We start from the raw sequence: 89,923 nt of genomic DNA on the forward strand, positions 1-89,923 counted from the left end.
ACAGGCTCACCGCACGGTTCGACAGGCTCACCGCACGGGGCCTGAGCTTGTCGAAGGCCGCTGCCACCACGGCCAAGCCCAACCCGCGTGGCTTACGCGGCTGAAATACGCCCGTTACAAGATGCCAGCCCCTCCGGGGCCGTCAGGCCCGCCAGGGCCTTCCACCTCGTAGCCCGATCCGTTCACGGTCGGGCGGCGTTGTTGGTGCGCACGCTATCGGGCCAGCAACCCCGCCGGAGGCCAAAGGCCATCCGGCTACAAGGTGCAAGCCCCTCTGGGGCTACGCCCCGAAATTGAAATGCACCCGTTTTTGGGCCGGGGATTCCAGGCGCAGCACACATTCAACCACTCGGCACCCATGCCATGGTGCGTGAACACGAAGAAACGGCAAGGCCAGGCGCAGCTTGGCAGCATCTTTGGATTCTTTGTGATCTTTGTGGTCGAGAGCCTGACCGCATTGGGAGCTGCTGGTTTTGGGCTGTGAGCAAGATGACAAGCAGCCGGGAATCGGTTATACTGACTTTGGGCATGGTTCTTTCTGTGAGAATGCTGCTCTCGTTTTAACCCGATAACAGGCCGCGGATGAACACGGATCGCTGTGGATGGCTTGTTTTCATCTATTGTTGTGCGCCCCCGCGCATGGCCGACCGACTAAGAAATCTGCGAGGTCATCTCATGTCTTCAAAGCTACAGAGGGTCTGCTGGTTGTTGGTTGTTACTCTATTGGCTGTTGGCCCGCGCGCAGGGCTGGCAGCTTCTGCTTCCCCCCGGCAAGTCTTGGTGCGAATCTGGCTGGCGGCGCCGGAGGCTGACACGGCGCCGTTGGCGCACGCGCCCTTGACCCCGCTGACGCGTGAACCCCTGCCGCAGCCGTACATCCTGGCCCGCGCCGATGACGCCGGACTCGCCTGGCTGTCCGTGCACGGTTTCGCGGCCGAAATCCTGGACCCCGACGCCGGCGCCGCGCGTTATATGATGGTGGATATGACCGGGCCGGCCGCGCACGATGAGCTGTTTGCCAGCGGCCGCCTGCTGTACGCGGATGAAAGTCGCGCCTTGTGGCGGCTGGCGGCCAGCGCGGAGGTCCACGTCAGTCACCACGCCTGGCCGCTGGACACGCCGATCCGTCTGCTGCCGCGCGCGGGTGCGCCGCCGCCCGCGGCCGTGACGCCGCTGCCCCTGGTGCAGGAGATGATAGACCAGGTCAATCTGCCGCGGCTGTTGACCACCGCCAACGAGTTGAGCGGGCAGACGTCGGCCCTTATTAACGGCCAGCCGTATACCATCACCTCGCGCAACTCGCTCAGCGGCGCACCGGTGACGCAGGCAGTCGCTTACATGGTTGAGCGTATGCAGCGCTTGGGCCTGACCGTCACCACCCACACCTGGAACGCGTCGCGGCCGCCCAACGTGATCGCCGAAAAGCCGGGCCTGAACCTGGGCGCGGGCATTTACATCCTCTGCGCGCACCTGGACGACATGCCGAGCAGCGGCCTCGCGCCCGGCGCGGACGACAACGGCAGCGGCTCCATTGCCGTGCTGCACGCCGCGGAGATTCTCGCGCCCTACCACTTCGACGCCACGGTGCGTTTTGTCCTGTTCACCGGCGAGGAGCAGGGGCTGTATGGCAGCGCCGCGTATGCCCAACTGGTGCAGAACCAGGATGTGCGCGGGGTGTTGAACATGGACATGATTGCCTGGGACAGTACGGGTGGTCCGAATATGGACTTACATGCCAACAGCAGTATTGCTGGCAGCATGGCGTTGGCGCAGGTCTTCGCGGATGTTGTGAGCGCCTACGGCATCAACCTGACACCGGCGATCTACAGCAACGGCTCGAGCGCCAGCGACCACGCGTCGTTTTGGAACGTGGGCATTCCCGCGTTCCTGGTGATCGAGAATTACCGCTCCGATCCCCCGGTCGCCGCCGACTTCAACGCCTACTATCACACGTCGAATGACCGCACGGCGTACTACAACCAGACCTTTTTGACCGACATGACCAAGGCCTCGCTGGGGACCTTCGCGCATATGGCCGGGGTGCGCGCCGACTGCTACTGGGCCGATCTGAACTGTGATTCGATGGTGACAACCCTCGACATCACAACGATTGCGGGGCATTGGCGGGCGAGCCAGGGCCAATGGAACTACAGTCGCGCCTATGACATGGACAACGACGGGGAAATCACCGTCGCCGACATCCAGCGGGTGTCTGCGGCCTGGGGCTGGATTGGGCCTGGCTAAGCGAGCGCGGTTTGGCGACCCGCTGGGCGTGAAGCGGTCTGCGGCTCTCCGCGCAGGCGCTTCACGCCACCCACAACGGCACGAGCGCGAACTGGTCCACATCCACCAGGCCGAGATCGGTCAGCTTGAGGTGTGGAATCACTTCCAGGGCCGAAAAGCTCATCGCCATGAACGGATCGTGCATGGCAGCGCCCAGCGCGTGCGCGGCGCTCAGCAAATCGTCGTAGCCGCTGCGCACCGCCTCGATGGGCTGATCGGACATCAGGCCGGCCACGGGGAGCGGCAGCTGCGCCAGGGCCTGGTCGCCTTCCGCGACCACCAGACCGCCGCGCATCGCACCGACGGCGCGCGCGGCCGTCATCATGCTGCGGTCGTCCGCGCCGATCACGACCAGGTTGTGGTGATCGTGCGCGACCGTGCCGGCCAGCGCGCCGCGAGTCAAGCCGAAGCGTTTGATGAAGCCTTTGCCCACATGCCCACTGTTCTGATGCCGCTCCACGACCGCCATTTTGAGCAGATCGCGCGCCGGATCCGCCACAGCCAGCCCATCGCGCAGCGTGGGCGCTTCGATCAGATGCTCGGTGATGAGTTGATCCTCGATCGCGCCGATGACGCGCACCGCGCGGCCGGCGGCCGGAATGGCAAAGTCCAGGCTGTCCCAATCCACATTCATAGAGCTGCGCACGCGCGGCTGGCGCTGCCTGGCGCTGCCCGGCCACGGCAGCAAGCGCCCATCTTCGGCCACCACCTGTCCGGCGCGGTAGACGCGCTTGACCCTGAAATCGGCCAATGACTCAAAGACAATCAGGTCCGCCACACGCCCTGGCGCCACCGCGCCGCGATCCCGCAGCCCAAACCATTCGCTGGGGTTGAGGGTTGCCATTTGAATCGCGGTGACGGGCGGGATGCCGGCCTGCATGGCCGAGCGCACCATGAAATCAATACCGCCCAGGTCAAGCAGGTCCGCGGGCTGGCGGTCATCCGTACAAAAGCAGATGCGGCGGCTGGTCGCGGGGGTGATGAGCGGCAGGAGGGTGTGCAGATTGTGCGCATTGGTGGCCTCGCGGATGAAGATGACCATGCCGCGACGCAGCTTCTCCATCGCTTCGTCTACTGTGGTGCACTCATGGTCCGAGCCGATGCCCGCGCTGGCGTACGCGTTGAGCTGACGGCCGTGCACGCCGGGCGCGTGTCCATCCAACGGCCGACCGTGAAACGCGGCCAGCTTGGCCAGCACGCCTTCGTCGCCGTTGATCACGCCCGGATAGTTCATGACCTCGGCCAGGCCGAGCACCCAGGGATTGTGACGCAGGTCGGCAATGTCCTCTGCCTCCAGGCGCGCGCCGGTGGTTTCCATGTGGGTGGCTGGCACGCACGATGGAACGTTGACATAAACCGTGAGCGGGCCGTATTTGGCCGTCTCCAGCATATAGCGGATGCCGTCCAGCCCCAGGACGTTGGCGATCTCATGCGGATCGGTGACGACGGTGGTGGTGCCATGCGGCGTCACAGCGCGCGCAAATTGGGGCACGGTGCAGAGCGAACTTTCGATGTGCACGTGGGCGTCCAGCAGACCGGGCGCCACGAACGCGCCGTCCAGGTCGTGCACCTCCCGCGCCGGATAGCCGTCGCCAAAGCCCACGACGTTATCGCCCGCGATCACGATGTCCGTTTCTTCGATCGCGCCGGAGAACACATTGACCAGGCGCGCATGGCGTAAAACCAGGTCGGCCGGGGCTGCGCCACGGGCCGCCGCCAATCGTTCCTGCATGTTCATAGCGTTACTCTCCCCAACACGGTCTCGGCCACGAATTCCACGAATTTCACGAAATGCCTCTGCTGTCTTGGTGGAATTTGTGTCGTTCGCGGCAGGAAAACCGCTGCGCTTTATGCAAGAATTCTACTGCTGCGCTTTTACACCATTATAGCATACACAACAACCAACACCCCAAACCAATCTCCGATCGGGGTGCATTTCAAACTGGGGGCGCGTCGGGCGATTGAGGCTTCGTCGTGAGCTCAGCCGAACGATCGCTGCAACCCCGGCAAAGCCCAACCTTCGTGGGCTGCGCCCCCCAACTGAAACAGCAACCTTTTGGGGGGCCGAAGGCGAACCTGACCGGGCGAAACAGAACCTCTGCGCTCGATCCTCAGGCCATGACCCCAAAACGCGGCATCGTGAGTGATGCCGCTATCCTCGCAGGATTGGTGCCTGTCCCGTAGGGACACCTGACCCTAGATGATCGCACCCATCCGTGTCCGTCCCGTAGGGACGGTTGAACTCCTCTCTCGTAGGATAGCCCTCATTCAATCGTCCCTACGGGACGACGGCGCGGGGGGCGTCATCGGTCTCAAGTCAAGGCGTCCCTACGGGACGATTGCATTTCAATCCTGGCGGGAAGCGATCTGAGCTTACGCCAACGGCTCAGCGATTGCCCCCAAACTGAAATGCACCCCTCCGATCTCCGATCTCCGATCTCCCCTCTTCCTTGTGCGCAGTTTGAGAATCGTTTCACGTATGTTATAATCCTTTTGCCGCACGTGTCCAGTGTCCTATCCCGTCGAGCCTGGCCGGCCCCCATCTCGTGTTTGTCTGCATGCGAAACAACCTGTATGAGGAGGAGAGTGTATGGTTTCCAAACGCCTGTGGGGCTTGATGGCCCTGCTGTTGATTTCAGCCCTGGTGTTGAGCGCCTGTAGCCCGGCCGCCACACCCACCGTGACCACTGAGCAGCCAACGGCCGCCGCGGCCGCGCCGACCAAAGCCGCGGAGCCTGTCGCATTCAAGTTTGGGCTGATCCTGGTTGGCCCCTACAACGATCATGGCTGGAGCGAGGCGCACTACCAGGCTGGCAAGTACGTCGAGTCGAAGATTCCCGGGGCCACGATGGTCTACGTGGACAACGTCAACCCCGGCGCCAAGCCTGGCGTCACCGTGCCACAGCTGGTAGATGACCTGGTGGGTCAGGGCGTCAAGATCGTCTTCACCACCTCGGATGATTTCAAGGATGGTACGCTCGAAGCCGCGATCAAGCACCCAGACCTGCCGATTGTCAATGTCTCCGGCGATCATGCCTGGAAGGATGGCAAGGACTTCAAGGCGCCCAGCAACCTGAGCAACTTCATGGGGCGCATGGAATATGGCAAGATGATTGCTGGCTGCGCGGCCGCTCTGACGACGCAGACGGGCAAGATCGGCTACCTTGGCCCATTGATTAACGACGAGACGCGGCGCCTGGCCGCTTCGGTGTTCCTGGGCGCTCGCTACTGCTGGACTGAGGTCGCCAAGAAGGATGCGAAGGCGCTCAGCTTCAAGGTGACCTGGATCGGCTTCTGGTTCAACATTCCCGGCCAGACGCTGGATCCGACCAAGGTGGCGGATGATTTCTACAACAACGGCTACGATGTTGTGCTGTCCGGCATTGACACCACCGAGGCGCTGGTGGAAGGCGGCAAGATGGCACAGGCCGGCAAGAAGGCCTGGACTGTGCCTTACGATTATAAGGACGCCTGCAAGGAAGCCGAAGACATCTGCCTCGGCGTGCCGTACTTCAACTGGGGCCCGGCCTATATCAAGGCCGTGCAGATGGTGATGGATGGCAAGTGGGCGCAGTATTGGGACTGGAACGCGCCAGACTGGGCCGACATCAACAATCCGGACAGCAGCGCGGTCGGTTTTGTCAAGGGCAAGGGGCTGAGTGCAGACGCCGCGGCGAACGTGGACACGTTCATCAAGGGCCTGGCCGATGGCTCTATTAACTTGTTCAAAGGCCCGCTCAACTTCCAGGACGGGTCGGCCTATCTAAAGGATGGCGAGGTCGCCACCGATCTGCAAGTGTGGTATCTGCCGCAGTTGCTTGAGGGCATGGAAGGTCCGAGCAAGTAAGCTGGTTGTGTCCGTTCTGGCCCGGTGAAAAGCCGGGCCAGAACGGAATTTTTGTTTTCAGCGTTCATGGCTTTGTCCTCCTTTGCTTGCTCTGCCCCCAGATTGGACGCTGCTCTGTGAAAGTTGAACTCCGCAACATCCATAAGCACTTCGGGCCAGTGCGCGCGAACGACGGCATTAACCTGACCATCGAGCCGGGCACCATTCACGGCATCCTGGGCGAAAACGGCGCGGGCAAGAGCACACTCATGAAGGTGCTGACCGGCTTCATCTCCGCGGACGCCGGTGAGATCGTGCTCGACGGCCGCGTGGTGGCCTTGACGTCGCCCGCCGAGGCGGTGCACCTGGGCGTGGGTATGCTGCACCAGGACCCGCTCGATTTCCTGGCGCTGCGCGTGCTCGACAACCTGCTCGTCGGCAGCTCAGGCGGCATTTTGCCTGACCGCGCCCGCGCGCGCCAGGCTCTGCAAGACCTCTGCATCCAATTCGATTTCAAGATTGATCCTGACGCGCAGGTCGCCAGCTTGAGCATCGGCGAACGCCAGCAGTTGGAGATTGCGCGCCTGCTCTGGCTCGGTGTGCGCGTGCTCATCCTGGATGAGCCGACGACGGCCATCTCGGCGCAGCAGAGGGCCAAGCTCTTTACCGCGCTGCGAAAGCTGGCCGCGCAGGGCAAGACCGTCATCTTCGTCTCGCACAAGCTGGAAGAGGTGGAAGACCTGTGCACACAAGTGACGGTGATGGCGCGGGGCAAGGTGACGGGCGAGGCGACCATGCCCTGTCCCACGGAGCGCCTGGTGCAGATGATGTTTGGCCAGGTCATCACCTTCAAAAAGCGTGAGGCTCTGCCGCTGGGCGAACCGATTGTGGCCTTGGACCACCTGACGGTCAGCGATTGGCGTCTGGAGGTCAAAGACCTGTCGCTCAAGCTGCTGGCCGGGCAGGTGATCGGCCTGGCCGGGCTGGAGGGCAGCGGCCAGCGGCTGCTCTTGCAGGCCCTGGGCGGTCTGCTGCGCCCCACGGCCGGGCGCATCCGCATCGGCGGCCAGGACATGACCAACCGCGCCTATCGGGCCTACCTGCAAGCGGGGGTGGCTTACGTGCCGGCCAATCGCCTGGCCGAGGGATTGGTGGCTGGTTTGACCGTGACCGAGCACGTGGCCCTGGCCGAGCGCAAGCAGCCGTTCCTGGTCAACTGGGTGCAGGCCGGCCAGACGGCCGCCGCGCGCATCAAGCAGTTCAACATCAAGGGTGTGCCGGCCAGCCCGGTCGAGGCGCTGTCGGGCGGCAATCAGCAGCGCACGCTGCTCGGCCTGCTGCCGCCCAATCTGCGCTTGCTGCTGATGGAGCAGCCCACGCGCGGCCTGGACATGGAGTCTATCGAGTACATCTGGGGGCTGCTGCAGGAGCGCACGCGCGCGGGCATGGCGATCGTCTTCGCGTCGGCCGACCTGGACGAACTGCTGGACCGCAGCGATCATCTCCTGGTCTTTTTTGGCGGCCGCGTCGCGGGACCGCTCGATTCCCGGCAGACCACGGTGGAGCAGTTGGGTGAGCTGATTGGAGGTAAGGGCTTTGCGTGACACATTTTCGCGGCCGGGAACCAGCCTGGCAGAATGGGCTTTGCGCGCCGGCGGCATGCTGGCGGCCCTGGCGCTCTCCGCCCTGATCCTGCTCGCCATCGGCGCGTCGCCGCTCGATGCCTTTGGCTTGATCATCAACGGCGCGTTTGGCTCCTCCGCGCGCCTGGCCTATGTCCTGACGGCCTGGGCGCCGGTGCTCTTGTGCGCGGCTGGCCTCTTGATCACCTTTGCCGCGGGCCTGTGGAACATCGGCATCGAAGGCCAGGTGGTGCTGGGCGCGATCTTCGCCACCGGCGTGCTCCGCTGGCTGCAGCCCAGCCTGCCGCCGGCCCTGACGCTGATCGGGGCGGCGCTGGGCGCGGCGCTGGGCGGCGCGTTGTGGGCGGTGCTGACGGGCCTGCTCAAGCGCTACGGCAACGTCAATGAGATCTTCGGCGGCCTGGGGCTGAACTTCATCGCGGGCAGCCTCACCGTCTACCTGGTGCTCGGCCCCTGGAAGCGCCCTGGCATCGGCTCCACGAGCGGCACCGAACCGTTCCCGCCGTCGTTGTGGCTGCCGGCCTTTCCCGGCTTCCAGGTCAGCCCGGTGGAAATCCTGCTGGCCCTCGCCGCGATTACCGTCGTCGGCGTTGCGCTGCGCGGCACCTACTTTGGCCTGCGGCTCAAGGCCATCGGCAAGAACGTGCGCGCCGCGTACACCCTGGGCGTCTCCACCGATCGCCACATGCTGCTGGCCTTTGCCATCTGCGGCGCGCTCGCGGGACTGGCCGGCTGGGTGTTGATCGTCGGCACGAGCGCCCGTCACAATCTGTTTCCGCTGATCTCCGGCGGTTATGGCTTCCTGGCGATCCTGGTCGTGCTGCTGGCCAACCTCAGCGCGGCGTGGAGCGTGCCTATCTCGGTCTTTTTTGCCGCCATCGCCATGGGCAGCCTGCAGCTTGCCTTGCAGCGCCAGCTCGACTCCTCCCTCGGCGGGGTCATTCAGGGCCTGCTCGTGCTTTCGGTGCTCATCACGCAGGGGCTGCAAGGCCGGTTCTTGCGCCGCAAACCGTGACGCGAAGCGGCCGGACGGCTTCAACCGCGCAGGCGCAAAGGCCGCCAAGAAATTCGTCAAATTCGGGCCATTCGTGGCAAAGAATCCCTATTTGAGGCAGGCGGGACAGAAAAAACGACCATGGACATCGTGATTCTTTTGGCTTCTGTATTGGCCGCGGCGCCGCCGATTCTCTTCGCCGTGTTGGGCGAGACGATCACCGAAAAGGCGGGCGTCATCAACCTGTCGCTCGACGGCTCGATCCTGCTGTCGGCCATGACCGCGTTCATCGTCGCGACGACCAGCGGCAGCCTGCTGCTCGGCATGATCGCGGCCATGCTCGTCGGCGCGCTCGTCGCCGGGGTGATTGCGGTCATCAGCCTGACCCTGCACCAGCCGCAGGTGGCGACCGGCTTCATCCTGACGCTGCTGACGCGCGACCTGGCCTATGTGCTGGGCAACGCGTACACGCGCGTGCCCGGCCCGCAGGTGCAGCACCTGCCCATCCCCGGCCTGGCCAACCTGCCGGTCATCGGCCGCATCGTCTTCGATCAAGACCCGATGGTCTATCTGAGCCTGCTGGCGATTTTCCTGGTCTGGTTCTACATGAACAAGACGCAGCCCGGCCTCAAGCTGCAGGGGTTGGGTGAACGGCCTGCGGCGGCGTTTGCGCGCGGCGTCAACGTCACCCGCATGCGCTACGTCTACACCCTGGCGGGCGGCGCGTTGGTGGGGCTGGGCGGCGCCACCTTCTCCTTGCTGGTCAAGCCGGGTTGGGCGCGGCCCTACGGCATCGAAGGCACGGGCTGGATTGCGCTGGCGATCGTCATTTTTGGCGGCTGGCGGCCCTTGCGCGCGGCTGTCGGCGCGTACGCCTTCGTCACCCTGCAAACCCTGGCCAACACCCTGCAGAGCGCCATGCCCAACGTGCCCACGCAGCTCTTCCCCACGCTGCCCTTCCCGCTCATGATCCTGACCCTGGTGCTGGTCACCCTGGGCAACGCCGAGTGGCTGCAGCGCAGCCTGGGCCGCCTGCCCGAAGGCCTGCGCCGCGTGCTCGTGCGCAGCCTGCGCGCCCTGCAGACCTCACCCCCGGCCGCGCTGGGGACGGTGTTCGAGCAGGAGTGAGGGGAAGTGCATAGGGCAGAGTGCAAAGCGAGGAATGAGGAATGAGGAATGAGGAATGCTGAACGAGAAAGGGTCTTTGATCTCTGATCTCTGAAGACCGGAGACCGGAGACCGGAGACCGGAGACCGGAGACCGGAGACCGGAGATCATCCGCCTTCCACGCACCCGATCTCTGGTCTCTGATCTCCAATCTCTATTCTTCCACCTCCACCGCCCACGCGAGAATGGCCTGCGCTTCGTCCCAGTCGGGCTGGCGGCGCAGAGCTTCCGTGGCCTAAGTTTGGGCTTCCGCACGCTGCTCGCGCGCCTGGGCCAGCTCTGCGCGGCGCAGGGCCAGGTAGGGCGACGCCGGTTCCTGGGCTTCGGCGATATCGAGCTGCGCAGCCGCTTCGTCCAGCTGCTTGAGCTTGATCAGCTTTTCCGCATAGTTACGACGCAGCCAGGTCTCGTCCGGCGCGGACTCTATGATGGCGGCCGACAGCGCCAACGCCTCCTCCGTGCGGCCCGCTTGCTCGATCACATCCGCCAATGCGGTGCGTGCGGACGCGGCCTGCTCGGTCAACCCGATTTCGGTGTACCGCGCAGCCGCCTGCCCCAGGGCTTCCATCGCGGCCGCGAGATCACCTGCGGCGCGACATGCGGCCGCCAGCGTCTCGTAGTCCAGGGCCGCATTGTAGCTGCTGCCAATCGCGGTATGGCGCTCGACCGCCTGCCGCGCGTACTGCTGCGCCTGCCCGGCGTCTTCCTGCATCAGGGCCAGGCGCGCCATCTCCAGGTAGCTGTTGGCCTCGCCTTGCTGCGCGCCAACGGCTTGATAGAGTGCAAGAGAATTTTCGTATAGCGACTTGGCTTCTGCGTATTGTTTTTCCGCGCGCGACGCATTCCCCATGGCCTGGAGCACGTTGGCCTCGCCCAGCCGGGCGCCCACCTGGCGGTACAGCTCGAGCGCCTGCCCGTACGACGCCAACGCTCCCGCCATTTCTTTACGAAATTGCTGCACGTCGCCGATGGCCTTGAGCACGTTGGCCTCGCCCTGCCGGGAGCCCACCTGGCGGAACAGCTCGAGCGCCTGCCCGTACGACGCCAACGCTCCCGCCCGGTCGTCACGAAATTGCTGCACGTCGCCGATGGCCTTGAGCACGTTGGCCTCGCCCAGCCGGGAGCCCACCTGGCGGAACAGGTCGAGCGCCTGCCCGTACGACGCCAACGCTCCCGCCCGGTCGTCACGAAATTGCTGCACGTCGCCGATGGCCTTGAGCACGTTGGCCTCGCCCAGCCGGTCGCCCACCTGGCGGAACAGGTCGAGCGCCTGCCCGTACGACGCCAACGCTCCCGCCATGTCGGCACGAAATTGCTGCACGTCGCCGATGGCCTTGAGCACGTTGGCCTCGCCCAGCCGGTCGCCCACCTGGCGGTAAAGCTCGAGCGCCTGCCCGTACGACGCCAACGCTCCCGCCATGTCGGCACGAAATTGCTGCACGTCGCCGATGGCCCACAGCACGTTGGCCTCGCCCAGCCGGTCGCCCACCTGGCGGTACAGCTCGAGCGCCTGCCCGTACGACGCCAACGCTCCCGCCATGTCGGCAATGAAATTGCTGCACGTCGCCGATGGCCCTCAGCACGTTGGCCTCGCCCAGCCGGGATCCCACCGGGGAACAACCGAGCGCCTGCCCGTACGACGCCAACGCTCCGCCATTTCTTTACGAAATTGCTGCACGTCGCCGATGGCCCACAGCACGTTGGCCTCGCCCAGCCGGGTTCCACTGGCGGAACAGGTCGAGCGCCTGCCCGTACGACGCCAACGCTCCCGCCCGGTCGTCACGAAATTGCTGCACGTCGCCGATGGCCTCAGCACGTTGGTCTGCCCAGCCGGTCGCCCACCTGGCGGAACAGGTCGAGCGCCTGCCCGTACGACGCCAACGCTCCCGCGCGGTCGGCACGAAATTGCTGCACGTCGCCGATGGCCCTCAGCACGTTGGCTCCTTCCAGCCGGTCGCCCACCGGCGGAACAGGTCGAGCGCCTGCCCGTACGACGCCAACGCTCCGCGCGGTCGGCACGAAATTGCTGCACGTCGCCGATGGCCTGGAGCACGTTGGCCTGATCCCACGCCGTGCCTACGCGCAATGCGGCTTGCGCGGCCGATTCTAGCCATCCCAGGCGTCGCCGGTCATGGTTGTTGTAGAGCACATTGCGCCAATCACGTGTGTAGGTCAAGAGGACGGCGGCCGCCTCGTCATCCGTGGCCGCCGCCGCCAGCCATTCGATGGCGCGGCTCACGTGGTCCCATGCCAGCGGCGCCTGGAAGGTCATGCGGTTTTCTCGAATGGCGTCGTCGTAGTCAGCGACGATAGTCGCATAGTAAGCAGCGTAAGCCAGCCAGGCGCGGCGCGCTTCCTGCGCATCGAGATCCAACCGCTGCTTCGCGAAGCGTGCGATGACCTGGTGCAAGGCAAAGCGCCGCGTGGGCGCCTCCTGCGTCACTTCCAGCAGGCCGCTGTTGTGCAGCGCCACCAGCCAATCGGTCGCATGCACGTCATCCGTTTCCCACACGCGCTGCATGGCCGGCAGATCACTGTCCAGCGGCTGGCCGCCAAACACCGCCAGGCGGCGCAGGGCGCGGCGCACGTCGTCAGGCAGGGCCTCGTCGCTGACGGCCACAATCGCTTCCAACGGCGGTTCGCTGTCGGGCAGGCCGACGTGTGTCTCCGCAGCCGTTAATGCCATCAAACGGACTGCCACATCCTGATGCAGGCGGGCGACGGCGTTGCCCGCACCTACGGCGCGCGCCAGGCCATCCAGGCGCCGTGCAGCGACGTGCAGGGCTAGCGGTAGGCAGCCCAGGACTTCCACCAGGCGGTCGGCGCCAGCTTCATCGGCCGCCACCGCCGCCGCAGCTGCGTCCCCGCCCGCGCCCAGCATCTGCACCGCCGCCGGCGGCGGCAGTACGTGCACCTCATGGTTCGCGGCCTGCAAATCCGCGGCTACCTGGGGGCTGCGCGTTGTCAGCAGGGCGCGCGCCGGCGGCTGCACCGCATCGAGAAAAGGTCGTGCGTGGTCAGCCTTCCAGATGTCGTCGAGCACCAGCAGAAAGCGACGACCCGCGAGTGCGGCCCGCAGGCTGTCGGCGCGCAGGGGTGCGCTGTCCAGGCCCGCGGCGCTGACGCCGAACTGCATCAGGATTTGCCCCAGGAGAAGGAAGATGTCTGGTTTGGGGCCAAACGCCAGCCAGGCGCGTCCATCGGGAAACTCATACGCGATGCTTGAGTCATTGGCGACGCGCAGGGCGAGAGCTGTCTTGCCCACGCCTGGTAGACCGCGCACGGCCATCAGCGCAAGGGGCTTCGCCGCGCCGGCGGGATGCACCAGGTCGGCCACGAGTGCGAGCGTCAAGCGGCCGCGGCCAAATAGGTGTGGCGGCGCAGGGGGCGGCACAGGCGCATTGGCGATTTGCTGGTGTTGAGCGATCATAGACGGTTTCCTTGATGGGTGGCATTGGGCGGGCGCGCCACGCCAGGTTGCACAGGCAAGTAATTTATACACCGCTCGACCCGATTCGTCCACGTGCCATATCAGGGGGGCATTATTCAATCGTCCCTACGGGACGACGGGCGCGGGGGGCGTCATCGGTCTCAAGTCAAGGCGTCCCTACGGGACGACGGGCGCGGGGGGCGTCATCGGTCTCAAGTCAAGGCGTCCCTACGGGACGGGTGCATTTCACATTGGGGCCGAATCGGCGACTTGGCGCTTGTACGCAATCGCCGGAGTCGCTGTAACGATCGCATCGTCCATGCCGTGGTTTTGCACCCAAATTGAAAATGCACCCGACCGGACGGCAGATTGCTGGCCGGTCTCCGGTCTCCGACCTCCGGTCTCCGGTCTCTACTCTCCCCGCAGCAGCCGCCGACTCGCCGCGCTGTGCCTCGCCACCAGGTCGGCCGCATCCAGGCCCACAATCGCACCATCCTTGACGCGCACGCGGCCGTTGATGACGCTGAAGTCCACGCCCTGCGGCGCGCAGAAGACGAGCGCGGCCAGGGGATCGTGCAGGGCGCCGCTGTAAGCCAGGCGGTTCAAATTCAGCCCAATGAAATCGGCCGCCATGCCGGGCGCCAGCGCGCCGATGTCGTCACGACCGAGCACGGCCGCGCCCCCCAGGGTGGCAAGCTCCAGCGCCTCCTGCGCGCTGAGCGCGGCCGGGTTCCCCAGCACGCGCTGCAAGAGCATGGCCTGCCGCGCTTCGCCCAGGAGATGCGCGCCGTCGTTGCTGGCGCTGCCGTCCACGCCCAGGCCCACGGCCGCGCCGCGGTCCAGCAGGCGGCGCACGGGCGCAATGCCGCTCGCCAGGCGCATGTTGCTGCTGGGACAGTGCGCAGCGCCGGCGCCGGTGCGCGCAAACAGATCAATCTCGGCTTCGCTCAAGTGCACGCAGTGCGCGTGCCAGACGTCAGGGCCCATCCAGCCCAAGTCTTCGGCGTACGCGACCGGCCGCCGGCCAAAGCGCGCCAGGCAAAACTCCTCTTCATCCTTCGTCTCCGCCAGATGGGTGTGCAGGCTGACGCCGTAGCTGCGCGCCAGCGCGGCGCTCGCGCGCATCAGGTCCGGCGTAACGGAGAAGGGTGAGCAGGGCGCGACGACGATGCGCACCATGCCGAAGCGCTCACGCTGGTGGAAGGTCTCGATCGCACGGCGGCAGTCGGCCAGGATGGCGTCTTCGGCTTCTACGACGGCGTCCGGAGGCAGACCACCCTGACTTTCGCCCAGCGACATGGAGCCGCGGCTGGCGTGGAAGCGAATGCCCAGCTCGCAGGCGGCCTCGATTTCGTCGTCAATGCGGCTGCCGTTCGGCCACAGGTAGTGATGATCGCTGCTGGTGGTGCAGCCGCTGAGCATCAGCTCGGCCAGCCCCAGCTTGGCGCCCAGGTAGACCGCCTCTGGCGTCAGCCGCGCCCAGATCGGATAGAGGGTCTTCAGCCAGTCGAAGAGGACGCTGTTCTGCGCCAGCGCGCGGGTGAGGGACTGGTAGAGGTGATGGTGGGTGTTGACCAGGCCCGGCAGCACGATCATGCCGCGGGCGTTGATGACGGTGTCCGCGTGGTCGGGCAGGCTGGCGCTTGGCCCCACCTGCTCAATCGCGTGGTCGCGCACGAACAGCGCGCCGTCTTGGATCTGGCGCCGTTGGGCGTCCATGGTGACCAGTACGTCCGCGTGCTGCACTAAGAGCGTAGACATCGTTGTCTCCTGTCAGTGATGCGATGCGGCGCAAGCCGCTGGCTTGCAGCTGTCAGATTGCGCCCGCAAGCCGCGGGCTTGTGGACAGCGACTAGAACTCCAGTTTGCGATAGCGCATGGCGACGCTTTCGGCCAGGCCGATGCCAAGCATGAAAATGAGCAGCGAACTGCCTCCGTAGCTGATCAAGGGCAGCGGCTTGCCTGTGACCGGCAGCAGGTTGAGGTTCATGCCGATGTTGACGGCCGCCTGGAAGAAGATCAGGGAGGCCACGCCGATGACCAGCAGGCGGCCAAAGCTGTCACGCGCCAGGTCGGCCACGCGCAGGAGGCGCAGCAGCAGGAGGATGAACAGAATCAGCACGACGGCCGCGCCCACGAAACCGAGTTCTTCTGCAATCACGGAGAAGATGAAATCGGTGTGGCGCACGCGCAAGAAGTGCAGTTGACTTTGGCTGCCGTGGAAAAGCCCTTGCCCCAGGATGCCGCCGTTGCCGATGCTGATGAGCGCCTGGTTGACGTTGTAGAAATCGTCAGGATTGCCCGTGGGGTTGAGGAAGAGCAGAATGCGATTGCGCATGTAATCCTGCATTGACAGCCAGACCAGCGGCGCGACCGCGGCCGCGGCGATCCCGGTCAGGGCCGCGTAGATGAGCGGCAGCCCGGCGACGAGCAGCATGACCGCGCCGGCAAACGCGATAGACAGTGTGGTGCCCAGGTCTGGCTGCAAATAGATGAGCACCAGCGGCACGACGAGCAGGAGCAGCGCGCCCAGGTAGGTGCTGATGCGCTGCATGGCGTTTTCGCGGTTCGCCAGAAAGCGCGCCAGGACGATGACGACCAGGATCTTCGCCAGCTCGGACGGCTGCACGGCCAGGCCAATTTCCACCCAGCGCTGCGCGCCGCCCTGCGTCAGGCCGACAATTTCCACGAGGCCGAGCAGGCCGATCAGAATGGCGTACACCAAGATCGGCGCGGTTCCTACCAGGGTATAATCCACGCTGGCGGCGATGAAGATCAGGGCCAGTCCAAGCAGAGCAAAGGTGATCTGCCGGCTGACCATGTCCTGCAGTCCTGGCGTGTTGATGGTGGCGCTGCGCACCATGATCACGCCCATGGTCACCATGGCCAGGGTGATCGCCAGCAGGGGCCAGTCAAAATTACGCCATGCGCGTGACATCAGGATGACCTCCGTAGGGAATCGGCTGGCGCGCCCGATTCATATTTCACTTGATCCCAGGGTTCAATTACGATGGCGCCGTCCATGATGCGCGCGACTTGGGGAGTTGACCGGTTTCGCCGCCCGGGCAGGAGCCAGCGCAAACCACGCGCCGCGGGCGCGCGCCACATGGCGCTGCCGATGCGCAGCTCGGTTGGCTGCAGCGCCAGTGCACAGACCACAGCCGGTTGGTCGCCCAACATGCCGGCGTGAACGATTCCGGCCAGTCGTCCCCAGACGACGACATCGCCCCCGGCGATCAGCTGCGCGCCCGGCTGGACATCGCCGATCACGATGACAGCCCCTGGATGCTCGATGGTTTGCCCGCTGCGCAGGGCGGCGTGGACGAGCAAGGCTGGCGTTTGACCAGGTCGGCCGGCGTTGGTCGCTGGCGCGGCCGCGCGCGCCGACCCCAGGGCGCGGCTGCCGTTGGCGCGCAGCGCCGGCGTGACCTGGATGGCCAGGCCGAGGCTGGCGGCTGCGCGCTGCGTGGTTGGTTGGTCGCTCACCAGCGCCCACAGGCTCACCTGGTGCGTTTCCAGCATGTGCCCGATGGCGGTAATGTCCGCCTCGGTCAGCAAGCGTGATCCGGCGGCGACAGCCACGCGTCCGCCTTTGACGAAGGAAGCCATCGCCTGCAGGCGCTCATCCACCTGGGCCAACACGGCGTCGAAATCGCCATCGGGCAGGGTAATCACCAGGCCGCTGCTGGTGCCTCTGATCTGCACCGCCTGCTCTGCTCTCACATTGGCTGTCTCTGTGCTAACCATGCGCGAGGTACACCTTAGTCTCCGACCTGCAGCCGGTGGTAGGGGTTGCCAGGCGGCATGGGAACTTTGAAGAAGTAATGCAGAATCTCCGACACGACCGGCACGGCCACGGCTGATCCTTCACCGCCGTTGTAGATAAAGGCGACCACGGCGATCTGTGGGTTATCGAACGGCGCGAAGGCCATGAACCAGGCGTGCGTCGGCAAAAAGCCTTTGGCGTCGTAGCCGATCTCGGGATCCCAAAATTCAGCGGTGCCTGTCTTGCCGGCAACCGCAATCCCAGCCACGCGTGCGCCGGGCGCGGTGCCATTCGACCAATTGACCGCGCCGAAAAGGCCTTCGCGCACCACGGCCATGTATTCCGGCTTGATCGGCAGCGTGCGGATGATTTCCGGCTGCATCTCCATGCTCACCACGCCGTCTGCGTCCGTCATGCGCGCCACGAGCTGCGGCCGATAAAGGGCGCCCCCATTGGCCACGGCTGCGGCCGCGTTGGCTACTTGCAGCGGGGTAGCCAGGACGAAGCCTTGACCAATGGACATGTTGTAGGTGTCGCCGGTGACCCAGCCTTCGCCGTATGTCAGGCGTTTCCATTGATCGCTGGGAATCAGCCCCGGATGTTCACCGGGCAGATCAATGCCGGTGACATCGCCGTAGCCAAATGCGAGCGCATACTGGGCCAGACGGTTTACGTCGAGGCCCTGCATCTCGCGGAAGCCGCCTCCCGCCTGGTAGAAAAAGACGTCGCAGGAGACGGCCAGCGCTTCCGCGACGGTGATAGCGCCGTGGCCACGTCCGTATTTGGCAAGCCAGCAGTAGAATGGCTGCGCCTTGCTGAAGTCGTTCGGATAGAACTTGTTGGGCAGCCACAGGATGCCGTTGTCCTGCAGGCGGGTGCGCGAGGTGATGACGCCTTCTTGCAGCGCGCCTGCGGCCGGCACGGTTTTGAACGTGGAACCGGGAGGATAGATGCCACTGATGGCATGGTTGAGAAGCGGGCGGTACTTGTTCTCACTGAGCGCCGCATACTCGTCGCTGGTGATGCCGTCGGCGAATTGATTGTTATCGTAGGTTGGCAAGCTGACCATCCCCAGCACGGCGCCGTTCTGCGGATTGATGGCAACGGCCGCCCCCGATGGGGAACCGGCTGCCTCCAAACCGCGGCGCAGCGCCTTTTCCATCGCCTGCTGCAGGTCTACATCAATCGTCAGCACCAGGTTGAGGCCAGGGGTCTCAGGCAGCGGTTGGCCGATGGTTCTCACCTCACGGCCCGCCACATCCACTTCAATCTCACGCAAACTGGCCTGGCCGTGCATTTCTTTCTCGAATGTGCGCTCAATGCCCGCGTAACCCACCCAATCATTGGGCGCGTACCCCTTGTCGCGGTACGAGTCGGCTTGATCGGCCGGAATGGGTCCCATGTAACCGATCACGTCCGAGGTCAGCGCGCCCGTCAGGTATTCTCGTTCGGCGTTGGTCAAGAGGACAACACCCGGCAGCGTATACTGGGCTTCTTTGAGCACAAACGCGGCGTCTGTGGGCAGGTTGAGGACGACGTCAAGCGGAGCAAAAGCGCTGCCCAGACGCGCGTTTTCAACGGCCTGCGTCATCAAGCGCACGAGGTCTGCGCGCGGCAGTTGCGCCAGATCCTCAGCCGCCACCGGCAGGCGCAGCGGCGGCGCGCTGGTGGGTGTGACAGTCGGCGCGCTGATGGGCGTCGGCGTGCCGCGTGCACGCGCCGCCACGCGCGTGGGGCGCACCGTTGCCTCTGGGGTGACGGTGACGGTCGGCGTGATCACAGCCGATACGGGCATCGTCAGCAGATCGAGCAGGCGGCTCAGCTCAGCGGCCAATTCATCTTCATCGTCTGGCAGGTTCGCCGGCACCACAGCCACCGCAAACGTGGGGCGATTGCGGGCCAGGGTGCGTCCCTGGCTGTCATAGATGACGCCGCGCGGGGCCGGTTCTGAGATTTCGCGAAAGCGATTCTGATTCGCGCGCGCGCGCAGGGTCGCGCCCTGACTCACCTGTAGACGCCACAGTTGGGCGGCAAGACCGAGGAAAGCCAGTACGATCAAGATTCGATAGAGAAACGTGCGGACCACCGCCGCTTGAATTTGGTTCACGTTGGTTTGCGCCGCCAATCAGATCTGCTCGCCGCGCTCACAAATCGAGCCGCCGTGCCGCGGCGCGCCGGCCCAGGGCCAGCATGACCACATACACCACCGGCAGTAAAGCCGCATTGTAGAGGGAGTCGGGCACAATGACCCTGAAGAACGTCACGGACCAGGTTGTGGGGCGTCCCGTCAGCGCCAACAAGATCAGCAGCACCAGGCCATAGACCAAGCCCGCCGCCAGGCCGCTGAGGATCCGGATGACGAGCCGTTCACGGAAAATGGTCGAAGCGCCGACGCCGACCAGGTAAGATGCGACCAGGAGCGCCAAAGCCGAGGCGCCGAACGGCGTGCCGCCCAAGAGATCGAGCCATAGGCCGCCGATTAGCGCCCACCAGAGTCCTTCCTGGCTGCCGCCGATGAGTGTCCAGGCGATCACGACCAGGAGCTGCAAGTTCGGTTTTGCCCCCCACAGGCTGATGTGAGGGACAAGGGTGGTCTGCAAGAGGCCGATGAGGGCCAGCGCCGGCACCAGGAAGTAGAGATTCATCCCACAAATACCCGTTACCGCGCCGGCGGCGGCCGATTAGCGGTTGACCCGAAGTCGGTGATGACCAACACGAGTTCGAGCCGGCCAAAGTTGACCGTGGGCCGCACCTCAGCTTGTTGGAACATCTCGTAGTCGCGGCGCCTGACGCTCAGAATCTGGCCGATGACCAACCCCTTGGGCAGACTCTCGCCGAGGCCCGATGTCAACACAATATCGCCCGGGCTGATGACTGCATCTTGCGTCAGGTAGTTGACGACCGGGTTGCTGCCATCTACGCCTTGCAGAACACCCAAGACGCGCGAGCCTTGCACGATCACGTTCACCGCGCTGTTGGGATCGGTGATGAGCAGGACTTTGGAACTGCTGGCGTTCACCTCGATAATGCGTCCCACCAGGCCTACATCGCTCATCACCGGCATACCGGCTGCAATGCCCTGGTTGCTCCCCAGGTCAATCACCAGGTACTTCAGGAAATTGGGGTCACGACCCACTACGCGCCCGACAATTTGGCCGCCGCGCATGACGAGATTGGGATTGCTCTGGCGAAAATTCAGCAGGCTGCGCAGGTTGGCGTCTTCAATCTCGATGTCGCGCAATCGCACATTCTCGACGGTCAGACGGTCTGCCAGCTCCTGTAAATCCTGGTTGCGCTGCCGCAGCGTGCCCAGATCATAGAATAGGTTGACCACAGATTGCGCGCCTCCGGCCAGGCTGGTCAAACCAGATTGAATCGGGAGCACCGGCCGCAGAATCAGCCCTTTGATGCCAATCAAACGACCGTTTTGGTCAAGGATCATCAGCACAACACAAACGGCGACAAAGATGAGGAGACGCAGCGGGGTTGCGCGTTGGTTGGTTTGAGTCATGTCTCTGTCAAGCGGTGACCCAGATCACCCCTCAATGAATGGTGCTGCCGCGCTGCATACTGGTCAGCACCTTGCGCAGGTCTTCGAGCGATTCCAAGATCTTTTCCGCGCCCTTGGCCACACAGGACATCGGCTCGTTGGCTGCATACACTTTCATCTTGGTCTCTTCGCTCAAGCGTTCGGACAAGCCACGCAGCAAGGCGCCGCCGCCCGCCAGTACAATGCCGTCGCTCATCAAGTCGGCCACCAACTCTGGCGGCGTGTCGTCGAGCGCAGATTTGATGGCTTCCACAATCACGTTGACCGAGTTGCGCAGGGCTTCACGGATCTCGATACTGCTGATCTCCACGCCTTCGGGCAGTCCGGTGATCAAATTGCGGCCGCGCAGCGTATAGGTGATTTCCTGTTCCAGCGGATAGGCCGAGCCGGCCTCGATCTTGGCCTGTTCTGCGGTGCGATCGCCAATCAGCAAGTTGTATTTCTGCCTGGCATAGGCAATGATGTCTTCATCCATCTCATCGCCGGCCACACGGATCGAACGCGCGACAACGATGCCGCCCAGGGCAATGACGGCCACCTCGGTCGTGCCGCCGCCAATGTCTACAATCATTGAACCTTTGGCATCGGTCACCTTCAGACCCGCGCCGATCGCGGCCGCCATCGGCTCCTCAACCAGGTAAGCCTCGCGAGCGCCGGCGCTGATGGTGGCGTCATGCACGGCGCGCTTCTCCACCTCGGTGACGCCGCTCGGAATGCCAACCACGACGCGTGGGCGAGGAATCCGCAGCAGAGAGCGTTCGTGAACTTTGCGAATGAAATGATGGAGCATCTGCTCCGTGACATCGAAATCTGAGATCACGCCATCGCGCAATGGGCGCACCGCGACAATGTTGGCCGGCGTGCGACCGACCATCTCTTTCGCCTCAGCGCCGATAGCCAGCACCTTTTTGGTTTTTTTCTCGATGGCAACCACGGATGGTTCGTTGATGACAACGCCCTGGTTCCGTACGCAGACGAGGGTGTTGGCAGTGCCCAGGTCAATACCAATATCGAGCGAAAACAGGCCTAACAGCCAGTTGAGTGGACTAAACAACTCGGACTCTCCTCCAACGGGGATGGACTGTGACGAAAAAATCGGCCTGCCAGCATGTCAGGCCGCGTGCATGGGCGCGGAAACTGGCGAGCCTTGCGCCCGTGCGCGCCTATGGCGCCATTATACCATGCGCCAACTGATACGTAAAACGCCGAAGACGAAACGAGAGAGTAGAGGTGCATCACGCATAGACCCTGATCATAACGGACGGCGGCGCACATTGGTTACGACCAGCCGCCGCCCGGCGCGCTTATGCGACGTTTTGCACAAGCGCGCTTCAGATTTGTATCATGATTGACATTTTTTGTATTCTCGGTTAAAATGCGTCCATTGCCGTCAGCCGATCAAGCTGGCGGCATATCATGCACGCGCTTGACTTTGATCGGGATTTCCCGCTGGCGTCGTGATGAGCACAGCTCGATAGTGGTTGCCAGGTGCTTTGTTAGGGTCGCATGTAATCCGTGATTCTCGTTGGGCCGGCAGTTGGCGCAAGCGTCAAGATTGACTTAACCAAGCACTGATACATTACGAAAGTCTATAACCATACTGCAAGCGGGCGCGAATTGCGCTCTTTTTCCTTGAGAGGAAAAGCGAAGTCTATTCCCGCTTGCAGTACAACAAGCCAATGGAGGATTGATGGGGACTTATGCGACGAAAGATATCCGCAACATCGCGTTGGTTGGGCACAGCGGTTGCGGTAAGACCTCCCTCAGCGAGGCCATGTTTTTTGATACGGGTGCGGCCACGCGCCTCGGTCGTGTAGAAGATGGCACCACCGTGTCGGACTGGGATGACGAAGAGAAACGGCGCCATGTTTCGATCAACACCGCGGTGATTCCATGCGAATGGAAGGGCGCCAAGATCAATCTGCTGGACACGCCGGGCTACGCCGATTTTGCCGGCGACGTGATTGCCGCGGTGGCCGTGGCCGATGCGGGTTTGGTGATGGTGGACGCGGTGGCTGGCGCGGAAGTCGGCACAGAACTGACCTGGAGCTACCTGAACGAGCGCAGTCTCCCACGCCTCGTGGTGGTCAACAAGATGGATCGTGAGAACGCCAATTTTGACAAGGCGCTGCAATCCCTGCGCGAGCATTTCGCCGGCGCGATCGTGGCGCTCCAGGTGCCGATTGGCAAGGAACACGACTTCCGCGGCGTGGTTGATCTGATGCAGATGAAGGCGTTTGTTGGGCCGAAGGGTGAAATGCAGGACATCCCCGCCAACCTCCAAGCCGAGGTGGACAAGGCGCGCACGCTCCTGATCGAGGCCGCTGCGGAAGGCAACGACGACCTGATTATGAAGTACCTCGAAGGGGAAGAGCTGACACCCGAGGAGATTCAGCTTGGCCTCGGCCTCGGCATCCGCGCCGGCTCCATTGTGCCGGTTGTGTGCACTGCGGCCAGCGCCAATCTCGGCGTGCAGGCGTTGATGGACGCGTTGGTGCTGCTGGCGCCTTCGCCCAACCAATCCGCGCCGGTAACCGCGGTCAGGTCCAACACGGGCGACACGATGACGCTTGCCACAGACCCCAACGGCCCCCTGGCGGCGCTGGTCTTCAAGACTGTGGCTGACCCCTATGTCGGTCGCGTCACTTTCTTCCGGGTCTTTTCGGGCACCATGCACTCTGACTCACGCGTGTTCAACTCGCGCAGCGAGAGTGAAGAGCGCATTCCGCAGTTGTTCACGCCCCGCGGCGAACAGCACACCAACGTGGACGTGGTAGTGGCTGGCGACATCGGCGCAGTGGCGAAACTAACCTCAACCATCACCTCGGACACGTTGTGCGAGAAGGCCGGCGCGCTGCAGCTTGCCAAGCCGAGCTATCCAAGTCCGCTGTTCGCCGTAGCAATTTCGCCGAAGACCAAGGCCGATTCGGCCAAGCTCGGCCCCGCGCTGACGCGTCTCAGCGAGGAAGACCCCACCTTGCGTTGGCGACAGGAGCCATCTACGCAGCAGACGATTTTGGAGGGCATGGGCGATACGCACATTGACATCGCCATTCGCCGCATGGAGTCGAAGTTTGGCGTGGGGGTTGAGACGGCAGTGCCCAAGGTGCCTTACCAGGAGTCCATCACCAAAAACGCCAGCGCGATGTATCGCCACAAGAAGCAGACAGGCGGCGCCGGCCAGTTTGGCGAAGTGCATTTGGAAGTCAAGCCGCTCGCGCGCGGCGCTGGTTTCGAGTACAGCACCGATCGTGTGTTTGGCGGCGTCATTTCCAACTCCTTCTTCCCGTCCATCGAAAAAGGCATCAAATCGGTGCTAGAATCGGGCGCCATGGCCGGCTATCCGGTCGTGGACGTGCGCGTCGAAGTCTTCGATGGCAAGATGCACCCGGTGGACTCGAAAGACATCGCGTTCCAGGTGGCTGGTCGCGAGGCGTTCAAGCTGGCAATCCAGCAGGCAAACCCCGTGCTGCTTGAGCCGATCATGGATGTGGCCATTACCGTGCCTGATGAGTACATGGGCGACGTGCTGAGCGACATCAACACCAAGCGCGCCCGCGTGCAGGGCATGACCCAAGAGCGCGGCCGCAGCATCGTGACCGCCCAGGTGCCCCTGGCCGAGATGCAGCGCTACGCCACCGATTTGCGCTCAATCACACAGGGCCGCGGCCTGTTTACCATGACTTTCTCGCACTACGAAGTGGTGCCGGCTCATGCCGCCGAAGCGATTATTGCCGAGGCCAAACGCGAGGCTGAGAAGGAGTAAGCGCCCAGCGCGCACCGTTGCGGTGGGCGGCGACCTGGACAGTTGCAGGAATTCTTAGAATCAAAGGCAGCGCGTGGATTTACCATGTGCTGCCTTTATCTTTCAAGGTGGGCTTTGCCTTTGCACCTCTGCGCCGTTGCGTTAGAGTGCATTTCAATTTCGGGGCGTAGCTCGCGATTTTCAATGCAAAGGCGTCAAGACGCTGGGGCGCAATTCAGTTTCGCAGCCTAGCCCTGGCGGGGCTTGCATCTTGTAGCCGGATGGCCTTCGGCCTCCGGCGGGGTTGGCGGCCCGAGGGCGCGCCATCAACGCCGCCCGACCGTAAACGGATCGGGCTACGAGGGGGAAGGCCCTATCGGGCCTGACAGCTCGGGAGGGATTTGTCTCTCGCAGCGGGCGCATATTCATTCCGCGGCGGTAACTATTCAGGCGGCGCGCCGTGGCAAGCGAGCGATTGAAATCGCGCCTGATGGGCGTTCCGCCAGGCGTCCACTCAGGTTGGACGCGGCGCCGGTCGGCTCCGGCCGACGGCTCGACTGAGACTTCGGCGAGCTCAGTCGAGCCGCTCGCCGAAGTCCTGGCGGCGGCACGCCCTTGCGGCCCGAATTCATTCGGCGGCTGCAGTCGGCGCAGGATGCCTGAACAGTTACCCGCGGCGTAACCCATGCACGTGGGGCTTCGCCGAGGTCTCAGCCGACCCGCTCTCATGCTGAAATGCACCCGTCGCCAGAAAGTGTTGGACTTTCCCGTCTCTTTGCTGTATACTCAGCTCGGGCTGCGCCTTACCTAACGGGTGATCAGCCCAGGAGGTTGACATGATTCAGAAGAATTTTCCTGGACGTGGGAAAGTGGCGGTCTTGAAGACCACGCCGCAAACGGTGCTGGATGACTATGAAAAGCTGCTGCAGCTGGCCGATGTGCAATCTGCCTTGCCCACCGACAAAGAGACGATCCTCAAGATCAACATTTCCTGGCAGACCTGGTATCCTGCCTGTTCCACCGAACCGTGGCAGCTCGAAGGCGTCATTCGCGGTCTGCAGCGCGCCGGATACCATGACCTGATTGGCGCGCAGAATCAGACGGTGGTTGTGGATGCGTATGTGGGCGAGCGCAACAACAAGCACAAACCGGTGGTTGACGCCTACGGCGTGCGCAATGTCCATCTGTACGAGCCTGAGGTGCGTTGGATTCGCTATGAACCGCGCGCGCCGATGCTGGTGCTCAACAAGATCTTCCCGGACGGCATTCTCATCCCGGAGATGTTCATCGGCCGCAACATCGTGCATCTGCCTACGGTCAAGACGCACGTCTTCACGACGATTACCGGCGCAATGAAGAATGCATTTGGCGGGCTTTTGACCGAAAAACGTCACTGGACGCATGGCGTCATTCACGAGACCCTGGTGGACCTGCTGACCATTCAGCAAGAGATTCACAGCGGGTTGTTCGCGGTGATGGATGCCACCTTTGCCGGCGACGGCCCTGGGCCGCGCGCCATGCGCTGGCATGAGAAGGATCTCATTTTGGCGTCGGCCGATCAAGTGGCGATTGATGCGATGTCCGCCAAACTGCAAGGCTTCAATCCCATGGAAATCCCCTTCCTGCGCCTGGCGCATGAGATGGGACTGGGCGTGGCGGACCCGAAGGAAATCGAGTTGGTTGGCTACGATGTTTCGGGCGAGGATTGGCGCTTCGTGCAGGAGGACACCTTTGCCAGCCGCGGCCAGAAGCTGATCTATCACGGCGCGCTCAAGCCGTTCGAGAATCTGCTCCTGCGCTCACCGCTCGTGCCCTGGTCGTTCTTTGCATCCAACTTCTACCATAATGTCTATTGGTACCCGTTTGTGGGACGCCCGCGCGTGCAGGCCGCGCTGGAAACGAAGTGGGGGCGCTTGTTCCAGCAATACGGCGATGGCCGCGTCGTGATGCCGGGTGTGGAACCGCAGACAACGTTGATTGCCGCGGCTGGCGCAGCCGGCGCGGCGCTGCTGTTGGGCGGTATGCTGAGGCGACGCCAGCAGCCCAGATAATTATTGACATAAGGAGCCGTGCGCGTATGACTGATTTGTGGAAGGTAGACCTGCATTGTCACAGTTGGTTCTCGCGTGACTGTTGGATGAATCCACGCGCCATCATCGAGACCGCGCTAGAGCGCGGCCTGGACAAGCTCGCCATTACTGAGCATAACAATGTAGAAGGCGCACGGCTGCTCAAGCGCCTGGCGCCCGATTTGATCATCGTTGGCGAAGAGATCAAAACCACCGCTGGCGAATTCATCGCCTATTTTGTCACCGAGGAAGTGCCCAAAGGGCTGTCGCCGGAGGAAACCCTGGCACGGTTACGCGCGCAAGGCGCGGTGATCAGCATCCCCCACCCGGCCGACTCGTTTCGCCGTTCCGCACTGGGCGAGGTGAACACGCAGCGTTTTGTGGATCAGGTGGACGCGATCGAGGTCTTCAACGCTCGCTGCCTCTACCGCGACGACAACGATGCCGCGCTGTCCCTGGCGCGTCGCTACGGCAAACTGATCACGGCTGGCAGCGACGCCCACACCATCGGTGAAATCGGTCGGGGCTATCTCCTGATGCCGCCTTTTAGCGATGACCGGCCGGCCTTCATGCGCAGCTTGAGCGCCGCGGAGGCCGTAGGCGTGCCGAGCGGCCTTTGGCCTCACTTTGCCAGCACCTACGCCAAGTGGGCCAAGCGCGTGACCGGCTTCAAACCACCTGCCTGACCTCCCTGCTGGCCGCCGACCCGCAACGTTGGCGGCCAGCGCCTGACGACCTTCCCCCTGCCCGCACCTTCGTTTTGGTGAGACCCGGATCATGATCCTGCTTGTTATCGCGGCGTCCGTGCTGGCCGCGCTGGCGCCGACCGTGCTTTATACGCTCCTTGTCTGGTGGGCTGACCGCCACGAGCGCGAGCCGCTGCCTTTGCTGCTGGCCGTCTTCTTTTGGGGCGCTGTGCCAGCCACCGCCGTAGCCCTGATCCTGGAAGGCTCAGGGCAGACCCTTCCGCAGGTCAGCGAAGGCATCTACCGCGGCGCGATTCTATCCAGCGCGCTTGGCGTGCCGATCATCGAAGAAGTCGTCAAGGCGGTAGCCTTGTTGGCCGTGGTCACCTGGGCCGCGCGTGAGTTTGACGGCGTGCTCGATGGCATCGTCTACGGCGCCGTGGTGGGCTTTGGTTTTGCCATGACGGAGAATATCTTCTATTTCATCGGCGCGTACGGCGAACAAGGCTGGAGTTGGTGGGCGGCCGTGGTGGGCCTGCGGGCCGTCATCTTTGGCTTCAATCACGCCGTCTTCACCGCGTGCACCGGCATCGGTTTTGGCCTGGCCGTGCTCAGTCCGCGACGCGGCTGGCGCTGGCTTTTTCCTTTGTTGGGGTTGGCCGCGGCCATCTTACTTCATGGGCTGCACAACCTGGGCGCTGAGCTTTCCAGCGTCTCCATCGTGCCGTTCCTGGTGGGAACCCTGGCCGATTGGGGCGGTTTTTGGCTGCTGGCGTTGATTATCATCTTGACGTGGGACCAGGAGCGCCGGTGGATCCGCGTTGAATTGGCCGATGAGGTTGGCGTGCTCCTGCGACCCGAAGAGTACGAGGCGATACTCACGTTCAGCGCGCGCGCGGTGCGCCGCCTGGCCATCCTGCCGTTTTGGCGCAGCAGTGCGCCGCAGCGAACCGCGCTGTTTCAGCATCGCCTGGTTGACCTGGCCTTTGTCAAAGCCCGGCTGCGGCGCCTGGCGACCTCGGAAACCAACCAGGCAAACGCCTTGCGCGGCCGCGCGGATCAACTCCGCGCGCAGATTGCTGCGCTGCGCCCGGACACAGCGCCTCTTACGCCCCCCGTGGATACCTGATTTCGAGATGGAGGAGAGGAAATGCCGTTGATGTTGAATTTGGCCCTGAATGGATCGAGCCAGACTGGCGGCGCACTGGCGGAAGATATTCGCCTGGCGCGGACGGCTGGCTTTGGCGCGCTCGAGATGTGGATTCCCAAACTGGAATACGCGCTGCAGGGCGGCAGCCTCGCCTTCGTCAAGAAGCTGCTCAAGGGCGAAAAGGGCGAAAAGCCGGTGCGCGTCGTGGCCCTCAACCGGCTGAGCGATATCATCTTTCGTGACAAACGCGCGGCTGCGCAGCTCGACGCGCAGACCCATTCGCTGGCTGCCTCGGCCATGTCGCTGGGCGCGCCGTGGATCGTCGTGGAGGCCGGCCCGGCGCCGGCTGGCGTCGCCCCGGCCGACGTGACCGCGGAAGTGGGCCGCGCCCTGGCCCACATTGGCAAGATCACCACGCAGTATGGCGCGATCAGCGTCGCTCTGGCCCCTGGCGGCGCCGTCAGCTCCGTCAGCCAGGCCCTGGCCGCCCTGCAGCTCAGCGGCCGCAGCAACGTGGGCCTGGCGCTCGACGCCAGCTACGTCGAGGCGGCGTTGGCCGATGCCAGCTTTCGTCCCACGCAGTTGGCGGTCGTGCACCTGGCCGCCGAACTGTCTGCGCCGGCGTGGAAGGCGCTGGCGGTCGCACTGATCAACGCCGGCTTCAGCGGTTTCTTCTCTGCCGAACCGCCCGCGTCGACCGATGTGAGCGCCTGGGCCGCGCAAACCGTGGCCTGGCTGCAGCAAGTCTCCAGCGACTGAATCAATCGTGAGTCGCGTCACTGTCTCTGCGCACGCGCGGGACTACAGTGGCGCGGCTGTTCGAGGCTTCCTGGGCGTTGATGGCCCGGGCACATGCCTCAGCACTCTCCAACTCTTTTCATCGTGAGGAATTCATGTTCAAGAATCCTGCCGCAGTCAGCGCCGAGTTGAGTAAGCAGCGCTATATTGCCTCGGACGCTATCTCCACGGTGCTTTATCTGGCCGAGCAGTTGAGCAAGCCTGTGCTGACCGAAGGCCCGGCCGGGGTGGGCAAGACCGAGCTGGCAAAGGCGTGGGCTGGCGCCAGCGGCCGCCGCTTGATTCGTCTCCAGTGCTATGAAGGCCTCGATGAGACCAAGGCGCTGTACGAATGGGAATATGCCAAGCAGATGCTCTACACGCAGCTTCTGCGTGATAAGCTGTCGAACCTGCTGGCTGACGCCAAGTCGCTGGCCGAGGCCGCCGATCGCCTGGCGTCGGAGGACGATGTCTTCTTTTCGGAGCGCTTCCTCCTGCCGCGACCGCTCCTGTTGGCCCTGACCTCGCCCGATCCGGTTGTGCTGCTGATTGATGAGATTGACCGCGCCGACGCCGCGTTCGAAGCGTTTCTCCTCGAAGTGCTGAGCGATTTCCAGGTCAGCGTGCCGGAGCTGGGCACGGTGCGCGCAGTGCATCTGCCGATGGTGGTGTTGACAAGCAACAATACGCGCGAGTTGAGCGAGGCGCTCAAGCGGCGCTGCCTCTACCTCTTCCTCAGCTATCCCAACCTGGAGAATGAGCTGGCTATCGTGCGCCTGAAGGTGCCTGATCTCGCGCCGCAGCTGGCGCGCCAGGCCGTGGACATGGTGCAGCAGATTCGCCAGATGGACCTCAAGAAACGACCGAGTATCAGTGAAACCCTGGATTGGGCTAAGGCCCTGGTCACGCTGAACGCCAAGCACATTGACCAGCAGACCCTGGATACCACACTGACCGTGCTGTTGAAGCATGAAAGCGACGTGCTGCGTGTGCAGCGCGGTTTGTCCAGCGGAAGCAGCAGCAGCGCCGATTTCCAGCCCCGCCAGTCGCCCAAACGACGACAGGGGTGGGAAAACTAAAGCCGCCGCACGCCGGGGCGTAACACCAGGGGGAGAACCAACATGGAAGAGCGCATGGTGGAATTCATTGCGGGCTTGCGCGCGTCTGGCGTTCGCATCTCCGTTGCGGAGAGCGCCGATGCCTTTCGCGCGGTCGAAGCCCTGGGCGTTCAGGATCGGGAGCGTTTTCGGGAGGCGCTGCAGGCCACGCTGATCAAAGAGCCGCAAGACCTGGCGACGTTCGAGCGCCTCTTTCCGCAGTTCTTTGGCCTGGGCGGCCCGCCCATGTTCGACGCGACGCAGGACTTGTCGGACGCCGATTTGCAGAGCCTGGCCGACGCCATTCGTCAATTCACGGGCAAGGTGCGTGAGCAGCTGGAGCGCCTGCTGCGCGGGGAAGCGCTGACCCAGGAAGAGCTCGAGGAGTTGGGCCGCATGGTGGGGCTGAACCGTTCCACGCATCCGTATCAGCAGCCGTGGCTGACCAGCCGCATGCTGCGCGCCCTGGGAAATGACGAGGTGAAGAAGGCTCTCAAGGAACTGTGGGAACTGCTCGATCGGATGGGCATGGACAAGCGCTCGCTCGATCGCCTGCGCCAACTGGTGCAAGCCAACCAGGATGCGCTGCGCGAACAGGTCGGCCAATTCGTGGGCAGCAGCATTGCCCGCAACGCGCTCAACGAGCCGCGCGACGCGCTGCGCGGCGACGATCTGATGCAGCGTCCCTTTCAGTCGCTGAGCGAGCGCGAAGCCGAAGAGCTGCGCAAACAGGTGCAGCGGCTGGCCGCGCAGTTGCGCAGCCGCGCGGCCCTGCGCCAGCGCCGCGGCAAGGTCGGTCAGTTGGATGTCAAACGCACGTTGCGCACCAACCTGAAGTACGGCGGCGTGCCGCTCGAACTGAAGTACCGTCAACGCCAGCTGAAGCCGAAGATTCTGCTGATCTGTGACGTTTCGACCTCGATGCGGCCCGTGGTCGAGTTCATGCTGCGTCTCATGTACGATCTGCAAGACCAGGTGGCGCAGGCGCGCTCGTTCGCGTTCATTGATGACATTCAAGAGATCACGGCCGACTTCATGGAGTTTCGGCCTGACGTTGCGATTGACCAGGTGCTCGGTCGTCTGCAGCCGGGTTACTACAACACAGACCTGGGGCAGAGCCTGCTGCATTTCCAGCGCGACTTCTTGGATGCTGTGGATCATCGCACCACGGTCATCGTGGTTGGCGACGGGCGCAACAACTATAACAACCCTGAGATCGAGTCGTTCAACGACATCAAGCGGCGCGCGCGGCGCTTGATTTGGCTGACGCCCGAGTCGCCCATGCTGTGGGGCAGCGGCGACAGCGATATGCTGCGCTACCTCCCGTTTTGCAGCGCGGTGTTTGAAGTCAATAACATGGCGAGCCTGGCCGAAGCCGTGGATCGGATGCTGACCACCCATTGATCGGCGCAGAAAGATGATGCTATGAGGTTACGAGATCGCATTTCCAGCGGCATTCGCGCCGTCTTCCACAACCTGCTCGATCGTGATACGCACATTCCGGAAGAAGATCGCCTGGCAACCGACATCGAGGTGGCGCAGGCGCGGCTGGCGCAGCGGCAGGAGCAGCTGGTTGACGCGACTGCGCGCCTGCAAGAGGTGCAGACGGCCTGGCAGCAGGCCCACGCGCGCGCGGCCGAGGTGCAGCAGCGCCTGGACGCCGCCGCCCGCGCAGGCCTTTCGATAGAAGCTGAGTCCTTGCAGGCGGAGCTGCGGCAGATGCAGGTCCTGGCGCAGGAGCTGGGTGAGCACGGGGCCCGGCTGCGCCAGTCAGCGGCTGAGATGCAGGCTGACATGCGCGGGCTGCAACAGCGCATCGAACGCGGCCGCCAACGCCTGGCGAAACTCGCGCAAGCGGCCGCCCGTGCCTCCACTGCGGCCAATGCGCCGCCGCCTGCATTCTCCGCGCCCCAAGAGCCTGCGCCCACGGCGGCGATGAAGTCCTCGAACGCCGAACTAACCGCGGCGCATGCGGACGACCCTGTGGGATCGCCCGCAACGACCCCGCCGCCCGACCTGGCCGCGCGCATCCAGCGCTTAGCGCTGAGCGAAGAGGCAGCCAAACCGCCGCCGCCCAGCCCTGCCCAGCAGAGCGAAAAGCCCTGAATCCTATTCCTGCTGATAATCCTTGACCGCGCGCTGCAAGTCACGGTCCGCGTCGCGCTTGGCGATGGCGTCCCGCTTGTCGTACAGTTTCTTGCCGCGCACCAAACCCAGTTCCACCTTGGCCCGGTTGTTTTTGAGGTAGATGCGCAGAGGCACCAGGGTCCAGCCGCGCTCGGCCACGCGGCTGGACAGCTTGTTGATCTCACGGCGATGCAGCAGCAGCTTGCGCTCGCGCAGTGGATCGTGGTTTTCACGGTTGCCGCCCATCCACGGCGAAATGTGCACGTTCAGCATCCAGATTTCGCCGTGACGGATGACCGCGTATCCATCTTTCAGATTGCACTGTCCGGCGCGGAGCGACTTGATCTCCGTGCCCCACAACGCCAATCCTACCTCGTAAGTCTCTTCGACTGTATAATCATGGTACGCCTTGCGATTCGTCGCCAGCGTCCGATTGGCTTGGTCCGCATTCTTCGCCACAAGTTATTTTCCCCTGGAAGTGCACAGTCCAAAGTGCAAAGTTCAAAGTATCAAGTACAAAGCGTTGGCGGTGTTTTATTTTGCGCGCAAGATTTCGACGGCCTTGTCCAACTGCGGGTCGCGGCCGGCGGCGCGATCCGCTTCGCTCAGCGATACGGGGATATCAGGCTCCAGGCCAGCGCCGTGAATGCCGCGGCCTTTGGGTGTGAACCAGCGCGCAATGGTCACGCGCAGCATCGAGCCGTCGCTCAGCGTCTGCGGCAGCTGCACGGAGCCTTTGCCAAAGGTCTTGGTCCCTACCAGCGGCCCACGTCCCGCATCCTGAATCGCGCCCGCGACGATCTCGCTGGCGCTGGCCGAGCCTTCATTGACCAGCACCGCCAGCGGAATTGTCGTAGCCACGCCGCCGCTGCGCACGGTATAGTGCTGTTCGCGGCCATCTTTGTGGCGCTCGATCAGGATATCACCCTCGGCCAGGAATTCGCTGCCCACATCAACCGCCACGTCGAGCAAGCCACCGGGATTGCTGCGCAAGTCAAATATCAGGCCATCCGGATTCTGGTCGAGAAGGCCTTGCAGCGCAGTGCGCAGGCGCTCGGGCGCGGGCCGGCTGAACTCATTTAATTTGACATAACCAATGTTGCCCGGCAGCATTTTTGATTCCACGACCGGAATCTCGATGCGCGCCCGCGTCACGCTGATTTCCAGCGGCTTGTCCTCGCCCTCACGGCGAATCGTCAGCGTGACCTTCGTGCCGCGTGGCCCCCGAATGAGCGTGATGATCTCGGTCAGTGAAAGCGCGGTCACGTCCTGACCGTCCACCGCGGTGATGATGTCGTTGCGCCGGACGCCGGCCGTGTCGGCCGGGAAGCCTGGGTAAACTTCGACGATGCGCGCGCCACGGCCGTCCGTGGTGGTGTCCACTTGCGCGCCAATGCCTTCGAAACTGCCGTCGAGCGCGTCGTTGAAGCGTGCGGCCTCTTCTTGTGTCATGAAACTGGTGAAGCGGTCGCCCAGGCTGTTGACGACGCCCCGAATGGCCGCGTACTCCAGGGCCTGGCCGCTGGGCGTCTCGCCGTAGAAGTCCTCCTGCAAGCGCGTCATGGCCTCCCAAAACAGTTTGAATTCCCGGTCCTGGGCCGCGACCGTCGCCGCGGGTTGGGGCGTCTGTGCGCGTGCCGCCGTCGGCGTCGGCGCGGGCAACTGTGTTGTCGTCGGTTGAGCCGCCAGGGTGGGCGCCGCTGTGGCCGCGGCGCGCGGGGCCTCGACGAACGGCGCTGCCACCTCGTTGGGCGTAGTCCAGCGTCCCAGGCCAAAGCCGGCGGCCAGTCCGGCCACGAAAGCGATGGTGGTCAACGCGATGACCAGGCAGCTTGCCAGCAGCCAACGTGTGACGTTAGATGAATTCATGACGCGCTATTCCCTATCTTTCCAACCGTGTATTCCGTGTGTTCCGTGGTTCATTCCGCACGATCGTCACGGTTTGTCAAACCAGGCGAGGGCAGCCGCCAACACGGGATCGTCGCCGTCGCCGCCTGCGGCCACGGGTACATCAGGCGTCAGGCCTTTGCCATCAATCTGTTGATGGGCCGGCGTGAACCAGCGTGCGGTGGTGACGTGCAGCGATGAGCCGTCGCGCAGATCGAAAACGAGCTGCACCGAGCCTTTGCCAAAAGTCTTGCCGCCGATGATCGGCGCGCGTTTGGCGTCTTGCAGCGCGCCGGCTACAATTTCAGCCGCGCTGGCCGTGCCTTCGTCAGTCAACACGACCAACGGCAGGTCACGCGCCACGCCATCGCCGCGCACGTCATAGTCCTTCTGACTGTCCGCACGCTGTTCGGTCAGCACGCGGCCGCTGGCCAGGAACTGGCTCGCGACATCTACCGCCGTCTCCAGCAGGCCGCCTGGGTTGTGGCGCAGATCCAGGATCAGCCGCTGTGCGCCTTGCCGGCGGAGGTCCTTGATTGCCTCTTTCAGCTCCTGCGCGCTGCGCTCGCCGAAAATGTGCAGCGCCACATAGCCGGTGCGGGGGTCGTTCTCCAGCAGGCGCCATTCGACCGACGGATTCTCGATCTCCTCACGCGTTACGACGATGTCCAAGGGCGCCGCGGCCCCGGCGCGGCCGATGCGCACCGTCACTTTCGAACCAACCTCGCCGCGCACCATATCCACCACCTCGTCGCGGTTCTTGCCGCTGACGCTCTTGCCATCCACGGCGAGCAGCTCGTCATTGGCTTGGATGCCGGCCCTTTCGGCCGGCCGGCCGGGCATGGGAACGAGAAAGATCTGGCCGGTCGTGCTGACGTTGATGGTCGCGCCGATGCCGCCGAAGCGCCCGCGCAGTTGATCCCTTTCGCGTGCACGGGGCTGCGGCTCAATGAAGACGGTGTAGGGGTCCTGATAGGTTTGCACCAGGCCGCGCACCGCGCCATAGGTCTGGGTGGCCTCGTCTGGTTGACTGCCCAAGAAATTGTCATGCAGCAGGCGTTGCGCGTCGCTGATGAGCGTCATTGAGGCCTGCGGCTGGTTGGTGGGCAGGGGCGCGCGCGTCAGCAGCCAATGTGCGCCAAAGCCGGCTGCAAAGGCCAGGACCAAGAGCGCCGTGAACATGAACAGCCCGCTGAGCATTTCGCGCGAGCGCCATGAGTACGTCGGTTGTGATGGTTCGTTCAAGGTGAATAGTCCGTTGGCAAGATCGCGCGTGTCCGCGAAAACCGCGGCCGGGTGCGTGGGGACACCGAACTGAAAGTATAGCATCAATCGGGCGGGCAACCAAATGCTTTGCAGGCGGGGGATTCACAACAGGCGCATCGCTCATTCACGCCAACTTCACAACTCGATGGCATCCTAGAGACAAGCAAGCAAACCTATTGCAAGCGAGATCACCAATTCAACACAGGTTACGGAGGAAAATAACATGAAACGGTTTATCGTGATAATGATACTGGTTGGCGCGCTGACAACGCTGCTGGCGGGCATGGCGCTGGCCGCAGGGCCGCTGACGACATCCGCTCAGGGCTTTGGCCCAGGTCGCGGCATCCATGCGCCGGGCACGGGTCTGACGACCGGCAGCGCCGGGAGCGGTGGGATGATGGGCGCCGGCGCGCCTGCCTGGGCCGGGCAGCCGGAAGAGGTAGCCACGCTGCTCGACATGACCACGGCGCAGATCCAGGCCGAGCGCCTCGCCGGCAAGTCGCTGGTGCAGATCGCCGCCGGTCAGGGGATCAGCAAAGAGACCCTGGTTGCGACCATTCTCGCTGCCAAGCGGGCTGACCTGGCCAGCCTGGTTGCGGATGGCAAGCTGACGCAGGCCCAAGCAGACGCCATCAGTGCGCATATGGAGACGCAGGTTGTGACCATGGTCGAGCGCACGAGCGTAGGCCCTGCGGCGAACCGGGGTCAGGGTCGGTCTGGCATGGGCGGCTTTCGCGGCGGCCGCAACGCCAACCGTTAAGCGCCCCTTGGTTAGTGGGTGCGGCGTCCGCATGAGGATGCGAACGCCGCACCACGCGCAGGTCTAATCATCAGCACGTGATCGAGAAGGCCCGTACCTCAGGGTGCGGGCGCTTCCCATTCGTGGCATTTTCAGGAGAGCCGCCCCTGCTCGGGGCCGCAGCCGTGGACGAAAATGTCAGCAGACGGGGAAGCACGACTTGACTCTTGCGGATGCGGGCCAACTACGTGTGGAGAGACGGCCGGTCAACTTGGTTGAACTGGCGCGCGCCACGCTCAATCAATTCGGCCCCGCAGCTGAGGCGGCCGATGTCAGCCTGGAGTTGGCGGCCAACGCCGCGGCGCCCGTGGTGATCGGAGACGCCGATCGCCTGGCCCAAGTGCTGCGCAACCTGCTGAGCAACGCGCTGCGCCATACCCCTGCTGGGGGCTTGATCACCGTGCGCGTGGAGGCGCAATCGGGACAAGTTCGTCTCCAGGTGACCGATAGTGGTACGGGCATTGCGGCCAGCGATCTGCCGCACGTCTTCGACCGCTTCTATCGTGGAGACAAAAGCCGCAGTCGCCGTGGCGGCGGCGCGGGGTTGGGGCTGGCGATTGCGCGACAGTTGATCACCGTGCATGGCGGAACGATTGAGGTAGCCAGTGCCAGTGGGCAAGGAACGACCTTCACGCTATCGCTGCCTGCGGCGCTTGAGACTGGTTGAGGTGGGGTTGGAGGCCGTCCTTTGGGCATCGAACGACCGCACATTCGCAACGGCCAGGCGATTGCCAACCTCAACACCTTGATCTATCTTCTGATCAATCCACACTCCTGAAACCCTGGGCTGGCCTCATTTTCGATTGTCAAATGGCCTTGATCTTCATTGCCAAACGGCCCTGATTTTGATTGCCAAGCTGAAAACGGGGTGACCTTGCTGGCCCTGTTTTTCATTGCCAAGTGGCCCAGGTTTCATTTGCCAAAAACAGACCAGCGTGGATTGACGGTGACGCTGCCGCTGTGGGGTTTCAATCCACGCTCCCCGCGAAGGGAGCGACAACGGAGATTGATGGGCTTGGGGTGGCCTGGGAGTTTCAATCCACGCTCCCCGCGAAGGGAGCGACTCTGCCCGGATGGATCATTGATATGTTGGCAGGGTTTCAATCCACGCTCCCCGCGAAGGGAGCGACGAGGCCAGGCGACGGGGCGTGTCTGAGCTTTACATGTTTCAATCCACGCTCCCCGCGAAGGGAGCGACTGGGCAGCCAGGCGTTCGCCGATTGGCCCGGTCAGTTTCAATCCACGCTCCCCGCGAAGGGAGCGATGCGGCGGCGGTCGGTGGCGCGGCAGGATGGGCAGTTTCAATCCACGCTCCCCGCGAAGGGAGCGACCCAGGCCAGGAATGCGCCAGCCAGGCAGAGGGCGTTTCAATCCACGCTCCCCGCGAAGGGAGCGACGCCCATATAAAAGCGGCCCTTATCGTCCCTCACATGTTTCAATCCACGCTCCCCGCGAAGGGAGCGACGATGCCTTGTGGCATAATAGTCATGTCGCATGGGTTTCAATCCACGCTCCCCGCGAAGGGAGCGACCAGCATCCAGGCAAACTGAGCGACAAGGCGTATGTTTCAATCCACGCTCCCCGCGAAGGGAGCGACCTCGCAGGCCGTCAAGGCCATCGAGCGCGGCGACGTTTCAATCCACGCTCCCCGCGAAGGGAGCGACCACTTTCGCCTGCATTAGCGGAGCCGTTAAGCGTGTTTCAATCCACGCTCCCCGCGAAGGGAGCGACCTGTCTTGACTGTTCCGCTGGCGTACTTGACCTTGTTTCAATCCACGCTCCCCGCGAAGGGAGCGACATTCCATTGCGCAGACTTTCAACCGTCCCAACCTGTTTCAATCCACGCTCCCCGCGAAGGGAGCGACGATCATGCGTGACTGGGTGCTAGTGTCAACCTTGTTTCAATCCACGCTCCCCGCGAAGGGAGCGACTTGGCACTCATTGGCACTGGCACTATAGACGGTGTTTCAATCCACGCTCCCCGCGAAGGGAGCGACGTCCCTGACTGATTCAGCCCGCGTCATGGCGTCGTTTCAATCCACGCTCCCCGCGAAGGGAGCGACTATGCTGGCCACGATTGCCAGCTTGACGCCAGAGTTTCAATCCACGCTCCCCGCGAAGGGAGCGACCGCGCACACGGTCTTGCCCTACGCCCAATTTGGAGTTTCAATCCACGCTCCCCGCGAAGGGAGCGACCCGACGAAGCTCGGCCCGACGGCGGGATTTTGCAAGTTTCAATCCACGCTCCCCGCGAAGGGAGCGACGATGGCCGCGCGTCGATGTGTCTATTGACTTTGAGTTTCAATCCACGCTCCCCGCGAAGGGAGCGACGGGCTATACCAGTGTACAGCCCAGCACGTAGTTGTGTTTCAATCCACGCTCCCCGCGAAGGGAGCGACCTTTGCCGGCCGCGTCTCACTGCGGCGATTGCAGTTTCAATCCACGCTCCCCGCGAAGGGAGCGACTACAAATCATGTAATCGTTGTTTGATGCGCGTGCGTTTCAATCCACGCTCCCCGCGAAGGGAGCGACCAGGGACGCTGGCAGACTATGCAGGATGTACGGGTTTCAATCCACGCTCCCCGCGAAGGGAGCGACCCACCACATCCATGATGTCGCCCATCCCATCGGCGTTTCAATCCACGCTCCCCGCGAAGGGAGCGACGTCGGGAGTGACGGCGGCGCGGCAGTGCAGGCAGGTTTCAATCCACGCTCCCCGCGAAGGGAGCGACATCCATTCCGGCAGATGATCCCGCACGTAGTTCAGTTTCAATCCACGCTCCCCGCGAAGGGAGCGACCCGCCCGCTCCCCGTCGCCGGCAGCCGCAGATTGTTTCAATCCACGCTCCCCGCGAAGGGAGCGACGTGACCAAATCCTGATAGCGTCCGACATCCAAACCGTTTCAATCCACGCTCCCCGCGAAGGGAGCGACGCGATCATCCCTGTACTGCCGCCCGCCGAACCGGTTTCAATCCACGCTCCCCGCGAAGGGAGCGACCTGTTTGGAGGAGGCAGGCGCGGCTCGTTTTGGAAGTTTCAATCCACGCTCCCCGCGAAGGGAGCGACCTGCAGATGGAGCGCGATATGCAGATCGTCAGTCGGTTTCAATCCACGCTCCCCGCGAAGGGAGCGACTTGACAAGCAGACGCAGGCCCAGCTGCGCGCGTTTCAATCCACGCTCCCCGCGAAGGGAGCGACTCTACGAGCGGGCGCTGTTTGCGGCCCGTGAGCAGTTTCAATCCACGCTCCCCGCGAAGGGAGCGACGTGTTCTGCGTGGCGGCCTGCATAGTGAGCGGGGTTTCAATCCACGCTCCCCGCGAAGGGAGCGACTCCGCTGCGTGGGCCGCCGAGCAGGCGACGCGTGTTTCAATCCACGCTCCCCGCGAAGGGAGCGACCACCGCGACCAACCCACCCCCTACACCAAAGACGTTTCAATCCACGCTCCCCGCGAAGGGAGCGACGGGCGCGGGGATAGGCACGAAAGGATTACTCGATGGTTTCAATCCACGCTCCCCGCGAAGGGAGCGACGTCATTGTCAGCCGCCCCTGCCCAGATGCGGTAGTTTCAATCCACGCTCCCCGCGAAGGGAGCGACCTCGTGTTTGTTGATGTGGAAGGTAACGAATCTGTTTCAATCCACGCTCCCCGCGAAGGGAGCGACCTGGACTTGCCCAAACTGCCGCCATGAATCAAGTTTCAATCCACGCTCCCCGCGAAGGGAGCGACCAAGTGGCAGAAGTTCGACAAGTTGGGCGAGCAGTTTCAATCCACGCTCCCCGCGAAGGGAGCGACATCTACAAGGCCGCAAACTTCCAATGGCTTCGAGTTTCAATCCACGCTCCCCGCGAAGGGAGCGACAGGTTGTGCCAGTAGGCGACATGGCGACGGCGGGTTTCAATCCACGCTCCCCGCGAAGGGAGCGACCAGCCAGATCACTGTGCGCCCCGCGCCCAAGATGTTTCAATCCACGCTCCCCGCGAAGGGAGCGACTTTGAGACGGCCGTGCCGTCCAGCGGAATGGTTGTTTCAATCCACGCTCCCCGCGAAGGGAGCGACCTCGCTCACCGCTTGGGAGCACAGCTTCCGATGGTTTCAATCCACGCTCCCCGCGAAGGGAGCGACGACGCAGATGATTGATCTAGCCGACCTGCTACGTGTTTCAATCCACGCTCCCCGCGAAGGGAGCGACTTTGCGAGTGCAAAGCGAGGGTGGGCCATGAGGTTTCAATCCACGCTCCCCGCGAAGGGAGCGACGCCAGGCGATTGATGACCTGTTCCCGCGGGTCACGTTTCAATCCACGCTCCCCGCGAAGGGAGCGACGGGGCGATTGGCAGCGGTGGTGACTTCCTCGGACGTTTCAATCCACGCTCCCCGCGAAGGGAGCGACAGAAATGGATCGTCACCCGGTAGTAGAGGTGGTTGTTTCAATCCACGCTCCCCGCGAAGGGAGCGACCGTACCCCGTCGTGCACCATGGCGCGTTCGCCATGTTTCAATCCACGCTCCCCGCGAAGGGAGCGACCAACGAGGGCAGGCCGTGCCGGTCGCACCAGTTGACGTTTCAATCCACGCTCCCCGCGAAGGGAGCGACGTTAGAGGCCGGAGAATATCAGGCGATTGTGCGGTTTCAATCCACGCTCCCCGCGAAGGGAGCGACTAGCCCGGTTGCAACATACCTTGTCCTTTCGCGGGTTTCAATCCACGCTCCCCGCGAAGGGAGCGACCTTACGCCGTGGCAAACTCTATTACACCGCAACAGTTTCAATCCACGCTCCCCGCGAAGGGAGCGACCGCGCGCTTTGCTTGCCAGCCTGACCAGGTCGGAGGTTTCAATCCACGCTCCCCGCGAAGGGAGCGACCTGGCCCACCTGGAGACGGAACACAAGTTGGGGAAGTTTCAATCCACGCTCCCCGCGAAGGGAGCGACACGCCGGCGCCAACAAGAACCGCATGTCAGCCTGGTTTCAATCCACGCTCCCCGCGAAGGGAGCGACCGCCCAGCTCGCGCGCCGCAGAGGCGGTGACGGGTTTCAATCCACGCTCCCCGCGAAGGGAGCGACACGAGGCCATCAACCTCTGTTTTTGGCAAATGAAACCTGGGCCACTTGGCAATGAAAAACAGGGCCAGCGAGGTCACCCCGTTTTCAGCTTGGCAATCAAAATCAGGGCCGTTTGGCAATGAAAATCAAGGCCATTTGGCAATGTAAAACAGGGCCACCCGTGATTTTGGGAACCCAAAAAGCCGGGAGGGTGGGATGACAACAGGCGTAGGGCTGGCCCTGCTTCCTTCGTCCGTCGCCATCGCAGCTTCAGGATTAGCGCCGTTCCTGGCTACCCCGTCAATGGCCGGTTTGGGAATCCGGCCTGCTGTTGGCCGGATTCCCAAACCGGTTCATCTCGACCATTGACGGGGTGGCGGACGGTGCTAGACTGGGGGCTAGATGGCGACGGCGAGCAGGAGGCAGCCCTGCTTTCTGAGTCCTGAGCCAGAGCGACAAGGGGGTGAAAAGTGAATGAAGTTGTTGTGTCAAACCTCCTGATGGATCTGTATGGCGAGAGAATCATGGTTGGGACGGTGATACAGAGCTGGTGACATGCTGCATGCGCTGACGAAAGCGATATGACTCACCAAGAAATTCCAGGATGTGGGCCCGATGGGTGAGCCGATCGAGGAGTGCGCTGGTCAGTCGTTCATTGCCGAAGACCTGTGTCCAGTCGGCAAAGTGCAGGTTGGTGGTGACAATGAGCGCCACTTTTTCATGCAAGGCGGAACAGAATTGGAAAATCAACTGGGCGCCGATGTCAGAAAAGGGAATGAAGCCTAACTCGTCCAGGACGATCAGGTGGCATTTCTTGGCTGCGGTTAGGAACTTGGCCAAGCGATGCTGATCCTGAGCTTCAATCAGTTCATTAACCAGGCCGGCGGCGTTGTAGAAGCGAACCTTGTATCCCTGGCGACATGCGGTGAGCGCAAGTGCCGAGGCAACGTGTGTCTTCCCTAAGCCCGGATTGCCCACGAGCAGAATGGGTTCGGCCTGGCGGATGTAGTGTCCCTGAGCTAAGGCGAGCACCTGCTGCTTGTTCAGTTGGGGGACGCAACTGAAATCGAAATCGGCCAGTTCTTTCAGCACAGGAAAGCGTGCTTCCTTGATGCGCATGATTTCACGTTTACGTTCGCGTTCGTTCACTTCCTGTTCGGCCAGGGCGAGGAGGAAGCGATCGTAACTGAGGTTGTTACGGGCGCCATCCTCAGCAAATGGGCGATAATTGCGCACGAAGGTGGGGAGATGCAACTGTTTGAGGTAGCTTTCCAAAAGCAAGAGCGATTCCATCACTTCCCTCCGGACAGCAACTGGTTGTAATGTTGCAAGTTCACGGGTTGGGTGCCGATCTCCCGTAAGCCGGACTGCTCGGTCAATTCGAGCGTGGGGGGTGGCGTATCTGGATGCAGTATCTGGTGCAGGCATAACTTCACTCCCTCGACATGGACACAGTTGTGGAGCAAGGCCTGGCTTACCGCCTGTTCGATCAGGTCGGCCGGATGATCCCGATGCAGTTGCAGGATCTGAACAAATTCGCGTATCCCGCGACCCTCGGGCCACTGCTGTTGCATCTTGTTCAACAGTTGCTCGTACGCCGCCGGCCATGTCGCCCGCCACTGGCGTAAGGGTTTGGCGTGCTCGAAGGCGCCGGGACGTTGCACCAGCAGGGGCAGATAGTGCAGGGGGTCGAAAATGTCCTGCTCGCGTGCGTAAGAGCGGGCATGGTTGGCGATCACTTTGTCGTGATGCATGATCTCGATCCGAAATGGATACGCTCTGACCACCAGTTTGCGCTGTGCCTGGTCCACGGGCACCGAGTAGCGATTGGTTTCGAAGATCACCTGGCTGTACGGGGTCAGTGTCACCGGCGCCGTCACACAGCACGCATAGTCTCGCACGGGCAGTGGGCGCAGATGGGTTCGCTCCTGCTCCCATGCCTCGCCGATCGTGGTTGGCTCGCCTTTCACCTGGCGCAGGTCGTTGGTGCGGCACTTGTCCAGCAAATAGGCGTTCAGTTCGCTGAACGAGGCCACGTGGGGGATGGGAACCAGAAAGTTGCGCCGACTAAACCCGACGTTATGTTCGACACCTCCCTTTTCGTGGCCCTGCGCAGGGGTGCAGAAGTGACTCTCGAAGAGATAATGGCTGCGAAACGCCACAAACGTACGCTGCTCGATGCGACGATGCCCTTGCAGAATCTCAAACACGGCCGTTTTGAGATTGTCGTAGCTGACTCGGTGCGGTACGCCGCCAAAGAATCGGAAAGCCTGCACATGACCGTCCAAGAAACTCTCTTGCTTTTGCGTCGGATAAGCGCACACGAACAGCCGGTGGGAAAAGTTGAGCCACATCAGGAACAACTGTACGACCATCCGTACGCCAGCCATGATGACCGTCGCATCTCCCCAGTCCACTTGAGCTTCGCGACCCGGATCGAACGCCAGCGGCAGGTAAACCGCCGGCTTCCGCTGTGCCTCACGGCATTGCGCTACGTAGTGACGCACGCCCGAATCGCTCCCCCGGTAGCCTTGCTCGTGGACCATTTCATAAATCTTCTGCCCCGTGTACCGCTGCTTACGCGGCAGTCCTTCATTCTCGGCCAGAAGTTCGTCAATCTTTGCCTTGTAAGGCCCCAGCACCGGATCCGCTCGTTGAACTGCCCGCTGGTACGGCTCCGGCTCGGCCAGGTCCAGCGCTTTCGCAATCGTGTCGCGCCCGTGTTTCAGTTCGCGAGCAATCTCACGAATGCTCTTGTGTTGATTGAAATAGGCATCCCGAATCTGGGCATAATCTTCCACCGTCTTCATCCTTCCCTCCGCTACCATGGTCTCGTCGGCTTTTCGCCTCCCCCTTATGATAGCGGAATTTCTCTGGTGGCCCAGATTTCGACTGCCATTTCTCAGCCAGGTGGCCTTACTTTATATTACCAAAAACAGCCGCGCGGCTGTGGCTGAGTTGGTGTTTCAATCCACGCTCCCCGCGAAGGGAGCGACCAGGGCATCAAGCGCACCCACGGCACGCACCGCGTTTCAATCCACGCTCCCCGCGAAGGGAGCGACCAGCGGTTCTTCTTGCCGGTCGCACCAGGCGACGTTTCAATCCACGCTCCCCGCGAAGGGAGCGACATGATGCCTTTGTCATGGCGGTGTGTGATCGCATCGTTTCAATCCACGCTCCCCGCGAAGGGAGCGACCTCCAGGCGCTTTTGTATTCTCGGGCACTTGGAAGTTTCAATCCACGCTCCCCGCGAAGGGAGCGACCTGTGTTGTTGGCACGGGTGACGGGGAGGGTGGGGTTTCAATCCACGCTCCCCGCGAAGGGAGCGACCTCCGTGGGAGTCAAACGGCGGACTCCCACGGCGGGTTTCAATCCACGCTCCCCGCGAAGGGAGCGACGGCGGCTGTCTGAGCTATCCTTGCGCAGTTGGGTGTTTCAATCCACGCTCCCCGCGAAGGGAGCGACCTGGGTGCCAGGTGTTCTTGCCAGCAAGCGTCAAGTTTCAATCCACGCTCCCCGCGAAGGGAGCGACCAGCGGTTGCGACCATCCCTGGTGAGTACATCGGTTTCAATCCACGCTCCCCGCGAAGGGAGCGACAAGCCATCCGACGCCGACGGCGATACCGTAAACTGTTTCAATCCACGCTCCCCGCGAAGGGAGCGACATGCCGGTTTCAGAGCAAAACTCGTCTACATTTGGTTTCAATCCACGCTCCCCGCGAAGGGAGCGACCCCATGGGTCGTTGTCTGCCTGCGCATTGCCCATGTTTCAATCCACGCTCCCCGCGAAGGGAGCGACCACGGTTACGGTGGGCGATTCGCCGCCGCGCGAGAGTTTCAATCCACGCTCCCCGCGAAGGGAGCGACTGGCGTCATTGCCCTGGCCGACAAGCAGGCCCAGGTTTCAATCCACGCTCCCCGCGAAGGGAGCGACCATGCTCGATGGCGGGGGCGGTCAGACTGGCGTGTTTCAATCCACGCTCCCCGCGAAGGGAGCGACGCCTGCCCCGCGGGACGTAATGCGCTGCACATGGGTTTCAATCCACGCTCCCCGCGAAGGGAGCGACATGACGCCCGCCCAGTTGCGCCCCTGGCTCCTCGTTTCAATCCACGCTCCCCGCGAAGGGAGCGACGCGTTCATCGTAGTCGCCTGGATGGTCACAAACACGTTTCAATCCACGCTCCCCGCGAAGGGAGCGACCGCCGAGACTCTGGCTGCGGCGCTGGCGGCGATTGGTTTCAATCCACGCTCCCCGCGAAGGGAGCGACGTGTAGTGTACAGGCGCCGGATTTGTGTATAGGCGTTTCAATCCACGCTCCCCGCGAAGGGAGCGACTTCTGGAAGGTCACGCCCTCCGCCGCCTCGATGCCGTTTCAATCCACGCTCCCCGCGAAGGGAGCGACGTGTGACGTTGCCCGTGGGGACGCTAGAGGCGTGGTTTCAATCCACGCTCCCCGCGAAGGGAGCGACTTGCCAGCGGTGCGAGCAATCACGGCAAATGTGCTGTTTCAATCCACGCTCCCCGCGAAGGGAGCGACGACTATCGGCGCCCACGACCTCGATGCAATCTGGTTTCAATCCACGCTCCCCGCGAAGGGAGCGACGTGCCCGCCTGGACAAAGACATATTTGCCAGGTATGTTTCAATCCACGCTCCCCGCGAAGGGAGCGACCAGCACCGCACTGACGTTCGCCCAGTTCAACGGAGGTTTCAATCCACGCTCCCCGCGAAGGGAGCGACTTTCCAACACAGACCCAGCGGCATGACGATCATCGTTTCAATCCACGCTCCCCGCGAAGGGAGCGACTGGCGCGCGACATACTCGTTGTCCAGGTGGTGTGCGTTTCAATCCACGCTCCCCGCGAAGGGAGCGACATCCCGGACGTGACGTAGCCGGATTTCACCTCTCGTTTCAATCCACGCTCCCCGCGAAGGGAGCGACACATGGCGGCCACGGGATAGCCGGCCGCGGCAAGGTTTCAATCCACGCTCCCCGCGAAGGGAGCGACGTTTGACCCTGGCAAACTATCCTGGTCGGAACTTGTTTCAATCCACGCTCCCCGCGAAGGGAGCGACCGACCAGGATTTTCGTTGAGGGCAACCGGGCGGTGTTTCAATCCACGCTCCCCGCGAAGGGAGCGACCGGTATTTTCAGGAAGCAGGTATACAGGTATTGCCAGTTTCAATCCACGCTCCCCGCGAAGGGAGCGACATCAGCGAAGCCTGCACCTGGGGCAATACGGTCAGTTTCAATCCACGCTCCCCGCGAAGGGAGCGACCTTCCGCCCCTGCCGCCGTCTCTCCGTCCACCGTGTTTCAATCCACGCTCCCCGCGAAGGGAGCGACGCTGGCGTGTCCTGCGATTTAGCAATCAGCAGTGGGTTTCAATCCACGCTCCCCGCGAAGGGAGCGACCCCACGAGCAAGCCCAGGAAGTCCCGCTGGCGAGTTTCAATCCACGCTCCTCGCGCAAGGGAGCGACGGCTTTACGCCATCCTGGCTGCCGGGTTGTTAGCGCTAACCTCAGTTACATGGGTTTCAACCCACGCTCCCCTGCGGAGGGAGCGACGTATGGGCCTGTGTATGCGTACACAATCGGGTCTTGTTTCAATCCACGCTCCTTCGCGGCGGGAGCGACGCTCCAGGCGGCGGAAATCCGCACGAACGATGGAGCCACGCCATCTCGGCAAGGGAGCGACGTGGCGTTATTCCCCATATAGGTGTACAGGTGAAAGTCAACCACGCTCCCCTGGCATGTATAATAGCCGCTCAATGGCGTGCCTGGCAGGCTCTACCAGCTTCGGTACAATCCACGCCCCGCGGGGAGCGACGCACAGCCACACCACCCTGACCCCGACCAGGAAGAATCCACGCCCTCAAGGAAGGGAGCGACACACGTTGGGGGACGGTAATCCAACAACTCGAAAGTTTCAATCCACGCCCCTTCAAGTGCGGCGGGAATAATTCCCTACCAGCGAGCAGCGAACCGCTCGCCGTAGTTTCACATCCACGCTCCCGCGCAAGGAGCGCTGACTCAGCGGGATTGTGGCGTCGGTCAGCAGGGATGTGTTTCAACTATCGCCCCCCCCGCGGGAGCGACGAATATTTTGAGATGATCGTAATCAGCTTTCAGAGTTTCAACCACGCCCCCGCGAAGGGAGCGACGTGGCGGGCCAATCTCGCCGAAATGGGTTTCAATCCACGCCCCCCGCTAAGGGAGCGACCCACGGCAGCCGATTGTGGACGTGTCTACGCAATTGTTTCAATCCATCGCCCTCGTAAAGGGAGCGACCTCCCAGGAGATAGCACACGAGGCGGCAAAGCAGGTTTCAATCCACGCCCCCGCGGCGAGCGACACAGCACCGCGACGGGCGCGGCATTCCGAGTACATGAGCCAATCCACGCTCTAAGGGGAGCGACCGATTGACAAACGGATTCACAGGCGGCTACCAGCCAATCCACGCTCCCGCGGCGAGCGACTGCTGCGGTCAGGCGTCCTTTGGCGATCCAGTTGCGGCTTCAATCCACGCTCCCCTGCAGGAAGCGACTGATGGCCGCAAACGCTGCCATCAGTTCGGTATGTTTTAATCCACGCTCCCCGCGGGATGACCCACACCAATCGAGGCAAGTGGACAAACCAACAGGAAGTTTCAATCCACGCTCCCCGCGGTAAGGGAGCGACCGTTGCTGTCGGTCGCCATTATTTCTGGATCGGTTTAACCACGCTCCCCAAGTAAGGGAGCGAGCGTTACGTTTGGAGGCTGACGGTACCTCCCACAGCCAGCTTCAATCCACGCTCCCGCGAAGGGAGCGACGCTATCCCCACGGGCAGTGACTACTGAAATTCCATTAGCGTTTCATCCACGCTCCCCGCGCAAGGGAGCGACGCTTCTGCGAGGGTGCATTCACGTCGCTCGCGCCTAGGTTTTCAATCCACGCCCCCGCGAAGGGAGCGACTGGGGAGCGGACGCACGCCGGGCAACCCGCAGGTTTCAACCAGCACGCTCCCGCGAGCGAGCGACGCTTTAACGCCGGGCGTCGATCTGGCGAATATCGTGTTTTCAATCCACGCTCCTTAAGGAGCGACTGTCAAGCAGCTGGGTCTATCTCGATCCTGATGTTTCAATCCACGCCCCCGCGAAGGAGCGACTATTGATAGAGGCCGTGGTCGACCGATCGTAGCGTTTCAACTCACGCCCCCCCGCGAAGGAGCGACCAACGGTGCTCCCCGTTTCTCACACCGACGCCAGTTTCAATCCACGCCCCCGCGAAGGGGAGCGACCACGCCCGGTGCATCTGGGACATCAGGCGAGTTTAACCACGCCCCCGTAAGGAGCGACCTGGTTAATGCCATTTCTCACGTAATTGGCGAAAAGGGACGAATTTGTTTTCTAATCCACGCCCCGTGGGCAAGGAGCGACCTCGGCAAGGATGTGCAATGACCTGGCGCAAGGCGTGTTTCAATCCACGCTCCCCGCGAAGGGAGCGACCGGGTTGCTGTTGCGCTTGCAGTTCCGCGGCCGTGTTTCAATCCACGCTCCCCGCGAAGGGAGCGACTTGCGCCAGGATGTACCTGGGAACAATACACACAAGTTTCAATCCACGCTCCCCGCGAAGGGAGCGACCGCAACATCTAGTATACCCTCTCCGTGGGCATACTAGATGTGCCTCACGCTGTTACAATCACCGCAAAGATCGTTGGCTGCATGCCAGATCTTCCAGGGATTTTGGCCTACCTTCAGTGCGAACCTACCGCTAGTTTTGTGTTCACTTGAGGTTCGCAGCACGAGTTTTTTCAAAGAACCAGCGGACCCTCCAAATCCGTGGCAGCCTTAGCACCGAAGTGCTCGACATGACCTCGCCCATTATCTTTCAAGTAGTAGAACCGCAGACTGTCTGTTTCTGGATTGATAAGCTGACGCAGGCGATGCTGCAAGTGCTTCAACTGCGCCGCATCAAGTAAACACTCGAAAACCGAGTACTGCACCCGCTGTCCATAGTTGGTACATTGTCTTGCAACTTTCCGAAGGCGTGTCCTGCCGGCGCTGGTCTCAGTGTTGACATCGTAGGTGATCACGACCATCATGGGTAAGGCCCTCCCTGTTAGTTCCAGAAGAATGGCGGATACGCGTCCAGGTCACCCCGCAGATACCGGGCAAGCAGTGAAGCCTGAACGTGCGGAACGAGACCGAAGGCGACGCGTTCCTTCAGATAGGGATGGATGATCTCATCCCGCTTGCGTTCTTGCCAGGCAGTTACGACAGATTTGCGCGTTTCGTCATCCATCAAGACGCCGCCTCCTTCCTTGCGCAGGAAGCCTTTCCCCGTAATCTGCTTCCGGTTGACCAGCGTGAGCGCCAGGCGATCGGCGAACACCGGCCGCAGCTCCTCCATCATGTCCAAGGCCAGCGATGGACGGCCTGGCCGATCGGCATGTAGGAAACCGACGTATGGATCAATGCCCACAGTCTCCAGCGCAGACGTCACTTCATTGGCCAACAAGGTGTACAGGAACGATAGCAGGGCGTTCATCGGGTCTTGTGGCGGACGGCGGGAGCGTTCTGTGAAATCAAAGTCCTCATGCTGATGAAGGATCAGTTCTCTGAATGTCTCAAAGTAGCGCTTGGCCGCATTGCCCTCGATCCCGCGCAGGGCATCCAGCCCTGTACACTGTTGGATTGACGATAGGCTCTCTTTGAGGGCGGCCGAGGTCGCCCGCAACGCCGGTACATCAACAAGAATTGCATGGTCACGCACAGCCCTTTCGATCACTTTGCGGCTGTTGGCGACCTTGCCTAGCACACATGAGGTTGCGATGGCAACGCAGGTATCTTCCTTCGCGGCAAGCTCATATTGCCGCTTGCGCAGCAGGAGATTACCTTGCACCCTGCCTGTGACGCGTGCCAGGAAACGACCATTCGGATTTAGAAACGCTAATCCCACGTGACGCTCGGCACACGCGCCCATCAACGCAGGGCTGACGCCTGGATAGTTGAAGCAGACGATGCCGTCGAGGTTGTGCAGCGGCAAGCGCATGGAGACAGCGCTCTCTTTCTTGATAACGATATTTTCACCGTCAAGGCTCAAGTAGGCTTCCGGCGTAGTCACATAGAGCACGTTCCCGATCTTCTTCATGGTTCACGCACTTTCGGTCTGCTGTCTGATGTAGGCGGATGCAGGCATGATCTTGTTTTGCAGCTGGGGCAGACAGATGTCGGCCAGAGAACACGACCCACACCCTTTGAATGGCTTGACTCGCGGGGTGTAGCCGCGGTCAAAGTAGTCGTGCATCTCCCGGGCGGCCTTCTGTACCAACTCACGCAGGTCATTCGTGAGGGTGACAGACACGCGCCGGCGTGTCTGTCCATAGTACAAAAAGCCAACCGGGATTGCGATGGCGAGCATAGCCTCCAGGCACATGGCCTGGGCGCAAAGCTGCGCTTCGTCGCAGTGATCTGGCTTGACCTTGCCGTGTTTGTACTCGACCGGCGCGGCGAGATAGCGCCCCTCGCGTCCGGGCAACTGCACGCCTTGTGACGCCAGGGTGAACTCGACCACGTCGCATACACCGGTCAGGCCGAGTGCAGGTGAGGACACCGGCACCGACCGGGTAATGATCACATCCTTCCGTTTTTCAGTGAAGAATGGATCATCGGCCCGCTCATGCATGATACGACCTTCGGCGGTGAGCGCGTTTTCCTGCCATTGGCGCTCAATGTGGATCAGCGCCCACTGCCGGCGACAGAAGATGAAGTGCTGGATGCCAGAAAGAGGCAGCCACGCGTCGGCTGGGTATTCGGCGGTCATAGCTTCTCGATCAGTTCGACCCCCTGGGGAAAATCGGCCCGGTTCACCGTGACGGTGTAATCCGAGATACTGCGCGGCGTGACGGCGCCAGGTTTGCGCTCCACGCGAACGCGTTCGAAGAGCAGATGCGATGGCGCGTTACCGAGATCGCTGTCATGCTTGAATACGAACAGCTTACGCGTCGCCATCTTGCCGCGCGCCGCCGAATGATCGTGCTCGAACATGTTGACCAGTGCTTCCCAAATCAAGCTCAGGTCTTCTTCCGAGAATCCTGTGCCCTTTGTCGGGTCATTGGCGAGTTTGGCGGAGATGTAACCTTCCACACGGTAGAGACCGTAGGGCACGATGTGCTTGCGGCCCATCGTGCGCTCTTTCTCGGCTTCTTCCTCGCGGGTAACGGTCAGGCGGGTGACGGTCACTTCTTGCTGGACAATAGGGTCAATGCTGCGCGAGAAGTTCAGTTGGACGGGGCCGCGCACCTGACCGCAGTTGAGACCGGTGCTCATCACGGCGCCGAAGGTGCGGACATCGAAGAAATTGGCGCATAGCCAGGCGCGGGCGCGCTGCACGTCGTCAGATTTGGCTTTGAAGGTCTTGTCGTCCGTTGGCAAATTGACGGCTTTGTAGGCCTCCACGTGATTCTGATTCAACGGAATGCCTTCCTTGACATAGATGCGATAGCCCGCCGCGTCGCCTTTGACCATCTCCACGTAGTTGCGGATCTTGCGTTTCAGGCAGACATCGGTCACGATGCCGTAGCCTGTTTCGGGGTCAATACGCGGCATGTTGCCCGCATCGGGATCGCCGTTGGGATTGCCGTTCTCTACATCGTAGAGTAAGACGAATTCGTAGCGGTTGGAAAGGGTAGTCATAGCTTGTTCTCCTTCGTGATTAGGGATTGGTGATTCAGGATACGGATTCATCGGATTGCTCAGATTCTTCGGCGCCGCTGCCTTTTCTGGCATAGAACGCAGCGCGCTGGTGGTAGTAGCCCAGCACGAATACACCCTGTTCTTCCAGCGTCAGACGGGATGGGAAGGGCTTTGCGACGAGCATGTTTAGCAGGTCTTGGATTTTCCTGTCCGACACCCCGCCATACTCGGCTTTGGTCGTCCAGTGATGCGAGAGGCGCAGGAGCGTGGGGAATACACTGGCGGGCGCAGCGCAGGCAGACGTGAAGTAGCGGTCCTTAATGGTTGCATTGATGTTCTGTCCGATGGCTTCTCTCTGCGCCTTTTCCAGCACGGCGAACAAACGTCCCAGCACATAGGCGGGATGGGTGTAGAATTCGTTGAGTGACATTTCTAGAGCCTCCTGATAGGGATTTCCGGCTTGATGGCGGTACTTACGGATAAGGTGCGCCTTGATGTACGCGGCGCGGATGTAATTGATCTTGACGTTTCGCCGCCTGCCCTTGTCGGTGGTTTCATCCGAATCGTGCCGGATGCGGTTGAGGATGGCAACGTATAACCCTTCGGGGTAGGGCGCGCCCATGAGAATGGCGCGCATGAAAGACCCGCCCAGCAGTGACCAGGACTGCTTCACTTCGTCATCGCGCCGGGTTACCTTGGGCGAAACGCACTCAGCGAGGATGCGGTATGGTGATAGATAAGTGGGCTGATTGGCATACTCCTTTTCAATTTGCAGATCGTCATAGTGCTGCATAATACGTTCAGCAAACACGCCGAACGGCTCGGTGAGGAAGAAGCGTACTGCGAGACGCGCTGCGCTGGGTGCCAGCCCCAGCACGTAGATGCGCGTATTGTTGTCGAGTCCTTCGCGCAACGCTTGAATATCCAGCGGTTTGGCCTGTTCCACCTTTTCTGCCACCGCGCTCAGAGTTTCTTCAGTCCCCTTCGTACGCTTGCGTTTGGCTTTCCCCTCTTCGCGCTCATCACTCTCTGCGGTTTGCTGGTACTCCGGATTCAGGAAGGCGTAAAACGCGCTGCTGTAACGCTTATCCGTGGCATCCGCCCAATAGACCATCGTGGTGTCACCCAGGTGAATCTTGCGGTTCGGGTTCTGGTTGGAAAGCAAATAGTTGAGTGCAACACCATAGCCCGAAGCCACGCGGCGGCTGACGGGTGAATTGGCCCCCTGTTCTCTCCCGTAGGATGTGAAAGCGTCCAGATTGAAGCTGACCAGCGAAGCCCCTTTTGTTTGCGCGTCTCGCACGCCCTTGATATCGGGATGCAAGCGGGCAATCGGCTCGACCTTCCCCGTCACCAGGCACTGCATTTCGACGGCTTCTTGCCCCAGGGCGTGATCCTCCCAGGCGCGTCGGATTTTTGGGTCGGCCAGCGCGTCCTTACCTTCGACCTGGAAAACCAGATTACTGCCCTCTATGAGCGCGTCCAGATGGTGAGCGATCGCAGGATTCTCTCGCGCCGCTTGCGGATCGTGCCGCTGCAAAAACGCTATCACCGCACGAGCGATGGGGCTATCCACCCCGGAAAGGATTTCGACGTTGTGCCCCCGAAAGGCGTCGAAGCGCTTCTGGGCATAGTCCGGGTCTTTGGCTTCCTTGCCTGTCAGCCCCAACACATAGACTGCGTTGTCGCACATGAAATTCGCAGCTACGTTGACGCTGCGCTTGACCTGCTCCGGCACGTTCATCCGCCGGGGTCTATCCACTGTCTTCTTGCCTTGCTGAACGGGGATGTACAAGGGAACGACGTCTAGTAGCTCGCCCTGTAGTGACAAGTTGAGTGCATGGTTCACGGGCGCATTGCTGTAGCCAGGCTCGGCGACTCCCACCTCCGGATCTTCGCATAATATCTCGTAGTAACGGTAAAGCGATTGTAAGATCATCGCCGCACCTCCCTGGCGAGTTCGCTTACGTCAATCACCCCGTCCTGCATAATGGCGTGATAAAAGCTCGGCTTAATGTCGCGCTGGTTGGTGAAGTCAAGGTCGTAGAGCATCCAACCCAAGTCGCGCTTGCCCGTCAGCGGGCTTTTGGGAATGCTCTCCCTCTCCTCGATGAGTTCGACGCGGGCGGGGAACTCGCGCGTCCCCAGGCAGGGCGCGTGGAAGTGCTGTCCGTTCCGCAGGCGGCGCAGGACGATGTTGTAATGCCCTTCCTCCGTGTCGCGCTCGCCCCATTCCTTGTCTACCTTCTCAAAGTGCGCCTCGATGACGTAATCCACATCCTTCAGGACCATCGCGGCGCGCTGCTGACGGGCTTCGGTGGCGGCGATGTACAGCAGCTTGTCCGCGCCTTTCATTACCTGCAGCGCGTTGTCCACTGATGCTTTTTCGCTCACCTCGTTGCGGCGGATGTTTGTGAACTCCACCTCACGCAGGACGTGGATTTTGTCTATCACCCAACGGATGGCTGGCTTCCAATAGACCGCCTCGATGATGCCACGCGCTGCCGACGGGGTGATTACGTCGTAACTGACGCGTTCGACTTTCATCTCTGGACGGGTGAACAGGGCGTAAGTGCCCTGTATGCGGATGCTGATGCCGTAACCCATGTGTAGAAACCTCCTTTCGGAATAGATGCACTAGAACAACAGTCCATCCCCACCACCGCTCTCAGGGACGAGCAGACCTCGCTGGGGGTCATAGTATTCCTGCAAGTAGTCAGGGTTGAGCACCTGATAATTGTCGTCAATGGTCAGAATTACTCCTTTCGATCTGAGCCGGTCAAATTCGGCCTCGAAAATGGAAACTGTGTAAGGCTGGAGTTTTCGCAGCGTGGACGACGGATACTCGGTGTATTTCAATTCTTCAATCAGTCGCTCTGCCTCCTCGTTGAAGGGGATAATCACGGTCTCGGTCACATCCTCGATGATCTGGAAGGCGCGCGCCGCCGTCTCGAACTTGAATCTACCATCCTGGCTGTCGAAACAGGCCATGATCTTCTTGTAATCGAAAGAGATGGTCGGGTCTTGCAGATCATACAACCGCTCGAAGAACGCCGCAATCGCCAAGACAGAAATTGGCGCGGCGGCGTGGTTGCGCAACACCATACGGGCGACCTCCGCTGTCTGCTTGAGGAATGACGGCATCCGCTTGACGAAATCCGATTTCGGTTCGAAGACAAACATCTGGCTCACGTCCCGGCGCATCTCGCGATTGACGCGCCCCGCCGCCTGATTGATGGAATCCAGCCCGCTGAGGGCGCGATAGCCGACGGGGAAATCCAGGTCAATGCCCGCTTCCATCACCGTTGTCGAGACCACGCGGCAGGGTTGTCCGCTTGCAAGCCGCGCCTTGATTTCCTCCAGCTTTGCTCGACGATGTGTGGGACACATCAGCGTCGAAAGGTGGAAACTCCCCTCGCCCCGCAACCCGCCGAACAGTCCGCTGGCATGGCGGCGAGTGTTGACGATGCACAAAGCTTGTTCATGCGCATTCAGACGGGCAAGCAATTCATCGTCAGGAAGCATCCCCAGATTCTTCACTTCTACGCGCTTGTAGAAGTCGAACAACTCCTGTGGGTTAGGCGTAAGTTCCCTGACTTCCGTCCGTTCGGGCAGGAAGCGCTCCAGTCCGGGCTGAGTGGCGGTACAAAAGACCGCGCTCGCCCCGTAATTGGTCACCAATTCCCAGACACCCGCCATTGCCGGGCGCATGTACTCACGCGGCAGCATTTGGGCCTCATCGAAGATGATGACGCTCCTGGCGATGTTGTGCAACTTGCGGCAGCGCGACGACTTGTTAGCGAACAGCGATTCGAAAAATTGCACGTTAGTTGTTACCACGATGGGTATATCCCAGTTCTCCGCCGCCAGTTTGAGCTTGGCAAGGACACTGTTAGTGCGGTCATCGGGATTCTCACGCTTCCTGCCCTCCCAATCGAAATTGGAGTGATGTTCCAGCACGTTACCTTCGCCGAGAATGCCCTTGAACACCCCTGCATTCTGCTCGATGATGGTCGTGAATGGGATGACGTAGATGACGCGCCTCAAGCCGTGTTCCGCAGCGTGATGGAGCGCGAACGCCATCGAAGCCAGCGTCTTGCCGCCGCCTGTCGGCACGGTGAGCGAGAAGAAGCCGGGTTTCTCCATTCTCGCCCTTTCGATGCACGCGTGGAGTGTCTCGGTGCGCTTGCGATTGATGGCGCTGGTCGGGTTCTCAAACTGCTTCAGGTGTGAGTCCAGCTTACCGCGTAGGGTAGGGATATCATCGTGTCCACCGCGAGGCTTTGCGCCTTTCATGTAGATTTCGGTCTCCTGAAAATCGGCGTCCACCAGTGCCGAATAGACCATGCGTGTTAGGAACGATAGCGAGAAGCCGAGGTTGTCTTTTGCCCAGCGGATGTGCAACCGCTGTGAGAGAGGCAAGGCAGACAAGTCAAGCTCATTTTTGTATGCACTGTAATCTGGCAATTGATTTCTCAGCCGCGCACAGACCGTGCTACCTTCCAGGTCAATCTCGCTGCCGTAATCTGGCAAGCCAGTGTGATGTCCCATGATTGGGTACGTTAGCAGTTGAGCAAGTGCTTCTGACGGAGTACCCTTCAGCATGGCTCTGAGTTCCTTTGCTCCGGCGGTAGAATGGTCAACGCGCGGGCCTCCCTCCAGCCTCCTTTGGAACTCAGAGGAGTATTTGCCCAGGTCATGAGTGAGTCCTGCGATGTACGCCAGCTCGGTAACGTTAGCATCTCTGCCGAACTCGCGCGCTATGTCTGCAGTGTTTCGCAAGTGCTCGATTAGCGGCTGCCCATCCTCCCAGTCTTCCCCCTCGCGTCGGTGAGCAAGGAATCGGGTTGCCGGGGTGTTCACGTTGTCTGTTGCATACAGCTTTGCCAACCTTGCTGTTTCCTTCTCCAAAGCTGCTCTGAGTTGTTTTGTCTCTATCACCTCCACATCTGCCCCCCACCCTCTGATCCACGGCAGCATCTCCCGCGGCTCGGCCACCTGGGCATGCCAGAGCAGGTAGCCGTCCGCCAATTCCTCAACCTTCTCATTCGGGTGCCAACGCGTCTCCAACACCCGCGTACGCACGCGCGGATGAAAGCGCAAGACCACATCCTGCAACGGCTGCTCGCTGGTCCAGATGCCCCAGGCGTTCGCCAGGTATTGACGTGGGTCAAAGTCGGCCGGAATCGAATAGTGCGCGTGCTTTTGTAATTCTACGCGCTGAATGCGCTCCAACTTGAGGGTACGCACTTTGCCTGGCGGTTCCCGCCATCCCACCACGTGACTTGTATGTCCCCACAAGTACGGCTCGATGAAATACGGAGCAAAGTCGTAGTTGTGAACGCTGCCATCGTCCATTTCATGCCAGACACGCACCTTCAAGCCATCTGACCAGGCGCGTGTGAGCGTCTCCATCACCCGCAAGTATCCTGCATCCTGCCGCCGTAAAAGACTGTCCATTTCATCAGCCGATGCCTTCATGTGCCCGGCTATGAGGGGCGCTAACCGTCGGAGTGATTCACCCAGCTTACGCAAGGCCGAAGCCGCGTAAGGGTTGTGCTTGTCACTCCACACAGCCAGAAGTCGGGTAGCCAGGTGCACGGCCAGCGCTTCGTGCAGGGTCAAACGCACATGGGAGAGATACGCGTCGCGATCCAGAACGAGGCGGCCGTCATCTTCTTGATGAATCGGAAACTGACTTGTCAATTCATCAACCGACCGGCTGATGGAAGATCGGTTGACGCCGGTGCGCCGCGCAATTTCGGCCTGCGTTAAGCCCTCCGGATGATCCAAGAGAAGCATCTCGATCTGAAGCAAACGCTCAGCCTTGCCAATGGTCTTTTCTCCCATGATGTCCTCCTTCTCGATGCACCGCCGCTATGAGGCGATAAGCCGAGTAGCCGGCAGGGGTGGTCGGGGATCGCAGTGGCATGAATCAAGAATCCCGTGCTTGGTCAACCGGCCGAGGTTCTAGCATGACCGGCTGCCGTGTTCCTGGCGCTTTTTTCAGTGCAACGGCGGTGCATCTATACCCATTATCTCATACCGTTGCCCCAAATCCCGCAACAAACGCGCCGAGTTTTGTCACTTCTTGCGCAAAAAGAGCGCCAGACGCCCCTTGTGATCCTCGGAGAGCAGAATCCCCGCCTCTTCCAGCGCCGGCAGGCGCCTCAGGACCGTCGAACGTTGCACACCAAGCTGTGCGGCCAATTCACTTACTCGAATCCCCGGCTGCGCCTCGATGAGCTGCGCCATCGTTTCATACTCCGACTGCTTGCGATTCCAGAAAGCCATTATTCACCTCCAGGCTGACACTTGATCTCAGTCTAGCGGCGACCTGTTGCACCTACGGCAACAAAGCAATGGCAGTTTCTATCTGTGTTTCAAATTCGCAGGCCGTTTGGCCTATGTGCGCAGATCTTCCGGCAAAAAACAAAACGGCAGCCCTTCCTCTCGTGATGAACACGGAAGGCGACTGCCGTTTTTGCTTTGCATGGGTCATGGTCAAGCGGAGTTGTCAGCAAGGTGGGGAGATCCTTTTCCTTTGTGGTTCTGGTCTAGTTCATGGCCGCTCGCTCGCTAGGATACCATACCCGCCGCCAGAACGCAACTTGTATCTGTGGTGGCTATTCCCAAACCGGGTTGAACAAAAAAACAGCCAGGCGCCCACGGCATGCTCGTGGAAACCTGGCTGACCTCTTGACGCGATACTGCGGGCCGCTGACGTTACTTGATCCACCCCTGCTGGCGCATGATCTGCGTGACGACGGGGATGCTCACCTCACGCCCCTGGTACGCCTGCCAACCGTAGTAGATGGCGAGGGCATGCGGGACGAAGAAGAGGACCCACAAGCACGCCAGTCCGCAGCCCAGGGTGACGACCGTGCCGATGCTCACCAAAATGGCGGCAATCACTTCGTAGACCAGCGCCGCCAGGTAGAAGCCGATGGACTGTAAGGCATGGTGACGCTGGAACGGCCGATCCTTGTTGCCCTCGGCCAGCAGCAGCACAATGCTGACCAGGGGAATCTGCAGGAGCACCATACCCGCCCACGCCAACGCCGACATCAGCTTGTCATCTGCGTTGACGTCGTAACTGGGCGCCGGCGCCGGGTTGACAGCCGCAGCTTGCGGCCGCACTGGCTCCTCCAGGGTTGGCAGGGTAAACACGGCGTCCGGCGATGGCGCCGCCTGAGGCAGCGCCTCAGGCGCTGCGCTGCTGACCGGCGCTGCTTCTGACGCCGCAGGCAGCACATCCACCTGCCCGGCGGCGGCCGCCAGCTCGTCGCCCGCCGCTTTGACATCGGTGGCTGCGCTTTCAATGGTCTGGTTCATGCCGTCCAACACCGCGGCGGCCTCCGGTTCCACCGGCAGGATCGGCTCGGCATCGGCCGTTGGGTTGGTGGTCTCATTCAGTTCGCTCATCGTATCCTCCTGTGTGGCGCTCAGCGCCGTCGAGGCGCTGCTGCGCTTGTTGCCCTCGAACCTGCGCGCCTGGCGCTGGTTCTCAGCTTATTATACGCCTGGGGCGTGAATAGGTTTCCGGGTTGGCAATGATGACGGGCGTGACAGACCGCCAGAGGGGTCCCTACGGCGTCACGCCCGTGCTAGATGATGCGAAGTATACACAGCGGGCCGCAGCTATCGTGACCTCAGTCCGACGCCCGACTGACGAGGCGCTGAAAAGTGCAAAGTGCGGAGCGCAAAGTGCATAGCGCACAACGCAGAGTGCAAGACCCAGAGCGCAGAGTGCAAAACGGCGAAAGCCGGTCAATTTTCCAGCTGCCGTCTCGAATCTGCCAGCTTCGTTTCTCTGTGCTACAATCCTCTCATCACCTTTGGCTGGAGAGAGGCAATGATGAAGCGATTGGTTTTCATGGGGACGCCCGCGTTTGCGCTGACAATCCTGGAGGCGTTGTGGGCGCGGCAGGAGGCGGGCTGGCAGGTGGTCGGGGTGTTGACACGCGCCGACAAGCCGGCCGGCCGCGGGCAGCAAGCGGCGGCGTCGCCGGTCAAAGCCTTTGCCCTGGCGCACGATCTACCGGTGCAGCAGCCCCGCACGCTGCGTCAGCCCGATCCGCTGGCCGACCTGGCCGCGCTGCAGCCCGACGTGATTGCCGTGGCGGCGTATGGCCTGATTCTGCCGCAGGCTGTGCTCGATCTGCCGCCTGACGGCTGCCTCAACGTGCACGCGTCCCTCTTGCCTCGCCACCGCGGCGCAGCCCCTGTGGCCGGCGCGCTGCTGGCGGGCGATGCGGAAACCGGTACGACGATCATGTTGATGGATGCGGGCATGGACACCGGCCCAATTCTGAGCCAGGCGAAGCTGCCGATCGCGCCCGGAGAGACGCGCGGGGCGTTGATGGATCGCCTGGCTGCGCAGGGCGCTGAGCTGCTGTGCGCAACGCTGCCGGCCTGGCTGGCTGGCGCGATCACGCCCCAGACCCAGGATCACAGTCTGGCGACAATGACCAAACCGCTGACCAAAGCCCAGGGCGCGATTGATTGGCGTTTGCCTGCGGCGCAGATTGCGCGCCAGGTGCAGGCTTTCCAGCCCTGGCCGGGCGCGTTCACGTCCTGGCAGGGACGCCTGTTGAAAATCAACGCCGCCCTGCCTCTGCTTGCACCGGCGGGGGAACCAGGCCGGGTGGCGGCCGATGCGCAGGACGTTTATGTGACCTGCGGCGTCGGCGCGCTGCGCCTGCTGGAGGTGCAGCTAGAAGGTAAACGCAGCCTGGACGCGCTCACCTTCGTGCGCGGCCAACGTGATTTTGTGGGTAGCATCCTTGGGACGCCGTTGCCCCGGCCGCCAGTCTGACTCGCGCCGCGCCCTGATCTGCCTGGCCATCGGCGCACGATTCAGCGTTCAGCATTCCGCCTTCGGCCGTTACTTCAGCGTTTCTTTGAGCCAGTCCATGATTAGCTCTTCAATACCGTTTTGGCGACCCAACATGCGCGTGCCGTGCCCCTGGCCGTCGTAGACCTTGAGCGTGTGCTTGCCTAGCGCCAATTTGTCCAAAACGGCCGCGGCGTCGGCGCTTTCTTTGTCTTCCGAACTGGCAATCAGCAGCACGGGGCGCGGCCCGTAGGCTTGCAGCGGCCCTTCGGTCTTGATCCCTTCGAAGTCCAGGCCAGGCGACAGCAAGACGAGGGTTTTGACGCCCGGCTGGCCGGATGCCAGGTTCAGGCTCAGGTTAGCGCCAATGCTGGCGCCGATGAAACCGATGGCCGCGCGGTTGACTTCCGGCCGGTTCGTCAGCCAGGCATAGGCGGCCGCGGCGTCTTGCGTCATCTTGCTCCATTCGCGCTGGCCCTGGCTGCCGCCATGCCCGCGCAGATCAATGGTCAGCACACTGTAGCCGGCTGTCTGCAGCTGACGCGCCAGGGTGTCCCAATCGCCGCGCTGCCCGCCCACCATGTGCAGCATGGCGACGGCCGGGCTGCTCATCTTGGGGGAGACATAAAACGTGCCTGTCAGGGTCACGTTGTCTGCTGTGGTGATCTCCACCGGCTTGATTTCGCCAGCCGCAAAGGCCTGTACGCCGCCCGTTGTTGACTGATCCTTGGTGGGTGAAACGCCGGCCAGGGGCGCGGGTTCGCTGGTCCCCGCCAATGTGGCGTCGCTGTTGACGCTGGGCATGGAAACCGAACTGGTGGCCGACGCCTGCGCCGGCGGATTGGCGGCCGGGGTCGGCGTCTGGCCGCCTCCACAGGCTGCCAACGCCATCATCAGCAGCACGAGGAAGCCGGAGAGCATCCATGCTCGGGCTTTGGTTGTCATCGTGTTCTTTCCTTTCCTGTCTTCATGTGCGTCGCGCAACCAAAATCATGCGCGGGCTGTCTGAGGTGTAGGTTTCCAGATCGTAGGAACCGTAGACCATTTCTAGTTCGTAGCCGCATAGTTCGAGCAGCAGTTCGGCTTCAGAGCGCCAGAGGAAGCGCAGGTTGAAGGGTACGAGCAGACGCCGCGTTTGCCCATCTGGAAACACTTCATCGTAAACGAAAATGGTCTCTTGAATCTGGTTCGCCAGGTCAATCTTGCGCACCAGCTGCTTGATGACCACGGCGCCAGACTGCGGATCGCGCCATTGGTTGTCAACCATCAGGCGGCCATCGGCTTCGATCAACGTGACAATGTCCGGGTTGAAGAGATCAAGAATGAGCGGACTGCCGGGGCGCAGGAACGCATGCCAGCAGCGCAAGGCCTGGCGTTGATCTTCTTGGGTTTCCAGGTGCATGAAGCTGTTGACCTGGATGAAGCCCATGCCGAAACGCTGTTCCAGGTGCACGGTGCGCATGTCAGCCTGCACCAGGTTCACGCGGTCGCTCAGGCGCGCGGCGGCCAGCCGCTTGCGCGCAATATCGAGCATGTTGGCAGAGGTATCAACGCCGGTCAGCCGAAAGCCGGCCTGCGCCAGCGGCACGGTCACGCGACCGTTGCCGCAGCCAAGTTCGAGGAGCGGCCCATCCACGTGCTCCGCGTAATAACGCAAGAGCGGCATATCATCGGCAAAGGCGCCGAATTCGGTATCGTAGTAATGGGCAAAGCGGTCGTAGTCAATCATGCCTGCGCTGATTCTCCTTCGCAGGCCATTATAACATTGCCCTACTTAACACGCCAACTCGCTCGCCATCTGGGTGCATTTCAGTTTGGGGGTGGGCCCGACGTCGAGCGATTGAGGCTTCGTCGTGAGCGGCTCGACCGAGCGTTCGACAGGCTCACCGCACGGTTCGACAGGCTCACCGCACGGTTCGACAAGGCTCACCGCACGGGGCCTGAGCTTGTCGAAGACCGCTGCAACCACCTCCAAGCCCAACCGAAGCCGGCTACGCAGCGGAACTGAAATGCGCCCGCCACGAAATACAAACCCTCGCGCGCCGTCAGGCCCGATGGAGCCTTCCACCTTAGCCCGATCCGTTCACGGTCGGGCGGCGTTGGTTGCGCGCACGCTATCGGGCCAACGCCGCCGCCGGGCCAAAGGCCATCCGGCTAGAGGTGCAAGCCCTCTGGGGCTACGTCCCGAAATTGAAATGCCCCCCGCCATCTGCCATACTCCCCGCTGAAAGCCGCAACTTGGCGCGCCGCCGTGCGTACTATGGTTTGAATGGGCAGCGAGTCGGCATGATCTCTGCCGTGCGGCCTGTAGAAATCGAGAGAGTCTGAAAGGAGATAGGCTTTTTATGCAAGGCAAACGATTGTATCGCGCGCGCAAGGAGCGTATGATTGCAGGAGTCTGCGGCGGCCTGGCGCAGTACCTGGGCGTTGACCCTTCCCTGGTGCGGCTGGTATTTTTGCTGCTTGGCTTGACGGTCGGCGGCGGCTTCCTGGCCTACCTGGTGTGCTGGATTGTCATCCCCGAAGAGCCGGAAGCGTAGCCTCGTTCGGCCGCCGCTTCAATTTCCCGTCGCAACAACTGCCGGATCGAATCCGGCGGTTGTTTTTTATGGCAAGATCTCCCATGCGGGAAGTGTGCTTTTCGATTGCGCCTGCTTATGCTATACTTGGCGCCGTACAGTTTACCTAAACACGCGGAGGAATGTTGGCATGGATCCTACTGCTTTGCGCATTGGACCTATCACTATCTACTGGTATGGTTTACTGATCGTGACCGGGGCCGTCCTGGCGGCCTTTTTGGCCGCCGCCGAAGCCCGGCGCCGCGGTGAAGACCCAGAGCATGTCTGGAACCTGCTCACCTGGTGTCTGCTGCTCGGCATCATCGGCGCACGGCTCTATCATGTCTTCTCATCGCCGGCCGGCGGCTTCACGGGCTGGGATTACTACCGCAAGAACCCGATTGAAATCATCGCCTTCTGGAAGGGCGGTTTTCGCGGCCTCGGCATCTATGGCGCCATCGCCGGCGGCGTTGTGGCGATTTTTCTGTATGCGCGCGTCGCCAAGCTCAATTTCTGGCGCTGGAGCGACATCGTAGCCCCTGGCATGCTGCTGGCGCAGGCCATCGGCCGCTGGGGCAACTACATCAACCAGGAACTCTATGGCCCTCCCACGACCCTCCCATGGGGCATCACCATTGACGGCCTTCACCGCTTTGGCCCCTACATTGATCTCAACCAGTATCCGCTAGAAACCAAGTTCCATCCGACTTTCTTGTATGAGTCGCTCTGGAACCTGCTCGGTTTCCTTCTGCTGATCTGGCTGGGCCGGCGCTTTGCCAATCGCCTGCGCGACGGCGACATTGTCGCTGCCTATCTGCTGACCTATTCGGTTGGGCGTCTGTGGGTCGAAATCTTCCGGCCAGATGCCTGGGCCATTGCTGCCATTCCCACCGCGCAGATTATTGCCCTGGTCTTGATGGCCGCGTCGCTAGCGTTTCTGTTCATCCGTCATCGCGACTGGCAGCCGCCGGAGACATGGATCACGCGCAAAACGGCCGCGGCCGCCGCGCTGCCTGCCGCGGGCCTGGATGATGTCAGTCCGCCGCCAGCGTCTGATGAGGTCAACACCGCGGCGGCTGAAGGCTGAGCGGTTGCCCCGAACCCACACAAGCCAGTCAGGCGTTGATGGCTGCGGCTGACAGCCTGCCAGCGCCGGTGGGCATGGAGGTGAAAACATGAGCGGACAACGTCGTTTGTGGCGCCTGGCGCTGATGGCGGCGTTCCTATGCCTCCACACCGGCGCCGCGGCCGCGTTGCCGCCGACCGAAACCGACGCGCGGCGTCAGCCAATCGTTGGGCAGATTCTGTGGCCGGCCAACGGCGTTGGAGTTTGCGTGAGCGCGGGTTCCCAGAACGCGCATAACCTGGTGAGCGATGGGCTGCAAGGCGCTATCGTGGTGTGGAGCGATGCGCGGCCAACGGCCAACGGCGCGGATATCTATGCACAGCGCCTGAGCGCCGGCGGCATGCCGCTGTGGGCTGTCAACGGCGTTGGGGTCATCACCGCGGACAACGACCAATCCGAGCCAAAGGCGATCAGCGACGGCGCCGGGGGCGCGCTGCTGGCGTGGAATGATCTGCGCGGCGGCCGCAGCGCCATTTATGCCCAGCGGCTGGATGCTTCGGGCCAAGCGCTGTGGGCAGCCCAGGGCGTCAGCGTCACAACGGGCGCGGCCGACCACCTCATTAGCCAACTCTTGCCTGATGGCAGCGGCGGCGGGTTCGTGATCTGGGAGGAGAATACGGACCAGGACCGTTTCGACACCAACCTTTTCGCACAGCGCATCAGCGCCGAAGGCGCGCGGCTGTGGACGGCCCCCGCTGCGATCACTCTCGCCGCGGGTGAACAGTTCGACCCGGTCGCGGTGCGCGACGATAATGGCGGGTTCATTGTGGTGTGGGCCGACCTGCGCGCGGCCTCCGACCAGAATCTCTACGCGCAGCGCATCTCAGGCAGCGGGTTGGCGCTGTGGGCGACGGATGGCATACCCGTTAGCAGCAGCGCAGCCTTGCCGCGACTGGGGGACATCGCACGCGACGATCAGGGCGGCGTGTTCGTGGCCTGGCATGACTATCGCAGCCCAGGGGGCCAGGCGGACGCCTACTTGATGCGCTTGACCGCCAGCGGTGATCGGGCCTGGTCGGACGATTTGCCTGTGATGGCCGCCGCAGACCTGGCAGAAATGCCAACCGCCTTGATCGCTGACGGCGGCGGCGGCGCGATCATGCTGGCCGACGTCTCGGATACGAGCGAGACGCCGAACACAGATGTGATGGCGCAGCGCATTGACGCCGGCGGCGCCCTTGTCTGGGGGCCGCAGCCGGTCAATGTGACGCCGTGGGCCGCGCAGCAGACTGCGGCCGTGGCCGTACCGGACGGCAGCGGCGGCGCGTATCTGGCCTGGATGGACGGCTTTTCCGATCCACTGGGCTTTGACCTGGTCGCACAGCACCTCGACAGCGCAGGCGCGGCGCTGTGGCCGGGGCATGGCGTTGTGGTGGTTGCCTCGCCCGGCGTGCAGAATCATCCGCAGGTGCTGAGCGACGGCGGCCGCGGACTGATCATCGCCTGGCAAGATTTCCGCAACGACCCTGACATTCCCGACCTGTATGCGCAGCGCATCAGTGAAGTCAATCAACTTATTTTCCCATTGGCGCGTAAGAACAGCCGCTGACATGACTTCCGGTTCTTCAACACTTCGGAAGCCTGAAACTTTTCGAGGAGGGATGATCTATGAGAATTGCGATTGGCAGCGATGAACGAACCCACTTGACCGATTTTGTGGTGCATACCCTGCAGAAGCAGGAGCATGAGGTTTTCTTGTTTGGCCCCCTGGCCGAAAATGACCCCGACAGCGACTGGCCGCTGGTGAGCAGCCATGTGGCAGAAGCCGTGGCTGGGGGACAAGCCGATCAAGGCATTGTCTTTTGTTGGACTGGCACCGGCGCCTGCATGGCCGCCAACAAGGTGCCTGGAGTGCGCGCGGCGCTGGTGCATGACGCGGAGACGGCGCGCGGCGCGCGCATCTGGAATCACGCCAATGTGCTGGCATTGAGCCTGCGTCTGACGCCGGTGGGTGTGGCGAAGGAGATTTTGGATGCCTGGTTTGCGACCTCAACCGCCGAAGGCGAGGCGCAGAGTGAATGGAACCTGGCGCAGATCGCGCACCTGGCCGCGATTGAAAATCGCTATCGCGGGGACTGACATTGAAAAAGACATCGGGTTTCACGCAGAAACCCGATGTCTCACAAGCCTACTCGATCTCGACCAGCACTTCGTTCAGGGAAACACCCTGGCCGGCCCCGACATTGATCTTGCGCACCACGCCCGTGCGCGGCGCCCTGATTTCATTCTCCATCTTCATGGCTTCCAACACCACGACCGGCTGCCCCGGTTCAACCTCATCGCCTACCTTCACGAGAATGCGGGTGATAACGCCGGGGATGGGCGCCTTGATGCGCCCTTCACGACCGGCTGGATGCGCAGCCGCGGATTCCATGTCCACGACAGTCAAGTCGCCGTAGCGCCGGCCGTAGCCCTCGATCCATTGCAGATCACGGTCTAGCACGATTTCATACGACCGATTGCCCACCAGGATCCAGTCCAGACTCTCCGGGTCGCTCAGGCTCTGCACCATCACCGGCATGGTCTGCCCATCCACGGTGACGCGCAGGTCTGTGTCGGATTGGGGGACGGCCTCCACCTGGATTTCGTAGGTGCGCGCGCCGATGGTAACGCCAATCTTGTTCATTCGTCTCTCTCCTAACTCGGCAGTCGGCGGCTGTTGCGATGCCAGCCATCCTGGAAACGGCCTGGCGTCACCGGGCGGGGGCGCTGGTTGCGGCTGATGAAGGCCACCGCCGCCGCCACCGCCATGTCGCGCAGTTCAATTTCGGGTTCGCCCTCCAACAAGGGGCGATCCAGAAAATCCACGGTGTAATTCCCGGCCAGGAAGTCGGGGTCGGTCAGGATGCGCTGATGATAGGGCAGGGTGGTGCGCACCCCGCGAATGGCGAATTCTTCCAACGCGCGCCGCATGCGATTGATACACTCGACACGCGTTTCGCCCCACACAATGAGCTTGGCCAGGATGGGGTCGTAGCGCACCGGTACGCTGCAGCCGTTGTAGGCGTAGGTGTCGACGCGTACATTGGGGCCGCCCGGCAGGCGGAACCGGTCCAGTTTGCCGGGGCTAGGCAGGAAATTGTTCCACGGATCTTCGGCATTGATGCGACACTCCAACGCCCAACCTCGGAACTGAATCTCTTCCTGGCGAAACGCCAACGGTTCGCCTGCGGCGATGCGAATCTGTTCGCGCACCAGGTCAACCTGCGTCACCTTTTCGGTCACCGGATGCTCAACCTGGATCCGCGCTTTCATCTCGGCAAAGTAGAAGTTGCCTTCCATGTCCATGATGAACTCGACTGTGCCGGCGTTGCAGTAGTTGAACAGGCGCGCAATGTCAAGCCCCATTTGCCACACGTGTGCACGCTGTTCCGGCGTCAGATTGGGCGACGGCGACTCCACAACCAGCTTCTGGCTGTGGCGCATAATCGAACCGTCGCGCTCACCCAGGTGGATGAGATGGCCGTATTGGTCGCCCAAGATCTGCACTTCTACATGCCTGGCTGGCATGATGGCCTTTTCCAGGTAGACATGCTCATCCCCAAAAACGGTGCGCGCTTCAGCCTGCGCCTGACGCACCGCACGCTCCAGCTTGGAGGGCTCTGTCACCAGGCGCGTGCCGCGGCCGCGCCCCCCGCGACAAGCCTTGATCACCAGTGGGTAGCCGATTTGTTCGGCCAGCGCCTGCACGCCGTCCATTTCACCCTGGCAGAATGCTTCCGGTATGTAGTGCGGCACCGGAAAGCCCGCCGCCGCCACGCGCTCGCGCGCGCCCAGGTTGTCGCGCAGCGCGCTGACGACGGAGCTGGGCGGCCCGATGAAGACAACGTTGGCGGCTTCGCACGCTTTGACGAAGTCCGGGTCCTCCGCCAAGAATCCATAGCCGGGATGGATGGCATCGGCGCCCGTCTCTTTCGCTGCCTGCAGCACCACCTGGTGATCCATGTAGCCCAGGCTGGAATCGAGGCGCACGACCTCGTCAGCAAAACGCACGTGCAGCGAGCCTTGGTCCGATGGCTCGAACAGCCCCACGGTTTGAATTCCCAGGTCTCGACAGGCTCGAATGATGCGCACAGCAATCTCGCCGCGGTTGGCGATGAGAACTTTTCTAAACATATACACCCCTCTCGTTTGGTGGACTACATGGGCGAGACGCCGTGCTTCTTCGGCACGTGGCGTTCCTGCTTGGACAGCGTCACTTCCAGGGTGCGAATGAGCGCGCGGCGCGTATCGCGCGGTTCGATCACATCATCAATCAGGCCGCGCGCCGCCGCCACGTAGGGGTTATTGAACTTCTCTTCGTACATGGCAACCAGCTCCTGGCGCTTGGCCTCTGGGTCGGGCGCCTCCTGCACCTGTTTGCGGAAGAGAATGTTGACCGCGCCGTCCGCGCCCATCACCGCGATCTCAGCGTTGGGCCAGGCGAAGAGATAGTCGCCGCGCAAGCCTTTGCTTGACATAACACAATAGGCGCCGCCGTAGCTCTTGCGCAGGATGATCATCAGTTTGGGCACGGTGGCTTCGCTGTACGCGTAGATCATGCGCGCGCCGTTGCGGATGATGCCGCCGTACTCCTGGTTGGTGCCGGGCAGGAAACCAGGCACATCTTGCAGGGTGATGATAGGGATGTTGTACGCGTCGCATAAGCGAATGAAGCGCGAGGCCTTGAGCGAAGCCTTGATGTCAATGCACCCGGCCAATACCATCGGTTGGTTGGCGACAATGCCAACCACGTAGCCGTTGAGCCGGGCAAAGCCGATCACCATATTTTGCGCCCACAGCTCATGGATTTCGGTAAACCGGCCATCGTCAACCACGCTGGTGATCACCTGCCGCACGTCGTAAGGCTTGTGCGGATCCGTTGGTACAAGCTGCTCCAGTTCGGGGCAGCGCCGATTGGGGTCATCCACCGGCGGCACGTAGGGCGGGTCATTTTGACTGTTCGACGGCAGGTAGGAGAGCAGGTTGCGCACCTGGGCCAGGCACTGCTGATCGTCCTGAGCCAGGAAATGGCTGACGCCGCTCTCCTGGCTATGAATCAGACCGCCGCCCAGCTCATCCAGGCTGACTTCTTCATTCATCACCGCCTTCACCACCTCTGGGCCGGTGATGAACATGTAGCTGTTGTCGGTCATAAAGATGAAGTCGGTCAGCGCGGGTGAATAAACAGCGCCGCCTGCGCACGGCCCCATGATGACCGAAATCTGCGGGATGACGCCAGAAGCCTCGCAGTTGGCGTCGAAGATGCGGGCATAGCCGCCGAGACTGTCCACGCCTTCCTGGATGCGCGCGCCGCCGGAGTCGTTGATGGCGATGAAGGGGCAGCCGTCACGCAGGGCCATGCGCATCGCCTTGACGATCTTGTTGGCGTGCATTTCGCCCAGGGAGCCGCCCATGACGCCGGCATTTTGCGACGCCACGTAGACGTGCCGGCCGTTGACCTGACCAAAACCGGTGATGACGCCGTCGCCATAACGCGAGGCCCGGCCGTCCAGGTAGGTTTCGGATCGCGGCAGCACCAACGTGTCAATTTCGGTGAAAGTGTCGGGGTCAAAAAGCAGCTCGATGCGTTCCCGCGCGGTCAAGCGCCCTTTCTTGTGCTGGGTTTCGGCTTCTTTGGCTGTACCCGCGGCAATGGCCTTGCGGTCGCGTAGTTTTTTGATATATGATTCCATGAAAAAATGCTCCTATCGAATCAGCGTGAGACCGAAGATCAGAGATCGGCGGCCTGCCGCGCAACTTTTTGCTGTCCTGTAAATTTCTGTTTGTTCGCCTACATGGTTATTTCATCAGGTCCGATGATCGTCAGCACGAATCCGCCGCGTAGGCTCCACCACCCGTGCATGACGGCGCTGGCGGGGGCAGCGGGCGTGAAGGTGACTTGAAACGATTTCCATACGCCCTCGGCCGGCTGATCAAGATCAAACTGGCATTCCACCCGCCGCGTGTCCACAGTCAAACCCAGCTTGACGGCTTTCAGCGCCGCTTCTTTGGCGCTCCAGATTGCGGTGGTCAGGGTGTCACCCCATACCGGCGCTGCGGCCTGCACCTGCCGTGCTTCCGCGTCGGTGAAAAATGTCTCCACGAAATTCCATGCGCGCGGCCGCACACGTTCGATGTCCACGCCAATGACCTGCGTGGTCACTGCGCAGAAGGCCCATTCTTCACAATGGCTAATGGTCAAACAGGCCGCCAGCCGGCGACGCGTCGAGGTCGCGTGGCGCGCCAGGTGATGGGTAGGGTGCTGCTCGTGCAATTCGACAAAGGGCGATCCGTCTTCTTCATTCTTGATTTCGATGCTGTCCAGAGCCATGCGTTGACTTGTGGTTTCCACAAGAAATCGCTGCACCAGGTGCTTGGCTGTCCAGCGTCCAAGCAGCCAGTCGTGACGGCGCTTGGGCGTGCGCAGCGCGTGAAAATGCTCGAGCTCGGACGCGCTCAGCAGACCCGGGGGCGGCTGACCGCGTTCCAGGACGGGGTGCGCGCCGGTGGATTGAACAAGCCAGTAAATCATGGATGGATCCGGATCTGGCGCAGCAAAACGACGGCCCACAGCTCAATCATCGCCGCTGTCTGGATCGCTGACTCCCATGGCCCGCAAACGTGCCTGCAAGCGCGCCAGCCGCGTTTCCGCATCCTCGGCGCGCTGCCGCTCAGCCTCGGCGCGCTGCCGCTCAGCCTCTTCGTGCCGTAGGACGAGTTTGCCATCCGCCGTGTAGAAACGCAGCCAGGCAGTATCCAGCGCGTGATAGCGACCATACCAATGACCGATCCACAGGTTGAGGGCTTCACTCCATAGCCAGCCCTGGGCATTGGGCTGCAAAGCCACGTAGGCATCACCGTGCAAATGCCAGCCCATGAGCGTCTTCGTTTCTGGATCGTAGCAGAAGTAATCTGGCGTGCGGAAGGTGTGCGCGTACAGGTCTTTCTTGGTGGTCAGGTCGTTATTGCGTGTAGATGCTGACATCAGTTCGATGATGAGATCGGGATAGCGGCCATTTTCTTCCCAGACCACCCAGGCCTCGCGCCCGTACGAGCCGTCTACATTGAGAACGACGTAGAAATCTGGCCCTTTGTAGTCACGATGGCGCACTTGCGCCAGGCTGTAGTAGATAAACATGTTGCCGCCAGCGTAGAAATCGGTGCGCTGACGCCAGGCGTAGTGGATCAGTTCCAGGAAAAAGGCAATTTGTGCCAGGTGCCAGGGCGATTCCAAGGGTTCACCATCCTCTGTTGGCAGTTCTAGCAGGTCTCCGTGAGTCTTCAGCAGTTCGAAAAGTTCACGGTCGCCGACGGTCGGCCGCGAACGGGAAGGAACCCAAATGAAATTGGATCCATCTCCCCACCCGTCCCCATTCGTGGGCACGGGTAGGTCTGACCGGGTCATCACGTCAGCCCCCACCTCCTCAGCCGTTTGTTGCATCGTCTTTCTCCGCTTGGCAGTCCATTGTTCGGTGCAGATTTGACTCAGCCGCGCCTGGTGCGATCCTGGCGTTTTTCTGCAAAAACGCCCATGCGGGGGCGCCACGATCATGCGCCAGCGTTGTCGCCCCAAGTATAGCCCCAGCCGCGGCTGTCGTCAATCCCTTGCGCGGGGGCAGGGGTGACAAGACTTCGGAAGTCTACCAGACTTCCGAAGTCTTGCTTGCTCCACTGCTTACGCCAGAATTGCTTGCAGCGGCGCCAGCAGATCAGCGCTGACGCTGCCGGGCATGGGTACAGTCCGGTAGCCGCGCATGTCCACGTAGACGTTGCCGCTCTCGTCTACGACGACGGCGTCGAAGGATTTGCCGCCATCCACCGGCGTTACGCATGCGTAGAGCCGCTGGCCGTTGGCCTGCTCCGGCTGGCGATAGGCTGTAACCCGCCCAATCGCCATCGGCAGCGCCATGACGCCGGTTGTCGCCATTTCCCAAATGCCCGCGGTTTGGAAGCAGAACTCGATCAGCCGCGGCGCCATCACGGTTTCGGCCGTGTCCGGCGCGGTGTTGGGCGGCAGGAGGTGCGTCATCCGACCGACCACAACGCCGCCTGCCATGCCGACCTCATCCAGCACCTGGTAGGCCGGGCCGTGGAAGTAGATCTTGTAGATGTCAGCCGCGGCGACGGTCTTGCCAATCGGCGCCGGCAGGCTGGCGACCGTGGGTGACTCCAGCTCGGCTGCCGTCAGCCGCACATCGGCCGTGAAGTGAACCTTAACCTGCGGAGGCAGCTCTGGCTTGGGCGCCGGCGTGGCGCCGGTCAGCGTGGTGTGCGCTACGATCTCCCCGTTGGCGCCGGCGCGAGCCGTTGCCTCCAGGTACAGCGTGCGCGGCTGGTGGCGGAAGAACTTGAACGGCGCCATGAACTGCTCATTCTCGATCGCAGCCACCTGGTAGCCGGGGAAGAGGAGCGTCGCCAACTCGGCAAAGCTCTCCGTGCCCATCACGCCAGGCAGGACGGGGACGCCGTCAATTCGATGATCGAACAGGAAGGGCTGCGCGTTCGGATCGAGGGTGGTTTCCACCTCCAGGCCGCCGTAGAGCCGCGCCGCCTTCACCACGCCAATCATCGGCAGCGGTCGCTGGCGTTTCGCCAACATCGCCTGAACCTTGTCTACATCCAGGCCGCCGGTCACGTCTTGTTCACTCATCAGCGCGCCCAGCCGCTGGCCGACGACGATTTCGCCTCTGAACGCGCTGTAGGTCAGCTCGCGGCGGATCGTGGGGACGCCCACTTCGGGCGGCAGCATATCAATGCCCAACATCTCCATGACCTTGGGCACCGAGCCGCGCGTCGCCATGCCAATGCTGCCCCACGCCGTCCAGTCCAGGGCAATGCCGCGGGTCTGGGGACGCCAGGCCTTCATGCTGCTGCTGATTTTGCACAGCAGGTCATTGGCCGCGCTGTAGTCGCTCTGCGCGGCGTTGCCGAAGCGGCCGGCCACTGAGCTGAAGACCACGGTGGCGCCAATCGGCATTCCCGTCGCGGCCTTAAGCAGGTTGAAGAACCCGTCCGCCTTGACGTCGTAGACCAGGGCGAACTGGTTTGGTTCCTTGTCCGGCAGCGGTTTGTCAATCAGCAGGCCGCCGGCGTGCAGAAGCACATCAATGCGCCCGTATCGCTGGCGAATGTCCGCCACCACCGCGGCCACCGACTCTCCGTCGAGCAGATTGATGCTGTGGTAGTGCGCGGTGCCGCCGGCCGCTTCCACGGTTTCGATCGCACGCAGCGCGGCTTCGTTACGCTCGATGGTGATGATCTGTTTGTCAATTTCCACGGGCGTTGGCTTCTTGCCGGCGGCGCGGGCACGTTCGATCAGCGCCTTCTTCAGCGCTTCTTTGTCGCTGCGGAAAAGGCGGATGTCTTCATCGTCGCGCTGCGGCGGCGGCACGACATCCAACAGATAGAAGATCCCTTCGCTGGCGACCGCCAGATCGGTGGTGATGGCGCTGGTGATGCCGCCGGCTGCGCCCGTGACCACAAATACCGTTTCCTTGCCCAAGGTCAGGCCAGCGCTGCCGTCACGCGCAGGCAGCACTTGCAGGGTTGGCGAGTAGCGGACGCCGTCCCGGTAACCGACCTCGATGACGCCGGGGTCGAACAGTGTTTCTGCAATCAGGGCCTCGGCTGGCTCTGCGGTCTTGCGGCTGGCGTCGAAGTCCACCGCTTTGACCAGCGCCTGCTCACGCTCGCGCTTGAAAGCCTTGCTGAAACCGACCACGCCGCCGCCGAGCGGCGCCAATGCGCCCTCCGGGCCGTAGCCGTGCAATCCGCCCAGGCGTACGCCCGCCACCAGGAAGTTGGCCGGGCCGCTGACCGCCTGGAACAACGCGCGCATCGTGGCGTAGAGGTTCTTGACCCGCACGCGGTTAGCTTCGCGCCAGGCCGCCAGGTCCATTTCTTCCAGCCCTGGCTCAGCGTCAAGCGCCGGCAGCCAATAGACGCCCTGGATGGGGCCGGCCGCCAACCAGTCTTGCAGCTGCCCAACGAGCGCATCCATCGCCGGCGCATCTTCCAGCACCAACACGGTCACGCCGCGCTTCTGCAAGCGGCTGACCAGGGCCTTGCCCACTCCGCCCTTGTCCATCATCACGACGACGCGACTGCTCGCATCGAGCGCCACGCCGGTCGGCTTGCAGAACTCCAACGCGGGCCGCACTGATGGCACCACCACACGCCGCGGCGCTCTTTCCGACTCTTCTAGTGTGCCGAAGGTCTTGACGATGGCTTTGGGCTTCGGCGGAGGGGGGACTGAGATTGGAGACTGGAGATTGGAGACCGTGCCTGGCGCCGCGGCCATCGCACCCTGCCCCGTGACCTGATCTCTGGTCTCTGGTCTCTGCTCTCCGGCCAAATCCGGCCGATTCGACAGCACGAACTGGATCACGCTCGCCAGGGTGGGGTAGTCGCGCAGCTTGATGTCATCGCGCCGCGGGATGTCAAAGGCCTGGCGAATGGCGGAGAAGGTCTCGGCCTGCTTGACCGTGTCAATGCCCAGGTCGGCCTCCATGTCCAGCTCCAGGTCCAGCATATCCTGCGGATAGCCGGTTTTTTCGGCAACCACCGTCAGCACCTTGTCCGTCACCGTTGATCGGAGATCGGAGGTGGTTGAGACCGGAGATCTGAGATCGGAGATCTGGCTTGGCGCGGTTGCCGCACCCTGCCCCGTGGCCTGGTCTCTGGTCTCTGTTCTCTGGCCTCCCGCGAGGTCTGGCCGGTTCGACAGCACGAACTGGATCACACTCGCCAGGGTGGGGTAGTCGCGCAGTTTGATGTCATCGCGCCGCGGGATGTCAAAGGCCTGGCGGATGGCAGCGAAGGTCTCGGCCTGCTTGACCGTGTCAATACCCAGGTCGGCCTCCATGTCCAGCTCCAGATCCAGCATATCTTCGGGGTAACCTGTCTTCTCCGCAACCACGGTCAAAACCTTGCCAGTGACCTGAGATCGGAGATCAGAGGATGCTGCGACCGGAGATCGGAGATCGGAGATCGGGCTTGGCGCCGCGACGCTCGTCGGCGCGGCCGTCGGACTCTGCCCCGTGGCCTGGTCTCTGGTCTCTGGTCTTCGGTCCTCCGCCAAATCCGGCCGGCTCTCGCGCACGAAATCTACCACGCGCTTGAGCGTGGGGTAGTCGCGCAGCTTGACCTCGTCGCGGCGCGGAATATCGAACGCCTCCCGGATGGCGGCGAAGGTCTCGGCCTGCTTGACCGTGTCAATGCCCAGGTCGGCCTCCATGTCGAGTTCCAGATCGAGCATGTCCTGCGGATAGCCGGTCTTGTCCGCAACAATGGCAAGCACTTTGTCCACAATCGGCGATCCGGCTGCGGAGGTGACTGAGATTGGAGATTGGAGATTGGAGACTGGGCCTGGCGCCGCGACGCTCGTCGGCGCGGCCATCGGACTCTGCCCCGTGGCCTGGTCTCTGGTCTCTGGTCTTCGGTCCTCTGCCAAATCGGGCCGGCTCTCGCGCACGAAATCCACCACGCGCTTGAGCGTGGGGTAGTCGCGCAGCTTGACGTCGTCACGGCGTGGAATGTCGAACGCCTCCCGGATGGCGGCGAAGGTTTCGGCCTGCTTGACCGTGTCTATGCCCAGGTCAGCCTCCATGTCCAGCTCCAGGTCGAGCATGTCGCTGGGGTAGCCGGTCTTCTCAGCCACAATCGCAAGGACTTTGTCAATCACCGGAGATCGGAGGTCGGAGATTGGGCTTGGCGCCGCGACGCTCGTCGGCGCGGCCATCGCACCCGGCCCCGTGGCCTGATCTCTGGTCTCTGATCTCTGCTCTTGGACCTCTGGCCTTTGCTCTGCCGCCAAATCCGGCCGGCTCTCGCGCACGAAATCCACCACGCGCTTGAGCGTGGCATAATCGCGCAGCTTGATGTCGTCGCGGCGCGGAATACCGAAGGCATCGCGCACGGCGGCGAAGGTTTCGGCCTGCTTGACCGTGTCAATGCCCAGGTCCGCCTCCAGGTCGAGTTCCAAGTCAAGCATATCGCTCGGATAGCCGGTCTTTTCAGCCACCAAGGCCAGGACCCGTTCGACGACGGTATCTTTGGCGGGCGCGGCCGGCGCTTCAACCATCACCGGCGCTGGCGCTGGCGCCGCAGGCGCGACAGGCTGGGTGACTGACGCTACAGGCGCGACAGGCTGGGTGATTGGCGCCGCAGGCGCGACGGGCTGGGCGACTGGCGCTGCAGGCGCTGGTGGAGTCTCGCTGGGGGCAGGTTTTGGCGCAAGCGGTGCAGGCGGCGGGGCCGTCACGGCCGGGGGCGCCGCAATGGCTGGCGCTGCAGGCGGCGCGATGACCATCGGCGCCGGCATTGGGTGAGCTACGCCCGCGCCATCGCCGGCAGCCAGCGTACGCACGACAGGGCCGGTGCCCACACGCCAGGTGCTCGGCGCGGGTTGGCGCATGGGAGCTGCTTCGCTGCGGATGCGCAGCACGCGCTTGACCACCTCGGTTTCGGCGCGATCGTAACCGCTGACGTCCTCCAGCCAACGCTGGTAGAGCGCCTTGTTGTCGGTGCGATCGAACGCGCCGGGGATGCGCCGCGTCAGGGTCATGGCAATCTGCGAGCCAAAGCCGGCCGCCAGGTGCAGCGCGTACTGCACCGGGTAGCGGCCGCCGCGGCTGAGATTGAGCATGCCCAGGTCTGGATCCACTTCCTTGAAGTTGGGCACGGGCGGTACGATCCCGTACTCCAGAATCTTGACCGCGATCACGTCCTCGACGCCGACCCCCATCGGGTGGCCGGTGAAGCCCTTCGTGTTCGCCATAATGATTTGGTTGGTGACATCGCCGAAGGTGCTGCGCAGCGCGATGACCTCGGCGGCGGCGCTGCCCCCGCGGGCCGGCGTGAAGGTTTCATGTGACATGAAGACCATCTGCGGCGCCATCGTGCGGCGGTCTACGCCGAAGCGACGCTCGGCTGCGATCACCAGGTTGTTCATCACCAGGGCAATGTGGTCTACGTCCAGACGGGTGCCGTGGAAGGCGCTGTTGTTGGTCTCGCTGCTCAGCAGTTCAACGATGCCGCGCATCCCGCGCTCGCGCACCGCGTCTTCGCTTTCCACGACCAGGGCGCACGCGCCCATGCCCAGGAGGGTGCCGTGGCGGCGACGGTCGAACGGCAGCGCTGCTTCTTCCACTTTATCGTCGGTGGCAGCCGCGCCGGTTGCCAGGAAGCCCGCGCCCACCCATTCCATCAGGTTGTCGCTGGTCACGTCGTCCGCGCCGACCACGATCACGCGCCGGCAGCGGCCGCCGCGAATCCAGTCCTCGGCAATAGACACGCCTTGCGCGGTGCTGGCGCACGCGGCGTTGACCTGGGTGTTAGGCCCACGCGCGCCGATGTATTCGGCGAACTGGCTGTGGCCCATGGCCAGGATGCGGAAGAGGAAGCGACGGTCGAAGACGTACGGTTCTCGCGCCAGATCGTCGCGCGCGGCGTTGATGCGCCGGTCTAGTTCCAGTAGGGCCTGGTTCTCATTGACGTAGCCGCGCAACGCTTGCAGCATCTCCAGATGGTGCAGGCGCTCTTGCCAGAGGTAGTAACGCCTCATCTCATCGGCGAAACGGTCGCCGCCGGGGAAGGCGCTGGCAAAGATGATGCCGGTTTCGTCGCGCAGACTCTCCGGCAGCATCCAGCGGTCGGGCAGGTAGCGGCCTGTGCTGGTGCGCTTCCAGGTTTGAACCAATGGAATGCCGGCTTCGCGCAGCGCGTCCAGGCCGGCAGCCATCGCCAGTTGGGTGGTGATATCCAGCGCCTCCACCAGCTTGTCCGGCACGCCGTACTCTTCGCTCAGGTCGAAGCTGCCTGCGCGGCCGGCCAGCTTGATCACTTCACCGGAATCGGTGATGGTCTCGAAGCTGCCGCTGCCATCTGCAGCCTTGACCACACGGGTGACGTGTTTTTCGGCCATGACGCGACGGAAACGTTCGGGGATCAGGTCCACAAACTGTTCGCCGCGCAGGATGCGCAGTGCGTTGTCTGGGTCCATCACCGATTTGTTGACGCCCGGAAGTCCAAGTCCGGTGCCGCTGATGACGATGGAGCCTTGCGGCGCGTCGTTGCGGTCGAAGGTCTTGGGCGCCGGCTGAGCCATCGTTTGCATCATCTGGGCAAACATCTGGCCCATCATCTGGAAGGCTTGCGCCGGAGGAAGGGACGGCATGTTGGGCATGGCAAAATCCTGTTCGATTGGCATGGTCGCAGCAGCAGGCGCCGAAGGCGCGGCCGCCGCACTAACCGATGACGCCGGCGCGGGCACGGAAGCTTCCGCCGCGGCGTTCGGTTTCTGGTCTCTCAGTTCCCAGGCCGGCTGGTTGGCAGTCAAACCGTAACCAGCCGCATACAGCCCGCACAGCGCCTGGTTGAAACTTGGCAGCTCGCCGGTCTTGGGATGATTGGTGAAGAGCGAAACGACATCAGGCTTGCTGCCCAGGACGTCGTCCACCAGGCCTTTGAGCGCCTTTTTGGCGCCGACTTCGACGAAGGTGCGCGCGCCTGCCGCGTAGAGCGTCTCCAAGCCCTTGATCCACTGCACGGGCGAGGCGATTTGCAATTCTAGCAGGTCCTTGATGCCTTCGACATCATTGGGATAGAACTCGCCGTAGACGTTGCCGACCAGCGGCAGGTGCGGCGGGGAGATGCGCAGGCGGTTCAGCACCTGGCGCAGCGGTTTGCTGGCCGGGGCCACAATGCGTGTGTGGAAGGCGTGGCTGACCGGCAGGCGCACCGCCTGATAGCCCATGCCGTTGAAGACGCCGATGGCCTCTTCCACGGATTTGCTCTCGCCGCCAATCACCGATTGACTGTAGCTGTTGATGTTGGCCGCGACCACATAGCCCTTGATCTTCGGCAGCGTCTCTTCGATCACGCTGTACGGCGCCATGACTGCGGCCATCCAGCCGTTGTCGCCCATGCTGACCTTGGTCATCTCGCTGCCGCGCGCGGCTGCAGCTTCCAGCGCGTCCGCAAAAGGCATGATGCCTGCGGCAATCAGTGCGCCATATTCGCCGAGCGAGTGGCCCATGACCATGTCTGGGTACTGCCCGTACGTTGCCAGCAGTTTATAGATAGCAGTGTCAATCGTCAGCATGGCCGGCTGCGTGATCGCGGTCTGCATCAGGTCGCGCTCGACGCGTTTCATGGCCTCGGGATCATGGCTGTCCACGAAGATGTAGCTGGTGAGCGGTTTGCCCAGGATGGGCGTCATCACGCGGTCGCCCTCGGCAAAGACCTCGGCCACCACCGGATCGGCCGCAGCCAGCTCACGCCCCATGTTGGCATACTGGCTGCCCTGACCCGGGAAGAGGAAGGCTACCTTGCCCGGTTTGGGGCCGCTGCCGCGGAAGACGCCCTGGCCCTGCAGCGCCTTCCAGGCCGCGGCGTTGTCAAAACCGGCGGCCTTACGCGCTTTGCCCAGCCGGTCGAGCAGCTCATCGGCCGCGCCAAAGTCAATGACCAGGCGCTCCTGCGCGGTCAGGTCGGCCGCGGCGGGCGGCGCGATGGGCGGCGTCCAGCCATCTTCGACGCGACGCCACAGCGCATCGAGTTTATCCTTGAGCTCAACCGGCGACGCCGCGCCCACCGCCAGGATACCGCGCAGCGGCGTCTTGGTCGGCGCGTGTAGGGTGACGGGGCCTGCGCTGGCCGGCGGCGCCGCGGTTGCGGCCGCGCTGGCGGCTGGCTGCGCCTGGCTGCTGGGGACGTTCACGCCAGCATAGGTCGCCGCTTCGCGACCCAAAGCGCCCGGCACATGCTCTTCCACCACGACATGGAAATTCGTGCCGCCAAAGCCATACGCGCTCACCCCGGCCCGACGTGGGCCGTGGGCCGGCTGCGGCCAGGCCTGCAGGTCGTGGTTGACGAAGAATGGCATGGCTTCGAAATGGAGGTTCGGATTGGGCTTCTGTGCATTGAGCGTGGGCGGCAGCACCTTGTCGTACACCGCCATCACGGCCTTCAGCAGACCGGCTGCGCCGCGCCGGCCTTCAGATGGCCGATGTTGCTCTTAGCCGATCCGATGGCGATGCTGCCGACCGGCGCATTCCCGAAGATGGTCGCCAGGCTTTCCACTTCCACCACGTCGCCCACCTTGGTGCTGGTGCCGTGCGCTTCGTCCAACGTCGCGCTGGCAGGGTCGAGCCCGGCGTTTTCCCACGCGCGCTGCGTGGCTAACCGCTGGCCGATCGGATTGGGCGCCGTAATGCCTTTGCCTTTGCCGTCGCTGGAGCCGCCGACGCCGCGAATCACGGCGTAAATTTTGTCGCCGTCGCGTTCGGCGTCGCTCAAGCGCTTGAGCAAAAACGCAGCCGCGCCTTCACCCATCACGAAGCCATCCGCGCCGTCGCCGAATGGCCGGCTGCCGCTGGCGCTGAGCGCGCCAATCTTGCTGAATTTTACGAAGCTGTTCGCCCCCATGTTGCGGTCTACGCCGCCCGTCAGCACCGCATCGCAGCGGAAATTGATCAGGTTTTCCACGGCCGCTTCGACCGCGGCAAAGGTGGACGCGCAGGCCGCGTCGGTGATGAAGCTCGGGCCGCGCAAGTTGAAGACGTTGGCGATGCGGCCGGCCACAATGTTGGCCAGCTCGCCAGGCATCGTATCTTCGGTGATGTTAGGGAAGCGCTCGTGGACCATCTCGCGTACGTCGGCCATCAAGGCCTCGCGCACGTCAGCCGGCAGCTGTTTGAATGCCGCGGCATCTGCCAACGCGTGCGCATATTCCGGGAAGAAAATGCGCAGACTGCTGGCATAATGCAGCTCGCCGCCCATCGCGGTGCCCAGGATCACGCCGGTGCGTTCCGTGTTCAACGGCCGATTGGGGTAGCCGTAGTCGGCCAACGCCTCGGCGGCGATGGTCACAGCCCACTGCTGGCTCTCGTCCATCGCCGCGGCCACTTTGGGCGGGATGCGAAACTGCTTCCAATCGAACTGAAAACCACGCACCCAGGCGCCAATCTTGCTGTAGGTCTTGTCCGGCGCGCTGGGGTCCGGGTCATAATAATCGGCCGCGCTCCAGCGCTCTGGCGGCACATCGGTGATGCTGTAGCGCTTGGTGCGGATGTTTTTCCAAAACGCGGGGGCGTTGGGCGCATCCGGCAGGACAGCGCCCACGCCCACCACCGCAATGGCACGGTCTGCGGTTTGATTCATGTCTTGTACTCCTCATTGCCAGCCGAGCGCATCATTACGCGCGGCTTGATCAGCTGCTACTCGGCCGGAAACGCCTCATTGAGCTTCTTGCTGACGAAATCCATGTCCTCGATCAGTCCGGCCTGCGCCTGGTAGATGCCCGGCAGATTGAGGGATCCGGCCAGGTTGGGATCGGTTTGCCCAGCGCCGATGGCCCAGCGCAGACCTTCGTCCGCGACCTTGAGCGCGGCGTCGCGTGCATGGATGCGGGCCATGGCCTGGCGGGTTGCCACATCGAGCGGAATCGCCGTCGTGGGATGGGACTGCACGCGCTCGGCAAAGATGGCCGCCGTCTCCGCGTAGGCGATCAACTCGCCCAGGCGGAAGAGGATGTGCTGGTTGCGCGTCAGGCGGTCAATGCGACAGCGTTCCAGCACCACAGCTAATGCGCGCAGGGCCATGGCCGCGGCAGCCGCGCCGTTGTACGGCTCCGTGCGGTGCACCTTGTCCAGGCGCGCAGCCCAGTCGTTGTAGTAGGCGCCGCGGGTCTTCAGGTGCAGCTGCCAGCGGTCGCGGGCGATGGTCCATTCCATGATTTCCGAGGTGCCTTCATAAATAGTGGTGATCTTGACATCGCGCTTGATCTTCTCCACCATGTATTCTTTGGTATAGCCATAGCCGCCGTGGGCCTGGATGGAGTCTTCGGCCGCCTTGTTGCCGGCTTCGGTCGCCAGGTACTTCGCCACGGCGCCTTCGGTTTGCAGATCAGGCTCGCCGCCATCGAGACGTTCGGCGGTCCATTCAATGTAAGAACGGGCCGCTTCCAGGCGCACGGCATTGGGCACGATCAGCTTGTGCGTGTAGCCCTGCTTCTGGCTCAGCGGCGCGCCGCCTTGAATGCGCACCTGGGAGTAGGGAATGGTCCGCTTGAGCGCGGCCCAGCCGCCGCCCAGGCCGAACGCGGCCACCATCAAGCGGGTGTAACCAAAGACCGCCTGCGCCTGCACCAGTCCCTGTCCTTCCACGCCGCCCACCAGGCGGTCGGCCGGCACATAGACATTGTCCAGGAAGAGGGCCGCCGTGTTGCTGGCGCGAATGCCGTGCTTGTCCTCTGGCTTGCCCTTCGTGAAGCCTTCGGCGTCGTGCTCCACCACAAACCAGCTCGGGCCGCCCGGCGCGTTCGCGAGGATGGTGTAAATTTTGGCGACGCCGCCGTTGCTGATCCACTGCTTGCGGCCGGTGATATGATAACCGGTCACCTTGCCGTCTTCGATCACCGGCTCGGCCTTGGTCTTCAGCGAGCCGAGGTCGCTGCCGGCCTGTGGCTCCGTGGCGCCGTAGGCCACCAGCAGGCCCTCGTTGGCGATGCGACCCATCCAATGGGCCTTTTGCTCAGGCGTGCCGCCTACGGTAATCGGGTCGCTGCCCAGGAAAGTGGCAAGCACGCCGGTGGCGATGCCCAGGTCAATGCCGGCCATCACTTCGGAGATGCGATAGATGTCATAGGCGCCGCCGCCCATGCCGTCGAACTCTTCGGGAATGAAGAGCAAATGCAGGCCTACGTCGCCGTAGAGCGCCTGCAGGACATCATGTGGGAATTCATCCTTATAATCCAGCTCAAGCAAGTAGGCGTTGGTCAGTTCACGCTCTGCATATTTTTGCAGCGTGGACAACACCATATTGAGGGTTTGGGTATCCAGTCCGGCCATCGAATGGTTCCTCCTAACCTGAAAATGCTTTGACGCAACGGCGCAAAAACGTGAAGGACTTCTCCTCCACGGTTGTGCGCCCTGCGCATAGGTAACTTATCGTCGTAATCTGTACTCAGCCTGTGACAAAATGAACAAGCGGAATTATAGGCGTCGTGACAAAACGGTCATATGCGCCATATCATACGCGCTGCCCGATTTTCTGATTTCTTATGGCGCACTGCGTCAGTTTGGCGGTATGTGCTGCATTCACCTGTGTATTGTGAGCGAGAAAAGGGCTATCGAAGATCATGATGCCCGCGGTTGGGTCATTCTATTCAGACAGCGTCTCCTGTCAACTTTGTGACGTGCGGGAAGGACGTCCCCTTGCGCAGGCTGGCTGCGCCATCCAGCGTCGGGCCAACCGAGAACGTTCTCGACGGCGAAGGCTTCTTACCGGGCGGGCCTGCGCCAGGTTGGGCGATTGCCCGGCTGCCAACCCTCGCAGGGGAACGTGGACATCGCAGCGTTGGCGTGTGAGGATGCCGCGTGCCTCTGAGATCGTCATCTGGTTGCAGCCCTGCGAGGGGGATTCCCTTGCGCAGGCTGGCTGCGCCATCCAGCGCTGGGCCAACCGATAACGTTCTTGACGGCGAAGGCTTCTTACCGGGCGGGCCTGCGCAAGGTTGGGCGATTGTCCGGCCGCCAACCCTCGCAGGGGAACGTGGACATCGCAGCGTTGGCGTGTGAGGATGTCGCGTGACTCTGAGATCGTCATCTGGTCGCAGCCCTGCGAGGGGGATTCCCTTGCGCAGGCTGGCTGCGCCATCCAGCGTCGGGCCAACCGAGAACGTTCTCGACGGCGCAGGCTTCTTACCGGCGGGCCTGCGCCGGGTTGGAGCGTTGCCCGGCTGCCAACCCTCGCAGGGGAACGTGGACATCGCAGCGTTGGCGTGTGAGGATGTCGCGTGCCTCTGAGATCGTCATCTGGTCGCAGCCCTGCGGGGATTCCTTGCCGGGCTGGCTGCGCCATCCAGCGTCAGGCCAACCGAGAACGTTCTCGACGGCGCAGGCTTCTTACCGGGCGGCCTGCGCCAGGTTGGGCGATTGCCCGGCTGCCAACCCTCGCAGGGGAACGTGGACATCGCCAGCGTTGGCGTGTAGGATGTCGCGTGCCTCTGAGATCGTCATCTGGTCGCAGCCCTGCGAAGGATTCCCTTGCGCAGGCTGGCTGCGCCATCCAGCGTCGGGCCAACCGAGAACGTTCTCGACGGCGAGGCTTCTTACCGGGCGGGCCTGCGCGGGGGCGTGCCGGCTGCCAGCCCTCGCGGGACGTGGACATCGCAGCGTTGGCGTGTGAGGATGTCGCGTGCCTCTGATCGTCGTCGGTCCAGCCCTGCGGTTCCGCGCAGGCTGTGCGCCATCCAGCGTAGGCCAACCGATAACGTTCTCGACGGCGCAGGCTCCTTACCGGGCGGGCCTGCGCCGGGTTGGCGATTGCCCGGCTGCCAACCCTTGCAGGGGTGCGTGGACATCGCAGCGTTGGCGTGCGAGGATGTCGCGTGCCTCTGAGATCGTCATCTGGTCGCAACCCTGCGAGGGATTCCCTGCGCAGGCTGGCTGCGCCATCCAGCGTTGGGCCAACCGATAACTGTTCTCGACGGCGCAGGCTCCTTACCGGGCGGGCCTGCGCCAGGTTCGACGTGCCAGGCTGCCAACCCTCGCGGGGAACGTGGACATCGCAGCGTTGGCGTGTGAGGATGTCGCGTGCCTCTGAGATCGTCATCTGGTCATAGCCCTGCGGATTCCCTTGCGCAGGCTGGCTGCGCCATCCAGCGTTAGGCCAACCGATAACGTTCTTGACGGCGAAGGCTTCTTACCGGGCGGGCCTGCGCCAGGTTGGGCGATTGCCCGGCTGCCAACCCTCGCAGGGGAACGTGGACATCGCAGCGTTGGCGTGTGAGGATGTCGCGTGCCTCTGAGGGCGTCATCTGGTTGCAGCCCTGCGAGGGGGATTCCCTTGCGCAGGCTGGCTGCGCCATCCAGCGTTGGGCCAACCGATAACGTTCTCGACGGCGAAGGCTTCTTACCGGGCCGACCTGCGCCAGGTTGGGCTGACGCTGCGGCCCTGCGAGGGGGACGCCCTTTTGATGTTTCGGCGCTTGTGGCGTACAATTTCGGCGGCGCCCATTTGCGCCTGCCCATCAAGGAGGGAACCCGCTATGACCACTCGCCCGTCCCGTCCCTGGCTGCTGCCCGGCCTGATTGCGCTGATCCTGGCGATTGGCGGCCTGGCCGCCAATTGGGTGGCCGCCGACCTGCAGGAAACGCTTAAACCCGTGCGCTGGTTCGTCTGGGGCTTGTTTCTCATTTCGACGGCTGCGGCAATCTGGCTGGCGATCCAAGAGGCGCGGCGCCCGGCCGACCGCACGCCCGGCGGCTTCCAGGCGGCCAAGCAGTACGAGGAGCAGCGCCGGCGCTACTTACAGCGCATCGCCGCCGACCTGCGCTTCTTACCGCTGACCGCGGTGGACATCAAGGCGGCCAGCGCGGAGACGCCCGTGGAAGAAAGGTTGCCGCTGGCCGATGTCTACGTGGCGCTCGATACCAAAACCCGTGTGCGCGTGGACAACCCGTCTGGCCGTAAAGAGTCGCAGGTGGAGGCCCTCGGCCGCCCCGATGAGCGCCCCTGGTCGGCGTTGGAGGCCGTGGCGCAGACCCCGCGCCTGGTGTTGGTGGGCGAACCGGGCGGCGGCAAATCCACCTTCGTCAATCACCTGGCCTACTGCCTGGCCAATGCGAATTTGGAGCCTCGGGGCGCGTGGCTCAACCGGCTTCCGGCGTGGCCCGCGGACGCCAGCCAACTGCTGCCCGTGCCGGTGACGTTACGTTACCTGGCGGCCTGGCTGAGCAAGACCACCGATCCGCCGCGCAAGACCGGCCTGCTGCTGGAGTACCTGGCGTCCTGGCTCAAGGAAACCGGCCTCGACGACTGTTTCGATTGGCTGCACGGCCACCTCTCAGACGGCGCCGCCATCTTGCTCCTGGATGGCCTGGATGAGGTGCCGGTCCAATCTAAAGTGCTGGGGCGCATCAAAGAGATGATCAACGACCTGCCCACCGCCTACCCGAGCCTGCGCGTGGTCGTGACCTGCCGCGTGCTCAGCTACCAGGACAAGCGCTGGCATTTGCCCGACGCGCTATGGCCCACGGTGGTGGAGCTGGCGCCGCTGGATGAAGACAAGATGGATGCGTTCATCACGGCCTGGTATCGCCAACTGGCGGTGATGCGCGAACGCACGCCCGGCGAGGCCGAGACCTCGGCCGCCAAGCTGAGCCGCGCCGTGCGCCGTGAGGACCTGCGCCGGCTGGCGCGCAATCCGCTGCTGCTGACCACGATGGCGGTGGTGCACACGCGCAGGGACGAGCTGCCGGACGCCCGCGTGCTGCTCTACCGTGACGTGGTGGACCTGCTGCTGTTACGCTGGGAAGCGGTCAAGCTCAAGGGAGAAGTTGGGGAAACGACCTGGCGCCGCCTGTTGACCGAGGCTGGTCTACAGGATAATGATGTGCAGGAGGCGTTGTGGCGCCTCGCCTACGACGTGCATGCCCAGTTGCCCGCGGGCGCCGACCGTGAGACGACGGCCGACGTGACGATGACAGCCCTCCTGCAAGCCCTGGCCGACCTGCATCCGCAGAGGAGCAGGGATTGGGCCGACCAGGTGGTGGCGGTGATGAATGTGTGCGCGGGCCTCCTTGTGGAGGTGGTGCCGGGTCAGCTCTATCGTTTTCCGCATCGCACCTTCCAGGAATACCTGGCTGCCTGTCAGCTCAGCAGCCAGGGTGACTTCGTGGAGCAGGCCAAACAACTGGCAGGCAGCGGCGCCCTTTGGCGTGAGGTGATTTTGCTGGCGGTAGGCAACCAAGTGCAGGGCAATCGCAACGAGCCGCTCCTGTTGGTGGACGAGCTGTGCCCCAAGACGTTGCCCGCGTCTGACGCGGATTGGCGCCGGGTGTGGTTGGCCGGACAGGTGCTGTTGGAAATCAGCTTGCCGCGGGCGCAGCGTCGCGATCTGGGTTCTGAATTGATCGTTCGTGTGCGCCAGCAACTGATCCACCTCATCACGCATGACTGCCTGACCCCACGCGAACGGGCCGAGGCCGGCTCTGTGCTTAGCGCGGTGGGCGATCCACGGAACTTCAACGCGATGGTTCCCGTGCCCGCGGGCGAGTTCACGATGGGCAGCAATGACAGTCGTTGGGATGACGAAAAACCGGCCCATCGCGTCTTCGTGGCCGATTTTCGCATCGGCGCCTACCCGGTCACGAACAGTCAGTACGAGGAATTCGTCCTGGCGACCAACCACGAGCCGCCAGTTCACTGGCGAGGACATCGCGCGCCAGTCGAGCTGCGCAACCACCCCGTGGTCTACGTCAGTTGGCACGACGCCAACGCGTACTGCGCCTGGCGCAGCCATCAGGAGGGGCGTGTGGTGCGCCTGCCCACGGAGGCGGAGTGGGAGAAGGCCGCGCGCGGCCCTTCGACAGACTCAGGGGATGGCCGCACCTGGCCGTGGGGCAACACCTTCGACGCCATGAAGTGCAACATGAACCAGACCGGCATTGGCGATACCAGCCCGGTGGGCATTTTTGCGGCCGGCCGCAGTCCTTATGAGGCCTTCGATATGGCCGGCAATGTGTGGGAGTGGACGCGCAGCGTTTGGGGTGCAGAGTTCGGCTATCCATATCGGGCCGATGACGGGCGAGAGGATCAGAGTAGAACAAATGTTTCTCGTGTGGTGCGTGGCGGCTCTTTCCTCAACGGCGATGATGCCGTGCGCTGCGCCTGTCGTAACGGGAACTCGCCCGGCGCCCGCGACAATAATGTGGGTTTTCGGGTGGTCGCCCCCGGCCTCTGAACCTCTGCCTCTCTCTGCTCTGACCTCTGATCTGCGCTCTGGGGACGTGCGCAACGGCGGGTGAAGCAGGGTCACGACCCTTGGGTGGGGGTCTGGGGGCTGCTCGCTGCGCCCTTTACGGCGTGCGATACCCGCCCATGAATGAATTCACGGGCTGATACAACGAAACCTGCCGAGGCAGGTTGCCGCCAACGCAACCCGCTTGAGCGGGTTTGACCGTATCAGACGCAAGGCCCCCTCGGCCCGACTGGAGGTACCGCCGCGCAGCCCCGCAGGGGCTTGCACCTGCTAGCCGGACAGCTTTAGCTTTTGTCTCCGGCGTCTCGGCGGACCAACACCGTCCGGCCAGGAGGCCGGACCTACAGAAACGGCCCTCGCGCCGCTTCCACGGAACGATAGCCGGCCTGCGTTACCGGGTTGATTTCTTCATCTTCATGAACTGCTGTACGGCGCTTGCACGCCTTGCTGATTGCCTATCGTCGCGGTAAAATACGATGTGAGGTACCATGCCACCAACGTTGCCAATTCCACCCGAAAAAATGGCCGTCTATCGGGCCACGGCGCAGCGGCGTGAGCAGGAACGCCGGGCGATGGTGGAGGCGCGGCGCGACCGCGCGCTGGCCCTGGCGCAGACAGCCAGCCAGTTGCTCAAGCAGGAGTTTGGCGCCCAGCGTGTCGTGCTGTTTGGTTCCACCCTGGCGCCGGCGTTCTTTCACGAACGCTCCGATATTGACCTGGCGGTGTGGGGCTTGGATGAGCGTCTCTACCTGCGCGCCCTGGGCCGCCTGCTCGACCTCGATCCCGCGTTTGAGTTCGACCTGGTCGAATTTGAAGCCGCTCCGCCGCGCCTGCAGACATCCATTCAGGAGGAAGGAGTAGACCTGTGAACGAGAATTACGATGCCTTAGCCACGCGCCTCCGTGAGAACCTGGTCGATCTTGCGCGCGTGGTGGAGCGTACGGACCGCTTGCTGGTCAAGGCCGCACAACAAAACGACGATGACTACCTCGATGGCGTGGCGCTCAACCTGCACAGTTTCTACACCGGCGTCGAACAGTTGTTGGAAGTCATTGCGCGCCAATTCGATGGCTCGGTGCCGCAAGGGCCTGACTGGCATCGGGACTTGCTGCTGCAGATGTCCGGTGAGCTTAGCGGCCGGCGTCCGCCCGTCATCAGCCGCGCGACGCGCCATTGCCTGGACGAGTACCGCAGCTTCAGGCACATCGTGCGCAACGTGTACACGTTCAACCTGCGCCCCACGCGCCTGCGCGAACTGGTTGGCGACCTGGCTGCGTGCTTCACAACCCTGGTCAACGATCTTGAAGCCTTCTGCGTGTTTCTCGAAGGCGGGGCTTTCACGCCGGAGACATGATCGCCGGCTTCCAACTGGTTTGCTCCGTTCACCGGAGCGTAGGGCAAGCGTAGGGTTGGCGTCCAGTTTGGCGCCTTTTTTTGTGTTAGACTGACACTAGAAACAAGTGAGCAAAGACGTGAATCTCTTCTTTCTTCTCCTCCTTTTCGATGAACATCCCAGGTCGGGCAGCCTGGGATGTTCGTATTTCTGGGGTCTCTAAAGAGAGATCAGGGATCAGAGACCAGAGACCGGGTGTGTGCAGGGGGAGTTTCGCCATCTCCGGTCTCCGGTCTCCGGTCTCCGGTCTCCGGTCTCCGGTCTCCGGTCTCCGGTCT

The 89,923-nt window shown here is 62.5% G+C and carries 57 protein-coding genes and 2 CRISPR repeat arrays; of the genes, 23 read left to right on the top strand and 34 right to left on the bottom strand.

The features are described 5' to 3' along the window. Nucleotides 1-780: 780 nt before the first annotated feature. A complete protein-coding gene (locus ACPQ6D_RS16575) occupies nt 781-2,244 on the top strand; it encodes a M28 family peptidase (RefSeq protein ID WP_423225462.1) in 1,464 nt (487 codons plus the stop codon). Between the two features lie 61 nt (nt 2,245-2,305). Here the strand turns inward: ACPQ6D_RS16575 and ade are convergent, their stop codons facing one another. Further along, on the bottom strand, nt 2,306-4,021 hold the full coding sequence (gene ade, locus ACPQ6D_RS16580; protein ID WP_423225463.1) for an adenine deaminase: 1,716 nt from the start codon (nt 4,019-4,021) through the stop codon (nt 2,306-2,308). A gap of 852 nt (nt 4,022-4,873) precedes the next feature. Between ade and ACPQ6D_RS16585 the strand changes: the two genes are divergently transcribed. The 4 genes from ACPQ6D_RS16585 (at nt 4,874) to ACPQ6D_RS16600 (ending at nt 9,874) form a co-directional block, all read left to right on the top strand. Next, a complete protein-coding gene (locus tag ACPQ6D_RS16585; RefSeq protein WP_423225464.1) occupies nt 4,874-6,130 on the top strand; it encodes a BMP family lipoprotein in 1,257 nt (418 codons plus the stop codon). Nucleotides 6,131-6,246: 116 nt separating this feature from the next. Continuing rightward, nucleotides 6,247-7,713, top strand: coding sequence for an ABC transporter ATP-binding protein (locus tag ACPQ6D_RS16590; RefSeq protein ID WP_423225465.1), 1,467 nt, complete (start codon nt 6,247-6,249; stop codon nt 7,711-7,713). Then, on the top strand, nt 7,706-8,767 hold the full coding sequence (locus ACPQ6D_RS16595) for an ABC transporter permease (RefSeq protein ID WP_423225466.1): 1,062 nt from the start codon (nt 7,706-7,708) through the stop codon (nt 8,765-8,767). Before ACPQ6D_RS16590 ends, ACPQ6D_RS16595 begins: the two co-directional genes overlap by 8 nt. A gap of 120 nt (nt 8,768-8,887) precedes the next feature. Next, on the top strand, nt 8,888-9,874 hold the full coding sequence (locus ACPQ6D_RS16600) for an ABC transporter permease (RefSeq protein WP_423225467.1): 987 nt from the start codon (nt 8,888-8,890) through the stop codon (nt 9,872-9,874). Nucleotides 9,875-10,148: 274 nt separating this feature from the next. On the opposite strand, the gene ACPQ6D_RS16605 is transcribed toward ACPQ6D_RS16600, so the two are convergent. The 9 genes from ACPQ6D_RS16605 to ACPQ6D_RS16645 all read right to left on the bottom strand — a co-directional run bounded on the left by ACPQ6D_RS16605 (nt 10,149) and on the right by ACPQ6D_RS16645 (nt 21,713). Then, the gene (locus ACPQ6D_RS16605; RefSeq protein WP_423225468.1) at nt 10,149-11,453 is read right to left on the bottom strand and encodes a tetratricopeptide repeat protein; all 1,305 of its coding nucleotides are present in this window, start codon (nt 11,451-11,453) and stop codon (nt 10,149-10,151) included. Nucleotides 11,454-11,489: 36 nt separating this feature from the next. Next, nucleotides 11,490-13,343 carry an NB-ARC domain-containing protein gene (locus ACPQ6D_RS16610; protein ID WP_423225469.1) on the bottom strand — a complete coding sequence of 618 codons (1,854 nt, stop codon included), beginning with the start codon at nt 13,341-13,343 and terminating at the stop codon, nt 11,490-11,492. A gap of 411 nt (nt 13,344-13,754) precedes the next feature. Then, nucleotides 13,755-15,104 carry an 8-oxoguanine deaminase gene (locus ACPQ6D_RS16615; RefSeq protein WP_423225470.1) on the bottom strand — a complete coding sequence of 450 codons (1,350 nt, stop codon included), beginning with the start codon at nt 15,102-15,104 and terminating at the stop codon, nt 13,755-13,757. Nucleotides 15,105-15,195: 91 nt separating this feature from the next. After that, entirely contained in the window at nt 15,196-16,281 is a 1,086-nt protein-coding gene (rodA, locus tag ACPQ6D_RS16620; RefSeq protein WP_423225471.1) for a rod shape-determining protein RodA, read from the bottom strand. Next, on the bottom strand, nt 16,281-17,090 hold the full coding sequence (gene minC, locus ACPQ6D_RS16625; RefSeq protein ID WP_423225472.1) for a septum site-determining protein MinC: 810 nt from the start codon (nt 17,088-17,090) through the stop codon (nt 16,281-16,283). The genes rodA and minC overlap by 1 nt, the downstream gene beginning before the upstream one ends. A gap of 14 nt (nt 17,091-17,104) precedes the next feature. After that, entirely contained in the window at nt 17,105-19,216 is a 2,112-nt protein-coding gene (gene mrdA, locus ACPQ6D_RS16630; RefSeq protein WP_423225473.1) for a penicillin-binding protein 2, read from the bottom strand. A gap of 37 nt (nt 19,217-19,253) precedes the next feature. Further along, nucleotides 19,254-19,754, bottom strand: a complete 501-nt coding sequence (gene mreD, locus ACPQ6D_RS16635; protein ID WP_423225474.1) for a rod shape-determining protein MreD — start codon at nt 19,752-19,754, stop codon at nt 19,254-19,256. Nucleotides 19,755-19,768: 14 nt separating this feature from the next. Then, the gene (gene mreC / locus ACPQ6D_RS16640) at nt 19,769-20,620 is read right to left on the bottom strand and encodes a rod shape-determining protein MreC (protein ID WP_423225475.1); all 852 of its coding nucleotides are present in this window, start codon (nt 20,618-20,620) and stop codon (nt 19,769-19,771) included. A 31-nt stretch (nt 20,621-20,651) separates the two neighbouring features. Next, complete coding sequence (locus ACPQ6D_RS16645; RefSeq protein ID WP_423225476.1) at nt 20,652-21,713, bottom strand: rod shape-determining protein; 1,062 nt, start codon at nt 21,711-21,713, stop codon at nt 20,652-20,654. Nucleotides 21,714-22,349: 636 nt separating this feature from the next. Between ACPQ6D_RS16645 and fusA the strand changes: the two genes are divergently transcribed. The 8 genes from fusA to ACPQ6D_RS16685 all read left to right on the top strand — a co-directional run bounded on the left by fusA (nt 22,350) and on the right by ACPQ6D_RS16685 (nt 32,289). Further along, nucleotides 22,350-24,425 (top strand): elongation factor G, encoded by a 2,076-nt coding sequence (gene fusA, locus ACPQ6D_RS16650; RefSeq protein WP_423225477.1) that lies wholly within the window; start codon nt 22,350-22,352, stop codon nt 24,423-24,425. An 815-nt stretch (nt 24,426-25,240) separates the two neighbouring features. Next, nucleotides 25,241-26,455, top strand: coding sequence for a DUF362 domain-containing protein (locus tag ACPQ6D_RS16655; RefSeq protein WP_423225478.1), 1,215 nt, complete (start codon nt 25,241-25,243; stop codon nt 26,453-26,455). A 26-nt stretch (nt 26,456-26,481) separates the two neighbouring features. Continuing rightward, nucleotides 26,482-27,159 (top strand): PHP domain-containing protein, encoded by a 678-nt coding sequence (locus tag ACPQ6D_RS16660; protein ID WP_423225479.1) that lies wholly within the window; start codon nt 26,482-26,484, stop codon nt 27,157-27,159. 91 nt (nt 27,160-27,250) lie between these two features. Beyond that, the gene (locus tag ACPQ6D_RS16665; protein ID WP_423225480.1) at nt 27,251-28,288 is read left to right on the top strand and encodes a PrsW family intramembrane metalloprotease; all 1,038 of its coding nucleotides are present in this window, start codon (nt 27,251-27,253) and stop codon (nt 28,286-28,288) included. Between the two features lie 30 nt (nt 28,289-28,318). Then, complete coding sequence (locus tag ACPQ6D_RS16670; RefSeq protein WP_423225481.1) at nt 28,319-29,068, top strand: sugar phosphate isomerase/epimerase family protein; 750 nt, start codon at nt 28,319-28,321, stop codon at nt 29,066-29,068. A 134-nt stretch (nt 29,069-29,202) separates the two neighbouring features. After that, nucleotides 29,203-30,165, top strand: a complete 963-nt coding sequence (locus ACPQ6D_RS16675) for an AAA family ATPase (RefSeq protein WP_423225482.1) — start codon at nt 29,203-29,205, stop codon at nt 30,163-30,165. A 42-nt stretch (nt 30,166-30,207) separates the two neighbouring features. Then, nucleotides 30,208-31,587, top strand: coding sequence for a vWA domain-containing protein (locus ACPQ6D_RS16680; RefSeq protein WP_423225483.1), 1,380 nt, complete (start codon nt 30,208-30,210; stop codon nt 31,585-31,587). A gap of 21 nt (nt 31,588-31,608) precedes the next feature. Beyond that, on the top strand, nt 31,609-32,289 hold the full coding sequence (locus tag ACPQ6D_RS16685) for a hypothetical protein (protein WP_423225484.1): 681 nt from the start codon (nt 31,609-31,611) through the stop codon (nt 32,287-32,289). A gap of 3 nt (nt 32,290-32,292) precedes the next feature. Here ACPQ6D_RS16685 and smpB read toward each other — a convergent pair whose 3' ends face one another. The 3 genes from smpB to ACPQ6D_RS16700 form a co-directional block, all read right to left on the bottom strand. Further along, a complete protein-coding gene (gene smpB / locus ACPQ6D_RS16690) occupies nt 32,293-32,769 on the bottom strand; it encodes an SsrA-binding protein SmpB (protein WP_423225485.1) in 477 nt (158 codons plus the stop codon). Between the two features lie 75 nt (nt 32,770-32,844). Beyond that, on the bottom strand, nt 32,845-34,179 hold the full coding sequence (locus ACPQ6D_RS16695) for a S41 family peptidase (RefSeq protein WP_423225486.1): 1,335 nt from the start codon (nt 34,177-34,179) through the stop codon (nt 32,845-32,847). Between the two features lie 66 nt (nt 34,180-34,245). Next, a complete protein-coding gene (locus tag ACPQ6D_RS16700) occupies nt 34,246-35,442 on the bottom strand; it encodes a S41 family peptidase (protein WP_423225487.1) in 1,197 nt (398 codons plus the stop codon). Between the two features lie 244 nt (nt 35,443-35,686). Here ACPQ6D_RS16700 and ACPQ6D_RS16705 point away from each other — a divergent pair, with 244 nt between their 5' ends. Together ACPQ6D_RS16705 and ACPQ6D_RS16710 are read left to right on the top strand one after the other, a co-directional pair. After that, the gene (locus tag ACPQ6D_RS16705; RefSeq protein WP_423225488.1) at nt 35,687-36,223 is read left to right on the top strand and encodes a hypothetical protein; all 537 of its coding nucleotides are present in this window, start codon (nt 35,687-35,689) and stop codon (nt 36,221-36,223) included. 199 nt (nt 36,224-36,422) lie between these two features. Then, nucleotides 36,423-36,929: a sensor histidine kinase gene (locus tag ACPQ6D_RS16710; protein ID WP_423225489.1), complete on the top strand. Its 507-nt coding sequence runs from the start codon at nt 36,423-36,425 to the stop codon at nt 36,927-36,929. Nucleotides 36,930-37,227: 298 nt separating this feature from the next. Next, nucleotides 37,228-41,325: a CRISPR direct-repeat array (repeat unit 33 nt; unit sequence GTTTCAATCCACGCTCCCCGCGAAGGGAGCGAC). Between the two features lie 501 nt (nt 41,326-41,826). On the opposite strand, the gene istB is transcribed toward ACPQ6D_RS16710, so the two are convergent. From istB to ACPQ6D_RS16765, 11 genes are all read right to left on the bottom strand, one after another. Next, the gene (istB, locus tag ACPQ6D_RS16715) at nt 41,827-42,597 is read right to left on the bottom strand and encodes an IS21-like element helper ATPase IstB (protein WP_423222872.1); all 771 of its coding nucleotides are present in this window, start codon (nt 42,595-42,597) and stop codon (nt 41,827-41,829) included. Then, nucleotides 42,597-44,114 carry an IS21 family transposase gene (gene istA / locus ACPQ6D_RS16720; protein WP_423222873.1) on the bottom strand — a complete coding sequence of 506 codons (1,518 nt, stop codon included), beginning with the start codon at nt 44,112-44,114 and terminating at the stop codon, nt 42,597-42,599. Before istA ends, istB begins: the two co-directional genes overlap by 1 nt. A 153-nt stretch (nt 44,115-44,267) precedes the next feature. Then, a CRISPR array of direct repeats spans nt 44,268-46,719; the repeat unit is 33 nt; unit sequence GTTTCAATCCACGCTCCCCGCGAAGGGAGCGAC. 2,380 nt (nt 46,720-49,099) lie between these two features. Beyond that, a complete protein-coding gene (gene cas2 / locus ACPQ6D_RS16725; protein ID WP_423225490.1) occupies nt 49,100-49,390 on the bottom strand; it encodes a CRISPR-associated endonuclease Cas2 in 291 nt (96 codons plus the stop codon). A 17-nt stretch (nt 49,391-49,407) separates the two neighbouring features. Further along, nucleotides 49,408-50,439, bottom strand: coding sequence for a type I-C CRISPR-associated endonuclease Cas1c (gene cas1c, locus ACPQ6D_RS16730; protein WP_423225491.1), 1,032 nt, complete (start codon nt 50,437-50,439; stop codon nt 49,408-49,410). A gap of 3 nt (nt 50,440-50,442) precedes the next feature. Beyond that, on the bottom strand, nt 50,443-51,111 hold the full coding sequence (cas4, locus tag ACPQ6D_RS16735) for a CRISPR-associated protein Cas4 (protein WP_423225492.1): 669 nt from the start codon (nt 51,109-51,111) through the stop codon (nt 50,443-50,445). After that, nucleotides 51,108-51,983, bottom strand: coding sequence for a type I-C CRISPR-associated protein Cas7/Csd2 (gene cas7c, locus ACPQ6D_RS16740; protein ID WP_423225493.1), 876 nt, complete (start codon nt 51,981-51,983; stop codon nt 51,108-51,110). The genes cas4 and cas7c overlap by 4 nt, the downstream gene beginning before the upstream one ends. 34 nt (nt 51,984-52,017) lie before the next feature. After that, nucleotides 52,018-53,922, bottom strand: coding sequence for a type I-C CRISPR-associated protein Cas8c/Csd1 (cas8c, locus tag ACPQ6D_RS16745; RefSeq protein ID WP_423225494.1), 1,905 nt, complete (start codon nt 53,920-53,922; stop codon nt 52,018-52,020). Further along, the gene (gene cas5c / locus ACPQ6D_RS16750; RefSeq protein ID WP_423225495.1) at nt 53,919-54,590 is read right to left on the bottom strand and encodes a type I-C CRISPR-associated protein Cas5c; all 672 of its coding nucleotides are present in this window, start codon (nt 54,588-54,590) and stop codon (nt 53,919-53,921) included. The genes cas8c and cas5c overlap by 4 nt, the downstream gene beginning before the upstream one ends. Nucleotides 54,591-54,620: 30 nt before the next feature. Further along, on the bottom strand, nt 54,621-57,833 hold the full coding sequence (cas3, locus tag ACPQ6D_RS16755; RefSeq protein WP_423225496.1) for a CRISPR-associated helicase Cas3': 3,213 nt from the start codon (nt 57,831-57,833) through the stop codon (nt 54,621-54,623). Between the two features lie 234 nt (nt 57,834-58,067). Continuing rightward, on the bottom strand, nt 58,068-58,277 hold the full coding sequence (locus ACPQ6D_RS16760; protein WP_423225497.1) for a winged helix-turn-helix domain-containing protein: 210 nt from the start codon (nt 58,275-58,277) through the stop codon (nt 58,068-58,070). A 432-nt stretch (nt 58,278-58,709) separates the two neighbouring features. Then, a complete protein-coding gene (locus ACPQ6D_RS16765; RefSeq protein WP_423225498.1) occupies nt 58,710-59,408 on the bottom strand; it encodes a DUF4870 domain-containing protein in 699 nt (232 codons plus the stop codon). Between the two features lie 430 nt (nt 59,409-59,838). Here ACPQ6D_RS16765 and fmt point away from each other — a divergent pair, with 430 nt between their 5' ends. After that, nucleotides 59,839-60,801, top strand: coding sequence for a methionyl-tRNA formyltransferase (gene fmt, locus ACPQ6D_RS16770; protein ID WP_423225499.1), 963 nt, complete (start codon nt 59,839-59,841; stop codon nt 60,799-60,801). Between the two features lie 69 nt (nt 60,802-60,870). Here fmt and ACPQ6D_RS16775 read toward each other — a convergent pair whose 3' ends face one another. Both ACPQ6D_RS16775 and ACPQ6D_RS16780 read right to left on the bottom strand, forming a co-directional pair. Next, complete coding sequence (locus ACPQ6D_RS16775; RefSeq protein WP_423225500.1) at nt 60,871-61,764, bottom strand: alpha/beta hydrolase; 894 nt, start codon at nt 61,762-61,764, stop codon at nt 60,871-60,873. A gap of 22 nt (nt 61,765-61,786) precedes the next feature. After that, nucleotides 61,787-62,548, bottom strand: coding sequence for a class I SAM-dependent methyltransferase (locus ACPQ6D_RS16780; protein WP_423225501.1), 762 nt, complete (start codon nt 62,546-62,548; stop codon nt 61,787-61,789). 616 nt (nt 62,549-63,164) lie between these two features. Between ACPQ6D_RS16780 and ACPQ6D_RS16785 the strand changes: the two genes are divergently transcribed. The 4 genes from ACPQ6D_RS16785 (at nt 63,165) to ACPQ6D_RS16800 (ending at nt 66,582) form a co-directional block, all read left to right on the top strand. Then, nucleotides 63,165-63,359: a PspC domain-containing protein gene (locus ACPQ6D_RS16785; protein ID WP_423225502.1), complete on the top strand. Its 195-nt coding sequence runs from the start codon at nt 63,165-63,167 to the stop codon at nt 63,357-63,359. A gap of 169 nt (nt 63,360-63,528) precedes the next feature. Next, nucleotides 63,529-64,464: a prolipoprotein diacylglyceryl transferase gene (gene lgt, locus ACPQ6D_RS16790; RefSeq protein ID WP_423225503.1), complete on the top strand. Its 936-nt coding sequence runs from the start codon at nt 63,529-63,531 to the stop codon at nt 64,462-64,464. 88 nt (nt 64,465-64,552) lie between these two features. Then, the gene (locus ACPQ6D_RS16795; RefSeq protein WP_423225504.1) at nt 64,553-66,052 is read left to right on the top strand and encodes a hypothetical protein; all 1,500 of its coding nucleotides are present in this window, start codon (nt 64,553-64,555) and stop codon (nt 66,050-66,052) included. 59 nt (nt 66,053-66,111) lie between these two features. Then, nucleotides 66,112-66,582 (top strand): RpiB/LacA/LacB family sugar-phosphate isomerase, encoded by a 471-nt coding sequence (locus tag ACPQ6D_RS16800; protein ID WP_423225505.1) that lies wholly within the window; start codon nt 66,112-66,114, stop codon nt 66,580-66,582. Nucleotides 66,583-66,631: 49 nt separating this feature from the next. Here the strand turns inward: ACPQ6D_RS16800 and ACPQ6D_RS16805 are convergent, their stop codons facing one another. From ACPQ6D_RS16805 to ACPQ6D_RS16840, 8 genes are all read right to left on the bottom strand, one after another. Then, nucleotides 66,632-67,129, bottom strand: a complete 498-nt coding sequence (locus tag ACPQ6D_RS16805; protein WP_423225506.1) for a biotin/lipoyl-containing protein — start codon at nt 67,127-67,129, stop codon at nt 66,632-66,634. 11 nt (nt 67,130-67,140) lie between these two features. Next, nucleotides 67,141-68,619: an acetyl-CoA carboxylase biotin carboxylase subunit gene (locus tag ACPQ6D_RS16810; RefSeq protein ID WP_423225507.1), complete on the bottom strand. Its 1,479-nt coding sequence runs from the start codon at nt 68,617-68,619 to the stop codon at nt 67,141-67,143. A gap of 23 nt (nt 68,620-68,642) precedes the next feature. Next, nucleotides 68,643-70,178 (bottom strand): acyl-CoA carboxylase subunit beta, encoded by a 1,536-nt coding sequence (locus ACPQ6D_RS16815; protein WP_423225508.1) that lies wholly within the window; start codon nt 70,176-70,178, stop codon nt 68,643-68,645. A 98-nt stretch (nt 70,179-70,276) separates the two neighbouring features. After that, the gene (locus tag ACPQ6D_RS16820) at nt 70,277-71,017 is read right to left on the bottom strand and encodes a 4'-phosphopantetheinyl transferase family protein (protein ID WP_423225509.1); all 741 of its coding nucleotides are present in this window, start codon (nt 71,015-71,017) and stop codon (nt 70,277-70,279) included. A 42-nt stretch (nt 71,018-71,059) separates the two neighbouring features. After that, nucleotides 71,060-71,926 carry a Uma2 family endonuclease gene (locus ACPQ6D_RS16825; protein ID WP_423225510.1) on the bottom strand — a complete coding sequence of 289 codons (867 nt, stop codon included), beginning with the start codon at nt 71,924-71,926 and terminating at the stop codon, nt 71,060-71,062. Between the two features lie 234 nt (nt 71,927-72,160). Further along, complete coding sequence (locus ACPQ6D_RS16830; protein ID WP_423225511.1) at nt 72,161-80,446, bottom strand: SDR family NAD(P)-dependent oxidoreductase; 8,286 nt, start codon at nt 80,444-80,446, stop codon at nt 72,161-72,163. An 8-nt stretch (nt 80,447-80,454) separates the two neighbouring features. Beyond that, entirely contained in the window at nt 80,455-81,648 is a 1,194-nt protein-coding gene (locus ACPQ6D_RS16835; RefSeq protein ID WP_423225512.1) for a beta-ketoacyl [acyl carrier protein] synthase domain-containing protein, read from the bottom strand. A 56-nt stretch (nt 81,649-81,704) separates the two neighbouring features. Continuing rightward, nucleotides 81,705-83,336 carry an acyl-CoA dehydrogenase family protein gene (locus tag ACPQ6D_RS16840; RefSeq protein WP_423225513.1) on the bottom strand — a complete coding sequence of 544 codons (1,632 nt, stop codon included), beginning with the start codon at nt 83,334-83,336 and terminating at the stop codon, nt 81,705-81,707. Nucleotides 83,337-85,537: 2,201 nt separating this feature from the next. Between ACPQ6D_RS16840 and ACPQ6D_RS16845 the strand changes: the two genes are divergently transcribed. The 3 genes from ACPQ6D_RS16845 to ACPQ6D_RS16855 all read left to right on the top strand — a co-directional run bounded on the left by ACPQ6D_RS16845 (nt 85,538) and on the right by ACPQ6D_RS16855 (nt 89,606). After that, nucleotides 85,538-88,234, top strand: a complete 2,697-nt coding sequence (locus tag ACPQ6D_RS16845) for an SUMF1/EgtB/PvdO family nonheme iron enzyme (RefSeq protein WP_423225514.1) — start codon at nt 85,538-85,540, stop codon at nt 88,232-88,234. A 506-nt stretch (nt 88,235-88,740) separates the two neighbouring features. Further along, the gene (locus tag ACPQ6D_RS16850; protein WP_423225515.1) at nt 88,741-89,121 is read left to right on the top strand and encodes a nucleotidyltransferase family protein; all 381 of its coding nucleotides are present in this window, start codon (nt 88,741-88,743) and stop codon (nt 89,119-89,121) included. Next, nucleotides 89,118-89,606, top strand: coding sequence for a ribonuclease toxin HepT-like protein (locus tag ACPQ6D_RS16855; protein ID WP_423225516.1), 489 nt, complete (start codon nt 89,118-89,120; stop codon nt 89,604-89,606). The genes ACPQ6D_RS16850 and ACPQ6D_RS16855 overlap by 4 nt, the downstream gene beginning before the upstream one ends. Nucleotides 89,607-89,923: the final 317 nt, after the last annotated feature.

The sequence above is a fragment of the Candidatus Amarolinea aalborgensis genome (assembly GCF_900491745.1).
GTDB lineage: Bacteria > Chloroflexota > Anaerolineae > SSC4 > Amarolineaceae > Amarolinea > Amarolinea aalborgensis.

What these genes read in the sequence shown, in the direction of transcription:
- ade (WP_423225463.1), bottom strand. Translation starts at nt 4,021, where the DNA reads ATGAACATGCAGGAACGATTGGCGGCGGCCCGTGGCGCAGCCCCGGCC.
- ACPQ6D_RS16585 (WP_423225464.1), top strand. Translation starts at nt 4,874, where the DNA reads ATGGTTTCCAAACGCCTGTGGGGCTTGATGGCCCTGCTGTTGATTTCA.
- ACPQ6D_RS16600 (WP_423225467.1), top strand. Translation starts at nt 8,888, where the DNA reads ATGGACATCGTGATTCTTTTGGCTTCTGTATTGGCCGCGGCGCCGCCG.
- ACPQ6D_RS16605 (WP_423225468.1), bottom strand. Translation starts at nt 11,453, where the DNA reads ATGGCGGGAGCGTTGGCGTCGTACGGGCAGGCGCTCGAGCTGTACCGC.
- ACPQ6D_RS16610 (WP_423225469.1), bottom strand. Translation starts at nt 13,343, where the DNA reads ATGATCGCTCAACACCAGCAAATCGCCAATGCGCCTGTGCCGCCCCCT.
- ACPQ6D_RS16615 (WP_423225470.1), bottom strand. Translation starts at nt 15,104, where the DNA reads ATGTCTACGCTCTTAGTGCAGCACGCGGACGTACTGGTCACCATGGAC.
- rodA (WP_423225471.1), bottom strand. Translation starts at nt 16,281, where the DNA reads ATGTCACGCGCATGGCGTAATTTTGACTGGCCCCTGCTGGCGATCACC.
- minC (WP_423225472.1), bottom strand. Translation starts at nt 17,090, where the DNA reads ATGGTTAGCACAGAGACAGCCAATGTGAGAGCAGAGCAGGCGGTGCAG.
- mreD (WP_423225474.1), bottom strand. Translation starts at nt 19,754, where the DNA reads ATGAATCTCTACTTCCTGGTGCCGGCGCTGGCCCTCATCGGCCTCTTG.
- mreC (WP_423225475.1), bottom strand. Translation starts at nt 20,620, where the DNA reads ATGACTCAAACCAACCAACGCGCAACCCCGCTGCGTCTCCTCATCTTT.
- fusA (WP_423225477.1), top strand. Translation starts at nt 22,350, where the DNA reads ATGGGGACTTATGCGACGAAAGATATCCGCAACATCGCGTTGGTTGGG.
- ACPQ6D_RS16655 (WP_423225478.1), top strand. Translation starts at nt 25,241, where the DNA reads ATGATTCAGAAGAATTTTCCTGGACGTGGGAAAGTGGCGGTCTTGAAG.
- ACPQ6D_RS16660 (WP_423225479.1), top strand. Translation starts at nt 26,482, where the DNA reads ATGACTGATTTGTGGAAGGTAGACCTGCATTGTCACAGTTGGTTCTCG.
- ACPQ6D_RS16665 (WP_423225480.1), top strand. Translation starts at nt 27,251, where the DNA reads ATGATCCTGCTTGTTATCGCGGCGTCCGTGCTGGCCGCGCTGGCGCCG.
- ACPQ6D_RS16670 (WP_423225481.1), top strand. Translation starts at nt 28,319, where the DNA reads ATGTTGAATTTGGCCCTGAATGGATCGAGCCAGACTGGCGGCGCACTG.
- ACPQ6D_RS16675 (WP_423225482.1), top strand. Translation starts at nt 29,203, where the DNA reads ATGTTCAAGAATCCTGCCGCAGTCAGCGCCGAGTTGAGTAAGCAGCGC.
- ACPQ6D_RS16680 (WP_423225483.1), top strand. Translation starts at nt 30,208, where the DNA reads ATGGAAGAGCGCATGGTGGAATTCATTGCGGGCTTGCGCGCGTCTGGC.
- ACPQ6D_RS16685 (WP_423225484.1), top strand. Translation starts at nt 31,609, where the DNA reads ATGAGGTTACGAGATCGCATTTCCAGCGGCATTCGCGCCGTCTTCCAC.
- ACPQ6D_RS16695 (WP_423225486.1), bottom strand. Translation starts at nt 34,179, where the DNA reads ATGAATTCATCTAACGTCACACGTTGGCTGCTGGCAAGCTGCCTGGTC.
- ACPQ6D_RS16705 (WP_423225488.1), top strand. Translation starts at nt 35,687, where the DNA reads ATGAAACGGTTTATCGTGATAATGATACTGGTTGGCGCGCTGACAACG.
- istB (WP_423222872.1), bottom strand. Translation starts at nt 42,597, where the DNA reads ATGGAATCGCTCTTGCTTTTGGAAAGCTACCTCAAACAGTTGCATCTC.
- istA (WP_423222873.1), bottom strand. Translation starts at nt 44,114, where the DNA reads ATGAAGACGGTGGAAGATTATGCCCAGATTCGGGATGCCTATTTCAAT.
- cas2 (WP_423225490.1), bottom strand. Translation starts at nt 49,390, where the DNA reads ATGATGGTCGTGATCACCTACGATGTCAACACTGAGACCAGCGCCGGC.
- cas1c (WP_423225491.1), bottom strand. Translation starts at nt 50,439, where the DNA reads ATGAAGAAGATCGGGAACGTGCTCTATGTGACTACGCCGGAAGCCTAC.
- cas4 (WP_423225492.1), bottom strand. Translation starts at nt 51,111, where the DNA reads ATGACCGCCGAATACCCAGCCGACGCGTGGCTGCCTCTTTCTGGCATC.
- cas7c (WP_423225493.1), bottom strand. Translation starts at nt 51,983, where the DNA reads ATGACTACCCTTTCCAACCGCTACGAATTCGTCTTACTCTACGATGTA.
- cas8c (WP_423225494.1), bottom strand. Translation starts at nt 53,922, where the DNA reads ATGATCTTACAATCGCTTTACCGTTACTACGAGATATTATGCGAAGAT.
- cas5c (WP_423225495.1), bottom strand. Translation starts at nt 54,590, where the DNA reads ATGGGTTACGGCATCAGCATCCGCATACAGGGCACTTACGCCCTGTTC.
- cas3 (WP_423225496.1), bottom strand. Translation starts at nt 57,833, where the DNA reads ATGGGAGAAAAGACCATTGGCAAGGCTGAGCGTTTGCTTCAGATCGAG.
- ACPQ6D_RS16760 (WP_423225497.1), bottom strand. Translation starts at nt 58,277, where the DNA reads ATGGCTTTCTGGAATCGCAAGCAGTCGGAGTATGAAACGATGGCGCAG.
- ACPQ6D_RS16765 (WP_423225498.1), bottom strand. Translation starts at nt 59,408, where the DNA reads ATGAGCGAACTGAATGAGACCACCAACCCAACGGCCGATGCCGAGCCG.
- fmt (WP_423225499.1), top strand. Translation starts at nt 59,839, where the DNA reads ATGATGAAGCGATTGGTTTTCATGGGGACGCCCGCGTTTGCGCTGACA.
- ACPQ6D_RS16775 (WP_423225500.1), bottom strand. Translation starts at nt 61,764, where the DNA reads ATGACAACCAAAGCCCGAGCATGGATGCTCTCCGGCTTCCTCGTGCTG.
- ACPQ6D_RS16780 (WP_423225501.1), bottom strand. Translation starts at nt 62,548, where the DNA reads ATGATTGACTACGACCGCTTTGCCCATTACTACGATACCGAATTCGGC.
- ACPQ6D_RS16785 (WP_423225502.1), top strand. Translation starts at nt 63,165, where the DNA reads ATGCAAGGCAAACGATTGTATCGCGCGCGCAAGGAGCGTATGATTGCA.
- lgt (WP_423225503.1), top strand. Translation starts at nt 63,529, where the DNA reads ATGGATCCTACTGCTTTGCGCATTGGACCTATCACTATCTACTGGTAT.
- ACPQ6D_RS16795 (WP_423225504.1), top strand. Translation starts at nt 64,553, where the DNA reads ATGAGCGGACAACGTCGTTTGTGGCGCCTGGCGCTGATGGCGGCGTTC.
- ACPQ6D_RS16800 (WP_423225505.1), top strand. Translation starts at nt 66,112, where the DNA reads ATGAGAATTGCGATTGGCAGCGATGAACGAACCCACTTGACCGATTTT.
- ACPQ6D_RS16805 (WP_423225506.1), bottom strand. Translation starts at nt 67,129, where the DNA reads ATGAACAAGATTGGCGTTACCATCGGCGCGCGCACCTACGAAATCCAG.
- ACPQ6D_RS16810 (WP_423225507.1), bottom strand. Translation starts at nt 68,619, where the DNA reads ATGTTTAGAAAAGTTCTCATCGCCAACCGCGGCGAGATTGCTGTGCGC.
- ACPQ6D_RS16815 (WP_423225508.1), bottom strand. Translation starts at nt 70,178, where the DNA reads ATGGAATCATATATCAAAAAACTACGCGACCGCAAGGCCATTGCCGCG.
- ACPQ6D_RS16820 (WP_423225509.1), bottom strand. Translation starts at nt 71,017, where the DNA reads ATGATTTACTGGCTTGTTCAATCCACCGGCGCGCACCCCGTCCTGGAA.
- ACPQ6D_RS16825 (WP_423225510.1), bottom strand. Translation starts at nt 71,926, where the DNA reads ATGCAACAAACGGCTGAGGAGGTGGGGGCTGACGTGATGACCCGGTCA.
- ACPQ6D_RS16830 (WP_423225511.1), bottom strand. Translation starts at nt 80,446, where the DNA reads ATGGCGGTGTACGACAAGGTGCTGCCGCCCACGCTCAATGCACAGAAG.
- ACPQ6D_RS16835 (WP_423225512.1), bottom strand. Translation starts at nt 81,648, where the DNA reads ATGAATCAAACCGCAGACCGTGCCATTGCGGTGGTGGGCGTGGGCGCT.
- ACPQ6D_RS16840 (WP_423225513.1), bottom strand. Translation starts at nt 83,336, where the DNA reads ATGGCCGGACTGGATACCCAAACCCTCAATATGGTGTTGTCCACGCTG.
- ACPQ6D_RS16845 (WP_423225514.1), top strand. Translation starts at nt 85,538, where the DNA reads ATGACCACTCGCCCGTCCCGTCCCTGGCTGCTGCCCGGCCTGATTGCG.
- ACPQ6D_RS16850 (WP_423225515.1), top strand. Translation starts at nt 88,741, where the DNA reads ATGCCACCAACGTTGCCAATTCCACCCGAAAAAATGGCCGTCTATCGG.